The 115,343-nt window shown below is 48.7% G+C and carries 99 protein-coding genes, 7 tRNA genes, 1 rRNA gene and 1 pseudogene (2 of these 108 running past the window's edge); 16 read left to right on the top strand and 92 right to left on the bottom strand.

Annotated features, from left to right (window positions below; translation table 11 throughout):
• The 6 genes from M1L66_RS00625 to M1L66_RS00600 all read right to left on the bottom strand — a co-directional run.
• Positions 1–539, bottom strand: the beginning of a protein-coding gene (locus M1L66_RS00625; RefSeq protein WP_187023526.1) for a CdaR family transcriptional regulator. 640 nt of this gene lie to the left of the window's left edge; only the first 539 of its 1,179 coding nucleotides appear in the window; its start codon is at positions 537–539; its stop codon lies off the left edge, out of view.
• Between the two features lie 19 nt (positions 540–558).
• Complete coding sequence (locus tag M1L66_RS00620) at positions 559–1,083, bottom strand: shikimate kinase (protein ID WP_187023525.1); 525 nt, start codon at positions 1,081–1,083, stop codon at positions 559–561.
• Positions 1,083–1,661 carry a flavin reductase family protein gene (locus M1L66_RS00615; protein WP_187023588.1) on the bottom strand — a complete coding sequence of 193 codons (579 nt, stop codon included), beginning with the start codon at positions 1,659–1,661 and terminating at the stop codon, positions 1,083–1,085. Before M1L66_RS00615 ends, M1L66_RS00620 begins: the two co-directional genes overlap by 1 nt.
• A 17-nt stretch (positions 1,662–1,678) precedes the next feature.
• The gene (locus tag M1L66_RS00610; RefSeq protein WP_187023524.1) at positions 1,679–3,349 is read right to left on the bottom strand and encodes a putative manganese-dependent inorganic diphosphatase; all 1,671 of its coding nucleotides are present in this window, start codon (positions 3,347–3,349) and stop codon (positions 1,679–1,681) included.
• 575 nt (positions 3,350–3,924) lie between these two features.
• The gene (locus M1L66_RS00605; RefSeq protein ID WP_187023523.1) at positions 3,925–4,710 is read right to left on the bottom strand and encodes a histidinol-phosphatase HisJ family protein; all 786 of its coding nucleotides are present in this window, start codon (positions 4,708–4,710) and stop codon (positions 3,925–3,927) included.
• A gap of 128 nt (positions 4,711–4,838) precedes the next feature.
• Positions 4,839–6,197 carry an MATE family efflux transporter gene (locus M1L66_RS00600; RefSeq protein WP_434690203.1) on the bottom strand — a complete coding sequence of 453 codons (1,359 nt, stop codon included), beginning with the start codon at positions 6,195–6,197 and terminating at the stop codon, positions 4,839–4,841.
• A gap of 155 nt (positions 6,198–6,352) precedes the next feature.
• On the opposite strand from M1L66_RS00600, the gene M1L66_RS00595 reads away from it, so the two are divergent.
• Positions 6,353–7,288 (top strand): AraC family transcriptional regulator, encoded by a 936-nt coding sequence (locus M1L66_RS00595; RefSeq protein ID WP_243270404.1) that lies wholly within the window; start codon positions 6,353–6,355, stop codon positions 7,286–7,288.
• A 72-nt stretch (positions 7,289–7,360) separates the two neighbouring features.
• On the opposite strand, the gene M1L66_RS00590 is transcribed toward M1L66_RS00595, so the two are convergent.
• From M1L66_RS00590 to udp, 25 genes are all read right to left on the bottom strand, one after another.
• Positions 7,361–8,143: a glucose 1-dehydrogenase gene (locus M1L66_RS00590; protein ID WP_434690200.1), complete on the bottom strand. Its 783-nt coding sequence runs from the start codon at positions 8,141–8,143 to the stop codon at positions 7,361–7,363.
• Between the two features lie 116 nt (positions 8,144–8,259).
• On the bottom strand, positions 8,260–8,808 hold the full coding sequence (locus M1L66_RS00585) for an AraC family ligand binding domain-containing protein (RefSeq protein WP_187023520.1): 549 nt from the start codon (positions 8,806–8,808) through the stop codon (positions 8,260–8,262).
• Position 8,809: 1 nt separating this feature from the next.
• Entirely contained in the window at positions 8,810–10,006 is a 1,197-nt protein-coding gene (locus tag M1L66_RS00580; RefSeq protein ID WP_434690197.1) for a helix-turn-helix domain-containing protein, read from the bottom strand.
• A gap of 374 nt (positions 10,007–10,380) precedes the next feature.
• Positions 10,381–13,932 (bottom strand): InlB B-repeat-containing protein, encoded by a 3,552-nt coding sequence (locus M1L66_RS00575; protein ID WP_434690195.1) that lies wholly within the window; start codon positions 13,930–13,932, stop codon positions 10,381–10,383.
• A 266-nt stretch (positions 13,933–14,198) separates the two neighbouring features.
• Positions 14,199–15,143 (bottom strand): ROK family glucokinase, encoded by a 945-nt coding sequence (locus M1L66_RS00570; RefSeq protein WP_002605511.1) that lies wholly within the window; start codon positions 15,141–15,143, stop codon positions 14,199–14,201.
• A gap of 52 nt (positions 15,144–15,195) precedes the next feature.
• A complete protein-coding gene (gene tkt, locus M1L66_RS00565) occupies positions 15,196–17,175 on the bottom strand; it encodes a transketolase (RefSeq protein ID WP_434690191.1) in 1,980 nt (659 codons plus the stop codon).
• A gap of 19 nt (positions 17,176–17,194) precedes the next feature.
• Complete coding sequence (locus tag M1L66_RS00560; RefSeq protein ID WP_187023516.1) at positions 17,195–18,451, bottom strand: DUF5711 family protein; 1,257 nt, start codon at positions 18,449–18,451, stop codon at positions 17,195–17,197.
• Positions 18,452–18,550: 99 nt separating this feature from the next.
• Entirely contained in the window at positions 18,551–19,891 is a 1,341-nt protein-coding gene (locus M1L66_RS00555; RefSeq protein ID WP_187023515.1) for a LysM peptidoglycan-binding domain-containing protein, read from the bottom strand.
• Between the two features lie 62 nt (positions 19,892–19,953).
• Complete coding sequence (yyaC, locus tag M1L66_RS00550) at positions 19,954–20,553, bottom strand: spore protease YyaC (RefSeq protein WP_187023514.1); 600 nt, start codon at positions 20,551–20,553, stop codon at positions 19,954–19,956.
• Positions 20,554–20,670: 117 nt separating this feature from the next.
• Positions 20,671–21,420: a response regulator transcription factor gene (locus M1L66_RS00545; RefSeq protein WP_187023513.1), complete on the bottom strand. Its 750-nt coding sequence runs from the start codon at positions 21,418–21,420 to the stop codon at positions 20,671–20,673.
• 13 nt (positions 21,421–21,433) lie between these two features.
• Positions 21,434–23,119, bottom strand: coding sequence for a sensor histidine kinase (locus M1L66_RS00540; RefSeq protein WP_434690186.1), 1,686 nt, complete (start codon positions 23,117–23,119; stop codon positions 21,434–21,436).
• 101 nt (positions 23,120–23,220) lie between these two features.
• On the bottom strand, positions 23,221–23,823 hold the full coding sequence (locus tag M1L66_RS00535) for a D-sedoheptulose-7-phosphate isomerase (protein ID WP_187023511.1): 603 nt from the start codon (positions 23,821–23,823) through the stop codon (positions 23,221–23,223).
• A complete protein-coding gene (locus tag M1L66_RS00530; protein ID WP_434690183.1) occupies positions 23,793–24,764 on the bottom strand; it encodes an ROK family protein in 972 nt (323 codons plus the stop codon). The genes M1L66_RS00535 and M1L66_RS00530 overlap by 31 nt, the downstream gene beginning before the upstream one ends.
• Before the next feature lie 30 nt (positions 24,765–24,794).
• A complete protein-coding gene (betC, locus tag M1L66_RS00525; RefSeq protein WP_187023509.1) occupies positions 24,795–26,252 on the bottom strand; it encodes a choline-sulfatase in 1,458 nt (485 codons plus the stop codon).
• A 1-nt stretch (position 26,253) separates the two neighbouring features.
• Positions 26,254–28,530, bottom strand: coding sequence for a glycoside hydrolase family 3 N-terminal domain-containing protein (locus M1L66_RS00520; protein ID WP_434690180.1), 2,277 nt, complete (start codon positions 28,528–28,530; stop codon positions 26,254–26,256).
• 5 nt (positions 28,531–28,535) lie between these two features.
• On the bottom strand, positions 28,536–29,348 hold the full coding sequence (locus M1L66_RS00515; protein WP_434690178.1) for a carbohydrate ABC transporter permease: 813 nt from the start codon (positions 29,346–29,348) through the stop codon (positions 28,536–28,538).
• Positions 29,349–29,364: 16 nt separating this feature from the next.
• Entirely contained in the window at positions 29,365–30,249 is an 885-nt protein-coding gene (locus M1L66_RS00510; RefSeq protein ID WP_110323545.1) for a carbohydrate ABC transporter permease, read from the bottom strand.
• A 149-nt stretch (positions 30,250–30,398) separates the two neighbouring features.
• Positions 30,399–31,757: an extracellular solute-binding protein gene (locus tag M1L66_RS00505; RefSeq protein ID WP_187023506.1), complete on the bottom strand. Its 1,359-nt coding sequence runs from the start codon at positions 31,755–31,757 to the stop codon at positions 30,399–30,401.
• Between the two features lie 205 nt (positions 31,758–31,962).
• Complete coding sequence (locus tag M1L66_RS00500; RefSeq protein WP_110323542.1) at positions 31,963–32,970, bottom strand: LacI family DNA-binding transcriptional regulator; 1,008 nt, start codon at positions 32,968–32,970, stop codon at positions 31,963–31,965.
• 62 nt (positions 32,971–33,032) lie between these two features.
• Complete coding sequence (locus M1L66_RS00495) at positions 33,033–33,779, bottom strand: glycerophosphodiester phosphodiesterase (RefSeq protein WP_434690174.1); 747 nt, start codon at positions 33,777–33,779, stop codon at positions 33,033–33,035.
• The gene (locus M1L66_RS00490) at positions 33,776–34,885 is read right to left on the bottom strand and encodes an ABC transporter ATP-binding protein (protein WP_434690171.1); all 1,110 of its coding nucleotides are present in this window, start codon (positions 34,883–34,885) and stop codon (positions 33,776–33,778) included. Before M1L66_RS00490 ends, M1L66_RS00495 begins: the two co-directional genes overlap by 4 nt.
• Positions 34,886–34,887: 2 nt before the next feature.
• Entirely contained in the window at positions 34,888–35,733 is an 846-nt protein-coding gene (locus tag M1L66_RS00485) for a carbohydrate ABC transporter permease (RefSeq protein ID WP_187023503.1), read from the bottom strand.
• A gap of 12 nt (positions 35,734–35,745) precedes the next feature.
• Positions 35,746–36,618: a carbohydrate ABC transporter permease gene (locus tag M1L66_RS00480; RefSeq protein WP_002605500.1), complete on the bottom strand. Its 873-nt coding sequence runs from the start codon at positions 36,616–36,618 to the stop codon at positions 35,746–35,748.
• Positions 36,619–36,696: 78 nt separating this feature from the next.
• Positions 36,697–38,112, bottom strand: coding sequence for an ABC transporter substrate-binding protein (locus tag M1L66_RS00475; protein ID WP_434690167.1), 1,416 nt, complete (start codon positions 38,110–38,112; stop codon positions 36,697–36,699).
• Positions 38,109–38,912: a uridine phosphorylase gene (udp, locus tag M1L66_RS00470; protein ID WP_434690166.1), complete on the bottom strand. Its 804-nt coding sequence runs from the start codon at positions 38,910–38,912 to the stop codon at positions 38,109–38,111. The genes M1L66_RS00475 and udp overlap by 4 nt, the downstream gene beginning before the upstream one ends.
• 312 nt (positions 38,913–39,224) lie before the next feature.
• Between udp and M1L66_RS00465 the strand changes: the two genes are divergently transcribed.
• A complete protein-coding gene (locus M1L66_RS00465; RefSeq protein ID WP_434690163.1) occupies positions 39,225–39,923 on the top strand; it encodes a phosphatase in 699 nt (232 codons plus the stop codon).
• A 98-nt stretch (positions 39,924–40,021) separates the two neighbouring features.
• Here the strand turns inward: M1L66_RS00465 and M1L66_RS00460 are convergent, their stop codons facing one another.
• On the bottom strand, positions 40,022–41,113 hold the full coding sequence (locus M1L66_RS00460; protein WP_187023499.1) for a hypothetical protein: 1,092 nt from the start codon (positions 41,111–41,113) through the stop codon (positions 40,022–40,024).
• A gap of 194 nt (positions 41,114–41,307) precedes the next feature.
• Here M1L66_RS00460 and M1L66_RS00455 point away from each other — a divergent pair, with 194 nt between their 5' ends.
• The gene (locus M1L66_RS00455) at positions 41,308–41,574 is read left to right on the top strand and encodes a hypothetical protein (protein WP_002605495.1); all 267 of its coding nucleotides are present in this window, start codon (positions 41,308–41,310) and stop codon (positions 41,572–41,574) included.
• A gap of 12 nt (positions 41,575–41,586) precedes the next feature.
• A complete protein-coding gene (locus M1L66_RS00450) occupies positions 41,587–42,516 on the top strand; it encodes a hypothetical protein (RefSeq protein WP_434690159.1) in 930 nt (309 codons plus the stop codon).
• A 58-nt stretch (positions 42,517–42,574) separates the two neighbouring features.
• Here M1L66_RS00450 and M1L66_RS00445 read toward each other — a convergent pair whose 3' ends face one another.
• Positions 42,575–43,357 (bottom strand): DUF6612 family protein, encoded by a 783-nt coding sequence (locus M1L66_RS00445; protein ID WP_187023497.1) that lies wholly within the window; start codon positions 43,355–43,357, stop codon positions 42,575–42,577.
• A gap of 235 nt (positions 43,358–43,592) precedes the next feature.
• Here M1L66_RS00445 and M1L66_RS00440 point away from each other — a divergent pair, with 235 nt between their 5' ends.
• A complete protein-coding gene (locus tag M1L66_RS00440; RefSeq protein ID WP_187023496.1) occupies positions 43,593–44,438 on the top strand; it encodes an AraC family transcriptional regulator in 846 nt (281 codons plus the stop codon).
• 86 nt (positions 44,439–44,524) lie between these two features.
• On the opposite strand, the gene M1L66_RS00435 is transcribed toward M1L66_RS00440, so the two are convergent.
• The 9 genes from M1L66_RS00435 to M1L66_RS00395 are packed head-to-tail and all read right to left on the bottom strand — an operon-like array spanning position 44,525 to position 52,146.
• Positions 44,525–45,448, bottom strand: a complete 924-nt coding sequence (locus M1L66_RS00435) for a bifunctional enoyl-CoA hydratase/phosphate acetyltransferase (RefSeq protein WP_243270403.1) — start codon at positions 45,446–45,448, stop codon at positions 44,525–44,527.
• Positions 45,420–46,541, bottom strand: a complete 1,122-nt coding sequence (buk, locus tag M1L66_RS00430) for a butyrate kinase (RefSeq protein ID WP_187023495.1) — start codon at positions 46,539–46,541, stop codon at positions 45,420–45,422. The genes M1L66_RS00435 and buk overlap by 29 nt, the downstream gene beginning before the upstream one ends.
• Positions 46,542–46,555: 14 nt before the next feature.
• The gene (locus tag M1L66_RS00425; RefSeq protein ID WP_434690155.1) at positions 46,556–47,425 is read right to left on the bottom strand and encodes a thiamine pyrophosphate-dependent enzyme; all 870 of its coding nucleotides are present in this window, start codon (positions 47,423–47,425) and stop codon (positions 46,556–46,558) included.
• Entirely contained in the window at positions 47,418–48,617 is a 1,200-nt protein-coding gene (gene porA / locus M1L66_RS00420) for a pyruvate ferredoxin oxidoreductase (RefSeq protein ID WP_187023493.1), read from the bottom strand. Before porA ends, M1L66_RS00425 begins: the two co-directional genes overlap by 8 nt.
• Positions 48,618–48,896, bottom strand: coding sequence for a 4Fe-4S binding protein (locus M1L66_RS00415; protein WP_055658384.1), 279 nt, complete (start codon positions 48,894–48,896; stop codon positions 48,618–48,620).
• Positions 48,877–49,431, bottom strand: coding sequence for a 2-oxoacid:acceptor oxidoreductase family protein (locus M1L66_RS00410; protein WP_187023492.1), 555 nt, complete (start codon positions 49,429–49,431; stop codon positions 48,877–48,879). Before M1L66_RS00410 ends, M1L66_RS00415 begins: the two co-directional genes overlap by 20 nt.
• Positions 49,432–49,446: 15 nt before the next feature.
• Positions 49,447–50,076 (bottom strand): hypothetical protein, encoded by a 630-nt coding sequence (locus M1L66_RS00405; protein WP_187023491.1) that lies wholly within the window; start codon positions 50,074–50,076, stop codon positions 49,447–49,449.
• Positions 50,073–50,831 (bottom strand): DUF362 domain-containing protein, encoded by a 759-nt coding sequence (locus tag M1L66_RS00400; RefSeq protein ID WP_187023490.1) that lies wholly within the window; start codon positions 50,829–50,831, stop codon positions 50,073–50,075. The genes M1L66_RS00405 and M1L66_RS00400 overlap by 4 nt, the downstream gene beginning before the upstream one ends.
• A 25-nt stretch (positions 50,832–50,856) precedes the next feature.
• Positions 50,857–52,146 carry a 2-hydroxycarboxylate transporter family protein gene (locus tag M1L66_RS00395; RefSeq protein ID WP_187023489.1) on the bottom strand — a complete coding sequence of 430 codons (1,290 nt, stop codon included), beginning with the start codon at positions 52,144–52,146 and terminating at the stop codon, positions 50,857–50,859.
• A gap of 417 nt (positions 52,147–52,563) precedes the next feature.
• Between M1L66_RS00395 and M1L66_RS00390 the strand changes: the two genes are divergently transcribed.
• The gene (locus tag M1L66_RS00390) at positions 52,564–53,337 is read left to right on the top strand and encodes an IclR family transcriptional regulator (protein WP_187023488.1); all 774 of its coding nucleotides are present in this window, start codon (positions 52,564–52,566) and stop codon (positions 53,335–53,337) included.
• Positions 53,338–53,392: 55 nt separating this feature from the next.
• Here the strand turns inward: M1L66_RS00390 and M1L66_RS00385 are convergent, their stop codons facing one another.
• The 5 genes from M1L66_RS00385 to M1L66_RS00365 all read right to left on the bottom strand — a co-directional run bounded on the left by M1L66_RS00385 (position 53,393) and on the right by M1L66_RS00365 (position 60,436).
• Positions 53,393–55,360, bottom strand: coding sequence for a diguanylate cyclase domain-containing protein (locus M1L66_RS00385; protein ID WP_434690150.1), 1,968 nt, complete (start codon positions 55,358–55,360; stop codon positions 53,393–53,395).
• Positions 55,353–56,780, bottom strand: coding sequence for an ABC transporter substrate-binding protein (locus M1L66_RS00380; protein ID WP_434690147.1), 1,428 nt, complete (start codon positions 56,778–56,780; stop codon positions 55,353–55,355). Before M1L66_RS00380 ends, M1L66_RS00385 begins: the two co-directional genes overlap by 8 nt.
• A gap of 320 nt (positions 56,781–57,100) precedes the next feature.
• Entirely contained in the window at positions 57,101–58,450 is a 1,350-nt protein-coding gene (locus M1L66_RS00375; RefSeq protein WP_434690145.1) for a glucose-6-phosphate isomerase, read from the bottom strand.
• 111 nt (positions 58,451–58,561) lie between these two features.
• Positions 58,562–59,614 carry a hypothetical protein gene (locus M1L66_RS00370; protein WP_187023484.1) on the bottom strand — a complete coding sequence of 351 codons (1,053 nt, stop codon included), beginning with the start codon at positions 59,612–59,614 and terminating at the stop codon, positions 58,562–58,564.
• Positions 59,615–59,740: 126 nt separating this feature from the next.
• A complete protein-coding gene (locus M1L66_RS00365; protein WP_434690142.1) occupies positions 59,741–60,436 on the bottom strand; it encodes a 5'-methylthioadenosine/adenosylhomocysteine nucleosidase in 696 nt (231 codons plus the stop codon).
• A 202-nt stretch (positions 60,437–60,638) separates the two neighbouring features.
• Here M1L66_RS00365 and M1L66_RS00360 point away from each other — a divergent pair, with 202 nt between their 5' ends.
• From M1L66_RS00360 to bilR, 4 genes are all read left to right on the top strand, one after another.
• Entirely contained in the window at positions 60,639–60,887 is a 249-nt protein-coding gene (locus M1L66_RS00360) for a TIGR03905 family TSCPD domain-containing protein (protein WP_002605485.1), read from the top strand.
• 255 nt (positions 60,888–61,142) lie between these two features.
• The gene (locus tag M1L66_RS00355; RefSeq protein ID WP_434690140.1) at positions 61,143–62,876 is read left to right on the top strand and encodes an FUSC family protein; all 1,734 of its coding nucleotides are present in this window, start codon (positions 61,143–61,145) and stop codon (positions 62,874–62,876) included.
• A 105-nt stretch (positions 62,877–62,981) separates the two neighbouring features.
• Positions 62,982–63,419, top strand: coding sequence for a bilirubin utilization transcriptional regulator BilQ (gene bilQ, locus M1L66_RS00350; RefSeq protein ID WP_434690138.1), 438 nt, complete (start codon positions 62,982–62,984; stop codon positions 63,417–63,419).
• A complete protein-coding gene (bilR, locus tag M1L66_RS00345; RefSeq protein WP_434690135.1) occupies positions 63,412–64,524 on the top strand; it encodes a bilirubin reductase in 1,113 nt (370 codons plus the stop codon). The genes bilQ and bilR overlap by 8 nt, the downstream gene beginning before the upstream one ends.
• Positions 64,525–64,571: 47 nt before the next feature.
• Here bilR and M1L66_RS00340 read toward each other — a convergent pair whose 3' ends face one another.
• The 6 genes from M1L66_RS00340 to M1L66_RS00315 form a co-directional block, all read right to left on the bottom strand.
• Positions 64,572–65,099, bottom strand: a complete 528-nt coding sequence (locus tag M1L66_RS00340; protein WP_187023479.1) for a flavodoxin family protein — start codon at positions 65,097–65,099, stop codon at positions 64,572–64,574.
• Positions 65,100–65,193: 94 nt separating this feature from the next.
• Positions 65,194–66,078 (bottom strand): class II fructose-bisphosphate aldolase, encoded by an 885-nt coding sequence (locus M1L66_RS00335; protein WP_434690133.1) that lies wholly within the window; start codon positions 66,076–66,078, stop codon positions 65,194–65,196.
• A 3-nt stretch (positions 66,079–66,081) separates the two neighbouring features.
• On the bottom strand, positions 66,082–67,239 hold the full coding sequence (locus M1L66_RS00330; protein ID WP_434690130.1) for a carbohydrate kinase family protein: 1,158 nt from the start codon (positions 67,237–67,239) through the stop codon (positions 66,082–66,084).
• Positions 67,236–68,069 (bottom strand): carbohydrate ABC transporter permease, encoded by an 834-nt coding sequence (locus M1L66_RS00325; RefSeq protein ID WP_006771787.1) that lies wholly within the window; start codon positions 68,067–68,069, stop codon positions 67,236–67,238. The genes M1L66_RS00330 and M1L66_RS00325 overlap by 4 nt, the downstream gene beginning before the upstream one ends.
• An 11-nt stretch (positions 68,070–68,080) precedes the next feature.
• Entirely contained in the window at positions 68,081–68,974 is an 894-nt protein-coding gene (locus M1L66_RS00320; RefSeq protein WP_187023476.1) for a carbohydrate ABC transporter permease, read from the bottom strand.
• 63 nt (positions 68,975–69,037) lie between these two features.
• A complete protein-coding gene (locus tag M1L66_RS00315) occupies positions 69,038–70,405 on the bottom strand; it encodes an ABC transporter substrate-binding protein (RefSeq protein WP_434690126.1) in 1,368 nt (455 codons plus the stop codon).
• A gap of 271 nt (positions 70,406–70,676) precedes the next feature.
• Here M1L66_RS00315 and M1L66_RS00310 point away from each other — a divergent pair, with 271 nt between their 5' ends.
• On the top strand, positions 70,677–71,360 hold the full coding sequence (locus M1L66_RS00310; RefSeq protein ID WP_434690123.1) for a GntR family transcriptional regulator: 684 nt from the start codon (positions 70,677–70,679) through the stop codon (positions 71,358–71,360).
• A complete protein-coding gene (locus tag M1L66_RS00305; RefSeq protein ID WP_434690121.1) occupies positions 71,357–72,934 on the top strand; it encodes a glycoside hydrolase family 43 protein in 1,578 nt (525 codons plus the stop codon). The genes M1L66_RS00310 and M1L66_RS00305 overlap by 4 nt, the downstream gene beginning before the upstream one ends.
• A 79-nt stretch (positions 72,935–73,013) precedes the next feature.
• Here M1L66_RS00305 and M1L66_RS00300 read toward each other — a convergent pair whose 3' ends face one another.
• The 4 genes from M1L66_RS00300 to M1L66_RS00285 are packed head-to-tail and all read right to left on the bottom strand — an operon-like array spanning position 73,014 to position 78,544.
• Positions 73,014–75,401 carry a TIM-barrel domain-containing protein gene (locus tag M1L66_RS00300; RefSeq protein ID WP_434690118.1) on the bottom strand — a complete coding sequence of 796 codons (2,388 nt, stop codon included), beginning with the start codon at positions 75,399–75,401 and terminating at the stop codon, positions 73,014–73,016.
• Positions 75,402–75,438: 37 nt separating this feature from the next.
• Positions 75,439–76,260, bottom strand: a complete 822-nt coding sequence (locus M1L66_RS00295) for a carbohydrate ABC transporter permease (protein WP_187023472.1) — start codon at positions 76,258–76,260, stop codon at positions 75,439–75,441.
• 12 nt (positions 76,261–76,272) lie between these two features.
• Complete coding sequence (locus tag M1L66_RS00290; RefSeq protein ID WP_187023471.1) at positions 76,273–77,151, bottom strand: carbohydrate ABC transporter permease; 879 nt, start codon at positions 77,149–77,151, stop codon at positions 76,273–76,275.
• 13 nt (positions 77,152–77,164) lie between these two features.
• Positions 77,165–78,544 (bottom strand): extracellular solute-binding protein, encoded by a 1,380-nt coding sequence (locus tag M1L66_RS00285; protein WP_434690114.1) that lies wholly within the window; start codon positions 78,542–78,544, stop codon positions 77,165–77,167.
• Positions 78,545–78,847: 303 nt separating this feature from the next.
• Here M1L66_RS00285 and M1L66_RS00280 point away from each other — a divergent pair, with 303 nt between their 5' ends.
• A complete protein-coding gene (locus tag M1L66_RS00280) occupies positions 78,848–79,885 on the top strand; it encodes a LacI family DNA-binding transcriptional regulator (RefSeq protein WP_207729198.1) in 1,038 nt (345 codons plus the stop codon).
• 48 nt (positions 79,886–79,933) lie between these two features.
• Here the strand turns inward: M1L66_RS00280 and M1L66_RS00275 are convergent, their stop codons facing one another.
• From M1L66_RS00275 to M1L66_RS00220, 12 genes are all read right to left on the bottom strand, one after another.
• Positions 79,934–80,605, bottom strand: coding sequence for a nucleoside recognition domain-containing protein (locus M1L66_RS00275; RefSeq protein WP_002605467.1), 672 nt, complete (start codon positions 80,603–80,605; stop codon positions 79,934–79,936).
• Positions 80,606–80,717: 112 nt separating this feature from the next.
• Entirely contained in the window at positions 80,718–81,845 is a 1,128-nt protein-coding gene (locus tag M1L66_RS00270) for an NAD(P)H-dependent flavin oxidoreductase (RefSeq protein ID WP_434690112.1), read from the bottom strand.
• Positions 81,845–83,587: an acetyl-CoA carboxylase carboxyltransferase subunit alpha gene (locus tag M1L66_RS00265; protein ID WP_434690111.1), complete on the bottom strand. Its 1,743-nt coding sequence runs from the start codon at positions 83,585–83,587 to the stop codon at positions 81,845–81,847. Before M1L66_RS00265 ends, M1L66_RS00270 begins: the two co-directional genes overlap by 1 nt.
• A 219-nt stretch (positions 83,588–83,806) precedes the next feature.
• Positions 83,807–85,147 (bottom strand): acetyl-CoA carboxylase biotin carboxylase subunit, encoded by a 1,341-nt coding sequence (locus M1L66_RS00260; protein WP_187023466.1) that lies wholly within the window; start codon positions 85,145–85,147, stop codon positions 83,807–83,809.
• 11 nt (positions 85,148–85,158) lie between these two features.
• A complete protein-coding gene (gene fabZ / locus M1L66_RS00255; RefSeq protein WP_002605463.1) occupies positions 85,159–85,581 on the bottom strand; it encodes a 3-hydroxyacyl-ACP dehydratase FabZ in 423 nt (140 codons plus the stop codon).
• Positions 85,582–85,704: 123 nt separating this feature from the next.
• Positions 85,705–86,211 (bottom strand): acetyl-CoA carboxylase biotin carboxyl carrier protein, encoded by a 507-nt coding sequence (gene accB / locus M1L66_RS00250; RefSeq protein ID WP_434690108.1) that lies wholly within the window; start codon positions 86,209–86,211, stop codon positions 85,705–85,707.
• 10 nt (positions 86,212–86,221) lie between these two features.
• Complete coding sequence (gene fabF / locus M1L66_RS00245; RefSeq protein WP_187023464.1) at positions 86,222–87,460, bottom strand: beta-ketoacyl-ACP synthase II; 1,239 nt, start codon at positions 87,458–87,460, stop codon at positions 86,222–86,224.
• Between the two features lie 61 nt (positions 87,461–87,521).
• The gene (gene fabG / locus M1L66_RS00240; RefSeq protein WP_187023463.1) at positions 87,522–88,262 is read right to left on the bottom strand and encodes a 3-oxoacyl-[acyl-carrier-protein] reductase; all 741 of its coding nucleotides are present in this window, start codon (positions 88,260–88,262) and stop codon (positions 87,522–87,524) included.
• Between the two features lie 16 nt (positions 88,263–88,278).
• Positions 88,279–89,187 carry an ACP S-malonyltransferase gene (fabD, locus tag M1L66_RS00235; protein ID WP_187023462.1) on the bottom strand — a complete coding sequence of 303 codons (909 nt, stop codon included), beginning with the start codon at positions 89,185–89,187 and terminating at the stop codon, positions 88,279–88,281.
• 21 nt (positions 89,188–89,208) lie between these two features.
• A complete protein-coding gene (gene fabK / locus M1L66_RS00230) occupies positions 89,209–90,132 on the bottom strand; it encodes an enoyl-[acyl-carrier-protein] reductase FabK (RefSeq protein WP_187023461.1) in 924 nt (307 codons plus the stop codon).
• Positions 90,132–90,365, bottom strand: a complete 234-nt coding sequence (gene acpP, locus M1L66_RS00225; protein WP_025529601.1) for an acyl carrier protein — start codon at positions 90,363–90,365, stop codon at positions 90,132–90,134. Before acpP ends, fabK begins: the two co-directional genes overlap by 1 nt.
• 94 nt (positions 90,366–90,459) lie before the next feature.
• Positions 90,460–91,425 (bottom strand): beta-ketoacyl-ACP synthase III, encoded by a 966-nt coding sequence (locus M1L66_RS00220; protein ID WP_320930941.1) that lies wholly within the window; start codon positions 91,423–91,425, stop codon positions 90,460–90,462.
• A 243-nt stretch (positions 91,426–91,668) separates the two neighbouring features.
• On the opposite strand from M1L66_RS00220, the pseudogene M1L66_RS00215 reads away from it, so the two are divergent.
• Positions 91,669–92,091, top strand: a pseudogene (locus tag M1L66_RS00215) (DUF2000 domain-containing protein).
• Positions 92,092–92,298: 207 nt separating this feature from the next.
• Here M1L66_RS00215 and rsmI read toward each other — a convergent pair.
• The 9 genes from rsmI to M1L66_RS00170 all read right to left on the bottom strand — a co-directional run bounded on the left by rsmI (position 92,299) and on the right by M1L66_RS00170 (position 102,070).
• Positions 92,299–93,162 (bottom strand): 16S rRNA (cytidine(1402)-2'-O)-methyltransferase, encoded by an 864-nt coding sequence (rsmI, locus tag M1L66_RS00210; RefSeq protein ID WP_187023585.1) that lies wholly within the window; start codon positions 93,160–93,162, stop codon positions 92,299–92,301.
• Positions 93,163–93,378: 216 nt separating this feature from the next.
• Complete coding sequence (locus tag M1L66_RS00205; protein WP_434690103.1) at positions 93,379–94,116, bottom strand: tRNA1(Val) (adenine(37)-N6)-methyltransferase; 738 nt, start codon at positions 94,114–94,116, stop codon at positions 93,379–93,381.
• Positions 94,106–95,014 (bottom strand): PSP1 domain-containing protein, encoded by a 909-nt coding sequence (locus tag M1L66_RS00200; RefSeq protein ID WP_117622175.1) that lies wholly within the window; start codon positions 95,012–95,014, stop codon positions 94,106–94,108. The genes M1L66_RS00205 and M1L66_RS00200 overlap by 11 nt, the downstream gene beginning before the upstream one ends.
• A gap of 3 nt (positions 95,015–95,017) precedes the next feature.
• Complete coding sequence (holB, locus tag M1L66_RS00195; RefSeq protein ID WP_434690100.1) at positions 95,018–96,007, bottom strand: DNA polymerase III subunit delta'; 990 nt, start codon at positions 96,005–96,007, stop codon at positions 95,018–95,020.
• A gap of 156 nt (positions 96,008–96,163) precedes the next feature.
• On the bottom strand, positions 96,164–97,003 hold the full coding sequence (locus M1L66_RS00190) for a polysaccharide deacetylase family protein (protein WP_434690098.1): 840 nt from the start codon (positions 97,001–97,003) through the stop codon (positions 96,164–96,166).
• A gap of 33 nt (positions 97,004–97,036) precedes the next feature.
• A complete protein-coding gene (locus M1L66_RS00185) occupies positions 97,037–97,648 on the bottom strand; it encodes a guanylate kinase (protein ID WP_187023456.1) in 612 nt (203 codons plus the stop codon).
• Positions 97,649–97,683: 35 nt separating this feature from the next.
• Positions 97,684–99,216, bottom strand: coding sequence for an aminotransferase class I/II-fold pyridoxal phosphate-dependent enzyme (locus M1L66_RS00180; RefSeq protein WP_434690095.1), 1,533 nt, complete (start codon positions 99,214–99,216; stop codon positions 97,684–97,686).
• Between the two features lie 89 nt (positions 99,217–99,305).
• Positions 99,306–100,400 carry a DUF6688 domain-containing protein gene (locus tag M1L66_RS00175; protein ID WP_434690093.1) on the bottom strand — a complete coding sequence of 365 codons (1,095 nt, stop codon included), beginning with the start codon at positions 100,398–100,400 and terminating at the stop codon, positions 99,306–99,308.
• A complete protein-coding gene (locus M1L66_RS00170; RefSeq protein ID WP_434690091.1) occupies positions 100,400–102,070 on the bottom strand; it encodes a DUF4153 domain-containing protein in 1,671 nt (556 codons plus the stop codon). Before M1L66_RS00170 ends, M1L66_RS00175 begins: the two co-directional genes overlap by 1 nt.
• 362 nt (positions 102,071–102,432) lie before the next feature.
• On the opposite strand from M1L66_RS00170, the gene M1L66_RS00165 reads away from it, so the two are divergent.
• Positions 102,433–102,663, top strand: coding sequence for a hypothetical protein (locus M1L66_RS00165; protein ID WP_002605435.1), 231 nt, complete (start codon positions 102,433–102,435; stop codon positions 102,661–102,663).
• Between the two features lie 49 nt (positions 102,664–102,712).
• On the opposite strand, the gene M1L66_RS00160 is transcribed toward M1L66_RS00165, so the two are convergent.
• The 5 genes from M1L66_RS00160 to M1L66_RS00140 all read right to left on the bottom strand — a co-directional run bounded on the left by M1L66_RS00160 (position 102,713) and on the right by M1L66_RS00140 (position 109,115).
• On the bottom strand, positions 102,713–104,572 hold the full coding sequence (locus M1L66_RS00160; RefSeq protein ID WP_434690089.1) for an amylosucrase: 1,860 nt from the start codon (positions 104,570–104,572) through the stop codon (positions 102,713–102,715).
• Between the two features lie 79 nt (positions 104,573–104,651).
• Positions 104,652–105,962, bottom strand: coding sequence for a glycoside hydrolase family 32 protein (locus M1L66_RS00155; protein ID WP_434690087.1), 1,311 nt, complete (start codon positions 105,960–105,962; stop codon positions 104,652–104,654).
• 27 nt (positions 105,963–105,989) lie between these two features.
• Positions 105,990–106,853 carry a carbohydrate ABC transporter permease gene (locus M1L66_RS00150; RefSeq protein ID WP_434690085.1) on the bottom strand — a complete coding sequence of 288 codons (864 nt, stop codon included), beginning with the start codon at positions 106,851–106,853 and terminating at the stop codon, positions 105,990–105,992.
• The gene (locus M1L66_RS00145) at positions 106,853–107,725 is read right to left on the bottom strand and encodes a carbohydrate ABC transporter permease (RefSeq protein ID WP_187023450.1); all 873 of its coding nucleotides are present in this window, start codon (positions 107,723–107,725) and stop codon (positions 106,853–106,855) included. Before M1L66_RS00145 ends, M1L66_RS00150 begins: the two co-directional genes overlap by 1 nt.
• A gap of 16 nt (positions 107,726–107,741) precedes the next feature.
• Positions 107,742–109,115, bottom strand: coding sequence for an ABC transporter substrate-binding protein (locus tag M1L66_RS00140; RefSeq protein WP_434694173.1), 1,374 nt, complete (start codon positions 109,113–109,115; stop codon positions 107,742–107,744).
• Positions 109,116–109,451: 336 nt separating this feature from the next.
• Between M1L66_RS00140 and M1L66_RS00135 the strand changes: the two genes are divergently transcribed.
• On the top strand, positions 109,452–110,504 hold the full coding sequence (locus M1L66_RS00135; RefSeq protein ID WP_187023449.1) for a LacI family DNA-binding transcriptional regulator: 1,053 nt from the start codon (positions 109,452–109,454) through the stop codon (positions 110,502–110,504).
• A gap of 22 nt (positions 110,505–110,526) precedes the next feature.
• Here the strand turns inward: M1L66_RS00135 and M1L66_RS00130 are convergent, their stop codons facing one another.
• The 9 genes from M1L66_RS00130 to M1L66_RS00090 all read right to left on the bottom strand — a co-directional run.
• Positions 110,527–111,669 (bottom strand): GGDEF domain-containing protein, encoded by a 1,143-nt coding sequence (locus tag M1L66_RS00130; RefSeq protein WP_187023448.1) that lies wholly within the window; start codon positions 111,667–111,669, stop codon positions 110,527–110,529.
• A gap of 113 nt (positions 111,670–111,782) precedes the next feature.
• Positions 111,783–111,855, bottom strand: a tRNA-Lys gene (locus M1L66_RS00125).
• A gap of 4 nt (positions 111,856–111,859) precedes the next feature.
• Positions 111,860–111,932: transfer RNA gene (locus tag M1L66_RS00120), tRNA-Phe, on the bottom strand.
• A 39-nt stretch (positions 111,933–111,971) separates the two neighbouring features.
• Positions 111,972–112,045: transfer RNA gene (locus tag M1L66_RS00115), tRNA-Met, on the bottom strand.
• A 46-nt stretch (positions 112,046–112,091) separates the two neighbouring features.
• A tRNA-Tyr gene (locus tag M1L66_RS00110) sits at positions 112,092–112,173 on the bottom strand.
• 36 nt (positions 112,174–112,209) lie between these two features.
• Positions 112,210–112,282 (bottom strand) — tRNA-Thr (locus tag M1L66_RS00105).
• Positions 112,283–112,312: 30 nt separating this feature from the next.
• Positions 112,313–112,385: transfer RNA gene (locus M1L66_RS00100), tRNA-Val, on the bottom strand.
• Positions 112,386–112,408: 23 nt separating this feature from the next.
• Positions 112,409–112,482: transfer RNA gene (locus tag M1L66_RS00095), tRNA-Asp, on the bottom strand.
• Between the two features lie 102 nt (positions 112,483–112,584).
• A 23S ribosomal RNA gene (locus M1L66_RS00090) occupies positions 112,585–115,343 on the bottom strand (it continues 132 nt past the right edge of the window).

Genomic DNA, 115,343 nt, shown 5'->3' with positions numbered 1-115,343 from the left:
ACGCTGACGACCATCACACGCCGCGGCAGGCTGATATCGATTCCCAGGGTGTACCCCCGCTCCGCCAGCGCCTGGGATTTTAACAGGCCGTTTCCCAGAATCCAGTCCTCCAGAAAACGGCTGACAACTCTGGTCTTCAGACGTTTCTCATCCTGTTCCGAATTCTCACGAATCAGGATCTCCACCATCTTCTTAACAATTCTTCCGTAATCCTTTACCTGCTCATAGCCGCCGGTAATACCGATGACCCCGACACACTCTCCCATATGGATAATCGGAAGATTTAACCCAACACGGGTGGAGTTGGTCGCGCATTCTGGAGTTATGTAAAGCTCAGGAAGCTTCTCCCCGATCACTCTCACAGCGCCTTCATGCAGATGGCCGATCCGCGACTTATCCGTACTCGCGATGATTACCCCGTTTTTGTCCATCATATTGATGTTCTGATGGACGATGCCGCCGATATCATTTACTATGGCCTGCGCGCTGTGCCTCGTAAGCTCCAGTCCGTGCATGCCGGACAAATTCTCATTTTCCATAAGCCGCCCCGTTCCGTTGTCACGTTCTGAGTCCGTAGATATCCTCCAGCATTTCCCTTAACTGATCGACCGTCTGCCCCGCATCCCTGCCCGTTTCATCCACGGTAATGTCCGCGTATCTCTCATAATAAGGCACACGCTCCTTGTAGAGATCCCGCAGCGTCATCCCATCCTTCAGCACGACGCCGCGGTCCACCAGATTGCCCAGCCTGGCTTCCACCGCCTCATAGCTGAGCTTTAAATAGACCACCGTGCTGATCTTTTTTAAATGTTCCATGGCTTCTTTCCCATAGATCACGCTGCCGCCCGGCGCTATGATGCTTTTATGTACGGAAAGGCCGGCATTTATCCGGTTTTCCACCTCCATGAAGCCGCCAAGCCCCTCTTCGGCTATGATCTCCTTTAACAGACGGCCTTCCTTTTCCTGTATCACGATGTCCACGTCCACGAAGGAGTAGCCGAGACGTTTGGCAAGAAGAACACCCACCGTGCTCTTTCCCGAAGCCGGCATACCGATCAGTGTGATATTGTCCAGTTTCTGCATTATTTGTGCTTCCTTCCTTTCTTCTTCACCGAATACCCGAAGCTCCCCAGCTTTTTCCCCAGCTCAAAGTACTCGCCATGAGAGTAAGCCACCAGCCCGGTACTGTTTAAGTGGAATTTCCCGTTTTCATCCATGAACTTCTCGTTTACGGAGACGCCCACCACTTCCGCCAGGAACAAATCATGAGTCCCCAGTTTCTTCACTTCCGTCACGCGACACTCCAGATTCACAGGACTCTCCCCGATCCCCGGCGCCTTCACAAATTTTGAGGGCGACGGTGTCAGCTTCATATCTTTATATTTATCTGTGTCCCGTCCGGATTTCACACCGCAGTAATCCGCGGCGTACACCAGATCCTTCGTAACCAGATTCACCACAAATTCCTTCGTCTCCATCAGGATTGCATGGGAATACCGTTCCGGCCGGACGGAGATGGACAGCATGGCCGGAGAAGAACAGATTGTTCCCGCCCACGCGACCGTAATAATATTGGGCTTTTCGCCTTCCCGCCCGCAGCTTACCATAACCGCGGGAACCGGATACAGCATATTGCCCGGTTTAAAGTATTGTCTCGCCATCATAATTCCTTTCTGTACTAGGCCTGAACTGCCAGCATGATTCCCGGAATCAGCTGTTTCTTCCTGGATACCACGCCCGGAAGGCTGACCACGTGATCCTTAACGCCTGCGCCCTCTTCCGAATACGTCCGGAATGCACCTGCGATCAGCTGCTCGGCTCCCTGGCCCTCACAGAGAAGCTCCGTGGACTCGGTCAAAATATTCGTCAGCATGAAGAACATCATATCCATACCGTGCTCCTCTCTGGCCTTCGCCATGTACGGCAGCATGCGGTCCTTTAACTCTTCCAGTTCACCCGCGTTTAAGGAGCTGATCTGTCCCACGCCAAAGGAAACCTTTCCGACCGAGAACTTCTTGAAATCCTGATAAAAAATCTCCACATCGGTCTTTCCCTTCAGATTGCTCCCCGCAGCAAACATGGAAGCAGCGTACGATTCCACTTCCACCCCGGCGATTTCAGCCAGATGGAGCGCCGCCCTCTTATCCACGTCGGTACAGGTCGGTGACCGGAACAGCAGCGTATCGGAAATGATGGCGCTGCACAGCAGACCGGCGATCCACGGTTCGATCTCCACACGGTTTTCCTGATACATCTGATAGACGATGGTCGCGGTACAGCCCACCGGCTGATTGCGGAAAAATACAGGCGCAATGGTTTCCACCGTTCCCAGTCTGTGGTGATCGATGATTTCCAGAATCTCGGCACTCTCCATGCCTTCCACCGCCTGACTCTTCTCGTTGTGATCCACCAGGATGATGCGTTTGCCCTTGGCACCTAACAGGTTCCGGCGTGAAATCATACCGCGGTATCTGCCATTCTTATCGAGAATAGGGAAATCGCGGTGGCGTTTGCTCGCCATCACGTCCTTGATATCATCAATATAATCGTCCATCTCGAACGTAATCAATGCCTCTGTCTTCATAAAATAGCTGATTGGCATGCTCTGATTGACAAGACGGGCAGCCGTAAAGGTATCATACGGTGTCGTCATAACCGTACATCCGTGCTCCTGCGCCAACTTCTTAATCGTCATGGAGACAGCCGCGCCCTCGCACACGATGATACAGGCGGCGTCCATCTCAATCGCGCAGAGCTGGGATTCATACCGGTTCCCAAGAATGACTAAATCGCCCCTGGATATATAATACTCCATCATATCGGGATTAGCCGCCGCGATGAGAACCTTGCCCTCGTTGAAATACGATGTCTCATCCCCCACGATCATGGCCCCTTCCAGAGTCTCCACGATATTGGCGTACTGCGTATTGGCCTTGGATAAAATGCTGCTGTCATAGACGTTCATATAGGATTTTGCAATATCACCGACTGTGATAAGCCCCTCCAGCAGCCCTTCCTCCGTGACAGCCGGAATGGTGACGACGTTCGCCTCCTGCATAATATTCCATGCCTTCTTTAAGGAAAGGTTCTTCTTCACGCCCGCCGTCTCCCTGATCTCGATATCACGGACCTGCGTTTTGACGTTTTCGATAATCTCCGGGGCCTCCACATTAAAATGCTTTAAAACAAACTGTGTCTCTTCATTAACCGCCCCGGCCCGGCCCGGCTGGTAGTTCTCCCCCGTAACGCACCGTTTTAAGTTGGCATAACAGATGGCCGAACAGATGGAATCCGTGTCCGGATTCTTGTGGCCGATAACAATGGTTTTTCTGCTTATTTTCTCTCCCATGAAGCCTCCTTCTATTTTTCATAATCTGTTTACATGAAGTTCATATTTTATTCACATGTATTTTTTATACTAAATGCATAGGAAATCATTTATGCGAATTGATTATATCGTCAAATTGCACATAGATTTTTCATAATTGCCCCGGTTGCTCGTCGACCGGGGTCTCCTCATTTTTATGGGGATTTTTTTGCGTAACAGGAAAGCGCTCCCGGGAAGGTACTTTTACTGCCCGCGTGTTCATTATAGCATAGAATTTCATGAAAATCACAGGAATTCCTCCATCTTCTTCGGATGGATGATGGATTGCAATATAGTATACCATATCCGTAAAAATTGTAAACATCCGGTAACTGTACAAATAAATAAAGAGTCCGGCTCGCCGGACTCTCGCACCGGAGCGCGGTCGCTTCAGTGGCCATATTTCCTTAGCGCGGAGTGCGCATACCCCGGAGGGTTTTAGTTTCATAGGACGAATTTTCTATGAAACTAAAAAGGCCGCTGCAAACGGAGACGGAAGCTCTGGGCTTCCTCATTTGCAGCGGCTTTTCTGACGCGTTAATGGAATGTATTCTATATTACAGATCGTGGTAAACCGGCTCCATCCTGGAAAAGGTGTTAAACGTCCGATATCCCATGTCCTTCAGCACCTGTTTCACCTCAGCGATGTGGTCACCGAGATGCACCGTCTCATGGGTATCGGAGCCAATCGTCAGAATGGTTCCTCCCAGTTCCCGGTAACGTCTCAATATGGCGCGGCTCGGCATCAGATCCTTCAGGCCGTATTTGAAGCTTGACGTATTGACTTCAATGCCCTTTCCGTCTGCGATCACCTGGCGCAGAATCCGGTCCACCATTTCCATGATCCGGTCATCCGGATAGTCTCCGAAGCGGTCGTACCTCTTAATCATGTCTAAATGCCCCAATACTGAATATCCCCTGTACTGCCGGACCACATCGTAGATCGCCTCGTAATAGGCCGTCTGATACTCTTCCTGGCTCTTTCCTTCCTGGAATTCATAGTTCCAGAACTCCCGGTCTCCCACCTGATGGTTGCTCAGGATGACGAACTCGAAGGGATACCGTTCAAAGTCACGGCGAAACAGAGGAATGGTGTGGCTCTGCACCCCGAATTCGATCCCCGCCTTTATGGCGATCCGGTCCCGGTACCTCTCCTTAAGTCTCTCCACTTCCTCGAAATACGCCTCATAGCCGCAGTTTAAATCCGTCTTCACGCCGTAATCCACGTGTTCTGTAAATGCAATCTCGTCGAGCCCAATGGCCACGGCTTTTTTCACCATATCCTCCATGGGACATTCCGAATCATCGCTGTAATACGTATGTGTATGGTAATCCGCCAGCATGTCCTTCTCCTTTTATTCAGTACGGCCGCTAAGAGCAGCCTCTTCCGCCAGATCTTCCTCTGTAATCTCACGATCCTTATAGAAGTATCCGGTAAACAGTTTTCCGTCTGCAATACGTTCTTTCATTGTCATACAAGCTCCTCCCTGGTCAGGTTTCTGACCCACTGATATTTTTTATAATGGCGGTAGACCGCCGGAAGCTTCACAAACTCATCCAGGTTCAGCAGAAAATAAACCGCCAGCACCGGAAGCTTAAAGACAAAGGCCGCCAACAGGCCGATTGGCACGATAATCATCCACATCGTGACCGTGTCGCACAGGAAGCCGAATTTCGTGTCGCCTCCCGCGCAGAAGATTCCCGCCACCACCGTCATATTGGCCGACTTCGCAATCAGATAATACGCGCACATAAACAGCATTCCATGCAGATACGCCTGTGCCTGCGGGCTTAAATTGGCGGCATACCGCATGATCCAGGGACTGAACGCCAGCAGGATGACGCCGGACACGGCTCCTATTACCAGTGACAGGCGGCAGAGCCGTCCGCCGTACTCCCTGGCCCGGACAAGGTTTCCGCTTCCCAGCTCATTTCCCACGATGATTCCGCTTCCGGAGCCGATGCCGATGCAAAGACAGGAGATCAGGTTCTTCACGATTCCGGCGATGGAGTTAGCCGCCACGGCATCACTTCCCAGATGGCCCATAATCACGGTAAACATGGTAAAGCCGCAGCCCCACACCAGTTCATTGGCCATAACAGGGGAGGTATATTTGACAAAATCTTTCCGCAGCACGGCATGAGACTCTTTCAGAAGGCTCCAGCGAATCCGTACCACATCTTTCCTGCAGTTTTCCCACATCGCCAGACCTAACTCCGCCGCCCTGGCAATTACGGTCGCAATGGCCGCGCCGCTGATTCCAAGCTTCGGAAACCCAAACAGTCCAAATATCAAAATACCATTCAGCAGAATATTTAAAACCATGGAGATCGAGCCAAACACCGTGCTCTTAAGCGTCCTGCCGCTGTTTCTCATGATACAGAGATAGATCTGGGAGATTCCCGCCAGCAGGTAAGACCAGCTGACGATCCTTAAGTATACGGCGCCCAGCGCGATCAGCGTCACATCGTTCGTAAAGATGCGCATCAACGCCTGCGGGCAGAGGGCCGCCGCCGCGAAAAACAGGAACGAAATCACGAAGGAGTACTTGAGGACGATCGCCAGAATCTTTTCAACAGACAGCCGGTCATTCTTTCCCCAGTACTGCGCAGCCAGAATCGTCGTCCCGATGGTCAGGGCCGCCCAGAACAGGCTCAGGACAAACTGCACCTGCGCCGCCAGCGATACCGCCGATAAAGAATCCTGGTTCACCATACCGAGCATCATGGCGTCCGAAGCGCTGACCAGCGCCGACATCAGATTCTGAAACGCGATCGGCAGAACCAGAACGAATAAATTTTTGTAAAAGTGTTTGTCATTTTCTCTCATCAGAACTCCCCGTAAGCCGCCATCCACCGTGTGCCGCTAGTACAGCGCTGTGGTCTGGCTTTGATTTATATTTTATAATTATATTACTTGATATACGGGTTCAATATCGGTATAATCGTTATATATTATAACAATCGTATTTTATGGTGAGAACAATGCTGAATAATGATGGAAAGATAAATGTTGATGTTATGCAGGACGCCTCTGAGATCGTCCGCTACGACGAAACAGGCATACCGCTCTACATACAGACAGGAGAATTGTCCCGGTATCCGGACAGGAAGGCACTGTGCCACTGGCACGATGACCTGGAATTTATCAAGATTATCGATGGTGAGATGAACTATTATATCAATGGAAAGAATCTGGTATTGAAAGAACATGACGGGATCATGGTCAACACGAGGCAGATGCATTACGGCTCCTCCATCGACCAGAAGGATTGTTCCTTTCTCTGCATTCTCGTCCATCCCGCGCTGTTCTCGTCAAACAGGCTGATCTTCCGTAAATACCTGCTGCCGATTCTGGAGGACCGGGAAACAGAATATGTATATCTGGATTCCGGCTGCCCCGGCCATGCGTTTATTCTGGACAGTCTAACGGAAATGACGGAACTAAAACGGCAGGGGGAGTATGGGTACGAGCTGGAGATTATCGGACTGTTTTATAGGGTATGGAAGAGTCTTGCCCGGCAGTTTCAGGCCGGTAATCCTGCCGCACCGGGCAGTGAAGATATGGATACGAAGGTTCAGAAAGATATGGTTTCTTTTATTTACCAGCATTATACGGAGCGGCTGACACTGTCGGCCATAGCGGCTTCCGGCGGAGTGTGCCGCAGCAAATGCTGTCAGATATTCAGAAAATACTTATGCCAGTCGCCGATCGATTTTCTGAATTCCTACCGGCTGGAGGTTAGTTCTCATCTCCTTAAGAAGACGGATAGGAGCATTACACAGATCGCAACAGAGTGCGGATTTAACCACTTAAGCTACTATTCTGAGCTGTTTACACGCCATTACGGATGTACGCCCAGACAGTTTCGCAGGCAGTTTCGCGGTCAGCTTCCTGGCCGGCTTCCTGCAGACAGCTGACAAACCGGCTTGGGGGAAGGTAATATCTGTCGGGTTGTCAGCACAGTTCTATGCAGTTAATGTCACACGTGTTTAATAGGCGCTCCAGCCCCCGTCAATTGTCAGCGTCTCACCATTGATGAAGGAAGCGGCGTCTGAAGCGAGGAATACTGCCGCAGTGGCAACTTCGTCCGCAGATCCATTGCGGTGGCGGCCGGAATTACCGGTTACGGCCTTTGTCAAGCCGAGCTTGCTGGGCTCTCTCATACCGCTTCCGATGTTGCTCTCAATGGCACCCGGACACAGCGCGTTGCATCGGATTCCTGCGTCGGAATACATGAAGGCCACGTTCTTCGTCAGACCTACGACGGCAAACTTGGAAGTGGTGTACGCCAGACCGCCGCGGCCGGCGCAGAGACCGCTTAAGGAAGCCGTATTGATGATCGTTCCCTCACGTTTCTCCTTAAGGAAATACTGGACCGCCTTCCTGCATGCATACATGACGCTGTTTAAGTTGATATTCATAATCCGTTCCCATACATCGTCCGGCATTTCCGCAATGGGAAGAAGGTTATCCAAAATTCCGGCGTTGTTGATGACCACGTCCACTTTTCCAAAGGCCTCGACGGTATAGTCAATCATCGCCTCCACTTCCTCTTTGCTGGATACGTTCACCTTAAGAATCTTAAGCTTATCGCCGTACTCCGGTCCCAGCTCTTCTAAAAGCGCCTTCAGGCTCGCTTCATTGATGTCCGCAGCCACTACGGAAGCGCCCTCCGCCAGGTAACGTTCCACCATAGATTTTCCAATTCCGGAACCTCCGCCAGTGATTACAGCTGCTTTCCCCTTTAATGCCCCAATCATACATCTCGTCATACTGAACTACCTCCTCTAAACTGATCTGACCCTGTCAGAATTTTGACTCAGTATAAAATAATTTTAGAAGAGTGTCAATATGGCCTGATTTTTCGTCTATTTTTTGACAAATCCAGTTAAAAGGCGGAACAGTCGATGACTTTTCCATGTTTTCGGCAGAGGACCATAATCCGCATAATAAGAGAAAACTGCATTCTTCCGCCGTAGCAGTCCGTAGATTCATTTTCCTTCAGAAGCCGGTCCCACAGCCGTTCTACGCGGCATTTATACGCCTGATCCAGGCGGTAAACAGATGGATTCTCTTCAAATACCGGCACTGGACGGTGGTAGGGCGGGATGGCAAACAGAAACAGCATGGCGCCCATGTTCATCACACACTCTTCCCCTTCCAGCACACATCCCTCATCTGCCTGGGCCTTCCAGACGTGATATGGATAGAGAATAAATACCATCCCCGGCTCCAGCGGATAAACCCGGTTGTTCAAAACCATGCGCCCTTTCCCTCTCCGTATGGAAAGTACGGTCACGTCCTCCCTGTTCTCGAAGGCCCCCTTCCCGTTTAAACGAAAGGCGCGCGCCTTCAGTCTCTCCGGCAGCAATTCCGGCGAAAAATACTGTTTTCCTCGAAATCCGGAGTCTTCTCTCGTCTCCAGTGAACATTCCATGTTATTTCCCTCCCGCTGCATTATCTGCCGTCAGTACAGCATTGCACAGCGCTGTACTGGAACCATCATGTATGGAAAAACGTCGGTACTCTCCGGGCGTCATGCCATGGCGCTCCGAAAAGATCCGGATGAACGTATGGGAACTGTTATAGCCGCACGCAAACGCGATATCCACCACCGGCATCCGGCTGTTTTCCAGAAGCGATTCCGAATACGTCATTCGAAGCTCTGTCAGAATACCGCTGTGATCCAGACCAAAGTTCTCCTTTAACAGAGGATTTATAAAGCTTTTCTCAAGATACAGGGCCTTTGCCGTATCCTGTGTGGTCAGCGGTTCACGGTAGTGGCCAAACAGATAATTCAGGATCAGCAGCGCGCGCGTATCGATATGGGATGCCTCTTTTCCCGCCTCCGGCAGGACGGCCTTCTGGTACTCCTGGGGCGTCATCCCCTTTACCTGTTTAAAGGACCGGTAAAAGGAGGTCTCCGAATGGTATCCGACGTAACGTGCGATGTACTGCATCGTCAGTCCGCCGAAATGCATCATATCGCAGGCCCGGTCCACCCTTGCCCGGTTTAGGAGGCCTGCAAAGTTCTGACCTGCCACAAGGCTTAGCTGACAGCTGACCTGCCGCACCGTTACTCCATAGACGGCTGCCAGCTTTTCCCTCGTCAGATTCTCGTTGCTGTAGGTGAAAATATGCTGGAGCAGCTTCCAGGCCAGGCTTCGCTCAAACGGCTTCCCCTGTCCCTCCTGCTGCTCAGACTCCCTAGCCGAATAGCGGAGAAACAGCGTAACGATCTCCAGAAACAGGGAATATCCCTGCACAATATCCGCGGCCCCGCTCCCGGAGCCTTCTTCCATCAGTTCTTCCATCAGCGACCTGACATCGTCTGCATCTTCCCCATACAGGCTCACCACCGGAGAGTTTTCCGTCAGGACAGTCATCGTGATCTTCAAGCTGTTCCGATAGGTGACGTAGGAAGCCGAAGCATAGTCAAACGGACAGCAGAGCAGCTCCAGCGCCTGCCCCCACTCCGGTTCAAACTGATAGATATGGTACGTGTGAAGCCAGCCGAAGCTCCCTTTTCCAAGCTCCAGCTTCACGCCATTTACGTGGAGGGTTCCGCTGCCGGAGGCCACATAAAAGAGCAGCGCCCCGCACGTAAAAACGGCTGGGGTCTTCTCTGTAACCACTCGTTTTTCAGGTTTAATCTATAATCCATACCGGGCCTCCTCATTTCCACTTTATCGTCATTCCAGAATGGAGTTTTCCACTTTGTAAGTGTTTTTCCACTTTTTATACATATCATTTTACTTAAAAAGATCTTCTATGTCCATACTTATGTAATTTTTTCCGGCTTTTCCTTCCTGTATGTTAACAATAAAACAAGATTGTTCATAGCCACCTGACGAAAAAATACCCCGACTACATTAAGCAGTCGGGGCAGCTTGGCAATTCTTATGTGATTGAACTGTAGTAAAACAACCTGGTCTTCGGGCCGCCAGCGTGTTGCCCTTCCCCGTAAAAAACCGGGAGAGTAAATAACTTACCTTTTTCTTTAAGTCCTCTATTCCTCTATCCAAACACCATCTGTTCCTACGGAATATCCATCCGGAGTAACTGTATTACGCAGCAGTTTTCCTTTTGTTCCATCGGATTCCTTATTAAAGTAATACCATTTATCTTCTATCAGCCACCAACCGATTGCCATACTTCCCTGAGCTGAGCCGTCGGCTGGAGAAAGATAGTATTGATTTCCATCCAGATCGGTATACCAGCCGGTCTGCATATACCCCTCAGCATCAAAATGATACCAAATACCCTTAACTTCTCTCCAGCTATTTGCGACCCAGGTTTGATCAGTATTTTTAATACGCCATCCTTTTTCTTCTAAAATCCAGTTTACATTCTGGACTGACCCCGGTCCCGAATATCCACCGGAAACATTGCTGCCCGGCCGTCCTGTACCGGCACTGTTTTCGGATGAACTGCTTCCGCCACTCTGACTGCCGGAATTGCCGCTGCCGGAATTGTCATCTGGCTGTTCAGGCTTGATATCCTTAAATACTGCAGTTACTAAGGTATCTTTCCTGCCAACTGTATAATAGGTACTGGCAGACTTTGAATCTGTAATTATTCCATCGCCTGCTAAATTCCACTGGGAAAACAATTTTCCGGACGGAATTACAGCTGTAATCTGTACTACAGAGCCTGACTCATAATCTCCGGAACCAGTTCCGCCGTTTACTGTAATATGATACCTTGTCACCGGTCGATCAGTTACAGTTACAACCGATGTTCCCAGCTGCAATGGATTAGAAACGGAAATCGCCTGAACCGTAAAGCTGTCTGCATTTTCATCTTTTGGTACAGTCAGTAATCCATTGCTGTCAATCGTGGAGGACGAAGCACCGGTCACCTTCCATGTTACATCAGAATTAAAATCACCGGTGCCTTCCACAACTGCTGAAAATTGCTGTACAGATCCTTTTTGAACCGTTGTATTGGAAGGCAGGACCTTCACATTTTTTATGACAGCAGTGGTGTCAATTTTCTTAAAGACAGCAGTCACCACCGTATTGGCGCCGCCCATAGTAAAAATTGTCGATACAGCATGAATATCAGCAATACTCCCGTCTCCACTGGTAATCTGCCACTGGTCAAAACGCTTTCCCGCTGGAACGGAGGCAGTTATACGTGTCGATTCGCCTCTCGTCAACTGACTGTTTCCGGTTCCGCCTGATACAGTCAGTGTAAAAGCGGAAACGCCGCCAGCAATTGTATTCCCTGAACTATCCTTGACAGTTCCAGATTCAATGACAGCACCATCAGGTATGGTAACTGGGCCAGTAATAATAGATGTATTATTAAAAATCATGGATTTTCCCGATGGTATGGTAAGGGAATGATCCAGCGTAACCCTGCCCTTTGTCTTATAATTGCCATTTGATAGAATAGTCAGGCTGTTTTTTGCCTCGGTTTGTGTGGTAATTCCAGGAACCGTACAGATAAATTCTTCAAAGCGTTCCTCTGGTGATGGATTTGCAGCACCGGTGGATGGCAGAGCTCCCGGCCCGATATCACACGCCGAGGAAGTCCCCCCCTTGGCATCAACAACAGGATTACCGGTTATAACAATTTTTTCTACTATACTCGCTTTTTCAAAAATTCCATTGGTAGTTCCGCCGCTGCCAATTCCGGGGGCGCCTTCTCCTCCTCTGGCAGTTACATGGGCATTTCCTGCAATCGTTATGCTGCCGCTGTAGCCATCTGGAGAATCACCATTATTCCTTGGAGCACCGCCGCCAATTCCTGCTCCATGTATACCGCCATATGCTTTTACAACAGCATTCCCTTCTATTACAATGGTTCTGCCGCAGCCTCCTCCATTCTGAGCATAACCGCCGCCGATACCTGCGGCACCAAAATTTCCTTTGGCAGTCACATCCGCCTTGCCGCCAATATAGATATTTCCCCCGTATCCATTTCGACCTCCTCCAATCCCTGCGCATCCAGGATTACTTTCTGCCGATACGGTACCTCCGGTAATCTCAATTGTGAAGTCAATGCCGGACACAACGCCGATTGCCGGCCCCAGACTGGAATTATAAGGGGTATCGCTTAAAGGGTCGCCTTTTTTCGTTTTTGCGGTTACTTTACCGCCGCGGATATAGATTCCATCAAACTCAGAACCCACAGACCCTATTCCAACCGAATTATGTTCCCCTATTGCGTTTACGGTTCCACCATTGATTATAACAGGACCTCCTGAAGAGCCTCCTATCGCAACGCCGACATTGGCATTACTGTCTGCCAAAATGGGGGCTTCGGCATTTATTTCACCGCCATTAATTGTGATTACGCCACAGTCTCCCCCATCTTCCCAGTCACGGTAGGATGAAGAGTCTGATCTTTTCTTGCTTTCCCCGCCAATTGCTGCCGCCCCTCCTTTATCATGAATCGTGGCAGTCAGCTTCCCCGGGCCTTCAATAGTAAGTCTGGAACCTGACGGACAGAAAAGAGCGGCTCGGTTAATCGGACTTTTCAAACTGTTGTTTCCCACCAAATGCAGTGTAACATCAGCTCCCTCCATGTCAAAGGGACGGTTATTACTGCTGGTAATGGAAAGATTTTTTAACGTTATGTCAGCTTCAGCCGACTTTACCATGATCCGGTCGGCTGTAGTCTGCCCCGAAATGGTCAGTGGAGTATTCGTTTTAACAGTCAGTACTCCCCCCTGATAAACGTAATCACTTCCCGGTACGCCACCGGTTACAGTGAGGTCTCCCGAAGCTGCCAGCATATTGATGCCGCCCAGTATTACCTCAATCACAGGTTCCGGGGCACACTGGTATCCATCTTCCATGACAGCCCGAAAAAGATACGTTCCGGTAATTGGCCAGTTTCCCAGACTATCCATGACATAGTCCTGACAGACCCATTCAGTGATTGATACCTTTACCGGATCATCTTCTCCTTCAAGATTACCGGAGACTTCATCAGGAAGAAGTGTTACGATAGTTTTTACGTCTGCCTGCATCTCACTCCCGACTCCCGCCAAGAGAAGTTTCCCGTTTGACAGGTTGCTCTGATCCGTATAGCTCCAATCGGTCAATATTCTGTCCAAACGGTTTATCCTGTTGGAATCTGCCTGCACTGTCACAGATACCTCCGGCAAATCCACACCTGCCGCCAGATTATAGCCTGCCGGAAAGCGAGGCGTAAATAAATAGGTGCCTTCTTCCTCTTTGTCATATACAGGGGAACTATCCCAGTCTACAGGCAGCCGCACGTTCCTTTCATATGGAGTGCTGGGAGAGGCTGTTCTTTGCTTTATTTTTTTTGCATTTCCCGGACTGGCATAGTTTGACGCATCTTCGGAAGATGCCGTCATTATGGTTGCCTTTAAAGTCCCTGGTAAACTCAAATCTTCTCTTCCCGTCCCAGGTATAACAACCTGATTACTAATTGAACCTGGCAGTTCTTCAAGAACAATGATTTCCTTCTTGCCGTTCTCTTCCAGGCTGTCTGCAAGTGCCGCAAAACTGCCGGAGCTTAAAACCACTGCCATGGAAAGCAGAATTGGAAGAACATGATTTCGTACTGACCGCTTTTTCATATTACAGAATTCCTCCTTCGTAAGTCTTTGATAACAATCATATCATTCTTAAATTGTTTTAACAACGACCTTACAGCATAATTTACGCTTCAAAATTGTACGTTCAGAACCTACTTTTCATGTTGTATCTTCTTCTCCTGTTATGACTCTGCTGCCCAATTGTGGCCACCGCGTACACTAACAACAGGAGCTTTAAATCTGTGACAAACACAGACTTAAAGCTCCTGTTATTAGTAATTTCACTAAGTGAAGGATATTTATTCAACTTAATCCAATATCTGTCTGGCCGCCCCATAAATTCCGGCATCATTGCCCAGGGTCGCCAGTACGATTCCACTCTTATTCTTGGAGATCGGAGTATACTTATCGTAATGCTTATAAATGGTATCGATCAGGAACTGTCCTGCCTTTGACACACCGCCGCCCAGTACAAATACCTCAGGGTCCACTACCATGGATATCTGTGCCAGCGCGAGGCCCAGATAGTGGCCTACCACCTCCATCGTCTCCAGTGCCAGCGCATCGCCGGCTTTTGCGGCATCCAGCACATCCTTTGCCGTGATATCGTCGCCGAACTCCCTCATGGCAGACGGGGCATCCGATGCGGCCATCTTTCTTCTGGCCTCCCGCGCGATGCCTGTGGCGCTGGAAATCTGCTCTACACAGCCTACGCCGCCGCAGTTGCAGCTCTCTGTCTCTTCGTCACGGATATGGATGTGGCCGATCTCTCCAGCCAGTCCATGCTTGCCTGCAATAATCTTCTGGCCGATGATAACGCCTCCGCCAACGCCGGTTCCCAGCGTTACCATTACGATATCATCGAATCCTTTTCCGCCGCCCTGCCACATCTCGCCAAGGGCCGCCACGTTGGCGTCATTGCCGCTCTTTACCGGCAGACCGCCCAGGAGTGCGCTAAGCTCTTTTCCCGGATTCACGTTGTGCCAGCCTAAGTTTACGCATACCTCGACAGAGCCGTCCGGCATAACCGGTCCCGGCACGCCCAGTCCTGCGCCTACTACCTCTTCCATTGGAATCTGCTTCTCTTCCAGGGTCTTTAAAATGGAGGCCGCCACATCACCGATGATATACTTTCCGCCCTCTTCTTTTCTGGTGGGGACTTCCCACTTCAGCAGAAGATCGCCTGTAGTCTCAAATAATCCGATCTTTACACTGGTTCCGCCTACATCAATGCCAATACATTTCTTTCCCATTTTTAACTATACTCCTTTTTCCCTTTCGTATTATCCGACTGTGCTGTCACCATTATAAGGATCTGGCAACCTCGGCCACATGATCGGCAGTGAAGCCGAAATGCTCAAACAACTGGTTTGCCGGGCCGCTGGCCCCGAATCCGGTCATGGTTACACAGGTTCCGTCCAGACCAACGTATCTGCCCCATCCGAAGTCGCTTAAGGCTTCTACGGCTACACGTTTCCGAACAGACTTCGGAAGTACGGATTCTTTATATTCCGCGGACTGCTCCTCGAACAAGTCCATACACGGCATGGAAACGACACGGACCTTTCTGTCTGCAAGAAGCTTCTTCGCATTGACAGCCAGCTCTACCTCGGAACCGCTGGCAATAAAAATCAGATCCGGCGTACCTTCACAGTCATCGATCACATAGCCGCCCTTTAACGCCTCTCTGCTACTGCCTTCCATCGGTGTTAAGTTCTGTCTCGTCAGAACCAGCGCCGTAGGTGTCTTTTTGGAGGTCAGCGCGGAATACCATGCGCACTCGGTCTCGGTCTCATCACAGGGACGGAACACATGGAAATTCGGCATGGCGCGAAGCATAGCCATCTGCTCAATCGGCTCATGGGTCGGCCCATCCTCGCCGACGCCAATGCTGTCATGCGTAAATACATAGGTCAGCGGTACTCCCATCAGCGAGGAAAGACGCGCCATGGGCTTTGTATAATCACTGAATACGAAGAAGGTAGCGATAAAGACGCGCAGTCCTCCATGAAGCATCATTCCGTTGCCGATCGCGGTCATTGCCAGCTCACGGACACCGAAGTGCAGGTTGCGTCCGCCGCGGTTCTCCCTGGAGAAGTCGCCCATATCCGACATATTCGTCTTGTTGGAAGGCGCTAAGTCGGCGGAGCCACCCATCAGATTCGGCATACAGGTCTTAATCTTATTTAAAATCTTTCCGGAAATATTTCTTGTGGCATCGGCTTTCTCCGGTTTGCTCCAGAAATCAGCACACGCCTCAATGGCTTTTTCGCCTGCGTTCTCATCGTGATAAGCATTCCACAGCGCTTCCATCTCCGGATATTCTTCGCAGTATGCCGCAAACATTACGTTCCATGCGGCTTCCGTCTCGGCCTTCTCTTCCGCGAGGTGAGCATAGTGCTCATATACCTCGTCCGGCACGTAGAACGGTTCCATAGATGGCCAGCCTAAGTTCTCCTTCATCGCCAGCACATTCTCTTCTCCCAGAGGCTCGCCGTGAGCGCTTGCCTTGCCCTGCTTGGCCGGGCATCCGAAGCCGATCTGCGTCTTAATGGTGATGAAAGACGGATGCTCGGTGTCTTCTTTTGCCTCCTCGATGGCTCGTCCAATTGCTTCCAGATCATTGCCGTCTTCCACGGTGATCGTCTGGAAACCGAACGCTTCCATACGTTTCTGGACATTCTCAGTAAATGCGATATCCGTACTTCCCTCGATGGAAATTTTATTGGAATCATAGAGGACGATCAGTTTGGACAGTCCCAGTGTTCCTGCCAGCGAGAACGCCTCGGAGGAAATCCCCTCCATCATGCATCCGTCGCCGCCCAGCACGAATGTATAGTGATCGACTACCGGATACTCCTCCTTATTAAAGACCTCTGCCAGATGAGTCTCGGCAGCCGCCATACCGACAGCCATAGCCATACCGGCGCCCAGCGGTCCTGTGGTTGCTTCGATACCGACCGTGTGGCCATACTCCGGATGTCCCGGTGTCAGGGAACCCAGCTGTCTGAAATTCATGATATCTTCTTTTGATAAGTCTCCATAACCGAATAAATGGAGCAGGGAATACAGAAGCATGGAGCCGTGGCCGCCGGATAAGATAAAGCGGTCTCTGTTGGCCCAGTTCGGGTCTGCCGGATTGTGGTTCATGTGATTTGCCCATAACTCATAGGCGGCCGAAGCGCAGCCCAGCGGAAGACCGGGATGACCGGATTTCGCTTTCTGTATGGCATCGGCGGAAAGGACGCGAATTGCATTGACTGACATGGTTTCGATCTTACTCATTAGTATTAATCCTCCTGGTCTATTGTAATCTTATCTCTTTCATGTTCTGAGGCCCGGTTACCAGCAGCGTGTTTGGAAATCTGCCGTTTCGGATCTTGGATACGGGAAAATCAAATGTTCCTTCAAACTTCAGTCTTCCGGACATATTATAAACCCTGCAAGAATCTTCATTATACAAAATTACATGCTCTCCGTCAATATCGGCCTGGGTGTACTGATAATGAAACGCCTCCGAAAATACGAGGGTCCCGTCGGGATTGTAGACGTTCATCCGGTCCGGGTTCTCTCCATCCGTGTTATTTACAATGATCCCCACATACTTGTCCGAGTAAAAGACGGATCTGATCTCCTCCTCCACCACAACCTGCTTAAGCAGCTCCGGCGACAGCGCGTTCTTTGTCGAATAAAAGGATACGCTGTTATCTGCAAACGCACAGGAATACGTGTCGTCGAGGAAATGTACCCGCGCCACAAGGGACGACTCATAGGGCTCGTCAAATCCGCCCACCACCCGGTCCGGTACGCTCTTTCCGATTTCCGCAAAATTGTGAAATGCGACACGGCCGTTAAGCGCCCCGTTCTTCAAGTAAGCATACGCGCCTATCAGCTGTGTTCCGTCAGGGGAAAGGCTGATATCCACCGGGTATCCGGTTTCGCCGTTTAACAGCGCCTTAATCTTTACGTCCAGGACATTGCCGTCGTTCTTATAAAAATAGATATAGTTCGAGGTGGAATCTTCCAGAACCGCGGCGACAACGCCGTGGGCCGAGATTGTGGCTTTGATGATCGGAAGCAGTGTGGTTGCCGTCCCTGTAGGACCCGACTTGTCAAATATATAGATGCTGTTGCCCTGCTGGTCAGCCACTGCCGCGTAATTGCCGCTCACACAGGCCGTGGGGGACTTCATCTCAAAGCTCTGCACCCAGATTTCTTTTCCCTGATTATCGATGTAGGAAGCGCCATCCTTGCTGTATTTCAAGACGTTTCCGCCAAAATCCATATAGCCCACGAAACTGCCTTCCTTCATCTCTTTTTCCCACACGACGTCATAGCCCGTATACTGGTAATACCGGAAATACTGAAACAGGCCAATGCCGACCGCAATTAAGATCACACCAATAATCAGGAAAATCCTGAGCCGTTTCAGTTTGACACGTTTTCGGGCCTTCCGGACGATTTCCTCACTGTCTTCTTCCTGAGGGGCAGGTGATGGAACGATCTGCCGTCTCAGCTGTCTTTTTTTAATTTCTCTGTTCATAGAGTCTAAATCACTCATTATGTTTTCTCCTAAAAAATGCCGTAAGTGGTTTGATTGTAGTATACATCATTTCCAGGAGAAACGCATTATTTTTTTCTTTCCGCGAGACCGCAAATTTTAAGGAAGCAGAAGCTGCTGGCCGGATACGATCTTATTTTCGTCCTCCAGTCCATTTAACTCGCAGATTTCCTTTAATTTATTTACATCGTGATATTCTGAAATACAGATCCCATACAGTGTCTCTCCATCCTGAACTACGTGCACTCTCTGGGTACCTCCGGCCGCCGCCTGGGAGGCGCCGCCATTCTCTGCCGGCTTGCTTCCCGTATCACTTCCGCTCTTCTGGCCGTCCCCGGTCTGCCCGCTTGCCGTGTTTCCGGCTGAACTCTGGCCGTCAGAACTGTTCTCCTGAGACGCGCCCTTATTTCCGCCCGGCGTCTGTGCATTCTCCTGGCCGCCGCTTCCGCCCGCTTGATTATTGCCGCCGTTCTGTCCACTTCCGGCCGCCTGGTCATCCCCGCCGTTCTGGCCGCCCGGCTGCGTCTCCGACATGGTTTCCTTTGTCACGGCAGCCGTCGTCGGATAGACTCCGCCCTCCGCTTCTTCCACCACCACATGAGACTCTGGCTTATCCTTCCCCGCCGCATTATCCTTCCCCATCAGGGCAGACTCCACCCGTTCCGGTATGGCCGACGCAATGACGCTCTCCATCTCCTGCATCCGCTCATAATTATTAAACATGACGATTCCGCCTGCCAGAATCACGATGGACATTGCCATGCACATACCACGTAAAAGCCCAAGAGTCTGGTGCCTGTCCGTCACCTCGTCCTTGTGCTCATCCATCCGCTTTCTGAATTCCTGAATAACCTTCTCATCCGATCCGGACTCAATTCTCTTCACATCCTTCCGGAGAACCATATAGTCCTGCATCATCTGGTTTCTTTCATAGTAAATACTGTAGCCGCAAAGCTTATAGAATCCGTCCTCTGACGTTATGTAAACCGATTCATCTCCCTCCGCACCACTGCTCAAATACATCAGCTTATTGGGTCCCTGAAAATACTGGACATGCTGCTTCCAGTAATTGAGAGGACTTAAATCATTTCCGGGCGCTCCGCACAGAAACCAGCCCTGGACGGACCGTTTCGGAAACAGCTGCTCCACACTCTGATACGCCTTTTTCCACGCGAGCTCTGAAAAGACCACTTTCTGGCCCTGTTCCGTCACATCTTCCATTTCCATGGCGCCGTCGATAAAGATATACGGCGTCCCATCATTCATTTCCACGCTTCCGAGCAGTAGGCCGACCCGTAGGTCCTGTCCACCCGCCGGATACAGACGTCTCAAATACGTATTCACGTAGTCTTCCACATACAATTTTACGATCTGGTCACGCTCCCCGATCTGCCGTATATTCTTCGGCAGCTTCGGGAACGGATTGTACAATTCTCCCATAGGCTCACCCCGCTATTCATTTTAATCCAATGAATCATAGCACAGGATGAGCGCAAAACCTGTCAAATGAGGGAAGCGTTTTCCCATAACTTTTCGACAAGATAAATGCTTCTGCTGATGCAGTCCGCCATCCGCATGACGACAGACAGCCGGATGCTCTGAAGCATTAAGGGATCGAAGCTGCCGCAGCTTCCGACAATACCCGTGATAAAAATGTCGCCTACCGCCTTCAGCTCCTTGCTGACTCCAAGCCCGGGCTTCAGCGATCCCTTCCCAAGGGTCACATAACCGATATGCTCGATGTTCCCCACCGAGGCATCCACCGCCACCACCACATGATCCGGATACTGAAATTTAAGGATAGCCTGGTAGGTCTCTAAATTCATGGCATGGACGGGGCGTTCCAGCGTTCCCAGAATCTCCACCCGCTCAAGTCGCTTTTCCTTCAGCTTGTACCCAATTAACGGTCCCAGACTGTCTCCCGTGGAGCGGTCGGTGCCGATACAAAGGAACACAACCCCCGCCGTCTTTCCGTTTTCCTGTTCCGTACATATCAAATCATAAAGCCTCGAAGCAAACTCTTCCGCCTCGAAGGACTGTTTTGTATCATAATAATAAACTTCCCGATTGCCGCGGATTGCGATGCGTTCCCATAGTCTCATAATTTCCTGCCTTGATGTCCTTCTTGTTCTCTGTTCTATTATAAGCCGTGAATTCGGGAATTATTCACAGGGAATAGAATACAAAGCAATTGACCATCGCATTTCTAAAAGCAGCTTTTACTCTGATCTTTTATGTTTCTTGTACTGGCTGAATGACATCCCGGTATATTTGCGAAAACATCTTCCAAAATAGTCTGCATCCGAAAATCCTACCATCTCTGCCAAATTATAAATCATTAATTCCTCATCAGCCTGCTCCAATTTCCGCATAGCCTTTTTCATCCGCAGTTCAAAAAGGTATTCGGAAAAGTTTACTCCTGACTGCTGCTTAAACATCCTGCTCAGGTAACTGGCATTCACATGGAATTGATCCGCAAGCTTTCCAAGCCCCATTTCCATGTCCATATAATTTTCCTCCAAATATTCCATTACATTTCCGATAAGCCCCTGCTCCCTCTTTCCACCCATGGCAATCTCCGGCAGAGTTGCCCTGGATCTTGCTTTTCGGTACAATATTTCCGACAATGCCTTTTCCAGCTCTGCCCCATCAACCGGCTTTAAAATAAAGTCAGAAACCCCTAAACGCAGCCCCTTTCTGGCATACTCAAACTCGTCATAACCGGTGATAACAATAATCTCCGTATCCGGCCATTTCCTGCGCACTTCTCTGGTAAACTCCAGGCCATCTAAGCCCGGCATGGTAATATCCGTCAATATAATATCTACCCTGTTTTCTTCCATAAAATCCAGTGCTCCTGCCGCGTCTCCCCCCTCATACACCAAATCCAGATGAAGTTTTTCCCAGGGTACACAGTACTTAATTAAATCCCTGGCCAGCGTTTCATCATCCAAAATCATGATATTCATTTTTACCTTCTCCTTAACCATTAAAATCAGTTACATGTATCGTAATCTCTGTTCCCCTGTCCGGACAGCTGTGAAGCTCCACACAATCTGTATCTCCAAAATAAAGGCAGATACGTTCTATCGTTTTCTGCAGTCCAAATCCCTGTCCCCCATCAGATTCTCTGTTTCCATTTAAAATATCCCGAATCTGGCTTTCGTACATACCCACACCATCATCAGCAACAGTTACACCTATCGTTCCTGTTATCTCTTTTTTCACCGTTATTTTAAGCGTCCCCCTGTGCCCCAGTGGTCTAAGGCCATGGTAAATGGCATTTTCCACGAGGGGCTGCAGCATCAGCTTTGGCACACTGACTTCCAACAGACTCTCATCAATCTCCCGTTCCACAATAAAAACTGACTCGAAACGAATCCCCTGTACTATTAGATAGTCATTCACTATCATCAGTTCTTCTCTTAAAGAAATAACATCTTTGCCCTTGCTTAACGTTCTCCGATAGAAATTGCTGAATGCTTTTACTACGTAGCAGGCCTGTTCCTTTCGGTCTGTCACGATCAGTGCACTGATATCATTTAGAGTATTATACAGAAAATGAGGATTAATCTGTGCCTGCAGCAGACTCAATTCCATCTTTCGCAAATTTTTCTGCTCTGCCATAATTCGCTCAAGCAGCTTTTCTATCCGATCAGTCATGCAATTATAAGCTTTCTCAAGCTGTCTAAGTTCCAATGTATCCGATTTTAAGTCCACATGAACCAATACATCTTCTCCTGTCCGGTCGATTACCCCAACCATCCTTTTTAACGGCAGTAAAAAGCCTCTGATAATTACATAAATACCAAGAAACAAAACACAACTGTTTATTGCCAGCACAATCAACGTAATCTTTCTGCTTTGTAAATACGCGTCATCCATTCTTACCATGGGTGTGGCACTCGTATACTCCCATGTAAAACCTTCATTTTCCACTGCCAGGCGGGCAATACAGCTTCCCTTTTCATATTTCTGCGGCAGCTTGTCGAAATCCTTTATTACGCTTCCTTGACTGTCCTGAATTTTTATATCCAGATCATATCGATGCAGCGTGTCGTGGAAAGCGCTGCTTAATTTATCCATACTAATCTCGATTACAACTATGCCCATCTCCTGAAAATCTGTTATACTCTGTAAATCAAATACCATAGAAATATGTGATTTTGAATCGGAGAATAATGCTTCAGGAAGTATATCCCATCTGCCCTTATAATCGGCCACCTCGAGAAACAGCTCCGCGTCCTCTTTTAAAATTAAATTTCCAATTGTCTCCCCGCTTCGCTTAACACCATAAAGTTTTCCATTTAAATCGCGGAAAATAACAGCCTCTATCTGGTCCGAAAACTCCGTAATATTATATAAGGTGCGCTCCATTCCAATCTGTGCTTCCAGACTCGGTTCCGTATTCTGGCGGTTTACCATAGCCTGAAAAGCATTCCCCATCATAAGTGCAGCCGCAAATCTGTGAATATATTCAAACTGGCTGTTCATACCATCATTGATTGAGCTTAAGGTCTGCCCTGAAATCCGTTCCATCTCCCGCCTGCTGGCTCCCTCAATCACGCTCCAATAGATAAAGGCGCTTAAGACCGTACAAAATAAAAACAGCGCTCCGGTAAAAACCATCATCTTCATACCAATGGAAGCTCTTTTTACAAATTGCATATTCCCCTCTCTTTCTCCCTTCATGTTTTCCGGAATTCTTTTGTTTAAAAAGATAATTGTTTCCAGGATGGCGCAAAAACGGCCAAAAAAATGGCCGTTTCTTAAAAAAAATATTCTTCCAGTCTCGCACACAGATAATGATAAACAGGCAGATGAAGCTCCTGAATTCTATAAGTTTCAGTCTCAGGAACCTTAATTGTTACCGTACAGAGCGAATCCATCTTACTTTGGATTCCTCCTGTCAGCCCTACCGTCTTTAAACCCAAAAAGTTTGCTGTTTTTACCGCATTTAATACATTTTCTGAATTTCCGGACGTCGATACTGCTACCAATACATCCCCAGTTCTTCCATATCCATACGTCAACTGGGCATATACCATATCCGGGTCTGCATCATTTGCATAAGCCGTCACAATTGCTGACTGAGCCGAAAGGGAAATAGCCGGAAGCGCCCCCTGCAGCTGAGCAAACAGCTTAACAGCCTCTCCGTTATCTTTCCAAGCTTCCGGCACTGCTGCCGGCCGCTTTTTCAAAAATCCTTTCATCAATTCCCCTACGATATGATCGCAGTCCGCACTGCTCCCACCATTTCCACAGAGCAGTAATTTCCCTCCTTTTTGTAGTGCCTTCTCCACTATAGAGACAGTTTCTTCAATTTCAAAACGGCAGCTTCTCAGTGCCGGATATCTGTCATACAGTTCCATTCTTTCCTCCCATAAACAGCAGTAGCCAGTGCTGCATAGTCCCCAATCTCTTCTCCTAAAACAGCCGGCAGAATCCTGCAGTTTTCAAGTGCCCCTGGCAGACACTCCCGTTCCAGCACTTGCCTCATGGACGGCTCTAACAGCACCCGGCATCTTCCATAAATACTTCCCAGTATGATCATCTCCGGATTCAGCGTATCGATGAGAAGAGCCAGAGCTTTTCCCAGCTTTTCTCCGCAGATGCGAAATACCTCTGTCGCAGTCTCATCCCCCCGCTTTGCGCATTCAGCCACGCATCTCGCGGTAATTGTCTTACCCGGCCCCCAATAAACCGTCCCTCGTCCCTGCTGTTCCCGCTCTTTCGCCGCCGCTTCCGCCAAAAGAGCAATTCCGCCGCCGCTGCAAAAACCCTCAAATGATCCCATTTTTCCAAATCCCACAGGTCCATACGGTTCCAGCCGAATATGCCCAACTTCTCCCGCCAGGTCCTGAGCACCTGCATAAAGTCCGCCATTTAAGATCAGCCCTGCACCCATTCCCGTCCCAAACGTGAGAAATATCAGATTTTTCATTCCTTTTCCGGCTCCGAATAACCATTCTGCCAGTGCCCCGGCATTTGCGTCGTTTTGCAGATATGCCGGAATCTTCAGACGCTCTTCCAGAATACTGGTAATGCACACATGATCCCAGCCTGTTAAGTTGGGGGGAGACAGAATAATTCCTTCCCGGCTGTTTAACGGACCGCCGCAGCTGATTCCTACCGAAGTCTTTTCTTCGCTCCATTTCATAACTTCATCCGCAAGAATTTCAATAACCTCCTCCGGCGACCGGTCTTTTGGCGTCTCAATCTTCTTTTTATGAACGATTTCTATACGTCCGTCCAAAAACATTCCGCCAGTTACAGCACATTTTGTTCCTCCTATATCAATTCCTATGTACATGCAGCCCTTCCCCCTTTTCCTGCCTATTCTTTATCTAGAAAAACGCTCGCTCTCATCCACTGCCGGAACGTAATCCCAGGCAGTTTCTGTCTTCTCCATTGCTTCTTTTACGATTTTCTTTTTTCGTATTGATTTATCCAGATAGTCCAGCACTTCCTGCGGATTAAACCGGTTTAAGATCAGCCCTTTAAGTTCTTCCTCAATCTCACTGTACTCCGCTGTTCCAGACAGATTGATCCTTTCCTCCGGATCTGTATCCAGGCAGAACAGCTGCGTCTCCTTCTCATGAATATAAGTATACTTGTAGGCACCCTTTCTGACCATATAGCAGGGCCAAAGAATTGCTTCGCCATGGGATTCACAAAAAACAGGGCGATCTACAGCCAGCGTTTTTGACACCAGGGAAATACCGTCCACCTCCTCCATCCGGGCCGCCCCACTCAGATCTGCCAGCGTAGGTGCTAAATCCACAATAGACACAGGTGTACGAACCCTTTCGCTCCGGCTGTCCGGATAGTGAATCAACAGCGGGATGCGGCTGGACCACTCATAGAAGCATCGCTTTTGAACCATACCTCGCTCCCCCAGCATATCCCCGTGATCACTTGTAAAAATAATAATAGTTTTTTCATACAATCCTGTTTCCTTTAAATCACTTATCAATTCACCGACCTTATCATCTATGTAAGTGACCAGGGCACTGTATGCCCGTCTAACTGCATACAAATTTTCTCTTCCCTTCACAGGAAATATATCCGTTCTGTGAAATCCGGTATTCAGCCACTTGTCCAGAATTGTATCCCCTTCCTGTGCGGCATTCTCGATATCCGGGATGGTGATATCCTTTCCCTCATATAAATCCCAGTACTTTTGGGGCGGGTTGAACGGATCATGGGGATGGTGATACGAGACACAGAGGAAAAATGGATTTTGGGCAGAACTTCCATGGGTATACAGATACTCCCTTGCCTTCATATGGGTCTCTTCATCGTATTGCAACCCCTCATTCCATTTCCGCGGTCCCGCAGTCCGGGCATTGTAATGAATCGCATTTCCCCATGCCTCCGACTGAAGAATATGGTTTTCCTCATCGACATAGTTGGGCAGCCATGAAAATCCTGAAGGATAAATATCAGTAGTCAGTCTTCTGGAAAAGCCATGAAGCTGATCAGCCCCTACAAAATGCATTTTTCCGCACAAAACAGTATCATATCCCGCATTGGACAAATAATGGGCAAATGTAGGCTCCTCACAGGAAAATGCTGATGCATTATCGTAACAGTGCAGCGCTGACGTATACTTCCCTGTCATGAGCGAAGCCCTGGCAGGAGTACAGAGCGGATTCGATGTATAAGCATTTTCATAACAGATACTTGACTGCGCCAGTCCTTCTATATTTGGGCAGATCACTTCCTTATTTCCGTAACAACTCATCATATATGGAGTCATCTGATCCGCCATAATCATTACTATATTATACTTTTCCATTTCATTTCTCCTTCAGCGTGAATGTGCACGATACATAGTCCCAGGCATTTACGCCAATCATAGCTTCGAAGTCGCCCGGTTCACTCCCATAGGTTCCGTCCAATCGGGTAAAACACAGCATCTCCTCAGACACATCAAAGTCCACACGCCTCTTTTCCCCCGGTTCCAGTTCTTCCCTTAAAAATCCCTTTAACTCCTTTGCAGGTCTGGTAACCGAAGATTTTCTATCCCGTATATAAAACTGTGGCACGCAAACACCCGCTCTCTGTCCGGTATTCTGAATCCAGGCGCTGATGGTAAGCTTCTCGCCCGGCAGAAAGCTCTCGCTGCTGGCAGAAATATCAAAAATTTCAAAGGTTGTGTAGCCAAGTCCATATCCAAAGGGATAACGCGCTTTCTTTGCCCCTAATAAATAGCCTTTCATCAGGCCGGAATCCCTCTGACTATAGTAGACCGGCATCTGACCCACGTTATAAGGTATCGTCACCGGAAGCCTCCCGGATGGACTAACCATACCAAACAGGACTTCCGCTACCGCACTCCCGGTCTCCTGTCCCGCATAAAAGCACTGGAGAACAGCGGATGGCTGATCGTACAGTTCCGCACTGCTATATGGCTTTCCTCCCACAGAGACAACAATCAATGGTTTTCCCGTGCTGCTGAGACGGCAAAGCAGTTCTCTCTGTTGTCCCGCCAGTTCCAGTGTATCATTATCTCCGGAGCTATTATTTTTAAAAATTGCTTCCCGGCTGGTCGAAGCGCTTCCCCCTACACACGCCACCACAACATCACACGTATTGGCAAGACGCACCGCCCTGTTTAAACACACTTCCTCTTCTTCCAACGTATATAGCTCGGGTTCTTCTATCATGGTCGCATCAACCTCTGTATCCATCGATATTTCCTGCTTTGTTAACCCACAGCCTTTTTCATAGAATACCTCTGCCCCAAGCTTTGCTGCCGCCTCTTCGATCCCCTGTAAAATACTGACACCTTCAGCCGGCGCTGTACTGTAATAGCTGAAATGTACTGGATGGGCACATGGACCAGTTACGGCAATCTTAAGCGGCACGGACGTCAAAAGCGGAAGAATCCCGTTTTCGTTTTTTAACAGAACAAGACTTTCAGCGGCAGCACGGAAGGCTAATTTTCCGTGTTCCCCGCAGCGCACCAGTTTTCTGGCCTTCTTCGGATCAGTGAACGGTTGTTCAAACAACCCCAGTTCAAATTTCAGTCGAAGTACCCGCATTACCGCCTGGTCCAGGCAGGCAGACAGCTCTGCATTTCCTCTGCACAGTTCCGGAAGAACCATATAGCTCTTCCCATCCGGCAGATCCATGTCCACTCCAGCCCGCAGCGCAGCAACGGCGGCATCCAGTCCGCAGTCTGCAATGCGGTGCACACTCTCCAGCCTGCCGATATCATAATAATCCGAAATGACAACACCATCAAATCCCCATTTATCCCGCAGAATTTCTTTCAGCAACTGATAGCTGGCATGGCATGGAACTCCATTTACTTCCGAATGGGATGGCATGACTCCCCGGGCTTTTCCTTCCATAATCGCTCGTCTGAAGGGAGGCAGAATTTCATCCCAGAGCATCCGCTCTGTAACATGACAAGGCGCAAAATTGCGTCCCCCATCACACTGGCCGTATCCCGCGAAATGCTTGACCGATGCGGCCAAAAAACCTTCCTCAACGCCATCTTCTCCACCCTGCAGACCCGTTACCGCAGCATACCCCATTTCAGAAACGAGATACACGTCTTCGCCGAAGGTCTCCTCCAGCCTTCCCCACCTTAGGTCTCTTCCCAGGTCCAAAACCGGGGTAAACGCCTGATTTCCGCCTCTGGATGCAGCTTCCGAACCGATTGCCCGGTAAACCGATCTCACCAGCTCCAAATCGAAGGTACAGGCCAGGCCAATTGGCTTTGGAAACATGCTGGCCCCCTTCGCTACATGACCGCTTAAACACTCTTCCTGAATCAGTGCCGGTATGGAAAATCTGCTCTCCTCCATAGCCATTTTTTGAATCTGATTAATAACGGCTGCACTGTCCTCAGGACAAAAACTTCTTCCTGGAAGCTGAAATGACCCAATCCCGTCTTTTAACGTCCCTTCCAGCCCATTTATCTGCACCTTCCCCTGAAACACCTCTGCCTCTACAACAGGTATGGACTTAAGCTGCGCTGCTTTTTCTTCCAGAGTCATCCGCTTAATCAGATCTTTTGCCCGCTCCTCGGATGAACAGCTGCTGTCCCGATAGATTTCTTTCACCACACTCACCCCTTTACCGCTCCAGCCAGCATCCCTTTCTGCATCTGCTCACTCAGGAACAGATAGATCAAAAATGTAGGCGCCGTAGCCACTAACATTGCCGCACCAATAGGACCCCAGTCCGTCATATAAATACCCTGAAAGGACATAACGGCCACAGGCAGCGTCTTCATCCCGGCTTCCGTCGTAAATGTCAATGCAAACATCAGCTCATTCCAGGCATTGATAAACGTAAAGATGGCAATGGTTGAGAGCGGTATTTTTAGCAGCGGCAGAATTACCCGAAAGAACACCTGATAGATATTACATCCGTCAATGCAGGCTGCCTCTTCCAATTCGACCGGCAGTGTCTTTAAAAAACCCGTCATTATAAACAGTGCCACCGGCAGTGCAAAAGCGGTATAGGGAATAATCAGGGACCATCTGGTATTTAAAATTCCTATATTTTTAAACAGAATGAATAAGGGTAACAGGGATGCGTGAACCGGAATCATAATCCCCGCCAAAAAAACCATTATCAATGCTTTTCCATATTTAAACCGCATTCTTGTACAGGCATAGGCAGCCATAGTGGCAAAAAGAAGTGTAACAAGCATGGTCATAACAGTCACGATAACGCTGTTAAACAGGTAGATATGTATCTTTAAGTTCTGAAACACTCTCGTATAGTTTTCAAACACAAACGGTGCCGGCAGAGAAAAGGCCGGACGGTTAAATATCTGATTATTATCCTTAAGAGAGAACAAAAAGAGCCATACCAGGGGCATCAGCTGTATGATTAAAAATACATTCAAAATCGCGTACTTAATAATTTTCAAAGCCCTATTCTTCATACTATTCCAGCCTTTCTTCCGCTTTTTTAAACAGCCTGTTGACTACCAGCGCGTAAAACAGACAGATACCAACAATTACCATCGCCATGGCGCTTCCCGGACCATAGTGATACTTTGAAAAAATTGTCTTATACATCGTAATTGTAGGCACCTCGGAAGCATGTACCGGTCCGCCCTCCGTTAATATATAGATTAAGTCAAATGCTTTCATGGATCCTACTACCATGAAGGTAACACTCACCTTTAACATTGGCATGATATTGGGCATCGTAATATTCCACGCCAGCCTAAACCGACCCGCTCCATCAATCTGCGCCGATTCGTAAATCTCCTTTGGCAGCGATTTAATTGCAGAATAAACGATCAGCATATGATATCCCATCCACTGCCATACACTGGGAAGTGTCGCTGCTATCATAACTGTCTTCTTATCAAAAAGCCAGTTACGCTGCAGCTGTTCTAAATGCACAGCTCCCAAAAACTGATTTACCAAACCGATAAGCGGATCATACAGTTTCATCCAAAGCTGCCCAGTTACGGAGGTCATAATGATAACCGGTATAAAGTAAATGGTCCGGTACAGCTTTTCCCCCCTGACACAGTCCGCAATCAGCACTGCTAAGATTACGGCTGTCGGCAGCTGCAAAATCAATGTGCAGGCCAGGAAAACAAAAGAATTTCCGATTGCACTGCGAAAAACCTTGTCATGCAACAATGCCTGATAATTCTTTATCCCTACAAATTTGGCCTCTCCCATACCGTTCCAATCCAGAAGACTAATGACTCCGGAACTGACAATCGTTACCAGAATCACCATGGAAAAAATAAGAAATGTGGGCAATATAAAAATTGCAATTGCTTTTTTATTTGACATCATTTTGTTCATGCAGCTATCCCCTCTTCCAATCCGGATCTTTCGACTCAACAGGCTGTTTTTCTGACTAAGTCAAATTTCCGCCATTAGATGAAACAAAAAGCTGCTGTAAACTTGATTGCAGATTTACAGCAGCTCCTCTTCCAGGTTTCATCCGTTTTTTATTTCCCCAGAATTTCCGCCATTTCCTGAGTATATTCTTCCGGTGATAAATCCCCCATAGTCAGCATCGTGGTCGTATTCTTATAATCCTCCACGTAATCTGCCAGAAGCAGGGTGTCCCAGTTGGCCACGCCCCTGGTCATGCCTCCATATAACTCATTTACGGCAATAATCAATGGATTCAGCTGCGATTCATCTACCTCAACGTCCCACGCCGGTAACCCCGCTCCTGACTGATATAAGTTTTTTGCCGCCTGCTCCGTAATAAACTTCACTGCGTCTGCTGCCACATCAGGATACTTCGTCTCAGAAGAAACCATATATCCGGATAAAGATGCACCCACATATTCTTCTGGATTATTAAGCTCGCCTCCGATCAACGGGAAGGGTTTTGCCACCAGCTGATCCTTCACCTGAGAGCCTTCACCTTCAAATACTCCAATAGACCACGTTCCATTATAGGTCATGGGGATACCACCCGCAGCAAATTTCGTATTGGCCTCTGGCGGAATCATTGTCATGCTGTCCTCAGTCAGTGTCTTATTGGACAAAAACTTCTGTAAATAATCCGCAGCCTTTACGAATCCCTCCTGGTTAATGGTATCCTGCTGCGATACCACATCAAGACAGGTTTTTGCGCCTACGGTGCGGATAGAAAAATCTTCAAACATAGCGGTCAGAGGCCACATGGCCTTACCACCCATAATCATTGGAGCAATTCCCTTCTGTTTAAAGGCATCCACCACATTTACCAGGTCTTCGTACGTATCAGGAATCTCCAAACCATTTTCCTCAAATACAGTTTTATTATAGTACATCAGCATTCCGGAAAAATCTACCGGCAGGCCGTATACGGCATCGTTGTAGGAGAGAACGCTGAGCAGGCCTGGTTTTATCTTATCCTTTGTCCCATCCTCCAGCCAGGAATCCATCTGCAGGGCTTTTCCCGATTTTACAAAATCTTCAGCAAATGAGTATCCCCAGGCAAAAAAGATATCAGGAAGCTCGTCACTGGCGGCCGCCGTACGGATTTTCACTTTATACTGCTCCCCCTGAGTAGCATCCTGTACAATTTTTACATTCGGGTGGGTCTCTTCATAGAGTGCAATCGCATCCAAAAGTGCCTTTGCCGTCAAATCCTCTGCATTAGTCTGAATATGCCACATGGAGAGCGTAACCGGTTCCTCGGTGGATTCAGCCGCTTCTTTTGTCCCCTCACCTGTCTGTGCCTCTTCCCCTGCCGATGTGCTCTCTACAGCGCTCTGCTTGGTCTCCTGTACCGCGCTATTTCCCCCACAGGCCGTCAGCACAGCTGTCATACTGATCGTCAATAGTATACTAAGCCATCTCTTTTTCATTTTCAATACCTCCTAAGTATTTATAGTCAAATTATAGTCATTTTTCCTCCCAATTGAACAGTATATTTTTACCAAAATCCGGATTTTTTTTACCTTTTAGCCTAAATAAACAATTTTATTTTTTCGATTAAACTACGAAAAACAACGCAGGTACATCAGTTACGAACCGATATCCTGCGTTGTTTTGCTAATATTAATTACTCTCTTACTCTATTTTCCCCACGCTTCCACGCGTCACCAGCGTCACCTGGTATTCCACCTTTTTAATCAGCTTCCGCCTTCCTTCGATCCGTTCCTCCAGAATCTCCACCGCTTCCCGCCCCATGGCATCCGTGTGGACATCGACCGTGGTCAGGGCCGGGAACGAAAATTCGCCGGAGCTGTCCCCGTTTATGGAAATCACCGATACGCTGTCCGGCACGGAGATTCCTTCCTCATTCAGCGCCTTGATCACTCCGATAGCAATCGGATCATTGGATACGAAAAATGCATCCGGAACCGCCTTCTTCTCGCCAAGCCAGCGTTTCATCATCTGGTAACCACTCTCCACGCCGTGTTCCCCGACCATGGAACCGGCAAAATGAAGCTGCTTCTGCTCGGCCATGAACTTCTTAAAATAAGAAAACTTGCTGAACTCCTCCGGTGTATCCTCGCTGTCATACCCGCCGATATAGGCAATATCCTTAAGTCCCATGGCTGCCAGATGCCCCATGGCCTTATAAACACAGTCCTTAATACTGTAAGAGATCCAGTCCATGCGGTCCGGGTAGTAATTCACCTTGCCCACAAACACCATACAGCCGGTCCTCACCGCGGCACAGATTGTATCCACCTCTTTCCGGTCGAAATTCCCCACGACCAGCGCTCCGTCGATCTGTCGGTCAAACGAATCCAGGAAGGAATAAGGGACAAATGTAAACCCAATATTCTTCTGATAGCACGTTTCCTCGACGGCACTCCTGATCGAAAAATAGAACGCGTTATCAATCTGGTTCATGAAATGTGTGTCCTTATGAACGATCGCAATGTTCCGGCATCGTTTTAATTTCTTCTCCTGTTTCATCTTATACTGGAGTTCTTCCGCTACGGAAAAGATCTTTTCCTTCGTCTCCTCTGTAATAGAAAGCGTCGGATCTTCCCTCAGCGCTCTGGAAACCGTAGACTTGGCCACGCCGGCCTTCTCCGCAATATCCAATAATGTTGCCACACACATCACCCCTTCCTTCACCTGTTTTAACTATTTTTTATCATAGCAGAATCATCACTATACGTCAATCACGCGATTTCCTCCGGTCCTTCACTTCCCAGTCTGCGCGCCGTTTCCGGATAATCGGCTTCAAACATGGTTACGCCGCATGCGTATGCACGTTCCATCCATTTTTCTTCCCTTAATATAGCGCCGCTCACATAATATCCATGTGCCTTGAGTCCGTCTATCATGTCCGGTGTTATATTATAGATATACGTTAAATAGACCATCGCATCCATGGACTTCATAAGCTCCACAGGGTCCTCCGGGATAAAGGGAACGATCAGGCCGATCTCCACCTCCGGATCCAGCTGCTTCATCCGTTTAAGGACCTGATAATCCGGACCGAATACGAATACTCGCTTCTTCATGCCTGTTTTCTCCAGAACAGGTACCATGGCCTCCAGCAGACGGAAGTTTACTTCCTGCATATCCAGGGGAACTGTCTTAATCTCCAGCGCGAACCACGCTTCTCTTTCGCTGCCCCATCTCATGGCCTCCTCAAAGGTGCAGAGGCCGGGGCAGTTCTCCCGCAGCCTGTCCAGCGTATGCTCGTGGACGTATCCGTGCAAAGCGGTCCGTTTCTCCAGAGCGGTATCGTGATAGACCACGGGCACACCGTCCTTTGTCAGCTGAATATCAATTTCCAGGTAATCCGCGCCCGACAGCAGGCCGTGCTCCATGGCTTCTATGGAATTTTCCGGGTAACGGCAGGCACTGCCTCTGTGCCCGCCAATCAGCACCCGGTCCGCATGTTCTAATAGTTCTCTCATAATACAAGGTTCACCTTCGTCTCAGAGTCAAACACATTTATAAAATCCGCAAACCGCAGATATACACGTTTTTCACCGTCGCCCACCAGTGCCTTCATTCGCCCGAAGGCAGACGTATCATCCACGGATACCCGCACATGACAGCCGTGGACATCCCCGCTTAAGAGCAGTTCCTTGCCTAAGTTCTCCACCATCTGGACCTCCATCGGCAAGGTATTGGCTGCCGGCTCCGCCCCTACCTTGATCTGATGGGAACGAACTCCCAGCTTAACCGGCCTGCCGGTGTGGGGTCTCAGCTTTTCGAGAAGCTGCCCGGATACCTCCCCGGAAGACTCCCCAATGGTAAACATAAGCTTTTCCCCGGCAGTCTCCAGCTTGGCATCGATAAAATTCATGGGCGGATTCCCCATAAAATTAGCCACAAATAAGTTGGCCGGATACTGATAAAGCATCTCAGGAGTATCGTACTGCTGGATTCTTCCGTTGTCAAGAATGGTAATTTTGTCCGCAATCGCCATGGCCTCTTCCTGATCATGGGTCACGATGATTGATGTAACCTTTAACTCCTGCTGAATCTTCTTAATTACTTCGCGGATCTCGATCTTTAATCGGGCATCCAGGTTAGACATCGGCTCATCTAAAAGCAGGATCTTCGGTTCCTTCACGAGGGCGCGGCACATGGCCACTCTCTGCTGCTGGCCGCCGGAGAGCTGGGTCGGCTTCCGGTCCAGAAGATGCTCAATCTGAAGCTTTACCGCCATTTCCCTCGCCTTTTTATGGCGTTCTTCCTTCGATACTCCCTTTTGCTTTAAGGGGAATGCAATGTTATCAATTACCTTTAAATGGGGATACAGGGCATAAGTCTGGAATACCATACCGATATTCCGGTCCTTTGGCGCCTTGTTCGTCACATCCGCATCATCAAACATCACCTGCCCGCTGGTCACATCCAAAAGTCCGGCGATGCAGTTTAAGGTTGTGGATTTCCCGCAGCCCGACGGCCCCAGCAGCGCGACAAATTCTGTGTCCCGGATCTCCAGATCGATACTGTCCAGCGCCACGACGCCCTGGTCAAATTCCTTACGCAGTTTATTGATTGAAATCATAATTATACTCCCTTTCCGCCTCCGATATTGCCTTCCATCAACTGTTTCTGAGATATAACGAAAAATACGAATACCGGCAGCATATATACGATTGCCATTGCCGCAAATACACCGTAATCCGCGATCATCTGCTCACTCCGCGACAGGGAATGGAGGTACGTGGCGATAACCGGCGTCTTGGAATTGAAAATCAGCGTGTTAAACAAAATATAGTTGGACCATGCGCTGAGGAATGAGAAAATCGAGATCGAGGCGATGCCTGGCTTAACCAGATAGATAATAACCTGGAAGAAACCGCTCAGCCTGCTGCATCCGTCCACCAGCGTGGAATTCTCGATATCCCTGGGTATCCCATCAAAAAAGTTTTTAATAATAAAGGTGGACCCCGGAATCCGAAATGCGATGGCGACCAGAATGACGCCCACCATGGTATTGACGATATGCAGTGCGATCAGAACATAGAGCACGGCAATGAGTAAGAGCAGGTTTGGGAACATCCTCAGAATCAGAAGTGAATACTGAATCGTCTTCCTTCCCCGGAACTGAAGTCTCGACAGCGCATACCCGGCCAGACAGCTGATGACCACTTCACTCAGAGTGACTATAATTGTAAAATAAACCGTATTTACAAATGATTTTCCAATGGGCTGAATCGTTGTCTGCTTAAGCTTCATGGGCTTATACAGGAAATCAAAATTGCTTAATGTAAACGCGCCATCCGCATTAAAAAACGCAAGACTGAAGAAGCTGATATACAGATACAGGATCGGTGCACAGAGCAGAACCAGTACCGCTATCGCGATATTCTGTTTCTTTTTCTCCGTCTTGCTTAACGTAACCTTTGCCATTCGTTCTCCCCCCTATCTTTCATTCTGCTTCTGCATGACTTTGTTCATCAGGATCATAAGAACCAGTACCACCAGGATCAGCATCAGGGAAATAGCCGCGCCGTATCCATACTGCTGGTCGTTAAACGCCTTATGGTAGGCTGACAGCGACCAGACCTCGGTCTGGATTCCCGGTCCGCCGTTGGTGATGAGGAGAATCGTCACGTAGTTCGTGAGAAGCCCCAGCGCCTCCCACAGGGCGATAAACTGGATGTGGTAGCGGATATTGGGGATGATAATGCTTTTGATAATCTCCCATTCTCCCGCCCCATCCACATGAGCCGCCTTAAACTGGTTTTCCGGAATGCTCTTGATCGCGCTGGAAAATATAATGGTTCCATACGCAATATTGACGAGAATCGTCGCGCAGAGGACGATCTGCATCGGATACTTGGCAATCCAGTTAATCGGCTGGGAGTCCACAAAGGATAAATAGACCCGGTTGACCATTCCTCCCTCGCCGGCTTCCAACAGCCAGATCCAGAGTACGGAATACACAACAGCCGGTGTGATCATGGGGATCATCAGAATCGCCTTAAATATGCTGGAGTACCGCTCTGTCTTAACGAAATATGTAGTGAGCACGGCGAACAGGAGATTTAAGAAAACCGTCGCCACAATCGCCACCCCGACAAAGATCAGGGTATTTCTTACAATGACCAGCGTATTTGGATCTTTAAATATCTTAATAAAATTTTTGAAATGGTTAAATTCCCACACAAACGAGGAATCGAGATTCGTAAATGACATCACCACAGTCAGTACGGCCGGGATCACATAGAAAATCGTCACCAAAATCAAAAAAGGCGTTAAAAACATATATGCCTGTCCATTTTTATTTTTCATGAGGAACCGCCTTCCTAAATGCTGCTGCGCCGGGATCTTTCACACCCCCTGGCGCAGCAGCGGCAAACCTTACTGTTTTTATTTGAAAATTACATTGTCAACATTCAGTTCGATCTGAGTCTTCAAGTCGGCAACCGCCTGTTCCGGAGTCGTCTGTCCCAGTTCGAGGGAGACAATCTGTGTGAACATCTCGCTCTTTAAGGAAGATAAATTGTTGATTGCCGGAACGGACCTTGCGTAATCTGCCATGTAAGTTACATTCTTAAGGATCGGATTCTCCGTCACTTCCGGGTTCTTATTGGCTTCTTTGATACAGGACAGCGTGTAGATGGTGCCTGCATGTTTTGCTAACAGAGAGTTGGAATCGCCGGCCAGTTCGCGGAAAATATCCTTACAGACATCCGGATATTTTGTATCGGCGCTGATCGCCATCATCTGAGGCGCTACCGTTGCAAATGGGGCATCCGTATATTCGGATTTCGGGAATAGCACAAACGTCTCATTCTTCGCAAACTCTTCCGTCTCCAGTCCTGCCGCCTGCGCCACATACGTCGCGGAGAACATCGGACCGTAGTAGGCGAAGGCTTCTCCCGTACCTACCATCTTATTGATTGTATCCCAACCCAGCTGGTTTAAGTTGGGAGGTGTGATCTTCGTCGTGTTGGCATTTTCGTAGATGCTCTCAAAAAATCTCGTTATTCCGGCCTCGTCAAACACCAGGCTGCCGTTTTCATCGTAATACTGACCGCCAAACGCGTTTAACATATCGAAAAAGTCATTGCCGGCTCCTGGTCTGTGAACCAGACCGTACTTCGCTCCGCCTTTTTCTATCACTTCACTGCAGAGATCCATAAACTGTTCCAGAGTAAATTCCCCGTCCCGGATCTTTTCCGGCAACGCGTCGATTTCGTCCTGGCTCCATCCGATATCCGCCAGGTCCTTGTTGGAGTAATAGATTACACGAAGCGGCAGATCGAAAGGCATGGCGTACGCCTTTCCATCCACCATAGTCGGTGTGAATACGCCGTCTACGAATGCATCACTCATCACATCCGTGATATCCAGAACACATCCGGCCTTTACGAATCCGGCCACATCGGCGTCACAGATGAAGATATCCGGTGCGTCCCCGCTCTTATGTGCAAACACGATGTTGTTATGGTATTCACTGTTGTCGATGGTCTGATAATCCGTCTCAAACTCGATCCGGATATTCTTTCCTTCCTGCTCGTACTTCTTATTTAAATTCTCCGCGGCTCCCAGTACCGCTTCCGGCATTGTGAGGAAATCTCCGTTAAAGCCCAGCTTTAAGGTAATTGTCTCCATCGCCGCAGACGTGCTCTTTTCTCCCGTACTTTCCTCCGTCTTAGCCGCCTCGCTGCCCGCCGCTGCCGTATCGGCTGTGTTCTCCTTCTTCTGACCGCATCCAGCCAGGCTCATCACCATGGTAAGTCCCAGCAATACTGCCGTCAATGCTCTGCCTTTTTTCTTCATAATGTTTTCCCTCCATAATTTTTCTGATTGGTTTTATCGTGCTCTATTAACCGCTTCATGGCCTCCACGGCCAGTTCTGCCACTTTTCCGGTGTCATGGCACTGGATATCCTCAAGTCCCATCTCCCGCCTTGTCTGGTTTCCTATGACGAGGAGCACCGTACCCATGCGAAGCCTGCGGACCTGCCCGACCGTAAACAGCGCCGCGGACTCCATCTCGCTTGCCAGCGCGCCGCACCGGACCCAGGCCTTCCATTTTGAATTTAACGCATCTGCTACCGGCATAGTATCCGGATCATGCTGACCGTAAAAGGAATCCTTACACTGCACGACGCCCAGATGGCAGCGCTGTCCGGCCGCATCTGCCGCTTCCTTAAGAGCCATAACCACCTGATAATCCGCAACTGCCGGATATTCGATGGGGGCGTACTCCCTGCTCGTGCCTTCCATGCGCACAGCTCCTGTGGCGATCACCGCATCTCCCCCCAGCACTTCCGGCTGCATACCTCCCGAGGTTCCAACACGGATAAAGGTACTGGCCCCGCAGTGCGCCAGCTCCTCCAGGGCTATGGCCGCCGACGGCCCGCCGATTCCGGTGGACACCACGCTGACCTTCTCCCCATTTAAATATCCGGTATAAGTAACATACTCCCGGTTTGCCGCCCTTTTCTCCGGACGGTCAAGCAGCCCTGCAATGGTTTCACATCTTCCCGGATCACCGGTCAGTATTACATACCGGCCGATATCTCCCTCCTTGATCTGCAGGTGATACTCCTGCCCTTCTGCATATACGCTTCCCATTGTTTCCTCCTTTTGCCTTTGTCTTTGCTTTTTCTTCCGTTTAGTAAACTTTTCTCTATTCCATTTCTATTAGTTTCCTAGTACCAGTTTGTGCTAAATCACTTTTTTCATCGTATTTATTGATGTTTTATAGTTAGATTATAGCATGTTGACTATTTTTGTCAATAAAATTATAAGTAAATGTTTTGTAAAGTTTATATTATTTTTTAGTATTTTCGTATTTTTTTCAGATTGTATTGATTTTTTGTTTACTAAACATTATAATAAGTTTATCTTACCACAAAATTATATAAGAAGAAAAGAGGGGTGTATTTGAAAACAATCGCGGATTTACATATGCATACCAGCGTCAGCCAGCACGCCTACAGCACTCTGGATGAGATGGCATTGGCCGCAAAGTTTAAAGGTTTTAAAGCCTTTGGCATTACCAATCACGGTCCCGGGATGTTGGACGGCGCCATGGAACTTCACTTCCTGTGTTTACGAAACCTTCCGGACGAGCTTTACGGTATTCGTTTTTACAAGGGCGCCGAAGTGAATATCAAGTCGTATGACGGACAGCTGGACCTGCCTGAATCCATTTTAAAGAATCTGGATATTGTCATTGCTTCCTATCACGCGGAGGCTATTGCCCCCGCCTCACCGGCGGATCACACGCGGGGGCTCATCGAGATCTTGGAAAATCCCGATGTGGACTGTCTGGGGCACATCGGGAATCCGGTCTTTCAATGCGACTATGAGGCCGTCATCAAGGCATGCGCCCATGAGGAAAAGTTAATCGAGATCAACTCCAACTCCTTCATAGTCCGCCCCGGAAGCGATAAGAACTGCAAAACCGTCGCCCGGCTCTGCATGGAATACGGCGTCTCCGTACTGGTCAGCTCCGACGCCCACTCCAAATATGCAGTTGGCAGCCACGACGCGGCCTTAAAGATGTTAAAAAGCATCTCCTTTCCGGAGAAACTGATTGTAAACTCGGACTGGGATCTGCTTCAGAGGCGTCTGCCGTAGCCGGAAGTGAAAAAGCAGCAATAAGAAAGACGCAGTGCAGAACTTCTATCTGCTGCAATAGAAGTTCCGCACCGCGTCTTTCTCTTATTATATATTCGTTATCCCTTTACACTCTTATAAAGCGCTTCCGCCTCACTGATCGTAGCGGCTTTCCCCAGCCGTATAAAATCAGCCAGCTCATCCAGCTTCTCAGGCACCATGAATTCCGTTCCGATATAGGATTCATAATTATCCGTGATAAAGAGCGTCTGCTCCTTCACTTTCACCTCGGCTTCCTTGGCCTCATCCGAAGTACGGCGCAGATCAGCCTCCAGCCGTTCGATCTTCTCCCTGCTTCCACCGGCAATCTCATCGGAAATGATGGTCTTCGTCACCTTCTCAAATGTATTTAACGCCTCTTTCTTCTTGCTTGTGATATCCGCCAGGTCCTGCTCGATCTGAGCGATCTCATCGTCATACTTTTCCAGATCATACACAGCCTCGTCCCGGTCGCGCCGGATCGCGCTGGTAATGACGCGAATCTTCTTATCGTTCGTCCTCATTAAATCGCGGATTTTCCGTCCCTGCTTAAGCGTCTCCTGATGACGCACCTTTGTCTTATTATTAATCAGAATATAGAGTCCTCCGAAGACAACGACAACCACGAAATAGATCCCCGCCAGATAGTAGTTGGACTTCTGCGGAAGCAGCATGTAGATTCCCCACGGAACCGCAAGAAAGCAAATCAGAATCGTCACCAGTAAAATCAGAAATTCTGAGAATCCTCTGGTAAAATACAGGGAATAGTACCATGTGGATTTACAGAAACGCGGCACACGGTTCTGCTGGAACGCCGTCTTCATCTGCAGCTTCAGTTCCCGGTTGTCATCCCGCAGTTCCTTCGTCTCTTCCTCAATCCGTTCCTTTACGCCCTGGCTCTTCGCCTTCTCCCGTTTGCTCCGAACCCGTTTTAACCGGTCCTGTCCTTTTGCTATCTCCTTGTCGTAGGAACCGTTAATTTCTTCCATACGCTTCTTCACAGTCAGACTGATCGCATCCGTCACTGCCTTCTTTTCCGCCTCCAGTTCTTTCTCCAGACGCTTCTCATCCAGGCGTATTTTATCCAGTGAATTTTTGCTCGCAGACAGCTCCTGTACGGCTCTGCATGCCTCTGACAGGAATCCGACCTGGTCTGTTATCGGTTGTGCCATTCGTCGTCGTCCTCCTTCGGTTTTATCCGATTTTATTCCACAAAAAACGCTAACTTGATTCTATCATATTCTATTCATTTTTACAAATTTTTAATCTCAAGTTTTTTCCCTTGCACTGCTTCCCGCCAGGATGATATAATCAACTGCATACACTTTTTATAAAAACCACAGATATACGGGAGGAGGAAGATTCTATGTTTCGCATGTGGGGAAAGATTATAAAAGATACGAGACTCGTCCGGGATACCGTTATCTGCATCTCCGATTACTCGATGTCCAGAACCGCCATGGTATTCCAGGCTCTTGATGATATCTGCTATGAATTTGATTTGGGGAAGCCGATCTGGCTGGACGCCACCATTCACGAGTTTAAGGTTCATGACAAGGCGCGTTTTTATCAGGACAACTTTATCGAACACATTGATTTCGATTTTCTGGAAATCCAGGTCATCGAAGAATAAAGAGGGATTACGATGTTACGGAAAAGTAAATGGCTTTTGGTTCCGGCCGCCGCTCTGGCCGCCGCTTCCCTGATGGTCTCCGGCTGTTTCGGGAAAACCAGTGAACACGAACTGCAGGAAGCGGCAGACGCCATCAATGCCGCGATTGAACACGATCTGGCCCTGGACCGCTATGAATTTACGATCTCCAGAGGTGCACTTTTCGATGAGAAAAGCTATGACGTCCAGAAGACTACGTATATCTGCGTCTCCGTGGACGGCGGCCGTGACTACTATATTACCACCTCCTCCAGTGACAAGAGCTCCACTCTGACCGTAGAGCATGAGCTTCTTGGCGGCGATCACTATTACCGGATATTTGACAAAGAGAAAGACGAGTACCACATCCCCTCAGACGCCGGCAGTGATACGGGCAGTCATCCCGGACTGCTGGAGAAAGGCTGGGTTTACGACACCACCGGCAGCCCTTCCGGAAATGAAGACTATAAAAAGCGCCTGTGGATATACGGGCACCGCATCGCTCCGGAAGACTTCGCAGAAGCTTCCATCGATAAGGATGGCGGCTGGACCACGATTTCGCTTAGCCGCAGCCCTGAACAGCTTAAGGAATCTTCTCTTCCCTCTAAGGTCATGTACGACGAAGCGATGGACTGGTATCAGCGGGAACTGGCTAAAGATGACTTAAAGCAGTATGAAAGAAGTTCTCTGGAGGCAAAGCAGAAGGAACTGGAGGAGACCGGTGCCGGGGCCATCGACCGGAATTATACCGCTGAGACACTGAAAGCCGTCATCGATTCATCGGGACGCCTGCTGACGATCGAATACCGCCTCTCTTACGATTATGGACAGGAAATCGACGGCGAGACAGTCAAGACCATCACGCAGTACAGCAATGCAACTCTCGAACGCTCCAATGACGATTCCATCGTTCTTCCAGAATAAAATCATGACTAAAACAGCGCTGCACATTCTTCTCATAAGAATGTGCAGCGCTGTCTGCTTACTGCTGGGTTCCCAAAGCCGCAGGATCGATTTCCTGATAGCCTTCCAAATCCGGCGCAGTCAATGTAACCGCCTGGCCCGGATTATGATAAACGGCATTGGTATCCATCTCCACGCCAACTGTCTCTCCCTGAACCGTCATATCCATACTCATCTTGATATTCATGCTTGAGAAATAGCCGTCTTTATTCACAACCGCTTCCCCGCTGGCCGATTTGATCTTATAAGCAATATCTTCTGCTCCGGCAATCGCTCCGCTCATACTGCCCATGATATCCTGTACGTAAGAGTCCATCTTTTCCGCATCAGCCGTAAATGTAAGAACCTGGTTATCTCCGTCCTTCTTCGCCTTGATTTCTTTCATATAAGAAGATTCCATATTGGCGCCTTCCGTGCTCTGCTTTACCTGCTCCATAAGCTGGTTTAAATCCATGGCGTACTTGATCTTCTGTCCCATAGTCTCCATGTAGTAATAGCCGCCCTCATAGTACATCTTCATATCAATGTCCTGACCCGCCATCGTGGTCTTTCCGGCTGCCAGATACTTCATATCATCCGTATTCGCGCCTGTCATCTGAATATCCATGGTTGTCGATAAGTCGATGGTCTGATCCCCCTGAGTCATCGTCATGGCAGCCGTTGTCTCGATATCCATTTCCTGCAGTTCCGAAGTCTTCTTAGAAGCTTCATCATAAATCGTCCTGGCGTCTTTTCCGCCGCCGCAACCTGCCAGGGATAATACCATGGCCGCGCTCAAAAGAAGTGCAAAATATTTTTTCATAGTTTCCTCCTTATAATAAGAAATGTAATACAATACAGTATACTATATACATCTTACCAATACCAGAACTATATTCTTAAATAAAGCTGACAATAAGTGGAAGAAAGGGCATTCACCGGCATGGTCCCCCATAGGATTCTAACTTTTTATATATCTTGCTTCAATAATAATAAAAAGCTTTCCTTTCATGGCCAAATCGCCTATAATAGACAGTATCAATTAAAGAGGTAGTCCTATGAGTAACGAACGATTGAATTTTGATAAAAATCTTGAAACACTCCAAAAACTGAATTTCCATCTCCTGTACGCCTCTACCTCCAAATACGAAGGCGACTGGCAGAGTCTTCCCCATACCCATCATTTTACCGAGCTGTTCTATGTCATCAGCGGCCTGGGAAAATTCCTGGTGGAAGACCGGCTGATCACGGTTAAGGAAAATGATATGGTCATCGTCAATCCCAATGTGGAACACACGGAGAAGTCCATGGATTCCAAACCGTTAGAGTATATCGTATTCGGCGTTGAAGGCCTGACCTTCTCTTTCGGCACTCCGGATGTCCCGGAAAACTATGGTTACTATAACTATTCCGCCGAAAAAAAGAACCTGCTGAACTTTTCCCAGCTGATGCTTCGTGAGATCAAGGAAAAAAAGAACGGTTACGAACAGGTATGCCACGACCTTCTGGAAGTTATTCTCATCTACATTACGAGAAATGACCAGTTCGGCATCATCTCCACAGATGCCTCCCGCATGCCCAAGGAATGCGCCAGCGCCAAACGGTATCTGGATGCAAATTACGCACAGCCGATTACCCTGGATTCTCTGGCAGATGCCACCCATATCAACAAGTTTTACTTATCACACACCTTTTCCAAGTATCTGGGAATGTCGCCCATCACCTATCTGATCCAGCGCCGTCTCCAGATAAGCAAGGATCTGCTCACACAGACGGATTATTCAATTGCCGAAATCGCAGCCAGCACGGGATTTGCCTCGCAGTCGTATTTTTCTCAGATATTTAAGAAGTTTACGGGGATAAGTCCGAATCAGTACAGGAAGCAGAATGCAGTGCATCAATAGATGGAAACACAGCGCCGATTCGCCCGGTTGGTCACGGGCGAGCTGGCGCTGTATTCTGGTTTTGTCAGAAAAGCGGTAAGATACTTTTATGAATGACTGACATCCGGCTTTCCTGACAGATAGATGGAAAACATAATTGACATCATTTTGTTTTCTACGGTGTCTGTTCTCGAGGTCATGACTACAGGTGCTTTTGTTCCCATGATGACTGCGGCGGTGTCCATTTTTGCGAAGAAAATAAGCGTTTTAAAGACACAGTTTGCCACCTGTAAATTAGGAAACACCAGAATGTCCGCGTGTCCCGCTACGGGACTTGTAATATTTTTGTGACGAGCCGCCTCTTCTGATACGGCATTGTCCAACGCCAGAGGACCATCGACAATACAGTTTTTTATCTGGCCCCTGTCACACATTTTGCTCAGTATCGCGGCCTCCATTGTATCCGGGATTTTGGGATTTACCACTTCCAGGGCTGATATCAGTGCTACTCTGGGACAGTCATATCCCAGCCGGCGCATTAGTTCCACTGCATTTTCTATGATCGCCTTCTTGTCTTCCAGGCCAGGCTCTATAGCCATGGCGCAGTCTGTCATTAACTGAATTCCATCCCCATCGAGTTTATCGTATACTGTAATTTGTGACAGCAGCTTTCCGGTGTTCAATCCATTTTCCTTATCCAGTACAGCTTTTAAAAATACTGATGTATGAAGGTTCCCTTTCATAATAAGGTCACACTCACCGGATCTCGCCAGGCTCACAACGGTTCTGGCCGCCTCACCGTGATCCTGACAGTTTACTACTATTGCTGTGTCTTCTGAAATGCCGTTTTCCTCCAGAAGCTCTGTGATTTTGCCGCCGTCTCCTACCAATACAAACCGGGCAATGCGGCGTTTTCCCATCTCTTTTACAAGTTCCATGATATCCTGATCTTCAGCCGCGGCTACTCCGATCACTTTCGGATTTTCTCTGTCTAAATACTGTTCAATCTCTCTGATCCGTTTTATCATCATCTGCCTCCCGATCTGTATATGGATATACCTTTTTCGCTTCCCTGCCGGTTAAGTACCGGAGACAACCATCTCCCAGCGCCTCCATCTCATTTTCGCCCGGATAAAGATAGACCGGTGCAATAAACCCAATTCTTTCTTTTATCAGTCCGGTAAAACACTCTGAAAATGCCAGACTGCCGGTAAATGCAATAGCCTCCACTCGGCCGCACAGAACCGCGGCCGCTCCTCCGATCGCTTTTGCTACCTGATACGCCATGGCCCTGTAGACGGCTTCAGCCAGCTCATCCCCCTCTTTGATTCGCTGTTCCACCTCTAAGCAATCCGCGGTTCCCAAGTAACTGACGAGACCGCCGCGCCCGTTGATCTGACGCAGCATCTCCTGACAGGTGTACTGTCCGGAATAGCAAAGCCGGATCAGAGCCCCTACCGGCAAATCGCCAGATCTTTCCGGTGAGAATGGGCCATCGCCATCCAGGGCATTGTTGACATCGATCACGCGGCCTTTTTTATGAGCACCTACCGATATGCCTCCGCCCAGATGAACGACAATCATATCCGTATCTTCATAGGCTTTCCCCATTTTCGCACAGATCTTCCGCGCTGTCGCCTTTTGGTTCAGCGCATGGAAGCTGGATATCCGCTGAATGGCAGCGCTGCCAGAAAACCTGGCTTCACTGCACAGTTCATCCGTCATGGGCGGATCCACAACCAGGGCCGGAATTCCCAATTCTTTTCCCATATCATAGGCAATCTGATTGCAGACCGAACATGGATGAGAGCCATAGAGACCACTTTTCATATCCCCGAGCATCTGTTCTCCGATCTCATAGATCCCCCCTTCCACGGCCCGCATATTACCTCCACGCGTCACCAGGGCATCCAGAGAATCCAATTTGATATCGGCTTCCTCAAGCACTTTTAAAACAGCCTGTTTTCTGTAATCATACTGATCCCAGATGGTCTGATACTGCTCCAGCTCTTTAGTCGTATGCTTAACGGATACCGACAAAAGTACTTCATGATTCTCACGTACGGCAATCTTAGTAGAGGTAGAGCCCCCATTTGTAATAAGAATGCGATAATCCTTCTCCATCTCTCCTCCTCCATTCAGCCTTCTGACGCAAGGAGCTCTCTGTATCTGGCAGCCGTCTCTTTCTGTAAAACTTCCATATCCCCCTCTGTCATCTTCTTAAAACGCCCCTGGAGTGATAAGTAATCCCGGATTGGCCTTAATTCCTTTACCTTTCTGTTCACTGTGATCCGGCCATTTTCGTATTCATACAGAACCCAGGCCCCGGTTTCGATCGCCGTTCGGCATACCTCGATGGATTTTGCAGGCGGGTATGCCCAGCCGGTGGGGCATGGCGTATGTACATGCAGTAACGCCGGGCCATCCACATCTTTGGCCTTCTTTACTTTTTTCATCAGGTCCGGCAGATTTGCAGCGGAACATGCAGCTGCATACGGAATGTGGTGGGCAATCGCAATCTTCAGCAAATCTTTCTTATATGTGGGTTTACCTGCAGGAGTCGTAGTCGTATTAGCACCGTATGGCGTGGCGCTGGACCCCTGTATCCCCGTGTTCATATAGGCTTCATTATCATAGCAGACGTAGAGCACCCGGTCGCCGCGCTCCATGATTCCCGACAGCGACTGAAGACCAATATCTGCGGTAGCGCCGTCTCCGGCAAAGGCCAGTACCGTCGTATGAGTATTTCCCTGCGCGTCGAGTCCGGCCCGCACCCCTGCGGCCGACGCAGCTGTATTTTCCAGGTTGCATTGGTAACCGGCGATTTTCATATTTGTTACATTGTCAATACCGCTGAAAAGCGCTGCACAGCCCGGCGGAATAATGACGACCGTGTCCTCTCCTAAAGTCTGGACAACATTCCGGAAAACAAGCTCTAAGCCGCAGCCGGCACATGCATTTACTCCATGGGATACAAGGCCCTTCGCTTCTGTTTCGATCTTATACATATCTGAGCACCTCCCTGATATCCATTGGATTCTCCTTTATATCAATCCACACCGGAATATTTGAAGCGGCTTCTGCATGCAGAATATCGTCATACATACGCTGTATTGTTGCCGGATTTACATCTCTGCCGCCCAGCCCGCCTATGTAATCCTTCACTATACAGCCTTCGCCCACGGCGCCCACCGTCTCCTGGAAGAGAGGTCCGCCCATGGCGCCCAGACCGGCGCTTCTGTCAAACACGGCAATCCGTTTCGCATTCTGTGTCAGTATCTTCATCTGCTTTGCCGGGAATGGCCGGAAACACGTTACCTTTACCGCCCCGACTTTCTCACCTTTTTCCCGCTGTCCATTGACAAAGTACTTCATAGTTCCCATCATGGAACCCATACCTACCAGAATTGTTTCGGCGTCCTCTGTCCGATATCCCTCCAGCATCTGAAGCTTTCGTCCAAATCTGGCTTCAAACTCTTCCGCCGTCTTTCCGAATACTTCTTCCGCAGCCTCAAATCCCTTCATCATCTGATACTTCATCTCCGTAAACTCTTCCAGAGAGATAAGATCATTGATAAATACCGGATCGGCTGGATCCAGCCAGAAATTCTTTTTCTGGTACGGTCCGATAAATTCTGTCACCTCTTCCTGCTCCGGAACCAGCACCTTCTGCATGGAATGAGACAGGAAAAAGCCATCAAAACATACCATCGCCGGAAGCAGAACCTTCTCGTGTTCCGCAATTCGGTATGCCATCAGCAGCAGATCATAAATCTCCTGCACATTTTCACAATAAAACTGAAGCCAGCCACTGTCTCGTTCCGCCATGCTGTCCTGGTGGTCGCACCAGAGACTCCATGGCGACGCCAGAGCCCTGTTCACCACCGGCATAACCATAGGAACACGCATACCGGATACCGCGTTGCAGATTTCATGCATGAGCGCGAGACCCACCGATGCTGTCGCTGTAGCCGCCCTGACTCCGGTGAGCTGGGCTCCCAGGGCGCAGCTTAAGGCAGAATGCTCCGATTCTACACGGATGTATTTTGCATCCAGCGTTCCCTGTGCAATCAAATCTGACAGCTTTTCCGCAATGGGGCTCTGAGGTGTGATCGGATATGCGGAAACTACTTTTACTCCGGCCATGCTTACAGCCTGTACCGCAGCCGCGTTGCCATCCAACATTTTATACTGAGCCATCTATCTCTCACCTCCCACGGGCACCATTTTAATACATGTTTTCGGGCATTCATTGGCACAGATTCCGCAGCCCTTACAGAAATCCCAGGCAAATACCACACATTCTTCCTGATCTGCCCGAATTGTTATGGCGTCAACAGGGCAATATCTCTGGCAGGTACCGCACTTAATGCAGGCCTCGTAATCCACCGTCGGATACTCCTGACGCCAGGAACCTGTATTCACCGCCCCAAATACGGTGGCAATCGGCCCTTCAGCTCTAAATCTTTCCAGTTTCATCGTAAGCCTCCTTTGCCGCATCCGCATTTGCACTGCCCGCCTTTGTTCCAAAGACAGATTTAACGGCCGCCATCACGGATTCTATTTTTACGATTCCGGTCCTCGCCAAAACACCCAGCATGGCGCTGTTGGGGATGTTTCTCTTTATATTCTTTACTGCAATACGCGTGGCATCCGCATAATAGACCTCTTTGAATCCGAACTTTTCCTTAAACTGTCCTGCGATACCCTCGTCTCCTGTGTTGAGTACCAGAACCGCATTTCCAGAAATACCTGCTCCAATATCTATTTCCCGCGTCAGAAAGCTCGCGTCAGAAACAAGGACAATCTCTGGTTCATAGACAAAACAGTTTAACAGAACCGGTTTGCTGTCTATCATAATGCTGGTATTGACTGGCGCTCCGCGCCGTTCATGTCCATAGGCCGGAACAGTTATCGCATACTCCTCTTCATAGATGGAAACCGCCTCAGACAGAGTCTTCGCTGCAGTCACAATTCCCTGGCCTCCCAGGCCAAAAAACTTGAGTTTAATCACGTATCCCCCTCCGTCCTATAATTTTTCTGCAAGCTCTAAAAGCAGACGTTCAGCCTTATGCGGGTTAAAGATACCACAGGCACAGGGCTTCGATAACTCATTCGCAGCATCCTTTGCAGTCCTTCTGCCAGCTTTTATATCTTCCACCATCTTTGTGACCAGGCCAGCCGATATCATGGCATGGCCGCACATGGTGGTGATCTCCAGAATCTGAGTCTCAGGAAGTTTATCCACATTCCCCCAGATTCCAAGGGAAATATCCACAGAATGACGGTTAATACCAGCCGCTTTTGCACAGCAGTCCACATCGTCCACCAGTCCTGAAACGACAACGGAATATCCGTAATCGGCCTCCTTTAGAGCCTTCATGACTTCAATCAGCTTGTCCCTGGTATCAAATACTCCGTGAACCATGGGAACCTCCGGCTTTAGGTTCGCCTTTATCTCCTCCAAAGTATGCGTTGCAAAGTTACCGCAGCCGATGGCCCCCATATTAACCGGATCAAATTGAGCCATAAGATCCAGGTATTTCTTAAATATCTCAACACTGTTCTGATTATTAATTCCGCGTGCCGGCATGATTAATACCACATAATCGTCCGTCTGCCCGGAGCGGGTCTTTACTCTGTGAAGCGTATGTGTCATAACGCGGCACCCCCTTCCTTAATCCTGTCTTCGTAGCGCGGCCTTCCCAGTCCGAGATTCGTCTTAGCCGATGCCGCATGAAGGTCCAGATTCAGTTCTTTTATAATATCCATGACCGGAAGGGAATCGTCCCTCTCATCTACGCGGCAGATAATACAGAGACTGAATACCGTATCAATGTGATGTGATGCCTCCTTAAGCGCCCGAAGCACCGAGTCTGCATTCTCCAGTCTGCAGGAAAACTCTACGATAGCGCTCATTACAATCTCATCCAGCACAGACGGTTCGATAATTCCCTTTTCCTTGTCTATAATCAGCGAAGTGACCGGATTATTAACCTCAAACTTTTCTGCATAAGGGGCTGCTGCCTGCAGGATTGTCTGCAGATCACGGAACGTCGATCCGACGCCCGGGCGTCCCAGCTCCACCGCAAAAGTAATCATATCAAGGCTATGTACTACGCCTGTCACATCGTTGGTCTTTACTTCCTCCGTCCCTCTTCCCGCATGTTTGAGGGCGGTATTCTCATGTTTTCCAAATGGATCCGAAAATGCCTTTCGGTACGCTCTGGGCGCTTCCAGATGAATGTTATAAATGGCATCCCGAGGACACCCGGTATTTTTAAGGCAGACACCACATTCCACACATGCGTCTAAATCGATAACCGCCTTCCTCATCTCAATCCGTATCGCATCTCTGGGACAGTATGGCACACACTTACCACATCCCACACATTTTTCCTGATTGATATACATGAATCAATTCCTCCTGTACTCTTTATTAATGAATAAAATTCAGCAGAATTCCTGCCAGCACCAGCACGACAGAACCTCCGATTCTGGACGAATAAGAGGAATATGGAAGCAGTTCCATGCGATCTGCCGCCGCCAGGGTAGCCAGATCACCGGTCTGGGCCATATTTGACATGCAAAGTCCCGCTGCAATGGCTGCCTCTACCTCATAGAGCCCCATAAAATGACCAACAAGTCCTGCACCAATGGCCGCGCCGATAACAATCACGAGGACCAGAACCAGATAGATGGGATTCGTCAGCGCTTCAATGGTTTTACCGATATCAATATTGGATATTCCAATTGGAATCAACGCCGCATAGAGCAGATTCTTTGTCCACGTTCTGGACCACTGGATCGTACCGACTTCAAGGTGCTTGGGAAGAAGGCCAAATGCCTTGACCAGGGTTAGAATGATAATTAAGTAAACGTATGTATGAAGCCCGCTGTAGACAAACTTGTTAACGATGAGAGCCGCCATATAAGCAATCATGGCGACGTAGAATCCTGCTCCCAGACCTTCATAGGTAATTGGCGCTCCGTTGATCTCTTTATCTTCTTCCTCCAGTTCTCTCGCCAGCTCCGGATCCGCAATTTTAAGAATCTGGCCGTTTCCCGTCAGTGTGGGCTTCTTTTTTCCTACACGGTTTAATATTCCCCCCAGAATGATTGAAGCCACATTACCAAGTACTACCGCCGGCATTAATACCGAAAGAATGGTTTCCGACTCTCCCCCAAAGTGGCCGGAATATATCTGTGAAAGCGGCAGTGCGCCAGCTCCCACACCTCCGCCCATGATCGGTATTGCCAGATTAAACAAAGCGTTCTTTCCACCGTAACCGGTGACTGCTCCCACCAGAAATGCCAGAAAACACGACATCAAAAGACCGCCTAAAATGGCCGGTAAAAACTTTAATGTGGACTTGATAATAATTTTTCTCGACAGGGATAGGATCGCCCCCGCGATCATGATGGAAATGAAGAATGCAAAGAAATTAATGTTATCCATGAAGTTCTTCATAATATCCTTAAGCCCTGCGGGAAGAATCCCGAAATACATCAGTAAAGCCGGTCCAAATACGCACAGGATTGGGCCCCCACCCATCCAGTCGTGGATAAACTTTACTCTGTCCCCAATTTCGCCAAAAACGATACCGAGAACAAACATCAATGCGAAACACCCCATAAGATCGCCGGGCAGCTTTTCCGTCAGCGTTAATGGAATTACGGTTACAAGGCCGATTACAAACGCCAGCCACCCTAAATTTTTCAATTTCATACGAACCTTCCTTTCTCCTTTTAACTTCTGGTAAACTTCCCCCACTGATAATCTGCCGGATCATAATTCCTATCCGGAAATACATATGTTTATTTTCTTTTTTCCGATCGCCTCCTCGCCATAGTTCTCTATACGAATTTTAAGTTCTTCATACGAACTTTACATCCTTATATTATTCCTTCTCTATTGTTTTGTCAATACTAGATTTATTATATTATTTTCTATCAATTAAACCGTTTGGAAAAATATACCAGTCTAATTCAAATATGTTCCAGACTGTTGGAAGAACCATAAGAGTATTTTGACAAAGAAAAATGCAATTAGCAAAATCTCCTGGTATCGCGCCGCGTAAGAAGGTTGCAACTCGGACTGCATTTTGTTATAACTATAGTAGCGACTTGGGAAAGGATAATAATTGTGGAATATACAACAAACGAACAGAATGAAAAATACATGCTGCAGTCCGTGACAAACGCACTGCGGATCATTGAACTTTTGGGAGAATATAATTTTTTGACGCTGACAGAAATAGCAGAGAAACTGGAGTTGGGAAAAAGTTCGGTATTTCGCCTTGTGGCGACCCTGGAAGCCAGAGGTTTTGTAAAAAAGGATAAGTATGGCCGGTGCCGCCTTGGAATGAAATTCTCATATTTCGGCTCCGTTGTATTGGCCCGCATGGAGATACTGCAGGCTTCCCGCCCGCATTTGGAAGAGCTTCAGAGAAATGTCCGCGAGACCGTGCATCTCGCCATATGGGATGACGACTGGAATATCCGTTTTATTGATAAGATTGACGGAGCGATCGCGTTTCACATGCAGTCATTTGTAGGCCTGCCAAAAACCTGCTACTCCACTGCGACCGGAAAATCCATGCTCGCGTTTATGGGGGACGAATTTATCCGGGACTTTTTAGACCACGTCCCCCTTGCCCCTATGACTCCGCATACCATCACAGAGCCTTCAAAACTTATGGAATCATTAGATGAGATTCGCCGAAGCGGCTACTGTTTAAGTGTTGAGGAAGATGAACTGGGGCTTACCTGTATCGGAGCGCCGGTTATTGACACCAGCCAAAAACCAATTGCCGCCATCAGCATCTCCGGCCCCACCGTGCGTATGACGGAACATCTTTCAGAGTATCCAAAGAAAGTGATGGATACAGCAAGACTGATCTCAGAAAACCTAAGCTAAATCAAAAGGCCCATGGCTGCAATCCTCATCCGATTACAGCCATGGGCCTTTTACTTCAAGATTTATCTATGTTCTTCATCTGCTTCTTCATCTCATACATATTATGATCCGCGCGGGACAACAGATCACCGAATGTCTCCGCACTGTCCGGAGCGGGTATCGCATATCCCCAGGCGATTCCCGCTTCAAACCCATTATCTTTTCCATACGCCTCCACCTGGCCGGCTGACAGGCGGCAGCATTCCTCAATCGAGTTCTCAGGCACTCCCTCAAGCACTGCTGCAAATTCATCACCGCCGATGCGGTAGATCCACGCCTCCTTTAAGGCTCCGGAGATCGCTCTGGCAGAAAAGCGTATGTACTTATCGCCCGTCTCGTGTCCAAACTGGTCATTTACCCTCTTGAGGCAGTTCAAATCGAACATCAGGACCGCCAGCGGCTTTCCGAGCCGCAGCATTCCATCCCATTTCTGATGCCGGCGCTCGAAGGCTTTTCTGTTCAGCACCCGGGTGAGGCCGTCCAGATCATTTTCCGCTCTGAGTGACTGCGTTTTGAGCGTCTCCTCTGTCACATCTTCCACGACTCCGCTCTTCTTCCCGTCATCCTCACGAAAGGTCAGACGGATCCAGCGTTTTCCCTCCGGCCGTTCCAGACAGAATACATTTTCATCCTCTGTCGGCTTCTCGCAGATCTTCTTTAAGAACGCCTGAAATTCATCCTGGCTCCTGCAAAAAGCCCGTTCCTGCTCTTTCGATAATCCCAGCAGCCGGGGAACCTGGTTCGTCATGTAGACCTTATTCCCTTTAGAGCCCATCTCATAGACTCCCACCGGAACCTCCGAGAGCTCCAGAAGCCTGGAATAGCGGGTGAACCACCGGCTGATCAGCACCGCAATCCCTGCGCCTGCACAGAGTGAAATGAGAAATGTGTAGACCAGAATCTCCTGGATTCGGTGCGGATACCGCAGCAGTGCATCTTCATCCATCAGACCAATCAGATACCACTCTTCTCCCGAAAAAGGAGTATTGTTATAATACATGCCCATCTGTTTCAGACACGCATAGATTATCTCATTTCCATTGTGGTTTTCCAATTGGAAAATACCGTTCTCTGCATCTTTTGCCTTAAGTTCCATAGGACTGGCGCCATGCAGAATCCGTTTCTGGAGAGCTCCGTGGGTGACGAGCGGGCGGATCTCTCCGGTCTCTCCGGTCTGTATTCCGACCACATAGCCGTAGGAGTCCACGGCCATCAAATCGGATGGCGGCAGATATTTATACAGGTAGTTCAGCGAGATCTCAACACCGAATACACCGACTGCCCTTCCCCGCTGGTCCACCAGAGGAATCGAATACGTTACCACCTCTTCCCCTCCGTCATAGAGCCGGAAAGACGGACACCAATAGCCCAGCAGTTTTTCATCGCCTGCCAGCCCTATACTGCCGAATGGTTTTTCATAAAACGCACGATTCGCATCCGTCAGCTCCAGCTGGTACCTCCATGCGGCATCTGTCACCACCTGCGTCTCCTGTGCCACGTCCCAGGGGCCGGCCAGAAGATAGGTATTGGAATTGCGCTCATCGACCCGGTTCGGATTGGCATTCCTGAAATAAAGCGCCGGGTAGCTGCCGTTTTCATCGTCTCCCCTGTCTAATATCAAAAATGCACCCGTAGTTTTCGTGTAGTACAGCGCATTCAGCACAGTCGGGGCGGCCGCCTTAAGCAGTTCTTCCTTTTCCAGCAGTTCCCCGTTCTCATCTCTCTCTGCTTCCGCGAAATACCGGCTCAGCTCATCGGTATAGAGTTCAAAATTCGTCCAGACATTCTTCATCTCCCCTTCGATTGTCACCGCACGGTTCTTCACTTTCTCTGAAAAAATCTGGTACGCATTCTCCCGGGACTGCCCGATCACACCGCCCAGACTCAGAAGGGCCGTCATCAACAGACTCTGAATCACAACCGACACCACAAACGTAAGTGCCAGTTTAAAGGCGATCGAATCACTTCTCACCTTTTTATTCATTTACCTCTCCAACCATTTCTCTCATTAAATCCTGATACCATTTATCAAAGTTCTCATCCTCCATAAAGCCGGAAATCACCGTCTGCCTGTCTTCGCCGTTCTCCACTCTGTTATGAAGCTCATTCATATCAAGCTCCACCTTCCGCTCCAGGGAACGGGAAAACCGTTCATTTGCTTCATACGAATTCTCAAACGGCCTTCTGACGTAAAACTTCCCTTCCTGCATCGCCTCAAGGGCCGCTGTCACGCTCTTTTTTACCGCATCCGTATTATCGCTCATCTGTATGAAATTTTCCAGCGCTTCGATAGACAAAAGCGCCTCATTTTCCACCGGAATATATCCGATTGACGCAGTAAATTCAATGTTCCGCTCAGGATCCGTAAACCATTTCAAAAATTCCGCAGCGGCGTACTCGGAAGTCTCGCTGGAACGAAATATTCCCATGTCCGCTCCCCTCTGAGCCATATAGCCGCTCCCTCCCTCAAAGGTCGGATAGGGCCTCACCCCACATTCGATGGGATACTGGTTCTCCCCATCCACGATCACTTCTTTAGGAAAGTATCCGGCGCCGGCCGACGAACCGATGTAGGCCAGCAGACTGCCGCTCTTCAGCCCATCCTGATTATACACACTGCTCTTATACCAGCCGTTTATATGAGGGACGTAATAGGCATTCCACGCCTTCCTCGCGGTCTCCCTGGAATAGACAAATGAGTGATTTTCCCCATCAGCAGGAAATGGATCCGCTCCATCCTGAACCGCGGTCAGTACCGCAAAGTCGTTAAAGCTGTTCATTCCCAGTAATGGCTGCCCGCCTGACCATCTATAATATTCCTCTGCTGCCGAGACAAGCCCTTCCCATGTGTTAAGTACATCATCTGAAAGACCTGTAGCCGAGCGAAACTGCTTCCATCCCGTCTCGTTCACAAATAAAAGCTCTGTCGATTTCGCCACAGGTATCAGTTTATGGCGGCCATCTTTTCCCCAGACACCCTCGCTGAGAAACTCTGCGCGGTACCGCCCCAGCTCCTTGGCACTGTAATGCTCTTCCATTTCCACCAGGGGTGCCAGTTGATCCAGGCGGTATGCGCTGTCCGGATACGCCGTAAACACATTGGGAAGCGGGTCAGATCCAATAATCTCATTGGCGGAGTTAAACAAAGCGTCATCCAGTTCCCCACTCGAACCAAAGCCGTAGGCATCCACGACAATCCCCAGCTCCAGCCCTTTTGTCTCATTAAATTCTGTCACCTTTTCATCAAATTTCGTCTTTGCAAAAGCATTATATGCATGCCAGACCGTAATAACAGTCGGTTTTTTCGGATCCAGCATGCGCCTGCTTTCCCGGGCGCAGCCAGATACTGCGCAAACCAGCGACAGGGACAGCACCGCTATCTTCCATGTTCTTTTCCCTTTCATAGTGTCCGTCTCTCCATTTCTATTCACTTATGCCCGGAAACGCCAGCCAACCTCTGAGAATCTATTGATTCAGCAGGCTGCACCGGATTCATAGGGTTCGATGGTCTGCAGTTACCCTAACGGTTTTGATGTATGTTTATATTATATCATACACTTATTTATTGAACATATTAATTTTTTTGTATAATCTGTGAAAATTATGGATTGGAACATGTTACCCGCCTTAACGATCAAGCAAAATATCGCCAAAATGGATAAAAAAACAGCCCGCACCCCACAACTGCTCACCCAGTCATGGAATACGGGCCTTTTATTCTATTTTACAATCTCTTTAACAGCTCTTCTCTTTCTTTCTCATATCCAGGCTTACCCAGAAGCGCAAACATATTCTTCTTATAGCTCTCCACGCCTGGCTGGTTGAACGGATTGACACCCAGAATATAACCGCTGACACCGCATGCGTACTCGAAGAAATAGAATAACTGTCCTAAGCAGTATTCGTCCTGTTCCGGGATCTTTACCATCAGGTTCGGTACATCACCGTCTGTATGGGCTAAGATCGTGCCGTTCATGGCACTCTTGTTAACGAAATCCACATTTTTGCCTGCTAAGTAGTTCATGCCGTCCGTATCCACTTCTTCCTTCTGAAGCAGGATCTCGGCCGGGGATTCTTCGACATTCAGCACGGTCTCAAACATCACACGGGAGCCGTCCTGGATAAACTGGCCCATGGAATGTAAATCCGTGGTTAAATCCACAGCTGCCGGGAAAATACCTCTGCGGTCTTTTCCTTCGCTCTCACCAAATAACTGTTTCCACCACTCGGAAACGTAATGAAGGCTTGGCTCATAATTGGCCACAATCTCAACGGCCTTGCCTTTTCTATGTAAGATGTTGCGCACGGCTGCATACTGTAATGCGGAGTTGGACTCATATGGAGTCTCAAGAGCCGCCTTTCTTCCTGCTGCAGCACCTTCCATTAATTTATCGATATCAGCGCCTGATACTGCAATCGGAAGCAGACCGACCGCTGTCAGGACTGAGAAACGTCCACCTACGTCATCCGGCACGACAAAGGACTCATAACCCTCTTCCGTCGCCAGATTCTTAAGTGCACCCCTTGACTTGTCCGTCGTAGCGTAAATTCTCTTGTTCGCCTCTTCACGGCCATACTTTTCGATCAGCATCTCCTTGAAGACACGGAATGCAATCGCCGGTTCTGTCGTTGTACCGGACTTGGATATGATATTAACGGAGAAATCCTTTCCTTCCAGCACATCCTTTAAGTCATGGATGTATTTGCTGCTGATGCTGTTGCCTAAGAAATAAATCTCCGGAGTTTTGCGTTTTCCCTTCGGCAATACATTATAGAAACTGTGGGATAAGAACTCAATGGCCGCTCTGGCGCCTAAATAGGAACCGCCAATACCAACTACAAGAAGTACATCAGAATCGTTCTGAATCTTGGCCGCCGCTTTTTTTATTCTCTCAAATTCTTCCTTATCATAGTCTACCGGAAGATCAATCCAACCTAAAAAATCATTCCCTGCGCCGGACTTGTCCATCAGCACATCTCTTGCACACAACGTTGTGGCTTTCATATTTTCCATCTCTTCTGCTGAGACGAAGCCTGCTGCTCTGGAATAATCAAATACTACTTCTTTTCCCATTTCTATCATTCTCCTTTTCCTTTTGTTTCAGGTTATAGAATGCCTGTTCAGGAACAGTATATCATAAATCCCCTCCAATTGCGATACAATTTTCCTTTCTCTCCCAAATGTTCAAGTCAGATATTCATGCAGAATCTCCCCAATAAGCTTCAATTCATCGGGGTTCAAATCCTTCAGCCAGTCCTCCTGCTGTTTTACGGTTCTTCCCCGTTCGCGGCTTGCCGCTATCTGTTCCAGACTCTTCTTTAAATAGTCCACATCGCGGATGGATCCTTCCATTTCTGACGGCCCGCTGCCGCTCCGCGCCATTTCCGACGCCATATTTTGATTTCCGGTGATACCTGACATCTCGTCAGACGCCATTCCCATACCGTTTTCTGTCATAATATTTTCCTGTATAATACCGCCCTGCCTTCCATCTCTCTGTCTTCCGTCGGACCGGCCGCTGTTCTGTCTGCGAGCCTGCGATTCCGCCTTCAACTGATTTTTCATGCGCTCCGTCCTGTTTCTCTGCTTTCCCCGCACGTTTTCCTGTTTCTCCGGCTCTTCTGCCTGTCCTGGTGCAGTACCTGCTGCCACGGGATAGATCGACCGGATATTTTCACGGGTTTCCATATGAGGCCCCGATATCGCCTGTGTTTCATCTCGTTCCTGATCCAATCGGTAGATCAGTGTATTTTCCAGATAATTATCAAGCGCGGTGAACAGCTGTTGTTTCTTATCCCCGACGCCTGCTCCGTGGTCTACAAGGATCGTAAAGAGCCCTGCCAGGATTCCCATGGAGCCGTACAGCACTATGTAATAAGGATCGGTACGATACCAGTATGCGCCAAACGCCGCCGCACCTCCTGCGAGGAAACAAAGAAGCGTCATCTGATTGGAAAATGTGTTCCACCCGTTAAGCGTCATGCCCATAAATCTGAAATCATACATCTGCCTCTCTAAATAAGGCTTTATTTTCGGAATCCCCTGATTCATCTGATAGTTGTTTTCTGTCTTCTGCTTAAATGTGCGAAGATTCTTGTTCTTCGTCAGTGACATGTTGTCCGTTTCTTTAATTAATCTTTTGTAGAGGTTACGTGTCAGCCATCTGGTCACGACCCCAAGGCCGCATACGGCTGCAAGCACGTACAGCGCTTTGCCTGTCTGTAAAAATTCCAGCATAATAATAGCTCCCCTTTCTTCCCGGTTGTTCCGGTGATAGGATTATTATAACCACCGAAACTTCCTTTGGGAAGATGAGAGAGCCTAGAATCGTTCGTCAAATCCCGTCAGGATTCGATTCTCAACTTAACATGAATACCTTTCTGCAATGGCTAAAATCAGGTTTACGGAATGGCGCACCGCCTTTACCTCAAACTCGCTGTAGTCCATGGTTGCGCTGTTATCAGCCTTATCTGAGATCGCCCTGATAATCAAAAATGGGACGTGGTTTAAGTATGCCGCCTGAGCGATCGCCGCACCCTCCATTTCCGTACAGCAGCCTCCAAAATTTTCCGCAATCCAGTCTTTTTTAACCCGATCGGAAATAAACTGATCCCCGGAAACGATCCTTCCGGTAAAAACTCCAATGTCAGGATTCACTTCCTTACAGCACTCCAGAGCCAGATTCCGAAGCGTTTCATCGGCCGGAAACGAGAATTCTTCCATCTGCGGAATCTGCCCCACCGGGTATCCAAACCCCGTCGCATCCATATCATGCTGCGCCGTATCGGTGGAAAGCACCACGTCTCCGATCTCGATCTCATTTCTCAAAGAACCGGCGATTCCCGTGTTGATGACCGCGTCCACTCCGTAATGATCCACCAGAATCTGTGTGCACACCGCCGCGTTCACCTTGCCGATACCGGAACGGACCACCACTGCCTCTTTTCCTCTCAGCGTTCCTTTATAATCCATGCCGGCCATGGTCTTTACTTCCACTTCCTGCATTACCTCTTTTACTTCCGCCACTTCCACATCCATGGCTCCGATAATTCCTAACATACAGCGCCTCCTTTTCGGGTTCCCTTCCGGGTTAATTTGCATATATTGATTATTATAACTGTTTTCGTCCTGTTTGCAAGAGGGTTTCAGTAACCGCTGCTATTGACAATTCCTTCCCTTGTTCGGTATAATTGTAAAAATGCAGGGTCAAAAATAAGGCAGAAAACAAATAAAGCATAGAAGAAATATGGAGGAATGATTCATGATTTATAAAACACACGGCGTATGTTCACAGGAAATTAATTTTGACGTACAGGACAACAAACTCACCAATGTCCGCTTCATCGGCGGATGTTCCGGTAATACACAGGGCCTTGGCCGTCTGATCGAGGGGATGGACGTAGACGAAGCGATCAAACGTCTCGACGGAATCCACTGCGGTCCCAGACCTACCTCCTGCCCGGACCAGCTGGCAAAAGCACTGAAGCAATATAAGGAATCCCTTTCCTGATGCGAATCCGGATCTGACGCCGTATACAGTTTTACATACGCAACCAGAAATACCAAAAACAGAGAAATCACACAGAGAATCAGCACTGTATGCAGCAGGCCTCGGCTCTCATCATCCGTATAATGGATGACCGCCGCGGCCTGCTTCTTTTCCATTTTTATCCAGATCTTCATAAATATTTAAGAAATGGGACGTTCTTGCACTGCCGTTTTTTCTGTGCTACGATATACTTTCGAAAGAAAGGAGTTTTTATCTATGGCAATACCCAAAAAGAGTTCCATCCTGTCGGCGGTTCAGGAGCGTATACGCAAAAATCTGAAATTCGCCACTCTGTCATTTCTGTTTATTATCGCTTACGTCAACGTGTTCCAGAAAGTATTCGGAGCAGAAAATTCCATTGTCGGAGTTATCTTTGCCATTATGATGTCGGCCTCTATGGTCCGCGACTTAACCTCCACACCATTTAAGCATCTGCTTGCGCAGTCCACGGTACTGGTGCTGATGGCAGCTGCCGCCTGCCTGGTTGTCACTTTAAATCCATGGATCGCTCTTCCGATCAACTTTATCATGATTTTTTTAATCCTGTATCTCTATACGTATGAATACTCCGGACATCTGTATTTTCCTTATATTCTGTCCTACCTGTTCCTGATTTTCATATCCCCCTCCAGCCCGGAACAGCTTCCAAAGCGGATTATAGCCATGGTGACGGGAGCCGTCTGCATCATTCTCTATCAGCTGGTCATGGGACGGAACCGGGCCGCAGAGACGGTTTCCGACGTACTTCTAACACTGATCGGTGAGGCCAAGCAGTACATATCCTGTCTCTTATCCGGCAGTGGAACACCGGAGAGCCTGGAAGATGTCCGAAAGAATATCCGCCGCCTCAGCCGCATGGTCTATGACAGAAGGCGTAAGGAGCTGTGTATATCCGATGCCAACTTCGCCGTGGTCGATTCCGGGCGCGGCCTGGAACACCTGCTTATTCTGCTGTCTCAGACCGAGCATCCGGAAAAATACCAGGATATGCTGGAAAAGACGCTGGTCCAGCTGGACCACTTTGAGGCCTATGTAAATATGAAGACCACGGCTCCTCACCTCATTGCGCGAGATGATTTTATTACGGATGTGAAAGACCTGCATCAGGCAGAATTTTACGACAGCCTGGAGTACATCAGAAATCACCTGGTCCATATGGCGGATCCCGAAAAGAAATCAAATTTCCGTCCGACTCTGCTCTCCCTTTCCATCCGGATTCAGGCTGCATTAAAAATCAGTAAAGTGCGCGTAGTCTACGCCCTGCGGGTTGCTCTTCTGCTGTCACTCGCAACACTGCTGGTTGAAAGCCTGAATCTTCCTCACGGAAAATGGCTTCTGTTTACCCTTGCCTCAGTTTCCCTCCCTTATGCCGATGATGTGGGGCAGAAGGCCGGGAAACGTTTCTTTGCTACCGTGGCAGGAGGCGTATTCAGTGTGATTCTCTATTCCCTGGTTCCGTCTCCCGCCGGCAGGACTGTTATCATGATGCTGTCTGGCTATTTAAGCTTTTATTTCTCAGATTACACAGGAACATTTGCCTGTTCCACCATCGGAGCGCTGGGCGGCGCTGTGTTTATGAACGCATTTGGCTGGGTGCCTGTAGGGTGGATGCTGCTCATCCGTCTGGCCTACGTGCTGGCCGGAATCGTGATCGCCTACGCCGCCAACTGCCTTCTCTTCCCCTACCACCGCAGCACAGCCACTGAGACTCTGCTGAAAAAATACGATTACGCCTCCAGGCTGCTGTCAAAGATCTGCCGCCAGGGCGTAATCGACACGCAGTTTTACTACCATCTGGTTATCCAGTCCCAGCTGATCGAGGAAAAACTGTACCAGAATACCTACGGCGAGGAACGGGAGCTGCTGCATGACAAAATCTCGGAATGCCGGGCGCTGGTACGGGCGGCTCACCGGAGTTATCCGCAGAAGGAAGGCTTGATTTCACAATAAATCAAAAAAGTATTTGACAAAGTCAACTATCAAGAATATAATTTGACTTAGTCAAATACTTTTTATTTGCTTATTTTTATATTGAAATTGAAAGGAGCGCTTCCCATGCCAGATTCTCTCGCTTATTATATTACTGCCCTGAGAAAGGATCTGAATGCCTATTCCGATGCCAGACTCAAGCAGTACGGTCTTACGGATGGCCTGTTTTATTATATTATTTACATTGGTAAAAATCCCGGTTGTTCACTCAGTGATACCGCCCATTTTCTCAGGGCAGACAACGGGCATGTGACCCGGTGCATTGGTAAACTGGAACAGTTAGGCTACGCGGTCCGCACCCGCGATACCGTAGATCACCGGCATTACCATTTAACTCTTACAGTGCAGGGGGAAGCCATTTTCAAGGAACTTCATACTCTGCTTCATGACTGGGATGAGATCGTCTGCCAGAACTTGAACAACGGGCAGAGAGAACAGCTTTTGGAATTGCTCCGGCGCGTCTGCACCCGGGAAGGCGGTAAAGGGGGGCAGAGCCATGTATGAGACTATTAACAGCCCATTCAAGCTGGGTAATGTAACCCTGAAAAACAGAATTATCTTTGCCCCCACCTCCATGGGCCTTAAGGAAGAGGAGTACTTGGAAAAACTGGGCGCCATCGCCCGGGGCGGAACAGCCATGATCATCATCGGGGATGTTCCTGTACTGAAGAGTCCGTTTCTGTCCCTGTACAGCCGAAAAGGATTTCTCCGTTACCGCCGGATCACGGAAACGATTCACGAAAACGGCGCCCTGGCGGCCGCCCAGCTGCACATGTCGGACTCGCAGTTCCGTAGTCTGATCAAATATCTGCCGGGCATGATCACCGGAAAGATCAAACCGGATGAGATGAGAGTCCTTTTAAACGATACGGTATCCGGCTATATAACCGGCCTGACCAACAAGAGAATCACCGAGATCACACAGGGCTTCGGCAAAGCGGCCGTTTTAGCAAAGGAAGCCGGATTTGATGTCATTCAAATCCACGGCGACCGGATGTGCGGAAGTTTTTCTTCCTCCATTTACAATCATCGCACAGACCGGTATGGAGGGAGTGCGGAGAACCGGGCTCGTTTTGCCTGTGAAGCAGTCGCCGCCGTCCGGAAAGCACTTCCCGATATGACCATTGATTATAAGCTGGCAGTCCGCCAGGAAGATCCCCATTATGGGAATGCCGGGGTGCTGAAGGAAGAGCTTCCGGTCTTTGTTCCGCTCTTAGAGCAGGCTGGCGTGAACAGCTTTCACGTCACCCTGGCCAACCATTCCGACTTAAGCGATACCATACCGCCGGCCTCACATCCCTATTTTCACGGGCAGGGCTGCTTTTTATCATTCTGTGATGAGGTCAGCCGTCTGACCGATTTACCGGTCTGCGGAGTAGGACGGCTCTGTTCTCCTGATTTCGTGGAAGAACAGTTGAAATCAGGACGAATCCAACTGGCCGCCATGAGCCGCCAGCTGATCGCAGATCCCGAATGGGTTAAAAAAACCGTCTCCGGCGCCGGTTCCCAGATTTTCACCTGCACAGGATGCAACCGGGAGTGCCTGGGAGGTATGCAGGCCCATAAAGGAGTGCATTGTATTCGGGATCGTATTAAAACTATTAAATGAATCACTCAGGCATAAGGCCGGCACCCATATGGATACCGGCCCCATGCCTACAGATTCTCCGCAAACGTCCTGACCTGTGCAAGCGCCGCGGACTGATAGATACTTCCCTTCTCCACCATACCAGGCGCCGTAAAAGCTCCTTTATTCTCCCACTTTAAGTAATCGCAGATGTCCTTTAACTGGGCCTGGGCCGCGTTATAGACTCCCGGTGAGCCGGAATCCAGCAGCATGGCCGCCGAAGTGATGTGAAATCCCGTTTTGGCGCACGCATACATCCGGTCGATGAAGCACTTGATCTGTGCGGATATATCAAACCAGTAGATAGGCGACGCCAGCACCAGCATATCCGCTTTATGTACATCCTGCAAAATCTCGTTCATATCATCATTCTGCACACAGACGCCGTCATGGGTAAAACAGTGCTCGCAGGCCAGACAGGGGCCTACCTTCAGCCGGCTTAACTTCCGCACGGTCACCTCGTGGCCGCTCTCTTTCGCGGCCTGAGCAAATGCATCCGCCAAAATCTCTGTGTTACCGCCTTTTCTCGGGCTTCCCGTTACTACTAAAATGTTCATATTAAAGCCTCCTTCTCCGCTGACCTGCCATGGTGCTTCTATGATTAGTATAGGTGGATTGGGGCTGTTTTTCAAGTGTTTTTAGGTGTCTTATTTATTCATTTCCCGACAAGGGACCTTCTCCGAAATAGTATTGTCCGGAAGATCCTATTGTTCTCATAAACGTTCTTATATAGTTGGTCAATTCTTCCTCCACCCCCATGCAGAGATGCATATAATCCACTCCCGGATTTTCATTTATCTGCTTCTCGATTGACTGGATCCCTATGCCAAATGCATCCGTACACACATTCACCTTATTAATACCGCATGCTACAGCTTTCTTTAAATTCTCTTCTCCTGCACCTGAACCGCCATGCAGTACAAGGGGCATGTTAAGAATCTTTTTTAAAAGACGTATCCTTTCAAAATCCAGTTTAGGTGTCTTTCCTTTCGGATAATTCCCATGCGCAGTACCTACTGCCACTGCAAGTGCATCGACACCGGTTCTGTCTGCAAACTCTTTCGCCTGACCAGGCTCCGTATAGAGCCCGCCATTTTCGTCATCACCGTCCGCGGCCTGGCCGACATGGCCCAGCTCTCCCTCCACGCAGATCCCTAATGGATGAGCCATTTCACAAACCAGACGGGTCCTGGCTATATTCTCCTCATACGGAAGCGCGGATGCATCTATCATAATGCTCGAAAATCCCTGTTTCATGCACTCACAGATAAAGGTGAAGTCCTGTCCATGATCCAGGTTTAAAGCTACAGGTACCAAAGCACGCTCCGCCAGCCGCCGGATCATGGGCACCATATCTTCCGGATGTGCGTGATTTTTCATCTGTCCCATTCCAATGTTAATGATAACCGCAGAATGTTCTGCCTGGGCGGCATTTACTGCAGCCCGTACCATCTCCATGTTGATACTGTTCATCGCCATAACCGCATATCCATGAATATGAGCATGCTCTAAAATAGGTTTCATTGATACATACATCGTTTATTTCGCCTTTCTTCTGTCATTTTTCCCCACATAGCATCCGGATTCCATACAATACGTCCACACACTGCTATCCGGCCCGTTTAACCGCTCCCCCGCCTCTTTCTTTATCGCTTCCATCTCCTGATAAGTACCGATTCTACTTACGGTATCATAAGATTCCATACATCTAAGAGCAGTAAACGCAGCCATATCAAGCGCCTTCTCCGGCGTACAGCCCCGTCTAAAAGAGTTTAAAAATCCGGCTATCGCCGTATCGCCTGCGCCTGTAGCAGAACGAATCTTTTCAGGCTTATAAGGCGTGCACCACAGTTCTCTTCCATTCCATGATTCCCCCCAGGGACAGTGTTCTCCGGTCTTTAATACCATACCTCTTTTCCCGCATTTTAACAAAACTGCCTTAGTCCCCATTTCCAGCGCACGGTCCGCAATGGTAAGAATAAACTCCTCACCCAACACCTCCGTCATATCCCTTCCCTGATATTGCGCTGCCATCTCCTGATATGTCCGGTGCATAAACAGAAAGACTGCCTCTTCTATACTCGGCATAAAAATATCAATATACGGGAGCGCCTTCTCCAGAATCGGCAGCCAATCCGTCTTACCAGCATCCGTATTTAAATCAGGAAGACTCATGTCAACCGATATTCCCAGCCCATACTGTTTCACCTTTTTCAGCATCCGAATAAATTCTTCTCCAGTCCGATCATACAGAGTTTTCATAGAAGTAGGATATCCAAAATGAAACCAGTCCGCCTCCTTCAGCAAATCCCCCTGAATATCATCCGCCACAAAGGTCTGGGAAACCCCTCTGCTGTGAATTGTACTTTTATCTCTTCCCGGAACCGCCAAAGCGATACTTGCGGTGGAAGAGATACCCTCTGCCTCCATAATAAGTGAAGGAACGCCTTCCTTTTTCATCATTTCCCGGATCAGGAATCCCGCTCCATCGTCCCCAGTCTTACTTATGAGAAACACCGGTTCCCCCAACCGATGCAGAGCAATTCCCGTATTCCCCACTTCGCCTCCCATGTAGATACGCATCCCCTGACACTCCGTTACCTTTCCCTCTGCCAGCAGCATATCAGATGTAACAGCGTGCGGAAATACCGGCAGAATATCCAGTACAAGAGACCCGGCAACCACAGTTCTTTTCATCCCTTTACACCTCCTGCCGACAGGCCTTCCACAAACTGATTCTGGTTGAACAGAAATATGATGACCAGAGGTATCAGCGCACATACTGCTCCTGGAATCAGGAATTCATAATTATTTCCATAAGAGCTGATTAAAGAAGCAAGTCCCACGGGAAGTGTGTAGGCAGAATCCGTGGTAAACACAATGAGAGGCCACAGAAATGCGTTCCAGTTGCGCAATGCCAGCAGAATGGTCATTGCGCCGAAGGCCGGGCGCATCAGAGGAGTCATAATCTTAAAATAGATGCCAAACTCAGTACAGCCGTCTACTCGGGCCGCATCCATATAATCCTTACTGATTCCGGATACAAACTGCTGGAAGAAAAACATGGCCGTAGGCTGAATCAGGAAGGGGAGAATGGAACCAGTCTTTGTATTGATCAGTTTCATGTTTATAATCATGCGATATAACGGGATAAGAAGAATTTCCAACGGTATCATCATGACAATCATAGTAAGAGTAAACAGAAACTTTTTTCCCTTAAATTTATAAGCTCCCAGCGCATACCCTCCCATAGATGAGAAGAATAAGGAGAGCACCGTCGATACAGCCATAACCAAAATACTGTTCCCATACCATTTTAAGTAAATTCCGGACTTTGTTGTCACTGTATAGATATAATTCTGTATAGAGAGATTATCAAACTGCCAGACCATGGCGATTCCATTTTTAAAAAGTGCACTGGTAGGCTTTAAAGAGGCTATCACCATAAAATATATGGGGAATAGCATCATCACTGCCAGCAGGAGAAACAAAATTCTCACCACAAACCGTATAATTGTTTTTTTCATTTTCAATCCCCCTAATCGTCGTCTCTGAAAAGCCCAAATCCTTTAAGCTGTAAGAGGTTAATAATGAGCACAATACCAAGAAGGACGAATCCAATTGCAGAACCGAATCCCAGATTTCCATACGTAAAGCCCTGTTGGTACAGATATCTGACAATTGTCATCCCCAGGTTTCCCGGCATGGATTCTTTCCAGAATACGTAGCTCTCTCCAAAGGTACGATACCCTTCAAAGATCAGGATAGTAAAGACGTAGATAATAATCGGTTTTAGCAGAGGAATCGTAATATAAAGCAGCTTCTTTAATTCACCGGCCCCGTCAATCTCAGCCGACTCATAGACATCTCTTGGAATTGTCTGGAGACCAGACAGGAAATAGATCATATACAGTCCAGCGCTTTTCCAGGTGCTTAAGACCACCATTAGGGTAATACTCCATTTATAATTCAGCATGAAGTTCTGTGACTCGAAACCAAACACATTTAACAGTGAGTTCATAAACGCATTGCCAGAGTCGGAAAACAGCATCCGGAATACGATACCTGCCACAATCGTTGAGGCCAGTGTCGGAATAAAAAATACAGCCCTGAAGAAATTTTTTCGTTTAAAAAGGCCTGTATTGAGTACAACTGCCAGAATTAACGGAAATACAGTAAGTACAACACATTCGACGGCCGTCACCAGTGTTGTTGTCTTAACCGCTGTGAAAAAGTCTTTATTCCATAAGTTTTTATAATTGTTCAGTCCCACCCAGGTATAGCTGTTAAATCCCTTTAGTTTCTGAAAGCTCATTAAAAAGGAGCTGATAATCGGATATAAATTAAAGATCAGGAACGACAGAATGAATGGGGTAAGAAATATGTAGGGTGCCGCTTTTTTGCTGTATGCAAGCTTTTTTAAGTATTTCACAACATCATCTCCTTTTAGAAACGGGTACCGCCAGTCAAGTCAGACGGCACCCGCCCGGATACTTTACTTCTGGGAATTCAGCGTGTCAGCAGCCCTGTCCAGGGCCTCTTTCGGTGTCGATGTTCCGGCTTCAAAAACAGAATACATTACATCGGAGGATACAATATCAAAGGCTTTTGGAACCATTGGATTATTATGGATCGCGTTGGAATTCTTTAAAGAAGCCGCCACATTGCCAAATACATTCTCGTTATTGAAGAATTCCCGTTTTACAGAAAGGGCCTCATCCTCCCATACATCGCTTCTAAATGGCGCAAATCCCAGCTGCAGATAACACTCCTTGTTCGCATCATAGCTCAATTTGCAGAAATATAAAAATTCTTTTGCCAGTTCCTGGTTCTCGCACTGATTGGTAATAACTGTTCCCGTTCCACCGGTACAAGCGCTGGTATACTGCTGCCCCTCTTCCCATACAGGCATTGGTCTTACGGCTAAATGACCGCTTAAGTCAGGCATATACTCTTCAAGCCTCGTCATATACCACAGAGGCATAATCAGCGCGCCCATACCATCATTGTTAAAGAATTCATAGAAATTCTCTGAGGTATTGGAGCCGCCCGGCATCGTAACTGCAATTCCATCATCCAGCCAGGACTTTAAATACTCCAGAATTTCCACATTAGTCTCATTATTAATGATGACGTTTCCTTCTGCGTCGAAGAAATCAGATCCTTTCTGAAGTACCATAGACTGGAATGGATACATATCTGTAGTTTCAACAGCCGTCATTGGCTTTCCTGTCTTTTCTGCAACATTCTTCCCGGCCTTAACAAAATCGTCCCATGTTACAATGGAGTCGATATCTACACCTGCTTCTTCCATAATTTTTGTATTGTAAAATACAACATTGGCACCAGCCTGTGTCGGAGATCCGTATAGCTCCCCATTATAAGAGTACATATCCAGCTTACTCTTAATAAACTTGTCTTTTTCATCCTTCACCAGATCTGTAAGAGACACAAATGGTATTTCATCAAAATCATAATACACACCAAAGTGGATAATATTAACGTCACAGAAATCGGGTGCTCCCTGCCCCGTCTGCAGTGCTACCAGAAGCTTACTCTGCCTGTCTGACCCACCTACACTGACCAGATCTACTTGAATAGGTCTATCCGGATTTTCTTTATTCCACGCGTCTATTCGAGATCTGTAAAATGCCTCATGAGCAGATATACACCAGAAACTGAAATCGACGGGCTCTGCCTCCGTTTTAGCAGCTTCCGCTGTAGTATCTCCTCCTGCCTCCTGAGTTGTCTCCTTCGCAGCTTCAGCCGTCGTCGGTTCCACCGCCTTTTCCTGGCTTCCACATCCGCTTAAGATTCCTGCTGCCAGCATTGCTCCACACACCAGTGTCATTAATTTTTTCATATCTCCTTCTCCTTTCATTTGTTGTATACATCATCGGATATTTTAATTATTATCACATTTACACAACTTTGTCAAATGTATTTTTATATTTTTATACATTTATTCTATCATATCTTATTATTTAGCGGTAATTCCAAATAATGGAAAGAATTTCTCTTGCTTTTTTTTCATCTATGCTATATGATTATTAATCATGAGGATACGTTGTATACATTGTTGTTTTTATTTTATCTTTTAACAGCCACTAAGTGCTCATAACAAGGAGGGAAACATGAAAACTGAACGTTCAGAAAGCGGAAAAGGCCGAAACACATTAAAATACAGCACTTACGAATTTATCAAAAACAAGATTATCTGTTGTGAATATGAACCAGGGACATTTCTGAATGAGGAGATACTCTGTGAAGAAACAGGGGTCAGCAGAACCCCTGTCAGAGACGCGCTCGGAAGACTGGAACAGGAAGGGCTCGTTAAAATCCTTCCCAAAAAGGGAGTTATGATTTCTAATTTATCCATTAATGACATGAACATGACATATGAATTCCGTCTTCTTTTGGAACCATATATCCTAAAGAATTACGGCAATACCCTGGATACGGATGAGACGCTGCGCTACTATCAGCTTTTTTCTGATACAAAGCTTTTAGAAGATAAGTCCCTCTCCGCTACGTCAGATGACGATTTTCATATGTGGATTGTGAACGCCTGCCCAAACACTTATTTTAAAAACAGCTATATTGCTATTCACAATCAAAATCTTCGCTACCGTACCCTGTCTGGTATTCGTTCGAGAGAGAAGGCAGCGGATGAGCAGACCGACCATTTGACAATTTTAAGTGAGTGTCTGAAGGGCAACTGGAATGAGGCTGCAGAAGCCATGCGCCAGCACATTTTAAATTCCAAGGAGACATCATTCCGCCTCTTATTCAGCCAGAATCTGGGAGGGACCTTATGAGCACACTGCGCAACCCGCTGCTGCCTGGCTTTTATCCAGACCCCTCGGTATGCAAAAAGGGGAACGACTATTATCTCGTCACCTCATCCTTTGAATATTTTCCGGGAATACCAATCTTTCATTCCAGAGATTTTGTCCACTGGCATCAGATTGGGCATGTTCTTACCAGAAAGAGTCAGGCAAATTTAGACGGGCTCTTCCCCTCCAGAGGAATCTATGCTGCTACCATACGCTATCATGAAAAGACTGATACATTCTATGTAGTGACTACCCTGGTGGGCAATGCCCCTTATTACGACAATATTAATTTCTATGTCACCGCCTCTGATCCGGCCGGCCCCTGGTCTGATCCTGTGATCATAAAGGGAGCAGAAGGAATCGATCCGACACTTGTATTTGATGGAGATGAAGTCTATTATCTTGGCAACAGAAGGCCAAATCCAGACATCCCGGAATGTGAAAGCCGTCATATCTGGCTTCAGCGCCTGGATCTTCCTACAGGAACACTCGTTGGAGAACGAGTCACACTTTTGGAGCACGGAGCTCTGTATGATGCCGTGGCTCCCGAAGGGCCGCATCTGTATCACATAAAAGACTGGTATTATCTGATCATTGCCGAAGGCGGTACGGACCATAACCACTGCAGCACCGTATTCCGCAGCCGCTCTATCTTTGGACCTTACAAATGCAACCCTCGCAATCCCCTGATCACTCATCGGAACCTGAAACGCGATTATCCAATTAACAGCACTGGTCATGCTGATATTATAGAACTGAACGACGGATCATGGTGGGCTGTTCTTCTGGCCTCACGTCCAGACGGCGGCGATTACCGTAATCTGGGACGTGAAACTTTTGCAGTTCCTATGGTATGGGAAGACGGCTGGCCCGTATTCAGTCCTCAGACAGGCTGCGTGGAATTCTCTTACCCAGGGCCTGATCTTCCGGAATGTATCTGGGAGCCGGAACCGGCGTGCGATCATTTTCTTACACAGGATTTGGGGATGTGCTGGAATATACTAAGAACTCCGGATTATGAAACCTTCAGCTTAAACGATCGGCCCGGTTTCTTAAGGCTGTACCTCAACCGTCACACACTGTCAGAGGCCGCCAGTCCAGCGTTTATAGGAAGACGTCAGCAGCATATGAGCTTTACCGCGAGAACTTTTATGGAATTTATTCCAGCCGCTTTAGGCGAAGCCGCAGGAATTACCATGTTTTATAATAACCAGTTTTATTATTCCCTGATGCTCCAAAGTACAGAGACCGGAGTCTCCATTGTCCTGACACGTCAGATCTGTGGTGACAATACCAGACTGTATTCAGCTCCATACGAAAACGACGGCATTTATTTCAAAATTCATATGAGGTATCAGTCCATTGATTTTTATTTTTCTCAAGATGGTCAGACTTGGATACCGGCCGGAACTACCGTATCCGGTACAATCTTAAATAAAGAGACTGCCGGGGGATTTACCGGAACCTATATCGCACTGTATGCAACAGCAGATGGGAAAGAATCTCAAAATCATGCTGATTTTGACTGGTTTGAATATACCGGAGAAATAAACTAAAAGCCGTCAGGGCAGTGACGTACATTCCTGTAATTCACTGCCCTGACGGCGTTCATTCCCTCTGTTAAGCATAAGTGTCTTATGCCGTCAAAATCTCCACCAGCGCCCCCTTAATCTCCCCATCAATCTCCATCGCCTGCAGCTCCGAAAGAAAGACCTTCAAACTCTTCCCTTCCCTGATCCGCCTGAACAACATTTCCTTTGTCTCAAACGTGGTCTCCGCCTGATTCAGAAACTCAAAGGCAAGCTTCTCCACCGGGTTTTCAGAAAGCTTCATGTTTGTCTCAAAGATTACAACCAGCGTTTCTGCAGTACTAACCTGATCGATCTCCAGGGTCAGTGTTCTGCGGTCCGCATCATAAGACTTTCTGCATGCGGTTTCCCCGCCATTCAGGCTCACACGGCACTCTGCATCCGTCACCGCGGCAAACTCCAGAACGTAATTTCTCTTCTCAGGTATCAGTTCCAGCGCTCCCCTGGCCGAATCAATGGTAAAGGTCTGTTTCTCCCCCTCCCAGTCAAGCTTCATCTCCGTCGTCACGCATACGCCCTGTTCGTAATCACACGTCTCATTGTCATCCTCATACAGCATAAATGCGCCATCCGCGCCTCCGAAGATCCGGATTCGCAGTGTCTCCGGGTTTTTCGTCACATCGGCGGCCCCGGTGCTGTCCGTCATGGGAATCACACCTCCGGCCTTCACCAGTACCGGAATCGTCTCCAGCGGCCGGTAGAGCTCCATGACTCTTCCGCCTTCATACACCATATGGCTGAAGAAATCGATATAAGTCCCTTCCGGAATCCATGCGCACACCTTTGCCTCGTTGATCTTTTTAATCCTCGGCGCGGTAATGGGCGCCACGATCATCTCGCTTCCGAAATAATACTGATTGGCCGCCTCGTAGGCCTCCGCCGATTCCGGATGCTTATAATACATCGGCATGATCATCGGCTCAGCCGACTCACTCGCCCGGTAGTTCATGGTATAAAGGTAAGGCATCAGACGGTGGCGCAGGCGCAGGAACTCACCCATCACAGCCTCCGACTCCTTCTTAAAGCGCCACGGTTCTTTTCCATTAAACTCGCTGCAGGAACTGTGAAGCCGCATAATCGGAGAAAATACGCCGAACTGCGCCCACCGCGCCTCCATCTCGTCGTCCTTATAGCCCCTCATGTGGCCTCCGATATCATGACTCCACCAGCCATAGCCGATATTGGAAGCGTTCGCCGTAAAATACGGCTGGAAATCGAGGGATTCCCATGTGGTGATGGTATCACCGGAAAATCCTACCGGATACCTGTGGCTCCCCGGACCCGCATACCGGGAAAATGTCATCGGGCGTTTTCCTTCCCTCTTACTGTCCAGAAAATGGTAGTGATTCAGCATCCAAAGCGGATCCAGTCCCGGAATTTTGCTGTTATTCCCCTGCTGCCAGTCCACCCACCAGAAATCCACGCCCATTTCCTCATAAGGATGGTGCGCATACTCAAGATAAGCCTCCAGAAAAGCCGGATCCGCAATATCAAAGTTAATCGGATCTTCCTTCTCCCAGTCCACGCCCAGCGCTCTTGCCATATCCGGATACATTTCCTCAAAGCCCCGGACGCCTTCCGCCGGATGGACATTCAGAGTCGTCCGCATCCCGCGTTTATGAAGCGTCTGAAGAAAACGCTTCGGATCGGGAAACAGGCTGCGATTCCACGTATACCCGGTCCATCCGCTGCCGTATTTCGGATCGATATCCACCAGATGCCAGTCCATATCGATGACAGCCACCGTAAATGGGATATCTTCACGCTCGAACCGGTCCATTAAAGCCAGATACGATTCCTCCGTATACTTGTAGTACCTGCTCCACCAGTTCCCGAGGGCAAAACGAGGAAGCATGGGGGAACGGCCGCTGAGATAGTAAAAGTCCTTCAGGCATTCCAGATAGTCATGGCCGTAACCGAAGAAATAGAGATCCTCGCCCCCGCCGCATCTCGGCTCAACCCAGCCGTCCTCTGTCAGGAGCATGCTTTTTCCATCATCAAGAACAGAATATCCAAACCGGGAAAGGACTCCGTGCTCCAGCTCCGTAGAGCCATCCACCTCGTCAAGCGTTCTTGCGGTTCCCTTCAGATCATGAATTTCCTCAGAGTAATGCCAGATGCTGTGGTATGCGCTTAAGTTCCCGATCACCTGGATGCTCAATCCGTTTTTAGAGAATTTCTTCTCATCATAGATCAGATGAATCCGTTTTGTCAGAATCTCAATCCCGTCTTCCGTCTTAATGACCCGGTACTGGGTTGGTTTAAAATCACGGTTCCACGCCATCTGTGAGGGACGGTCTTCAAAATGGCCGTTTTCCTGATATTCCAGCCGGATCAGTCCGTCTGTCAGCACGCTGATGCGGTAGCAGTCTCCCAGCACTATATTTTCCCCGCAGGCCGCAGGGTTTGTCTTAACCTTAAAAATATCTCTCATCACCATATTCTCCTTCTGCCATTAACCATTCCTGTCTTTAACCCTTCACTGCCGACGCGGCGATTCCTGCGATAAACTGTTTCTGGAAGAATAGGTAAACCGCCAGAACCGGTATGATTGAAATCGTAGTAGCTGCAAACAGTGCGCCGTAATCTGTGGAATACTGCCCGTTAAACATCTTAAGACCAACGGACAAAAGCTGTTTTTTGCTGTCATCAATAACCAGATAAGGCCAGAGGAAATCTTCCCACGCCCATAAAAACTGGAATATGGCAATACTGGAAATCCCGTTCTTTGACATGGGGATCACAATCTTATGGAAAATATAAAACTCATTTGCCCCGTCAATTCTGGCGGCCTCCAGTATTTCATTGGGCACGGATGCAATATGCTGTTTCATCATAAAGATACCGAAGCCGGAAAATGACGCAGGCACGATCAGTGCGGCATAGGAGTTCATCCAGCCAAAGGCCTTAATCATGGAGTATCTCGGAATGATGGTGACACACCATGGAATCATCATGGTCGCCAGCACAAGGCCGAAGAGCGCGTCTCTTCCTTTAAATTTATATTTGCTGAGTACGAATCCGCACAGGGTGCTGGTATAGATCACGATCACCGTGATAGCCAGCGTAATAAAAATACTGTTAGCAAAGAATCTCATGAAGTTAAAATGAGCATTCATGGACACGTAATTTCCCGCCGTAAACAGCTTTGGCAGAAAGGTCTGGTGCAGGGCCACGATCTCACTGTTTTTCTTAAAAGAGGAGGCCAGCATCCATAAAAACGGATACACGGTCACGACTCCCAGTACCAGTAAAACAAGATTCAGTACGATACTGCTTACCTTCTTTTTCATGACATCTCCTCCTTATTCCGAATCCCCGGATACCCGGAATGACAGCCAGGTAAATACCGCGGTGATGACAAACAGTACAAAGGACATCGCGGATGCATATCCGAAATTGTATTTCACGAATGCCTCATTATAAATAATATAAGAGGAGAGGTAGGTGGCTGTTCCCGGACCGCCTTCCGTTAAGATCAACACCTGTACATACGCCTGGATATAGGAAATGATGGACGTAATCACCACAAACAGCGTCATGGGCTTCAACAGCGGAAGTGTTAAATACTTGAAGGTCTGCCAGGAAGACGCGCCATCCACTCTCGCCGCCTCCATGGCATCGCTGGGAAGGGAGTAGAGGCCTGCCATAAACATAACGACCGCATAGCCGAAATCCTTCCAGATCGTCATAATCATAATGGCAAGCAGTGCAGTCTTCGGATTCATCAGCCAGTTGATATCCAGTCCCAGGATCTGGTTGATCGCACCAATCTGCGGATTATACAGGAATTTCCACACAAACGCCACCGCCACCATCGGCGTAACCACCGGCATGTAATAAATTGCGCGGAAAAAGCTTTTATGCTTAATCAGGTTTGAGTAGATCGCTATAGCAATAGCAAGGCCCAGCCCTACACGGAAGAAGATAACAACAACTGAAAATATCAGGGTATTGAGCATGGATTTGCCAAAAAGCGCGCTGGTAAATACACTAACATAATTTTCAATACCATTGAACCGGTAAATGCCGCTCAGCGGATTCCATTCGTGAAAGCTGCCTGCAAATGCGATCCCAATCGGCACCAGCAAAAATACTGTGTAGAACAGAATCATTCCGGTTACTGTGATATTGCGGAGCAGGATCTCGCTTTTGCTCTGCAGGGGATTTGTTTTTCGGAACATGATTTTCCCTCCTCTACTCCGCGTATTTATAAAGGCTTTCTACTGATTCAAAACTGCTGTTCTTCATATCGTTATGTATGGTCGCTTCCGCCTCAGCCAGCGCATCGTCAATGGACATGCCGTTAAAGAATACATTTTCACCGGCGGTCTTTAAAGATGTCTCCATGGTCGCCGGCATCGGGCCCGGCCAGATGTAACGGTCGATATGATCGGCCAGAACCGCCATAGACGGATTAGCCAGAATCTCCGCATCCTCAGCCAGTGATTTCTTCGCCGGGAAGGTGCTCATGGCAATGTTGAACTTCTTCTGAATGTCATTGTTTGCCAGGAAATACTTCACAATATCCTGTGCAACGGCCTGCTGATCCGCCGGAGCATTCTTATTGATACCAAATGTAGACTCGCCGTTATACCGGTTATAAGCATATGGATTTTCCGCAAATACCGGAATCTCAAAGACGCCAAAGTTGATATCCGGGAAGTTTGTCTTTAACGTATTGTTAAAATGGCCCCACTGGATTGTCATGGCTGACTGTCCCTGTCCAAAGCTGTCCGCGCCCTCTGCTCCGAAATCCTTGGAACCGACTCCGTCAACCTCATATAAATCCACCAGAAGCTGCATAACCTCCTTCATGGCGTCATTATTGACAGTAGCTGTCTTTTTGTCATCTTCGAATAAATCCTGGCCCAGCTGGTAATTCAAGCCCAGTAGGTAATTCTGATGGAAGGTTCCGTTAAAGTTTAACCCGGCCTGTACAAAGCTGTTTCCCTCTTTGATTGTCAGCTTCTTCGCCACTTCCCGCATCTCATCCCAGGTCTTTGGATAATCCGCGTCTGTGAGCCCCGCGGCCTCCCACATGTCCTTGTTATAGTAAACAGAGCCTGTCATGATGCCGTAGTCAATATAGTAAACCTTGCCGTCGATGACATGGGCGCTTACGCCGTTAAAATCCGCATCCAAATCGTCTGATGATACCTCATACGGGGCCATATAGTTAATCAGGTTTTCATGCTGACTGTTATGTACATTGAAAATTGCAGGTCCGTTTGCACCGCCAAGTGAAAGAGGAAGTTTTGTCCAGTAGTCGTCCCATGGATTGTTGACCAGTTTGATGGAAACATTGGGGTGAATTGCCGTATAACCGTCGATCAGCTCCTGAAACAGATTGTCACTGCCCCATTCCCAGAATTCAACGGAAATGTCTTTTCCATCGTTAATTGGCTGCGACGGACCATACTTTACCGTATCGCCAAACGGTTCTGTCGGCACGTTTACTGCTGCGTTTGCCGCTGCGTTCTCCGCAGCCTTTTTTCCGTCCGAGCTGCCGCATCCTGTAAGACTTGTTACCACCATCGCCGCCGCCAGGCCGGCTGCTATCCAGCATTTCTTCATTTTAAACTCCTCCTTGTTCTTTTCGCGTGGTCACCGCTTCAGTCTCTGTTTTCTGAAAATTTTCTAAAAACGGTAATCGCTGCAATTGGTTTTGTTAAGGTTTAGCGTTAAATCTAACATGAGAATACCACTCGAACAAGCTACTGTCAATATTATTTTTGTATTTTGTCATATTTAAATAGTTTAAACGGGTTTAAACTATGCACTTATACCAAAACTCGTCAAAATAAATTTGCGTTTTTCAACTTCATAGTGTATAATATATTTAGCGCTAAATATATTTTAAGAAATGGGGATAAAAACATGACATTAAAAGATATTGCAGAAAAAGCCGGCGTCAGCATGATGACCGTGTCCAACGTAATCAACGGAAAGCACAGCCGCGTATCTGCCGCAACCATAGAAAAAGTAAATTCCATTATAAAAGAGTACAATTACGTTCCGAACCTGTCTGCAAGGAGCCTGACGGTCAAATCCTCTCATATTATAGGAGTTATCGTTCCCCTGGATGACAAGGAGGACAGCGGAACTTCGGTTAGCTACTTTGACAATCCGTACGTCAGCTCCATGATCGGTGTGATTGAAAGAGAGCTGCGTGACAACGGATACTTCGTCATGATACGCGCAGTCCGGTCTCAGGATGATTTGTCTATATTGATGCGCAACTGGAACGTTGACGGCGCAATCTTTCTCTATCCCCGCCTGGGAGACCGTTTTGAGGATTCCATCAACGCGATTGTTGCAGAGACTCATCTTCCTGTAGTCCTTTTCGACGCGAGAACAGACAATCCGGAGGTCATCAATGTCTGTTCCGACGACCGAAAGGGCTGTTACCTCTCGACTCGCTATCTCATTAACCGCGGACATAAAAAAATTGCCTTCGTGGCAAATTACGAAGGCAATCCTCTTTTAACAGACCGATTTGAAGGCTACCGGACCGCCATGGAAGAAAGCGGACTCGGATGTGATCCCGACTGCATCTTTTCCTATTCTCCCTCATACGAGGAAGGGATCGCCGCCGGCAAGGCCATCGCGGCCAGCGCCCTTAAGATCACCGGGCTTGTCACCACGGCCGATATCTGCGCCATCGGCATCATGGAGGGCGCCAGACTGGGGGGCCTGCGGATTCCCACGGATCTCTCCGTCATCGGCTACGATAACCTGGCAGTCTCCACCTACACGACGCCGAAGCTGACGACAATCTCACAGAATGTCATCAAGAAGGCAGAAACAGCCATGGAACTGCTGCTGGAGAAACTCCGCACCGGACATGTGGAACAGCCGCATGTCCAGTTGGATGTGGAGCTGGTGGAGCGGCAGTCTACGCTGTCGCTGCTGTAATGCCTGAGGTCAGCGGGCCATCAGCCGGGCCTTAAAAAACGGAGAGCCTTATGCTCCCCGTTTTCTGTCCATTACTTTACAATATACAACTGCCACGATCGTACTGGCCAGCGTAGCCACAATTGCCGGTCCTACCACTGCCGCCGGATTCGTGCTCCCATACTGACTCCGGTACGCAATCATGTTGACCGGAATCAGCTGAAGGGATGAGATATTAATAATTAAAAACGTACACATTTCATTGCTGGCTGTTCCCAGTGGTACGGCGCGCGGTGACTTCTGCATCTGGCGCTTCTTAGAGCTATCCAGGCTATTTTTCCCTGATTCTGTCTGCTCTTCCTCCCGCCGCTCCTCCTCCAGCTCCTGGAGGGATTCCATGGCCTTTAACCCGGCCGGCGTAGCGGCCCAGCCCAGACCCAGGATGTTGGCAATGATATTCGTGGCGATGTGATCCATGGCGGGATGATCCTTCGGTATTCTGGGAAAAAGGAAACGAAGCACCGGCCCCATCCTCCGGGACAACCGTTCAATCAGGCCGGACTTCTGCCCGATCTCCATGATCCCGGTCCAGAAGGACATCACTCCCAACATTGTGATACACAGCATGACGGCTTCCTTTGCCGACGAGAGCGCCCCGTCGGTAACCGCGCTTAAATTTCCATGGAACGCCGCCCATAAAACGCCTACCACCATCATAAACGCCCAGAGATAATTTAACATACTAATTCAACCGCCGTGGTGATTTTATTGCTATTTTATGATTTCCGAAATTGTTTTATAACCGAATATTATTTAACTTTTTTCTGTTTCGCTGTGATAAATCCGTTTTCTTTTATTCCCCCATCAAATTCCTCATTACCTCATCCACCGTTTCAATCCGCTCCGCTCGGAACGCATTGCTTCCGCAGAACACAAGCCCTTCATCCGTATTCCCTTCCGCGGAATTCACCAGTGCCTTGGTGATACAGTAGGGAATCGTCTTCTTATCGCATTTCTCGAGACACTGGTAGCAATGTTCCAGCTTAAAGGGAGTCTGGCCGACACCGCTTAAGAATGCGTTATTGATCGCCCGTCCGGGCATGCCTACGGGACTCTTTGTGATTACGATATTTTCCTTTGACGCGTGAAGATACGCCTGCTTAAATTCGTCCGGTGCGTCACATTCCTCTGTGGTCACAAAACGCGTCGCCACCTGGACGCCGTCGGCTCCCAACTCCATCTGATGCATCACATCCTCATGGCTGTAGATTCCGCCCGCCGTCACGACAGGAATCTCTGTCTGGTACTTCTCGGCATACTCTCCTACCAGGCGGATAATTCCTCTGACCTCTTCGTCGTAGGCAGCCTGATCATACGTGTGTTCCACATCCGCAGTATCCACGCCCAGTGTCTCCAGGGATTCACGGGAAAAGCCCAGGTGGCCTCCCGCAAGCGGCCCCTCTACCACGACCAGATCGGGAACGCGGTGAAACTTGCGGTCCCACATCTTTAAGATTACCATGGCAGACTTGACAGAGGATACGATCGGGGCGATCTTTGTCTTTACTTTTTCCCCGGCTGCGCCCATCTCTGCCGCAGCCTCGGCCAGATATGCCGGAAGGCTGGCGGGAAGACCGGCTCCGGAGATAATAATATCCGCTCCTGCCTTAACCGCTTCCTTCACATACAGTGCGTAGCTCTTCGTCGCCACCATAATATTAAATCCGATCACACCTTCCGGGGATATCCCCCTGGCCTTCTTAAATTCTTTTCCGATCGCCCGGAGATTCGCCTCCAGCGGATGGTCTGCAAAATCCGGTTCCCGGAAACCGATCTGTGCGGTAGAGATAATCCCCATACCGCCAGCCCTGGCCACAGCGCCCGCCAGGGAAGAAAGGCTGATTCCAACTCCCATTCCGCCCTGTATAACTGGCTTCGGAACCACAAGTTCTCCTATTACCAATGGTCTTAAATTTCCCATCACATTCTCCTAAATCTGTCATATCGCCCGGAGGCAATTTCTTCTTTCGGCACAGCGGCGTATTTTATGAAAAATGTCTCCATGGCGCTGTCCATTTCCTTCGCCAGTTCCGCTAAATTCTCCGTTGCAGCCGGTTCTTCCTCAGCTATGATTCTTTCGATCAGGCCCAGTTCCATTAAATCCCTGGCGGTGATCTTCATGACTCGAGCCGCGTCGCTGGCCTTCTTGCTGTCCTTGTAAAGGATTGAGGCAAAGCCCTCCGGCGACAGAATCGAATAGATTGCATTTTCCAGCATCCAGACCTCATTGGCGACTGCCATCGCCAGCGCGCCGCCGCTTCCGCCTTCTCCAATGACGATGGAGAGAATCGGAACGGTTATGTCTGCCATTTCAAATAAGTTTCTGGCAATCGCCTCGCCCTGTCCCCGCTCTTCCGCTTCCAGCCCGCAGAACGCGCCCGGCGTATCCACGAAACAGATAATGGGACGGCCGAAGGTTTCCGCCTGCTTCATCAGACGAAGCGCCTTCCTATAGCCCTCCGGAGAAGGCATGCCAAAGTTGCGTTTGATATTGTCCTTCGTATTCTTTCCCTTTTCCTGGCCGATCACTGTCACTGGCATACCGTGGAAAGAGGCGATACCGCCCACAATTGCGCCGTCGTCGCCAAAGTAACGGTCCCCATGGAGTTCCATAAAATCGTCAAATACCGCGTTTATATAATCGCTGGCCACGGGACGTTCGGAGCTTCTGGAAAGCTGAACGGTATCCCATGGGCTCTTTTTATTTCTGCGAAACTTCGTCTTTTTCTCTTTTCCACTGGCTGCTTCGGATTGTCCGCAGTTATCCACATGGAAAAATAAGTTTTCACCGTTCTGCTCCTGATCTGGTGAGCGGTGAAGCTTTAAGATCGCAGAAATGGCATCTTTCATCTCTTCCCGCTTCACGATCTTATCCACAAAGCCGTGATCCTGCAAAAATTCAGAACGCTGGAATCCCTCCGGCAGCTTCTGTCCGATGGTCTGCTCGATGACCCTGGGGCCTGCAAAGCCGATTAATGCGCCCGGTTCTGCCAGAATGATATCGCCCAGCATGGCAAAGCTGGCCGTCACGCCTCCGGTGGTCGGATCGGTCAGAACGCTGACAAACAGCTGGCCTGCCTTGTGATGCCGCTTTAAGGCCGCGGAGGTCTTTGCCATCTGCATCAGGGATACAATTCCCTCCTGCATTCTGGCTCCTCCGGAACAGGCGAAAATGACAACAGGGAGCTGCTCCTTAGTGGCTCTCTCCACTGCTCTCGCTATCTTTTCACCCACCACATGGCCCATGCTGCTCATGATAAATCTGGCGTCACAGACACCGATTACCGCATGCTCTCCGCCTATGGTGCATTTTCCGGTTACGATCGCTTCGTTTAACTTTGTCTTCTCCCTGGCCGCCTCGATTTTCTTTTCATATCCTGGAAAATCCAGCGGGTTCGCAAATTCCATCTCCTTATCCCATTCCTCAAAGCTTCCTGCATCCGCAGTCATCTCGATTCTGCGATAGGCGTGGACCCGGAAATAGCCTTTGCATTTGGGACAGATATAGAAATTACTTCTCACATCTTCCGCGTAAATGGGCTGACCGCATTTGTTGCACTTTCTCCACAGACCAGCCGGGATGTTTGGTTCGTCTGTTTTGTCGGGTGTTTTGTATTTGCTGTCGATCAGTGTGTATGTTTTTTTAAACATGTCTCTTAACATGGGGTTTGCTCCTTTATGAAAAAATGAGGATAGGGGGAGGGAGATGCATGCGTAGTGTTTGTTAGGAGGATTCATCCGCAGTGGACAGCCCTGAAACGCCTCTGGCGTCCCAGGGCTGTCGGGCATTCGCCCCATACCCAGATGAAACTCCACATTTTCAGATACAAGCGAGCTTGCATCTGAAAATGCGAAATTTCATCTGGGTGCACTGCTCATTGCTTACGCAAAGTACTTCGTTATAAAATCCGTATCAATGTCTCCATCCTGATACGCTTCATGACTCAATATATCAAACTGGAAGTCCACATTTGTCTCGATTCCCTCTATAATCAATTCGCCCAGCGCACTCCGCATCTTGGCAATCGCCTCGGTACGGTCTTTTCCATGGACGATCAGTTTCATCAGCATGGAATCGTAGTTTGCCGGTACTTTGTAGTCGTTGTAAATATGTGTGTCCACACGGACGCCGTTGCCGCCCGGGACGTGGACATTGGTGATCAGTCCTGGACATGGCATGAAATTCTTTTCCGGATTTTCCGCGTTGATTCTGCACTCGATGGCGTGGCCCGTGATCTTTACGTCTTTCTGGGTTACGCTTAAAGGCTCTCCCGCGGCCACACGGATCTGTTCCTTGATTAAATCCAGCCCGGATACCAGCTCTGTTACCGGATGCTCTACCTGAATTCTGGTGTTCATCTCCATGAAATAGAAGTTCTTGTGCTTATCTAAAAGGAATTCTATGGTTCCGGCGTTTTCGTAGCCGACGGATTTCGCCGCCAGTACCGCGGTCTCCCCCATCTTCCTCCGAAGCTCTTCTGATATAGCCGCAGAGGGGGATTCCTCCAGTACCTTCTGGTGGCGCCTCTGAATAGAACAGTCACGTTCACCTAAATGCACCACATTGCCGAACTTATCCGCCATGATCTGGAACTCGATATGCCTCGGCTTCTCAATGTATTTCTCAATATACATGGTGTCATCGGAAAATCCCTTGATGGACTCCATCTGCGCATTCTGGAAATTAGCATCGAAATCTTCCGATCCACGGGAAATACGCATGCCCTTTCCGCCGCCGCCTGACGATGCCTTAATCATCACCGGATATCCGATCTTTTCCGCTACGAGGCGCGCCTCTTCCACTTCGTGAACAGCCTCCTTACCACCCGGAACGACCGGGACACCGGCCTCCATCATGGTCTTTCTCGCCTCAGATTTATTGCCCATCTTGTTGATAATATCAGCGGAGGGACCGATAAATGTTATATTGCATTTTTCACATAATTCTGCAAATCTGGCATTTTCCGAGAGAAAACCAAAACCCGGATGGATAGCATCTGCCTTCATGGCCACCGTCGCAGTCAGGATCCGTTCCATGTTTAAGTAACTCTGGGTGGAAGGAGCCGGACCGATGCAGATGGCCTCGTCTGCCAGAAGTGTATGCAGACAGTCGCGGTCCGCCTCAGAATAGACCGCCACGGTCTTGATTCCCATTTCCCGGCACGCCCGGATTATACGCACCGCGATCTCGCCGCGGTTTGCAATTAATATTTTATCAAACATATGACGACCACCTATCCAATCATAAATGTCAGTTCCGCGGAAGCGGCGATTTTTCCGTCAACCGTTGCTACAGCCCTGCCGATGCCTACCGGCCCCTTGCGCTTGATGATTTCACATTCCAGACGCATACGGTCGCCGGGAACTACCTTATATTTGAACTTTGCCTTGTCGATTCCGCCAAAGAATACCAGCTTTCCCTTATTGGCCTCTTCGCTTAAGATCGCGACGGCTCCGACCTGTGCCAGCGCCTCAATTCTCAGCACGCCCGGCATAACCGGTTCCTGCGGGAAATGTCCCTGGAAATACGGCTCATTAAACGTAACGCATTTATATCCTACGGCGCGGACGCCCGGTTCCAGCTCTTCAATGCAGTCTACCAGCAGAAACGGGTGCCTGTGCGGAATAATTTCTTCAATTTCCTTAATACCTAACATGACTCTCTCTCCTCTTTATGAAAAAAGAGCCTCAACCAATTTAATACCCTGTCATTCCTTAAAAATCGGCTGAACCTCTTTTCAACTTTTTCTTTCCTGTCAATCACAGCCCTGTATCGCTTCTTACCGGATTCTGAACAGGGGCTGGCCATACTCCACCACGTTTTCGTTGCCGACGAGAACGGCTTCCACAATGCCGTCAAACTCGCTCTCTATCTCATTCATCAGCTTCATGGCTTCGATGATTCCAAGGGTCTGGCCCTTCTTTACCGCATCCCCCACCTTGACGAACGGTTCGGCATCCGGTGAAGAGGAATTATAGAAGGTTCCCACTAACGGTGACGCCACGATCTTATCGGAGTCAATGGCTGCGGCCGTGTTTTCCACACTCTGCGCGCCTTCGCCGCTGCCGGCCGGCGCAGTATATTCCGCTGCCGGAAGCGCTGCCATTTCTACTGCCACGCCTGCTGCCGGTATCATCTGCTGCACCGCGCTGTTTCCCGCTACGGTTATAATCTGTTCTTTTTCCTTTTTAATGGAAAGCTTCAAGTTGCCTTCCTCTATCTTAAAGCTGGTCAGGCCATTCTCTGAAACCGCCTGCATCAGTCTGATGATATCATTGATCTCCATATCCGGCCTCCTACTGTTCGAACTTTTTCACTAAAATACTGGCGTTATGACCGCCGAAGCCAAGAGAGTTGCTAATTGCCACATTGACATCACTGGAAACGCCCTCGCCCTTCGTGTAGTCTAAATCGCATCCTTCACCCTCAGTCTCAAGGCCCGCTGTCGCATGAACAAATCCATCCTGGATTGATTTCACACAGGTGATGAATTCCACGCCGCCTGCGGCCCCCAGAAGATGGCCGATCATGGACTTGGTAGAATTGATCTTAACCTCCCTCGCATGGTCTCCGAGCGCTGATTTGATCGCCATTGTCTCGAATAAGTCGTTGTGATGCGTGCTGGTTCCGTGTGCGTTGACGTAATCCACGTCTTCCGGTCTGATACCGCCGTCCTGGATGGCATTCGTCATCGCTCTGGCCGCACCGCTTCCGTCCTCGGCCGGGGATGTGATATGGTACGCGTCACAGGTTGAGCCGTATCCGATCACCTCGGCGTATATCGTCGCATTTCTTGCGACTGCATGCTCCAGGGACTCCAGAACCACAACACCGGCGCCTTCTCCCATGACGAAACCGCTTCTGTCCTGATCAAACGGGATAGACGCGCGCATCGGATCCAGAACAGTGGTAAGCGCTGTCAGGGATGTAAATCCGGCCACACCGATCGGTGCTATGCTGGCTTCCGTTCCACCGGCAACCATTACATCCGCCTCACCGTACTGGATGGAACGGAACGCTTCACCGATCGAATGAGTACCTGTCGCACAGGCAGTTACCACGTTAAAGCATTTTCCCTTTAATCCGAACTGGATCGCCACATTACCGGCAGCCATGTTGCAGATCATCATCGGTACCAGCAGCGGATTTACACGGCCCGGTCCCTTTTCCAGGAGCTTACTGTGTTCCCGCTCCATAGCCTGAAGGCTTCCGATTCCCGATCCCAGACATACGCCTACACGGTACGGGTCCTCCTGTTCCATATCAATACCGGAATTCTCCAGCGCTTCCTTCGAAGCGGCTACGGCAAACTGGGAGAAACGTTCCATGCGCTTAGCAGCCTTCGGATCCATATAATTCTTAGGATCAAAATCCTTTACCTCGGCCGCAAGCTTTGCCTTATATTCGGTTGTATCAAACTGGGTAATCGGTCCGATTCCCACCTTTTTCTCTTTCAGTCCGTTCCAGAAACTCTCTACATCATTTCCGATCGGTGTAATTGCTCCCATACCTGTTACTACAACTCTTGTCTTCATGTCGCTCTCTCCTTATTACATTATAACTCTTGCCCAACCGTGCATCTGCTGAATAGTTACGTTACATCGCCATTCCGCCGTCCACGCTGATCACCTGGCCGGTAATGTAGCCTGCCGCGCCGGAGGCCAGAAATGCCACTGCACCGGCAATATCTTCGGTGGTTCCAAAATGTTTCATCGGGATCTGTTCTGTCGCACCCGCCTTTACGGCATCGGACAGCACCTCCGTCATCTCTGTCTCAATAAATCCAGGCGCTACCGCGTTCACGGTAATGCCCCTGCTGGCCACTTCTCTGGCAAAGGATTTTGTCAGTCCGATTACCCCGGCCTTGGCTGCGCAGTAATTGGCCTGCCCCGCATTGCCGAGCACACCGGAAACGGAAGAAATATTGATGATTCTGCCGCCTCTCTGTTTGATCATCTGGCGGGCTACATGCTTCATGCAGTTAAATACGCCCTTTAAGTTGGTATCGATAACTGCGTCGAAATCGCCCTCGGACATCTTCATCAGCAGATTATCCTTCGTGATTCCGGCGTTATTTACCAGAATATCGATAGAGCCATACTTCTTTATGACGCCGTCCATCATAGCCGCAACGCTCTCAAAATCAGACACGCTGCACTGGATGGCCTCCGCATGGCCTCCGCCTGCCGTAATCTCATTTACTACTTCTTCCGCACGTTTCGCGGAACCATTATAATTGACAATGACAGTCGCGCCTTCCGCGGCCAGACGGAGCGCGATCGCCCGCCCGATTCCTCTTCCGGCTCCGGTCACAACAGCTGTTTTTCCTTCTAACATTCCGGCATCCTCCTCGCTATAGCTTTTCAATATCTTCCAGTTTTTCTATATTAATGACTTTTACATCTCTTGTTATCTTTCTCATGAATCCGGCCAGAGTCTTTCCCGGCCCGATTTCTATAAATGTATCCACTCCATCCTGCAGCATGGTTTCCACACTCTGCTGCCATCTGACGGAAGAAGACACCTGTCTCTCTAAAAGCGGTCTCACATCCTCTGCCTTCGTCACATACTGAGCCGTGACATTAGCCACATACGGGATAACCGGGGTGTTGATGCGGGCATCGGCCAGAACCCCGCCCAGCTTCCGTCCGGCGTCCGCAAGCATGGCAGAATGGAACGGTCCGCTGACATTTAACAGGACGGCACGCTTTGCACCAGCTTCCAGGAGCTTCTCATTGGCCGCTTCCACGGCTTCCTTCCGTCCGGAGATCACGATCTGTCCCGGGCAGTTGTAGTTGGCGATGGAAACGCCGTCGATCGCGCTTATCACTTCTTCAATCTTAGACGCGTCGAGGGCCAGGATGGCGGCCATGGCTCCGAGTCCAACCGGAACCGCCTCCTGCATAAGGATTCCCCTCTGTCTTACGGTACGGATCGCATCCGCGTCGCTCATCACGCCCGCGGCGGCAAGCGCAGGATATTCTCCCAGGCTCAGTCCGGCAGCCACATCGGGCTTCACGCCTTTTGCCTCTTCCAGGACACGCATCATGGCGATGCTGGTGGTTACCATGGCGGCCTGTGTGTATTCCGTGATATCCAGTCTGTCGTTCTTTTCAAAACACAGCTCCGGCATGGAAAAACCAAGCAGCTCTGACGCCATGTCAAAGAGCTCTTTTCCGGTCTTTGTATTCTCATAAAAATCCTGGCCCATACCACAGTACTGTGCGCCCTGTCCCGGGAAAATAAATGCAGTCTTGCTCATAATCCGTAACTCCTTTTTCAATTATCGGTTCAGCAGTTTCTCCGCCTGTTCCATCATTTCGTCAATCATTTCCTTACAGGTCTGTTTCTTATAAATCATACCTGCGATCTGTCCTGCCATGACGGTACCGTTCGTGATATCGCCTTCCTGTACGGCCTCTCTCAGCTTTCCGAGAGTTAAGTATTCCAGTTCCTCGAAGCTCTTGCCTTCCTGCTCCAGCTTTACGTATTCCCTGGTCATCTGATTCCTTAAGCATCTGACCGGATGGCCGTGGGAGCGTCCCGTAACCGCCGAATCGATGTCCTTTGCCTTGATAATGCGCTGCTTGTAGTTCTCGTGAACAATGGATTCATCCGAAACCACAAATCTCGTGCCGATCTGTACCGCCTCTGCTCCGAGCATAAATGCCGCGGCGATTCCGCGTCCGTCACCGATACCGCCGGCCGCGATAACCGGTATGGATACAGCGTCCACAACCTGCGGAACCAGTGTCATCGTTGTCTGCTCACCGATATGACCGCCGGATTCGCATCCTTCCGCCACAACCGCATCCGCGCCGTAGCGCTCCATTCTCTTAGCCAGTGCTACAGAAGCCACAACCGGTATAATTTTGACCCCGGCGGCCTTCCACATCTCAATATATTTCTCCGGGTTTCCGGCTCCGGTGGTTACCACACCGATTCCTTCCTCCACGACTACCTTTGCTATCTCATCGGCATGAGGGCTCAGCAGCATGACATTGACTCCGATTGGTTTCTTTGTCAGCGCTTTTGCCTTGCGGATCTCCTCTCTGACCACCTCGGCCGGTGCGTTTGCACCGCCGATCAGTCCCAGCCCGCCAGCTTCCGATACAGCCGCCGCCAGATGATGTTCCGCAACCCAGGCCATTCCACCCTGAATAATCGGGTGTTTAATTCCTAAAAGTTCCGTTATTCTGGTATTCATCAGCCTTCCACGCCCTTTGCTTTTAAGTAGTCCATAACCGCGCTTACGGTCGTCAGCTTCTCTAAATCCTCAGAAGGAATCTCGACTGAATACTCATCCTCCAGAGCCATAACAAGTTCGAATAAATCCAGGGAATCCGCTCCTAAATCCTCTTTAAAGGAAGACTCTGCCAATACGGCCTCTGCGTCTACATTTAACTGCTCTGCGATAATTTCTTTCATCTTCTCTAACATGGTTTCATTCTCCTCTTCATTTTCCATCTTTTATTCCATTGATTTTTTAATATTTATCTAATTACTTTGATTTTCAAAGTATTAGTCTTTTTAATTACCACTCCAGAAGAGTGGTTCCCCAGGTCAACCCTGCACCAAAACCGGCTAAAAGCAATTTGTCGCCCGGTTTCAATTTTCCTTCGCGGTTCAGCTCATCTAAAAGGATGGGTACCGACGCTCCGGAAGTATTACCATACCGCTCTAAATTCGCTGGAAACTTTTCCATCGGTAATTTAAGTCTTTTCGCTATGGATTCGGAAATCCGGTAATTGGACTGATGCAGAATAAAATATTTAATTTCTTCTAATTCGGTTCCGCTCCCGGCAATCGTCTTCTTAATTGCCTCCGGCACGGTCTTAACCGCAAATTTAAAAACTTCCTGGCCATCCATGGTCATATAGCCTAATTCCGGTTTCTTTCCTGTCAGGAAATTTCCCGTAGTGCGTCCGCCGCATTTTAAAACGTCGCCTTTCGTTCCGTCCGCACCCATGGTCAGCCCCATGACTCCGGTGTCCTCCGCCCTCACGACAGCCGCTCCCGCACCGTCTCCAAAGAGAACGCAGGTGCCCCGGTCGTTCCAGTCCACCAGCTTGCTGAGTGTATCCGCTCCGATCACAAGCCCCGTCCGGTAGATTCCCGCCGTCAAAAAGCTATGTACCGTGTTTAAAGCGAAGACAAATCCCGAACACGCGGCGCTTAAGTCAAACGCCACCGCATTGACCGCGCCGACCGCGGCCTGTACCTCGCAGGCACCATTTGGAAAACAGCAGTCTCCCGAGGAAGTGGCAAGGACGATAATGTCCAGTTCTTCCGGTTTTATTCCGGATTGTTCAATCGCCAGCTTCGCCGCCTCCGCCGCCAGATCGGAGGTTCCTGATTCTGCTGCCGCAATCCTTCTTTCCCGGATTCCGGTTCTCGGTCTGATCCATTCGTCGCTGGTATCCACAATCTTTGCCAGATCATCATTGGTTACCACCTGTTTCGGTACAGCCGAACCTGTTCCTATAATTCTAGTCGTCATAATTTCCCCCATTCGTGCTGTGATTCACACATCCAGGTAAATGGGAAAACCCGTGGTTTTCACCTGTCTCTGATATTTTTCGTTTCAAATATTTTGATATTCAAACCAATTCTATACAATCCCGATTCGTTTGTCAAGAAAAATTTTTAAAATAACAGCCGCCTGTGATATGCCACATCGTTCAAGAAATTTTTTCGGACAAATGGTAAAATAGAACAACAAACAGAAAAGGAAGTAAGACAAATGGATTTACAGAACGAAAAATGTGTCATGGTCATCGACGAGACACTCCCCACCGGCCTGATTGCCAACACCGCCGGAATTATGGGAATCACGCTTGGCAAGGAGATGCCGGATACCGTGGGGCCTGACGTCACGGACAAGACAGGCTGCTCCCACCGGGGCATCATCCAGTTCCCTGTCCCCATACTAAAGGCTGACGGAGCCAAAATACGGGAGCTCCGGAAATAGCTTTACCTGCCGGAATATGCGGAACTGACTGTGGTGGATTTCTCCGACACGGCACAGAGCTGCAAGACCTACGATGAATTTATTGATAAGGCTGCCGCCACCGAGGAAGATACCTTCTCCTATCTCGGTATTGCCATCTGCGGACCTAAAAAAGCGGTGAATAAGCTGACAGGGAATCTCCCGTTGCTTCGATAAATGAACATGTGTTTCAGGTATTACCCCAACACCAATATGCAAAGAGGCCGGATCTTTGGAATCCAGCCTCTTTGCATCTTTAACTGTTAATTCGTATCTCTTCCGATATCCCGTACAAACGCTATGAGAGGTAATCTCATGTCTGCTGTTTAATATCGTGCCGTCAATATCGAGGCATATCATGTTACACACCATATCCGTATCCTCTTACTTCATCAGCTGCTGGTAGACATCCCGTTTACTGATTCCCCGGTCCTTCGCCACCATACGCATGGCCTCTTTTCGTTCAATTCCCTGCTTCTCATACAGATCCATATGCTCTTCCAGAGACATCTCCTCAAACGATTTCATCCGTTCTTCCTTTATTTCACCGATACTCTTCCCTTCGATAACAATGACGCACTCGCCTCTCGGATCCTCCGTCTCATAGGCCGCCAGCGCATCTTCAAACGTAGTCTGAAACGCCGTCTCATACCGTTTCGTCAGTTCCCTGCATATGGTGATTCTCCGGTTTCCCAGGGCCTCTCTCAGTTCCTCCAGCGTCCTGACAAGCCGGTGGGGCGCTTCATATATAATGATCGTTCTCGTCTCACGCTTCAGTTCCTCTAAAATCCACTGTTTTTCCTTCTTATCAGAAGGGAGAAATGCCTCAAAGCAGAAACGCCTCGTTGCCAGTCCCGATATGGTCAGAGCCGTAATGCAGGCCGCAGGCCCAGGCAGAGATGTAAGCGGTACTCCCGCCTCATGGCACTGCCTCACCAATTCTTCGCCCGGATCAGAGATTCCCGGTGTTCCCGCATCTGTAATTAATGCGATGGAAACTCCATTTTTCATCTGCTCCACCAGATATCTGGCCTTGTCCACCTTGTTGTATTCATGATAGCTGGTCATGGGCGTCTTAATATTAAAGTGGTTTAACAGCTTAATACTATGCCGGGTGTCCTCCGCCGCAATCAAGTCCACTTCCTTTAATGTATTCAAAACCCGCAGGGTAATATCATCCAGATTCCCAATAGGCGTCGCACATAGATACAGCTTTCCTGTTTTCTGATCCTTTACCTGTTCTTCCATCTTCTTTTCCAACTTTTCTGCTATTTTTCGGGCCGTTTGACCGGCCTGTTTCTTCTATCATTAGTAGATATACTTTAACACAGAGGGCGAGACTTTTCAAGGAAAGGCGGAAATATGGCAGGGCGGAAAACACCAATCCCCTGGTTCTCCGCCCTGCCATATTCACCTAATTCTCCAAATTCTCCCCATTGCTGGCAATACATAATGATCAATTTCTCAATACCCGTAAATATCATAAATCTCCTGCGTATACACCCCCGGCTCCCGATATACCACAATCGGCGCCTCCACCTTAATCATGGATTTACCGCCACGCACGGCTTCAATCAGGACCATATTGGCCTCTTTGTCCACAAATGGATGGACCATCTTCATCCGCTTCGGCTCCAGCTTATACTTCGTCAGCGCCGTAATAATTTCTATCAGGCGATGAGGCCGGTGCACCATGTAGAAGCGCCCGCCCGGCCGCAAAAGCTTCGCCGCCTCCCTCGCCACATCGTCCAGCGTACATAGCACCTCATGGCGGGCAATCGCCTTGGGCAGATCGGGATTTTTAAGTCCATGGGAATCGTTCATATAGGGCGGATTCGAGGTCACCACGTCAAAGGAAGCCGCGCCAAACAGCCGGCTGGCTTCCTTGATATCGCCCTTTACGATCGAGACCTTCTCTTCCAGGTGATTGAGCGCCACGCTGCGCGCGGCCATCTCCGCCACCTCATCCTGAATCTCAAGCCCCGTATAATGTTCGCCTTCATATTTCGCTTCCAGAAGAATCGGGATAATTCCCGTCCCGGTTCCCAGATCGATCGCCTTTTCCCCCGGCTTCACCGCCGCGAAACCGGATAAAAGCACCGCATCCATACCGAAGCAGAACCCGTCCTTCTTCTGTATAATCTGATAGCCGTTTCTCTGTAAATCGTCAAGCCGTTCCTCATCCTTAAGCTCAATTATCATCTAACTTGGATTTCCCTTCCTTCTTCTCAAGGGCTTCCAGAGCCTTCAGCTCCGCATCCGCTACAGAGCCTTTATCCTTGCGCCGCCTCGGTTTAAACTTCAGCTGATCCACACGGTATTCTCTGATTTCCTTCTCATCCTTTGTGATGACGATGACCTTCACCAGCTGACGAAGCACGCTGACCGAGTGTACCTCACCCTTCAGCCCGTCGTCCGTGGTCACATAATCCCCCACATTCGGAAGCTTGCTGTTTAAGTCCTCGTACGTCTCTTCCTCATTCTTTAGACAGCACATGAGCCTTCCGCAGACACCGGAGATCTTCGTCGGATTCAGCGACAGATTCTGCTCCTTCGCCATCTTGATTGAAACAGGAATAAACTCCGATAAGTAAGAGTGGCAGCACAGCGGCCTGCCGCAGATACCGATTCCTCCCACAATCTTCGTCTCGTCTCTGACGCCGACCTGACGAAGCTCGATTCTCGTTTTAAATACCGATGCCAGATCCTTCACCAGTTCGCGGAAATCGATTCTTCCATCCGCAGTAAAGTAAAACAGCACCTTGTTATTGTCGAAGGTATATTCCGCATCGATCAGCTTCATCTGAAGCCCGTGTTTCCTGATCTTTTCCTTACAGATCCGGAACGCTTCCCTTTCCTTCTCGTGGTTTTTTAACTCCACATCCTCATCTTCTCTCGTCGCCATCCGGATTACAGACTTAAGCGGCTGGACGACCTTGTCATCCGGCACCTCTCTGCTTCCCAGCACTACATAACCGTATTCAATCCCTCTCGCCGTCTCCACAATCACGTGGTCACCCGTATGAATCTCCCTGCCGGCCGGATCGAAATAATAGATCTTCCCCGCATTGCGGAATCTTACACCAATCACTTTTATCATCAATCAGTTCTCCTTCATTACCAGTAACATGAGCTCCATGGCCAGTTCCATATTCACATTGGCATTCAGCCTGATCCCCGCCTTATCAATGGACTGGAGAATCTTTTCAATCCCATCGTAGGCGCTGGAGGCGCTCATTTCCTTAATTGTATTATACTCTTCCTTAAACACCAGAAGATTAATATCCTGTGTCACCTTATACATCAGCACATCCCGGTACCATAGCTGCATAAAATCGAGGCTGTCATAGATGTCCAGACTCTCATCCTTCAGCTTCTTGATATAGTCCAGAAGCTCCGTAATATCCATATCCTTCAAATGCTTCAGCATATGCAGAAGCTCGGTATACATCAGCTGAAAATCCTCCGAAGAGGCCAGATGGATCGCCTTTCCCAGATTTCCTCTCGCAAACGCGGCGTAAATCTCCGCCTTCACCTCGGGAATCCCCAGAGATTCCATCAGATACGTCCTGACCACGCTGTCCTGAAGCGGCTTCAGCTTTAACTGCACGCATCTGGAGAGAATCGTCGGCAGAAATGCCTCCTGATTCGTAGTCAGCAGCATGATAATCGCATAGGACGGCGGTTCCTCGATGGTCTTAAGCAGGGCATTCTGCGCTTGTGCCGTCATCTTTTCCGCTTCATCCACGATATATATCTTATAATAGCTGCTGTAGGGCCGTACCATGATTGTATCATTAATTTGTTCCCTGATATCGTCAACGCCGATGCTGTTCGGCTTTTCATGATTTACAAAAATCAAGTCCGGATGGTTGCCGCTCATCACCTGCTTGCAGGCGTGGCACTGCATACACGGTTCCTTCTTCCCCTTTTCACAGAGAAGCGTCATGGCAAATGCATTCGCCAGCGACTTACGTCCCATTCCTGCCTCACCTGTCAGAATATACGCATGAGATACATGATTTGTCTCTATAGCCTTCTTAAAATGTTCCTTTATCATCTCATGACCGATTATATCGTTAAATCCTGGCATTGGGGCACCTCCGTCTCAAAATATACGGATTTATTATAGCATATAAAATTCATACTCACAAGAAATAAGTGCTGGTAATTCCCATAAGAGGGCGTCTCCTGTCATTTCCCGCACAAAAAGAAACAGACGGCCCCATACGGCAGCCGTCTTAAGCATTTAATTCAGTTCCATCCTCTCACCAGCCTTCACCCGGTAAGAAATTCCGTCCTTCTCAAAATATACGTCCAATGCGGCTGGATTCCATACCATAGATCCATCCGCGCTGAACAGCAGCCGGTCGTACGCCATCATATAATCATACAGCTCCAGGTTTGTCGCATACCAGATCTCATCCCGGTTTCCGGTATACGCAGCAAATCTCTCAATCACCTCCCAGTTCCCATCAGCCTCAAACTCATAGCTGTGTCCCCAGAGATAGAACAGCCAGGAGCCGTACTTTGGCGTCTCCTCCACAAATTTTTCCGCCAGCTCCATCAGGCGCTCATCCCGGTGATGGCACGTGGCCGTCAGACGGAGCCAGTCGGATGGAAGCCGGAAATCCCATGTTGAAATCGTTGTTCTTGCATAGGCGATTCCCGCCTGCACAAGCGTATCGACCACTCTGTCACTGGTAGTACCGAAGGGATAAGCCATTCCCCTGACAATTGTATGAAACTGCTGCTCCAGATTCTCCCGGTCCTTCATCACCTCAGCCGTACAGAGATTCACCGGAAGCTGCTCCAGAAACGGATGTGTCAGCCCATGAACCGCCACCTCCATGCCGCTGCCGCCGTAGACCTCCGTCACCGCCTTTTCCGTCATTCTTCTGTGCACCGTACCGGGTGGGTATACCGTACCCTCTTCCGCGTAGAGCCCGCTGTTTAAGTTAAATGTGCCCTTTAATCCATGCTGCTTCATGATTTCGATCAGACGGACATCCTGTTCCACTCCGTCGTCATAGCTTAAAGTCAGCGCCTTCTTTTTTCCCTTTGGAAACTGAATAAAGATACTTCCCATGATTCTTCCCCCTTTCCTCCAAATGCGGGCAGCTTACTCCCTGCTGCCCGCTGCCTGTTCCATAAACGCCTTCATATCCCTGCAAATCTCCTCCAGGCATACCCTCAGATCATCATTCCTGTATCTCCTGTCAATTCCGCATCTTACCAGGTTTTCTTCCTTAAAATCCTCTTCATCCGCCAGAAATCTCCGGCAGAGTTCCTTATATTTCGGTTCCTTCTGCCCCTTTTCCCGCTCCAGCGCACGTTCCAGCCTCACGCCGTCATCCACCTCGATGTAGACAGGAACCAGCCCATTTTCACCGAAATACTCTCTCATCTTCTCATAAGACTCCAGCGTTCCGATCATCAGATAAGAATCCCTGTCATCCAGACAGATCTGCCCGTCATCCACGGTAAAATAACTCCACGGTCCATACACCGTCTGATACGTCCGTTCCTCGATCAGCCTTTTCTCCCTGCGGAAGTCATCCAGCCGCTCCACCGTCGTAAAATGGTATTCCACCCCTTCCGTCTCCCCATCCCGGATCGGCCTCGTCGTATAAAGGACCACCGTCTTTAATTCCGGTATTCGTTCCCGCAGTTCTTTATAAATCGTATCCTTCCCGGATGCGCTTTTTCCCATCACATAAAAAATCTTTCCCATGTTTCATTCCTCAGTTTTTTCTAAAATAATAGTATCTAACTATCCGCTCCTGCTGCCGTCAAAACCTCCTCCACCTCCGGATCCGCCGTTCCCTGGACCGGAAGGCCCTTGCGCTTATACTGCCGGATCATCTCCACCAATTCCGGTTTTAATACTTCTCCCGGCGCCACAATCGGAATTCCCGGCGGATAGATGTAGATAAACTCCGCGGATACCATTCCCTCACACGCATCGAGAGGGACAGATCGCCCCGGAGAGTCCATCGCCTGTGCGATCGTCATAGCAATCTCCGGCCATCCACAACCACGTTCCTTTTCCATCCCGTTATCCACAATTCCACGGTCTCTTTCCCCTGTGTTATCCTCGTTTATCCCCGAAAAGCCTGATGCGGCAGTCCCGCAGTCTCCCGCCTCCCTCCTCCGCTCATGATCGATCTCCAGGAAAGCCCGGCATAACCGGTCCAGACCCTCATCCGTATCAGCCACCGTAGTAATCGCCGTCACATAATCCGGTCCGCACATTTCCATTTCCAGATGGTATCTGTTTCGAAGCAGCTCCGTAAGCTCCGGCCCGGTCAGGCCGCTGCTTCCCACAGAAACCACAATTTTAGACTTATCCACATCAAAGACCTGGCACCGCCCTTTCACTTCATCAAGAAGAGCCAGACACTCCATCTCCCCCATCCGCCGCCGGATACGGTCCAGCCTGCCGCTAAAGGCCTTCATCTCATCTCTTCCCGCTTCATCCATCCATCGGATACAATTTTCAATAGCGGCCATCAACACATACGACGGGCTGCTGCTCTGGAACATGTGTACATACCGGTCAATTCTGCTGATATCCGCAAATCCCGCTTTCACATGCATGACCGCGGTCTGAGTCAGAGAAGGAAGCGTCTTATGGAGACTCTGTATCACCACATCCGCCCCCAGCTCCAGCGCAGAAACCGGGAATCCCGCCTCCCCTCCAAAGGGGAAATGCGCCCCGTGAGCCTCATCCACAATCAGCGGAATCCCCCACTCATGGACGATTTTCGCAATTGCACCGATATCCGAGACAATACCGTCATACGTGGGAGATACCACCAGCACAGCCTCCGTCTCCGGATGGGTTATCAACAGCCGCCGCACATCCTCCGGCGATAATCCACCCTGAATCCCAAATTCCAGGATTGTCTGTGGATAAATATATTCCGCCCTCAAATGGCCCAAATACACGCCATGATATGCCGATTTATGGCAGTTCCGGCTCATAAGAATAGTGCCTCCATGGGAGACAGAGCCGCAGACCGCGCTCAAAATACCGCAGCTGCTTCCATTCACAAGATAATACGTCCGGTCCGCCCCATAGACATTTCCTGCCCACTCCATAGATTCCTTCAGAATCCCTTCCGGGTGGTGGAGATTATCAAATCCCTCAATCTCGGTAATATCCACAGAAAACGGATTTGGAAAATCTCCTGCAAATCCGGTCCCCGTCTGTCTCTTATGCCCCGGCATATGAAACGGATAGGCGTCAGATTCCCCATATTCCATTAATCGGTCCAGCAGATACTTCTCCATCTCCATCCTCCAGATCATTTTCTGTTACAATTTTCTTTCAGATTAGCAGATCAATGGTGAAATGTCAAATCCTCACTCCTTCACAGGCTGAACTGTTACAGGTATTGTTTTGCAATCCGGTCCTCCGGCTTTCTGTCCGTCAGATAGAGAACCAGGAGAAATATCCATTCCAGGGGCTTCATCACCAGATACGTAATATCCGCCGCCAGAGGCGTCCTGATGTGCTTTGCCACCGGATACCCATACGTATCATACGCATGGCGTACGAAGCGGTGAAAACGCGGTGTACGCTCCTCAAGCACCTGCTCAAATGCATTTGCCACACACAGCTGCCGGTTCACCACGATCCGATGCCCATGCCGGACTCCCATCCGTTGGGGTTTCACCAGTTTCTCATGTCCCCCGGCCGCCACCGTACAGAGATAATGGCCATCGCTGTAAACTGTCGGCGGTGATATCCGCTGTGACAGCATCCAGTCGCTTGTCTCTGTAAATGCCTTCACCGCGGCGGATGGTTCCTGCCCAAACAGCACGAGAACCGCAATACAGATTCCCAGCACCGGCCACACCATGAGAAACGCCAGCGCTGGCCAGCAGCTGCTCTTTACCAACAGGCGCCGCAATCCCGTAAACTTTTCGAAATCTTTTCCCTCATCCTCTTCCTTCTGTTCCTTTAACAGGGTCTTCACCACAGAAGCTGACAACAGAATCACATTCAGAGGAAATACAGCGAGATAAACAGATAATTCATCCGCCCGCCCCAGTACCTGGATAATCCACATCACACAGACCGCGCAGCCAATATACAAAAATGAAATACTAAGAATCTTAACCAGCGGCGGCAGCCTTTTAGACGCCAGCTTTAGCAGAAAATATCCCAGAAGCCCCAGCGAAACCAGAACAAGAACTGTAACCACATAGTGCTCCGACACAGGAGTATGGATCGCAGAGTCACTGGCAAACAGCTGCTCCTGCCACTCGCCTCCAATCCCCATATAATCATACAGTATAGCGGAAAACAGCGGTCCCAGAATCCATGTAAGCACCTCCGCCGCATTTTTAAATTTCCCCGGTTCTGCAAGAATAAAATATAAATTCATGAAAGTCAAAATAATTGGAACTATAAAAAACAGAAACAGCAGCCCCAACAGTATAATACTTCCAAAAAGTTGCCCTGCTAAATCAGCCATTATTCTATCCCCCCATTTCTGAACGATTGTTTTGCCTTTTCAAACGAAAGATTCCTTGTCCTGAAATCCGCAGCCCCCGCCTGATAGTTCTTAGAAATAACCCACCTGTAATACTCCGTTAAAAATTCCGTTCTCCCGCCGGAATAAAACCGTCCGAGAACCGCATTATCTTCAAGCGTCTCAAGCACTACAGGAACTGCGTCCGCCGAAAGCGCCTGCGTCATATACGTAAAATCGCTGTCAGACCATTCACCCACATGAGCTGCATTATAGTCCGCAATCACCCGATCCGGTCTCATATACGAAAATCCCACAAAAAATACAGATACCATCACAAGGCACCATCCAAACAGCGGAAATCTGTTCCTATAGATCAAAATAACCACACCAGCCATCATACACGCCAGCAACAGCAGGAACCACAGCACCAGAACCCGCAGATACGTCAGGTGATACTCTCCGACATACAAAGCCATCCGGTATGCCGCGGATGCGATCATCACATACGTACATCCGCAGATGACAGTCAGAACGCCATTTAAGAAACGGCTTCTCTTAAAAAACTTCAGGTTCATAAGCACCATAACCAGATTCATCACAGCCACAAACAAAAGCTGGAAAAATCCCTGCCGCGCATAGGAGGAGTACGTCACCCCCTCCGGCAGACTGCCTTTTCCGAGAAAAAGGTAAATGACCTGTATCCCGCTAAAGAACAGATACAGCAGTGCAACCGCGCTCATGCACGTAGTAGCGGTAACCGGTTCGTGGGTTCTCATCGTCTTTTCTTCCCCGGAGATCTGGTCCATACAGGCTCCGCAGATCAGGCAATAGACTCCAAATGCCCCAAAAGCAGTCATGGAGACCATAACGAGAATAGTCCATACATTCAGAACCGTCTCCATCCAGTGAACCACCATGGAGCCAAACACTACATCCGCCCGCCCCAGAAGAAATCCGGCTACCAGCAGGATCGGCAGAGCTGCCGCCAGCCCCATGAGCACCCGTGATGCCGTTCTGTACTTTTTCAAACTGACCTTCTTAAAAAATTCGTTCCCCTGAAAAAACGGATAGACAACTGCCGCAATCACACAACAGAGATAGACTGCCATAGAAGATAAATACTTACCGATACTCCACCCCCTGTCTTCATAAAACTGGTGAATAACAAAAATAACCACGAGCAAAAATTCAGCCGTCTTAATCAGCAGAATAAGCAGCGGATCCGCAGTCCTGCAGACCGCGATACCCAACAAAACAGCAGTAACGATCAAAAACCATGATCCCCGTTTCCACTCTATCGAAAGCCTCCTGATCATCCAGGCCAGCACACCATAAATTCCCCCAACCATAATTGGATACGTAATTCCACTGGGGTTCTTATACATACAAAATGTATACAGTATTCCAAATGCCAGAGCCACCCCCATAAATATCGGAAAGTTCTGTGTAATAACCTCCTGCTTTCCCCTACGCCAAGCCGGAACAGGCACTTCTTTTATCTCCTTTTTCATATCCTTTTTTATATCTTTTTTCTCCTGTATTATCTGACTGCTATCTCCGTTTTGCTTCTCAGGTTTTGCCTGATATTCAAGTATGTTCTGATTTCCACCTCCCTCCTGACTTTCAGTTATCACCATTTTACCCTCTTCCTCCAGAATCTTCCCACTCATCAAACTTCCTCCTTCTTATTATCGCAATTCTTCATCCATTACTTCTCTTTCCTGTAACATACCATAGTATATATTTAATTTCAATATTAAATTATTGATAATCAATAACTTAATATTGTTTTATAATAAAATGTAAGATTTTCTTTCGTTTTTCCTTTCTTTACATTTTTTCAGATCAGTCTTATAATAGATGTCGAAGTCAGAACCTTTGTATCAAACTGCGGGATATTTGGCTCTCACGGCCGTTGCCAGATAGCCAGCCATACATAATACCCAGAACTTCACCCGCAGAAATAAAATAAGCTAATCCACGAAGCCCGTGAAGTACCTTGCTAAGCGGATTAACCAGGAGGTGATTCATTGTGAGAACAATCGAATTTAAGATGGAGCGCCCCGGACTCGTCAAGGCGGGTGATGAAGTATCCATTATCGAAAGGGAAGGAACCAGCAGCTATAGCTATATCATCGATCCGGCCGTTGCCATGTCCGGCTGCTATACCGGCCGTGACCGCATCAAATCCGACCACGGAATCGTAAAAGAAGTCAAGCACAACGACAGAGGCTACTATGTGATTGTAGAATTTGACGAATAAAGAAAAGGATCCGGGACGCAGCGTCTCCAGATCCTTTTTACTTTATCAATTATTTATTCTCCTCAATCCCGTTTTCCCTCATAAGCCAGTAAACTCCATAAGCAGGTATCTCCACCCCTTTCGCCTCCATCGCTCTCCCAGAGATCAGATCCGTATACATCCCATCCTCCTCGTTAATCCAGGCGACTTTATCGAATTCACTGAAATTAAAGAGGGCAATTACCTTATCCTCCCCGTACTCTCTCACCAGCCCCAAGATGGAATCATCCCATGTGTCAATGGTCCATACCCGCGCATCCGTGCAGAAAACCGGATACTGTGCCCGGATCGTCTCCAGCTTCCTAATGCCGTCGAAAATCTTTTCCTGAAGACTGCCCTTCACACTGCGTTTCTTCTCCAGATCCCACCGGAAATCGCCTCTGTGCAGATAACGGGAGTCATCCCATTTTCTGGGATTCTCGTGGTAGGTATAATCATTTTCCTGACCGATCTCATCGCCGCTGTAGATTACCGGAATCCCCGACTGCGACAACATATACGCATGAAGCATCAGATCCAGCCTAACAGCCTTTTCAAGGGCTTCTGCGCCCCTCTCAAACGCAGCCTTTTCAATACCGCATAACGATGCCGTAGTTCCGCACAATCTTGCATCCCCGGACTCAGGGTCTGAATTGTACAACTCTCCCCGTCCAAACGATCCCGGATACTGCCCGGTCAGAAAATCATTCAAATACTTTTTATGGCTGACCTCATCGATCCCGAATTGTCTCAGCCACGGATAATCCAATCCCCAACCGATATCGTCGTGACAGCGCAGATAATTTAAGAAAACGTAATCCTTCGGCAGACCGCTCACCACATTCATCTGCTGGCGAAGCAGCCGGATATCCTTTGTCGCCACACTGTTCCAGGTAGCCGCCATGGTCGTCACATTATAAAGCATGTGACACTCCGGCTTCTCCACGCTGCCGAAATACGGAACCACTTTATCCGGTTCCATCACCACCTCGCCGAGCAGAAGGACCCCCGGACACACAATCTCACAGATAATTCTCATAATCCGCACAATGGTGTGCACCTGCGGCAGATTCCTGCAGTTCGTCCCCAGCTGTTTCCAGATGTAGGGAACCGCATCAATACGGATTACATCAATCCCCCGGTTCACCAGGTTCAGCATATTTTGGGCCATCTCGTTCAGCACAACCGGATTCCAGTAATTCAAATCCCACTGATAGGGATAAAATGTGGTCATCACATATTTTCCCGTCTCCTGTACCCAGGTAAAATTCCCCGGAGCCGTAGTTGGAAATACCTCCGGCACTGTCCGTTCAAACTGTGCCGGAAGATCGTAATTATCGTAGAAGAAGTACCGGCTCTGATACTCCGGATCGCCCGCCTTCGCCTTTCTGGCCCATTCGTGGTCCTCCGAGGTATGGTTCATCACAAAGTCCAGACAGATGCTCACCCCCCGTTTATGGCACTCCTTTGCCAGACACTCTAAGTCCTCCATGGTACCCAGATCAGGCCTCACCTTCCGGAAATCAGATACCGCGTATCCGCCGTCGCTCCTGCCCTCCGGCGTATCGAGAAGCGGCATCAAATGCAGATAATTGACCCCGCATTCCTCAATATAGTCCAGATGCTTTAAAACCCCGTTCAAATCCCCGGCAAATGCATCCACATACATCATCATACCGACCATCCGGTTTCCTTTATACCACTGCGGATCCTTCGCCCGCTCCCGGTCCATCGTCTTAAGAGCCGCCTTCCTCTCCGTATAAAACCGGTACATCTGTCCGCACAGCTGCTTAAACGCCTCATCCTGATTATTATATAGTTCGCAGTAGAGCCATTTCAGCTCGTCATAGTACCTGTCAAACCTTTTCTCATATTCCTTACAGTAGTCCATCTCACCATATCTCCTCGCCAAATACGCTCTATAATTTCTAAATATTTACAGACTTTTCATAATCACTGTACTATTTGTATTATTCTACCGTAAACAGCTTCACCTTTCGATCCGACACGATCTGATTTTCAATCCCATATACCGCATTTGAAATAACATACTCACCGTCATTTACAAAAACCTCAATCAGATTGGAATCCACCAGAATCTCCACATGGCCGCCATTCTTCATTTCCGGTGTCTCAAACTGCATTCTGCACTCCCTGTCATCTCCCGCAGTCAGGCTCCGGTCCGTACAGATTCGATTCCCTTTCCGGTAAATCCGGTATCCGCCGACATCGATACCATCTCCATCCTCTAAATCTGCCTCTGCCCGATATCCCGCTTCTGCAGCCTCCTTTGGCGTATCAATTGCTCTGCCGTAGGCTTCCCTGACCGCCGGATGCATCCGGAAATAAATATGGCCGTCCTCTACTTCCACCACTCTGGGACTGCACATCATCCCAATCCATTCACCGCCGACCGTCTCCGGCATACGGACCCATGCAGCCATCACTCTCCGGCCATCCTGATCCACCGTGCTCTGCGCCGCATAGAGATCCAGGCCATAATCGAGAAACTGGTATTGATCCGGCATCGTCATTGTACAGCTCTCTTCCTCAAAGTCCACAACCATGCAGATACTCTGATTCTCTTCTTTATACCCATCCTTTAAAAATCCCATAGGGGAAAATGACAGAACCTTTCCCCCCTTTGTCTCATAGTAATCCGGGCACTCCCACATCCATCCAAAACCGCTTTTCGACACGGCATTCACATACGACCAGTTTATCAGATCAGCGCTGCGGTAAAAGAGCAGTCTGCCATTTCCGTCAATTCCATGGGTCCCCAGCACCATATACCAGGCGTCCGCCCCGTGCCACACCTTAGGGTCCCTCGTATGAGCAGCATCGCCCCTTTCCCGTTCCCCGATCGGAGCAATAATCTCTCTTTTATCCTTTATATTGTCAAAATGAACCCCATCCTCCGATGTAATCATCATCTGTGCCGAGACAAACTGATCATCCAGACAGAGATTCGTGTCCTCGGGATCCTCTAAAAGATAACTGACACCGGTATAGTACAGATATAATTTCCCGTCCTGTTCCACCGCACTTCCGGAAAAACACCCATCCCGGTCCCCGCGCTTACTTGGAAATAAGGCAATTCCTTTATGTTCCCAGTGCACCAGGTCCTCACTCACCGCATGTCCCCAGTGCATCCTCCCCCACCTTGGTCCATAGGGAAAGCACTGGTAAAACATATGGTACTTCCCCTTGTAATAAATAAATCCATTCGGATCATTCATCCAGCATCCCGGAGCCTTTATATGTATTGTATTTGTCGTCATCGTATGCAGCCTCTCCTTACCAATCATCTATTTTACTGCTCCAGCCACCACGCCGCTGATAATCTGCTTTTGAAGCGTAATATACAGGATTAACACCGGTATTACGCACAACAGCAGTCCAGCCATAATCGTGCCGTAATCCGCCGAATACGTGCCGTAGAAGCTGTAAGTGGAAAGAGGCAGCGTCAGCAGCTTCTTATCCGACAGCACCAGAGACGGCAATAGGAAATCATTCCAGAACGCCAGTGAATTTAAGATCACCATCGTGGAAATAATCGGCTTCAGCAGTGGAAAAACGATTCTGAAAAATGTCTGGACGTGGGTACATCCGTCGATATTCGCGGCCTCCTCCAGCGCCACCGGAACATTTCCCTTAATAAAACCATGAAACATAAACACGGACATCGCCATGGAAAATCCCGTATGTATAAACACCAGCGTGCTCCTGTGATTCAGCACATTCAGCTTACCGCCATAAATACTCACCAGCGGAATCATAATCGCCTGGAACGGAATAATCATGGAAGCCACCATCAAAACAAAGGCAATCCTGGAAATCGCATTGTTATTCCGCACGATATAGTAGGCCAGCATAGCCGCCAGCAGCGTAACGAGCGCCGTTGCAAACACCGTTACGATCAGGGAATTCTTAAATGCGTTCAAAAAATCCATCTGAACAAACGCCTTCACGAAGTTATCAAACGACAGTCCCTTAATTGTATACAGCCAGGAAAATGGACTCTTGATAATATCCCGTTTCTGTTTCAGGGAATTAATCACCACCATGTAGAATGGGAACATGTAAAGAATAAATATCACGATCAGTCCTGCTGTAGCCACAAGCTCCGATTTCTTTCTCTTCTTACCGCTTCCTGCTTTCTCTCCCGCCATTATGCTTCCACCTCCTTCTTCTTGGTCAAATAAACCTGAATGCCGCTGATACAGGCTACGATCACGAACAGGATCAGCGCCTCCGCCTGGCCCACGCCAAACCGTCTCGATGTAAATGCCTTTTCATACACGTGCATGGCCGCCATCTCCGTCGTCCCGTAAGGCGCACCAGCCGTTAAGGAAAGGTTCACATCGTATACCATAAATGCCCTGGACAGTGTCAGGAACAGGCATATGGTAATGGAGGACATCATAAGAGGCATAATAATGCTCTTCATTTTCGTCCATCCCGAAGCACCGTCAATCGTAGCTGCTTCCATCACATCATCACTCAGTCCCATAAAACCGGCCACATAGATAAGAATCATATATCCGGACAGCTGCCACACCGTGACAATCACCAGTGCGATAAATGCCTTTGTCGGTTCCGAAAGCCAGGATGCCTCAAACAGTCCCCAGCCCGTAGCATCACCGATTCCCACAAATACTCTTGAAAATACAAACTGCCAGATATACCCGAGAACGATGCCCCCGATCAGGTTCGGTGTAAAAAATCCGGCCCTGAAAAAGTTCTGTCCCTTAATCCCTCTTGTCAGCAGATAGGCGATCATAAACGCCAGCAGATTTACAAATACCACCACCACGATCACATACTTAAAGGTCAGAAGTAGAGACGACCAGAACTGTCCGTCCTTCATAACCCCGGCAAAATTCTGCAGACCGATAAAATTCTTCACATCCGAAACTCCGTTCCAGTCCGTCATCGTCAAATAGACGCCGTAGATAAACGGAACAATCACAACTGCAAAAAAGCAGAATAATCCGGGCAATGCAAAAATACAGAAATCTTTCCCTTTGCTCTTTGATTTCATCCTGGACACCTCTCTCCTATCTCTGTTCTTCCCAATATTTCTCAATCGACTGAATCAGTTCCTCCCGGCTGCTTCTGCCCGCCAGGTACTTCTGCATGGATGCTCCCAGAACCGCCCAGTGGTCATTTGGAACGATAGCAGACGCGTTAAACGCCCTCTCTTCATGAACCCGGTTGTAAATATCGCGGCTCAGCGGATCAGCCGGTTCATAAGGATTATTCTGAAATGGCGGAATCAGATTACACGTCTTCACGATCATCTGCTGTCCGATCTCACTGAATACAATCCAGTTCAAGAACTCCCTTGCCGCCGCCCTCTCTTGATCCGAAACTACGCGCCCGTCTATCATAATCTGTTTAGACGGAGACGCCTGGATCTTTTGATTGGCAAAATCCTCAGGATCGTTATTCAAAAAGTATGGAAGAAAGCCATACGCATCCGAATTCTCCGAACCGGCCTCCGAAAGATTCGGCCATGCCCAGTTGCCGTTAAACCAGAAAGCGGTCTTTCCATCCACCAGGTCGATGGCCATCTCGTCATAATCGGCCCCCAGCGGATCCTTTCTCGCCACGTTATACTCCCGTAAGATATCAAACATATTTAAAAACTGATTCATACGGTCATAAGAATTTAAATCCAGTGTCCCTTCCTTGATCGCCTCGATAACCTCCTGGGCGCCCTCAGAAGTCCCGTCATACGTCTCATAGATATACTGGAGCTGGTGCGCTCCCAGAGACCAGTCTTCCTTTGCCACAGAAACAGGCCGTTTCATGCCGGCCTCCGTCAGCTGATCCAGAAGTGCCGCAAACTCATCCATGGTTGTAACAGACAGAGGATCGAATTCCCTTCCCAGCGTTTCTTCAATCACCGACCGATTATAAATCAGCCCGCGGCCTTCAATACAGAGCGGGAAGCTATATATCTTTCCATTCACCTCTGTCAGATAACCTTCCGCCTCAGCAGTCCAGGGCTCTCCCGTTAAATCAACCGCTTTTTCCTCAGCCAGCGCTATCACATCGGTAGTATCCAGAATTGCCATAGTAGGCGGCGTCCCCGAGTTATACATACTGACAACCTTAGTATAAGGAGAATCCCCATCCGTAACCGGCATAACCTCCACGTGGACTCCCGATTTCTTTTCATATTCCTCCGCCATCTTCGTCAAAGCCACCTGTATCTCCGCCTTAGAATTCAAAAGCGTGATTTTCGTACCTGACAGAGAAGCGTCATATTCAAACGTATCCACCGACGTGTCAATCGGCACTTCCTGTACCACCTCATTCGGATCATCCGGATCACTGGCAAATCCAAATCTGCATCCCGTCAGCATCATAACCGCCGTCACCATCATGACTCCGATTTTAATGGCCTTCGTACCAATCCTTTTCATCATCCTCATTCCTCCTTTAACGCTGCAATTTTTATCGGCCTCATTCTATGTAACCGGTAAAGTAACCGGTTACTTTATGTTTTTATCATAACACCCTTTTGGTCAATTTGTCAATGTGCAAACTACTTTTCGTAAAACTGCTCTAATACGGCGTACACAATTTGTACGAACTTTACAAAACCGGTTACTTAACCGATTACTCTTGAAGCGCTCATCTATTTTTGTTATACTGAATAAAGAGGAAGGAGCGAAATTCCAGACAGTCACAGGAATCTTCACTGGCAAGAAAACTCCTTTTTATAAAAAAACCCTACATTTTGAAAAGAGGCATCACGGATGACGAAAAAAAAGAATATAACATTTGACGATATTGCACAATACACACATTTTTCTAAGACAACGATATCCAGATACTTTAATAATCCGGATTCCCTCACGCTTGAGAACCAGCAGATCATTTCCGACGCTCTTGTAAAGCTCAACTATAAAGAAAACAAGGTAGCCCGCATCCTTGCCAACGGCAAGACAGAATTTGTCGGTATCCTGATTCCAAACCTTTATCTGCACTATTATTCAGAAATGCTGAATCAGATTCTTGCCACCTATGAGACGTACGGGTACAAGTTTCTGGTATTCATCGGCCACGAGAACGCGGAGACGGAGCGCCAGTACATTCAGGAGCTTCTGGCCTATAAGATTGAGGGGCTCATTGTCCTGAGCCACACACTGTCCTCCAGGGAACTGGCAGACCTTCAGATTCCCATTGTCACCATAGAACGGGAAGACCAGTATGTCTCCAGCATCAACACCGATAATTACATGGGCGCCATACAGGCCACCAGCCTCCTGGCCAGACATAACTGTGACATACTGATTCATATCAATACACCGACCGCCGAGAACATCCCCGCCTACGGACGAATCCAGGGCTTCATTGATTTCTGCAAAGAGAACAATATTAAAAACCGTATATTCTGCCACAAAACAGAAAACACCTATGATTCCTCTCTCCAGTACTTAAAAGATATCTTAGAGGAACTGGAGACCTCTTATACCGGCATACGAAAAGGCATATTCGTCTCCAACGACACCCATGCCAATATTCTGTTAAACTTAATTGTCCGTAAATACGGCAGGCTGCCCGACGACTATTATATTATAGGCTTTGACGACTCCCCGGTTGCCAGGGAAGCGGTTATCCCGATCAGCACAATAGGACAGCAGATAGACCGCATAGCCAATGAGGCGGTAAGTCTCCTTGTCAGCCAGATGAATGAACGCAAAAAAAGAAAACCAGCTCCCTTAAAGGAACCGGTCCATAAAACAATCACTCCCATTCTGATCCGAAGAGAGACCACAGAAAAAGAAAATCTGCCAGAGAACCGTTAATCCGGTTTCCTGGCAGATCTTTTTATGGCAGTACCTCAACTCTGTTTCTTCCATTCTTCTTCGCCTGATACAGTGCCTTATCCGATAGACAGACCAGATCATCCATCTGCACCTTACCTTCCCCATGCCAGGTATAGACACCAATGCTGATAGTAACCGCGCCTTCTTCCTCACCATTGATTTTAAAACGGCATTCAGCGATCCTCTTTCGTATTGTCTCCGCCATTTCCACCGCTTCATCCCGGTCCCACCGGAACAGGCAGATAAAAAATTCCTCCCCGCCAAAACGAATAGCCGCCACATCATTATCCTGACAGCACCCCCGGATAATCTCCGCGATCTTCTTCAGACACACATCGCCAGCAATATGACCATACCGGTCGTTAAACTTCTTAAAATAATCGATATCCAGCATCATACACGAGATCGTACCGGATTCCTCTTCCAGTTTCTTGATTTTCTCCCCGATAAACCACTCCATATACCGCCGGTTATTCATATCGGTCAGCTCATCAACCATGGCCTGATGGCTCAGAATCTCATTTACCCTGGTAATCTCCTCGTACTGTTTTCGGATCGTTACCTCCTGCTTTGTGACAATCACCTTATTTCGGTAAAGCGAATAAGAGATAGCCGTAGAAATACCCGCGATTGAAAAACTGTTTATAATATTGCTGAAAATATTATTTTCAATCGTCTGGATTCCCGGCAGACAGATATTTAAAAAGACAAATGCCGCCATAAAAATAATTCCAGCCTTTACCGGCTCCAAAAAACCAAGTGCTGCCACGGACAGCATCATATATGTAAATACGCTTAAATCGTTTCCTCCCAGCTGATCGTTCAAAGTAACACAACAGCCCCAGAAGCAGATAAATGCCGCGTAAACCAGCTCAGCATGAAGATACAGATGGTAATTTTTCTTTTCTTTCCTCCAGAAATTCCGATTTAGGATCATAGCAATTCCCGTAACCAGGAAAAGAGTCAGATACAAGATACAGTAAATAGCTCTCCTCTGTGTCTTAAACGGGCCGCCCGGTTTCGCAGCCATCAGTATCAGCATTAAAAGTTGAAATACCACAACGAATACGCTGATGATCTTCCAGGCGCGATTGACACTCTCAGCCCGTTTCTTTTCAATTTCAGCCCGGTACTTTTCCTCCATCGGCAGTCCTCCCTATCGCTTTACTTCATCATACATTTTAATAGAGTTTTGGAAAAAATAAAACAAAGATAAAAAAGCCTTGAAACAGAAATTGTTTCAAGGCTTCATTTCGATGAGACACCGGGGACTCGAACCCCGGACAACTTGATTAAAAGTCAAGTGCTCTACCACCTGAGCTAGTATCCCATAATGCCCAAAGTCGGAATCGAACCAACGACACGAGGATTTTCAGTCCTCTGCTCTACCAACTGAGCTATCTGGGCATGTACATCTGTAAGCATACTTAAAGTTCTCACAAAAAATTGCGGGGGCAGGATTTGAACCTGCGACCTTCGGGTTATGAGCCCGACGAGCTTCCAGACTGCTCCACCCCGCGTTATTAAATTATATTCGATACATCTTCTTTTTAGAAGTGTATCAAGTGGATGGTGGTGGATTCGAACCACCGAAGCAATTTGCAGCAGATTTACAGTCTGTCCCCTTTGGCCACTCGGGAAACCATCCATATTATATACTATTTAGTTTTATTTGATTCATGCAAGCCGATGATCGGACTCGAACCGATAACCTGCTGATTACAAATCAGCTGCTCTGCCAATTGAGCCACATCGGCGAATTACTCATTCGGACTTTACATACTGAATGGGACCTACAGGGCTCGAACCTGTGACCCTCTGCTTGTAAGGCAGATGCTCTCCCAGCTGAGCTAAGATCCCACATACGAAATATTCTGTTAAAACGACCCGGATGGGATTCGAACCCACGACCTCCGCCGTGACAGGGCGGCGCTCTAACCAGCTGAGCCACCAGGCCAAACCTGTTTTGAAGGTTTTACATATACCCTCAAAACCACACATTGTACATATCTTTCATCCGTTCTTACTTCCTCTGCCATTTCTGACAACCTAAACCAACTTGGTTAAGCCCTCGACCTATTAGTGACAGTCAGCTCCACATGTTGCCATGCTTCCACCTCTGCCCTATCTACCTCGTCGTCTTCAAGGGGTCTTACTCTTGCGATGGGATATCTCATCTTGAGGGGGGCTTCACGCTTAGATGCCTTCAGCGTTTATCCCTTCCCGACTTGGCTACCCGGCCATGGGTTTGATACCCAACCGGTACACCAGAGGTCAGTCCATCCCGGTCCTCTCGTACTAAGGACAGCTCCTCTCAAATATCCTACGCCCACGCCGGATAGGGACCGAACTGTCTCACGACGTTCTGAACCCAGCTCGCGTACCGCTTTAATGGGCGAACAGCCCAACCCTTGGGACCTACTTCAGCCCCAGGATGCGATGAGCCGACATCGAGGTGCCAAACCACTCCGTCGATGTGAACTCTTGGGAGTGATAAGCCTGTTATCCCCAGGGTAGCTTTTATCCGTTGAGCGATGGCAATCCCACTTTATACCACCGGATCACTAAGTCCTACTTTCGTACCTGCTCGACCCGTCAGTCTCGCAGTCAAGCTCCCTTATGCCTTTGCACTCTTCGAATGGTTTCCGTCCATTCTGAGGGAACCTTTGAGCGCCTCCGATACTCTTTCGGAGGCGACCGCCCCAGTCAAACTCCCCACCTGACATTGTCCCCCGGCCAGGTCATGGCCGCAGGTTAGAAACCCAATATCGCAAGGGTGGTATCCCAACAATGGCTCCGGTAAGACTGGCATCCTACCTTCTTAGCCTCCCACCTATCCTGTACATGCGACACCGAATCCCAGTATCAAGCTGGAGTAAAGCTCCATGGGGTCTTTCCGTCCTGGCGCAGGTAACCAGCATCTTCACTGGTACTTCAATTTCACCGGGTGCATTGTCGAGACAGCGCTCAAATCATTACGCCTTTCGTGCGGGTCGGAACTTACCCGACAAGGAATTTCGCTACCTTAGGACCGTTATAGTTACGGCCGCCGTTTACTGGGGCTTAAATTCAAAGCTTCGGATTGCTCCTAACCTCTCCTCTTAACCTTCCAGCACCGGGCAGGCGTCAGCCCATATACCTCACCTTTCGGTTTTGCATAGACCTGTGTTTTTGCTAAACAGTTGCTTGAGCCTATTCTCTGCGGCCCACTCTCGTGGGCACCCCTTATCCCGAAGTTACGGGGTCATTTTGCCGAGTTCCTTAACAATGCTTCTCCCGCCGGCCTTAGGATTCTCTCCTCATCCACCTGTGTCGGTTTACGGTACGGGCACGTATTACACAATAGCGGCTTTTCTTGACAGCCCCTATACCAACTTCCCTACTTTTGTTCGGTACGCTTAACGCTTTCCTGTTGTTAAACGGATTTTCCAGTCTAACCAGTCCGGCGCTTGCCCCGGTCTTTTCATTCCCGGGTTTGGCTTCGGTTCTGTGTCCCCACAGTTCTGATAATACGCGGTACAGGAATTTCAACCTGTTGTCCATCGACTACGTCTTTCGACCTCGCCTTAGGCCCCGACTTACCCAGAGCAGATCAGCTTTACTCTGGAAACCTTAGATATTCGGCCTGGAGGATTCCCACCTCCATCTCGCTACTCATTCCGGCATTCTCTCTTCTTAACACTCCACGCCTCCTTACGGTAACGCTTCTCCGCAGTTAAGAATGCTCCTCTACCAATTGACTTACGTCAATTCCTAAGCTTCGGTGTTGTGTTTCAGCCCCGGACATTTTCGGCGCAGGACCTCTCGACTAGTGAGCTATTACGCACTCTTTGAATGTGTGGCTGCTTCTGAGCCAACATCCTAGTTGTCTTTGAAATCCCACATCCTTTTCCACTTAACACACACTTTGGGACCTTAGCTGTAGGTCTGGGCTCTTTCCCTTTTGACTACCCAACTTATCTCGTGCAGTCTGACTCCCGTACATCATTTATGCGGCATTCGGAGTTTGATATCTCTTGGTAAGCTTTGACGCCCCCTTAAGAATTCAGTGCTCTACCTCCGCTAAACTAATACGAGGCTAGCCCTAAAGCTATTTCGAGGAGAACCAGCTATCTCCGGGTTCGATTGGAATTTCTCCCCTACCCACACCTCATCGCCACCCTTTTCAACGGATGTGCGTTCGGTCCTCCATTTCCTTTTACGGAAACTTCAACCTGGACATGGGTAGATCACCCGGTTTCGGGTCTGCCTGAACTGACTTATTCGCCCTATTAAGACTTGGTTTCCCTTCGGCTCCACACCTTCAGTGCTTAACCTTGCCAGTCCCGGCAACTCGCCGGACCGTTCTACAAAAAGTACGCGGTTCCACCTAAAATGTGGTTCCACAGCTTGTAAACACAGGGTTTCAGGCTCTTTTTCACTCCCCTCCCGGGGTCCTTTTCACCTTTCCTTCACAGTACTATGCGCTATCGGTCACTAAGGAGTATTTAGCCTTGGGGGGTGGTCCCCCCGAATTCCCACAAGGTTTCTCGTGTCTCGTGGTACTTTGGAATCTGCTCGCTCTCTTCTGGTTTCACATACGGGGCTTTCACCCTCTGTGGCCGGTCTTTCCAGGACCGTTCTGTTACCATACGAGTCACTTTTAGCAGTCCATAACCCCGGCATGCACGCACGCCGGTTTAGGCTCCTTCCATTTCGCTCGCCGCTACTTTGGAAATCGAGTTTTCTTTCTTTTCCTCCGCCTACTTAGATGTTTCAGTTCAGCGGGTTCCCAACGTATGGCTATGGATTCACCATACGCCGACTGAGGTTTGCTCA

The sequence above is a fragment of the Hungatella sp. SB206 genome (assembly GCF_051132295.1).
GTDB classification, from domain to species: domain Bacteria; phylum Bacillota; class Clostridia; order Lachnospirales; family Lachnospiraceae; genus Hungatella; species Hungatella effluvii.
Note: the sequence above shows the minus strand (reverse complement) of the source record. Positions and strands in the feature narration are given on the sequence as shown.

Bases quoted from the DNA above. Each gene is read 5' to 3' on its own strand.
- M1L66_RS00280 (WP_207729198.1), top strand. From the start codon at position 78,848: ATGACATTAAAAGATATTGCAGAAAAAGCCGGCGTCAGCATGATGACC.
- fabK (WP_187023461.1), bottom strand. From the start codon at position 90,132: ATGAATACCAGAATAACGGAACTTTTAGGAATTAAACACCCGATTATT.
- M1L66_RS00185 (WP_187023456.1), bottom strand. From the start codon at position 97,648: ATGGGAAAGATTTTTTATGTGATGGGAAAAAGCGCATCCGGGAAGGAT.
- M1L66_RS00425 (WP_434690155.1), bottom strand. From the start codon at position 47,425: ATGTATAAGATCGAAACAGAAGCGAAGGGCCTTGTATCCCATGGAGTA.
- M1L66_RS00490 (WP_434690171.1), bottom strand. From the start codon at position 34,885: ATGATTTCAATCAATAAACTGCGTAAGGAATTTGACCAGGGCGTCGTG.
- M1L66_RS00435 (WP_243270403.1), bottom strand. From the start codon at position 45,448: ATGATGATAAAACGGATCAGAGAGATTGAACAGTATTTAGACAGAGAA.
- M1L66_RS00575 (WP_434690195.1), bottom strand. From the start codon at position 13,932: ATGAAAAAGCGGTCAGTACGAAATCATGTTCTTCCAATTCTGCTTTCC.
- fabZ (WP_002605463.1), bottom strand. From the start codon at position 85,581: ATGTTAGGTATTAAGGAAATTGAAGAAATTATTCCGCACAGGCACCCG.
- M1L66_RS00135 (WP_187023449.1), top strand. From the start codon at position 109,452: ATGACGAAAAAAAAGAATATAACATTTGACGATATTGCACAATACACA.
- M1L66_RS00335 (WP_434690133.1), bottom strand. From the start codon at position 66,078: ATGTATGTATCAATGAAACCTATTTTAGAGCATGCTCATATTCATGGA.
- M1L66_RS00160 (WP_434690089.1), bottom strand. From the start codon at position 104,572: ATGGACTACTGTAAGGAATATGAGAAAAGGTTTGACAGGTACTATGAC.
- M1L66_RS00385 (WP_434690150.1), bottom strand. From the start codon at position 55,360: ATGAATAAAAAGGTGAGAAGTGATTCGATCGCCTTTAAACTGGCACTT.
- M1L66_RS00495 (WP_434690174.1), bottom strand. From the start codon at position 33,779: ATGAGAGAACTATTAGAACATGCGGACCGGGTGCTGATTGGCGGGCAC.
- M1L66_RS00150 (WP_434690085.1), bottom strand. From the start codon at position 106,853: ATGGCGGGAGAGAAAGCAGGAAGCGGTAAGAAGAGAAAGAAATCGGAG.
- M1L66_RS00540 (WP_434690186.1), bottom strand. From the start codon at position 23,119: ATGCAATTTGTAAAAAGAGCTTCCATTGGTATGAAGATGATGGTTTTT.
- M1L66_RS00460 (WP_187023499.1), bottom strand. From the start codon at position 41,113: ATGGCACAACCGATAACAGACCAGGTCGGATTCCTGTCAGAGGCATGC.
- M1L66_RS00265 (WP_434690111.1), bottom strand. From the start codon at position 83,587: ATGTTAAGAGACATGTTTAAAAAAACATACACACTGATCGACAGCAAA.
- buk (WP_187023495.1), bottom strand. From the start codon at position 46,541: ATGGAGAAGGATTATCGCATTCTTATTACAAATGGGGGCTCTACCTCT.
- M1L66_RS00175 (WP_434690093.1), bottom strand. From the start codon at position 100,400: ATGGCTGATTTAGCAGGGCAACTTTTTGGAAGTATTATACTGTTGGGG.
- M1L66_RS00555 (WP_187023515.1), bottom strand. From the start codon at position 19,891: ATGGGAGAATTGTACAATCCGTTCCCGAAGCTGCCGAAGAATATACGG.
- M1L66_RS00605 (WP_187023523.1), bottom strand. From the start codon at position 4,710: ATGCTGGCGGATTACCATACACATACGTATTACAGCGATGATTCGGAA.
- M1L66_RS00315 (WP_434690126.1), bottom strand. From the start codon at position 70,405: ATGAAAAAATTAATGACACTGGTGTGTGGAGCAATGCTGGCAGCAGGA.
- M1L66_RS00205 (WP_434690103.1), bottom strand. From the start codon at position 94,116: ATGATAATTGAGCTTAAGGATGAGGAACGGCTTGACGATTTACAGAGA.
- M1L66_RS00270 (WP_434690112.1), bottom strand. From the start codon at position 81,845: ATGGGAAATTTAAGACCATTGGTAATAGGAGAACTTGTGGTTCCGAAG.
- M1L66_RS00275 (WP_002605467.1), bottom strand. From the start codon at position 80,605: ATGTTAAATTATCTCTGGGCGTTTATGATGGTGGTAGGCGTTTTATGG.
- M1L66_RS00415 (WP_055658384.1), bottom strand. From the start codon at position 48,896: ATGAAACTGGAAAGATTTAGAGCTGAAGGGCCGATTGCCACCGTATTT.
- M1L66_RS00595 (WP_243270404.1), top strand. From the start codon at position 6,353: ATGCTGAATAATGATGGAAAGATAAATGTTGATGTTATGCAGGACGCC.
- M1L66_RS00360 (WP_002605485.1), top strand. From the start codon at position 60,639: ATGATTTATAAAACACACGGCGTATGTTCACAGGAAATTAATTTTGAC.
- M1L66_RS00380 (WP_434690147.1), bottom strand. From the start codon at position 56,780: ATGAAAGGGAAAAGAACATGGAAGATAGCGGTGCTGTCCCTGTCGCTG.
- M1L66_RS00200 (WP_117622175.1), bottom strand. From the start codon at position 95,014: ATGATAAAAGTGATTGGTGTAAGATTCCGCAATGCGGGGAAGATCTAT.
- M1L66_RS00585 (WP_187023520.1), bottom strand. From the start codon at position 8,808: ATGGAATGTTCACTGGAGACGAGAGAAGACTCCGGATTTCGAGGAAAA.
- M1L66_RS00560 (WP_187023516.1), bottom strand. From the start codon at position 18,451: ATGAGTGATTTAGACTCTATGAACAGAGAAATTAAAAAAAGACAGCTG.
- M1L66_RS00405 (WP_187023491.1), bottom strand. From the start codon at position 50,076: ATGACACATACGCTTCACAGAGTAAAGACCCGCTCCGGGCAGACGGAC.
- M1L66_RS00330 (WP_434690130.1), bottom strand. From the start codon at position 67,239: ATGAAAAGAACTGTGGTTGCCGGGTCTCTTGTACTGGATATTCTGCCG.
- M1L66_RS00455 (WP_002605495.1), top strand. From the start codon at position 41,308: ATGTTTCGCATGTGGGGAAAGATTATAAAAGATACGAGACTCGTCCGG.
- M1L66_RS00140 (WP_434694173.1), bottom strand. From the start codon at position 109,115: ATGAAAAGGATTGGTACGAAGGCCATTAAAATCGGAGTCATGATGGTG.
- bilQ (WP_434690138.1), top strand. From the start codon at position 62,982: ATGCCAGATTCTCTCGCTTATTATATTACTGCCCTGAGAAAGGATCTG.
- udp (WP_434690166.1), bottom strand. From the start codon at position 38,912: ATGGGAAGCGTATATGCAGAAGGGCAGGAGTATCACCTGCAGATCAAG.
- M1L66_RS00300 (WP_434690118.1), bottom strand. From the start codon at position 75,401: ATGAGAGATATTTTTAAGGTTAAGACAAACCCTGCGGCCTGCGGGGAA.
- M1L66_RS00325 (WP_006771787.1), bottom strand. From the start codon at position 68,069: ATGAAAAAAACAATTATACGGTTTGTGGTGAGAATTTTGTTTCTCCTG.
- M1L66_RS00305 (WP_434690121.1), top strand. From the start codon at position 71,357: ATGAGCACACTGCGCAACCCGCTGCTGCCTGGCTTTTATCCAGACCCC.
- porA (WP_187023493.1), bottom strand. From the start codon at position 48,617: ATGGCTCAGTATAAAATGTTGGATGGCAACGCGGCTGCGGTACAGGCT.
- M1L66_RS00450 (WP_434690159.1), top strand. From the start codon at position 41,587: ATGTTACGGAAAAGTAAATGGCTTTTGGTTCCGGCCGCCGCTCTGGCC.
- M1L66_RS00145 (WP_187023450.1), bottom strand. From the start codon at position 107,725: ATGAAATCAAAGAGCAAAGGGAAAGATTTCTGTATTTTTGCATTGCCC.
- M1L66_RS00620 (WP_187023525.1), bottom strand. From the start codon at position 1,083: ATGCAGAAACTGGACAATATCACACTGATCGGTATGCCGGCTTCGGGA.
- M1L66_RS00295 (WP_187023472.1), bottom strand. From the start codon at position 76,260: ATGAAAAAGAAGGTAAGCAGTATCGTACTGAATCTTGTTTTACTGGTA.
- M1L66_RS00155 (WP_434690087.1), bottom strand. From the start codon at position 105,962: ATGACGACAAATACAATACATATAAAGGCTCCGGGATGCTGGATGAAT.
- M1L66_RS00260 (WP_187023466.1), bottom strand. From the start codon at position 85,147: ATGTTTGATAAAATATTAATTGCAAACCGCGGCGAGATCGCGGTGCGT.
- M1L66_RS00180 (WP_434690095.1), bottom strand. From the start codon at position 99,216: ATGGAGATGGAGAAGTATCTGCTGGACCGATTAATGGAATATGGGGAA.
- holB (WP_434690100.1), bottom strand. From the start codon at position 96,007: ATGCCAGGATTTAACGATATAATCGGTCATGAGATGATAAAGGAACAT.
- M1L66_RS00220 (WP_320930941.1), bottom strand. From the start codon at position 91,425: ATGACGACTAGAATTATAGGAACAGGTTCGGCTGTACCGAAACAGGTG.
- M1L66_RS00355 (WP_434690140.1), top strand. From the start codon at position 61,143: ATGGCAATACCCAAAAAGAGTTCCATCCTGTCGGCGGTTCAGGAGCGT.
- bilR (WP_434690135.1), top strand. From the start codon at position 63,412: ATGTATGAGACTATTAACAGCCCATTCAAGCTGGGTAATGTAACCCTG.
- tkt (WP_434690191.1), bottom strand. From the start codon at position 17,175: ATGAGTAAGATCGAAACCATGTCAGTCAATGCAATTCGCGTCCTTTCC.
- M1L66_RS00615 (WP_187023588.1), bottom strand. From the start codon at position 1,661: ATGGCGAGACAATACTTTAAACCGGGCAATATGCTGTATCCGGTTCCC.
- M1L66_RS00375 (WP_434690145.1), bottom strand. From the start codon at position 58,450: ATGGGAAAAGAAGTAGTATTTGATTATTCCAGAGCAGCAGGCTTCGTC.
- yyaC (WP_187023514.1), bottom strand. From the start codon at position 20,553: ATGAGACTATGGGAACGCATCGCAATCCGCGGCAATCGGGAAGTTTAT.
- M1L66_RS00510 (WP_110323545.1), bottom strand. From the start codon at position 30,249: ATGAACAAAATGATGTCAAATAAAAAAGCAATTGCAATTTTTATATTG.
- M1L66_RS00485 (WP_187023503.1), bottom strand. From the start codon at position 35,733: ATGGCAAAGGTTACGTTAAGCAAGACGGAGAAAAAGAAACAGAATATC.
- M1L66_RS00290 (WP_187023471.1), bottom strand. From the start codon at position 77,151: ATGTTCCGAAAAACAAATCCCCTGCAGAGCAAAAGCGAGATCCTGCTC.
- fabG (WP_187023463.1), bottom strand. From the start codon at position 88,262: ATGTTAGAAGGAAAAACAGCTGTTGTGACCGGAGCCGGAAGAGGAATC.
- M1L66_RS00475 (WP_434690167.1), bottom strand. From the start codon at position 38,112: ATGAAGAAAAAAGGCAGAGCATTGACGGCAGTATTGCTGGGACTTACC.
- M1L66_RS00445 (WP_187023497.1), bottom strand. From the start codon at position 43,357: ATGAAAAAATATTTTGCACTTCTTTTGAGCGCGGCCATGGTATTATCC.
- M1L66_RS00545 (WP_187023513.1), bottom strand. From the start codon at position 21,420: ATGAATATCATGATTTTGGATGATGAAACGCTGGCCAGGGATTTAATT.
- betC (WP_187023509.1), bottom strand. From the start codon at position 26,252: ATGGAAAAGTATAATATAGTAATGATTATGGCGGATCAGATGACTCCA.
- M1L66_RS00310 (WP_434690123.1), top strand. From the start codon at position 70,677: ATGAAAACTGAACGTTCAGAAAGCGGAAAAGGCCGAAACACATTAAAA.
- M1L66_RS00535 (WP_187023511.1), bottom strand. From the start codon at position 23,823: ATGGAACTGTATGACAGATATCCGGCACTGAGAAGCTGCCGTTTTGAA.
- M1L66_RS00285 (WP_434690114.1), bottom strand. From the start codon at position 78,544: ATGAAGAAATGCTGGATAGCAGCCGGCCTGGCGGCGGCGATGGTGGTA.
- M1L66_RS00190 (WP_434690098.1), bottom strand. From the start codon at position 97,003: ATGGGAAGTATCTTTATTCAGTTTCCAAAGGGAAAAAAGAAGGCGCTG.
- accB (WP_434690108.1), bottom strand. From the start codon at position 86,211: ATGGAGATCAATGATATCATCAGACTGATGCAGGCGGTTTCAGAGAAT.
- M1L66_RS00370 (WP_187023484.1), bottom strand. From the start codon at position 59,614: ATGCTGGAATTTTTACAGACAGGCAAAGCGCTGTACGTGCTTGCAGCC.
- M1L66_RS00505 (WP_187023506.1), bottom strand. From the start codon at position 31,757: ATGAAAAAGAGATGGCTTAGTATACTATTGACGATCAGTATGACAGCT.
- M1L66_RS00440 (WP_187023496.1), top strand. From the start codon at position 43,593: ATGAGTAACGAACGATTGAATTTTGATAAAAATCTTGAAACACTCCAA.
- M1L66_RS00480 (WP_002605500.1), bottom strand. From the start codon at position 36,618: ATGAAAAATAAAAATGGACAGGCATATATGTTTTTAACGCCTTTTTTG.
- M1L66_RS00500 (WP_110323542.1), bottom strand. From the start codon at position 32,970: ATGTGTGTGGCAACATTATTGGATATTGCGGAGAAGGCCGGCGTGGCC.
- M1L66_RS00590 (WP_434690200.1), bottom strand. From the start codon at position 8,143: ATGACGAGATGTATGATTGGGGCATTAAAGGGGAAAGCAGCTGTAATC.
- M1L66_RS00130 (WP_187023448.1), bottom strand. From the start codon at position 111,669: ATGGAGGAAAAGTACCGGGCTGAAATTGAAAAGAAACGGGCTGAGAGT.
- rsmI (WP_187023585.1), bottom strand. From the start codon at position 93,162: ATGGAAGAACAGGTAAAGGATCAGAAAACAGGAAAGCTGTATCTATGT.
- M1L66_RS00395 (WP_187023489.1), bottom strand. From the start codon at position 52,146: ATGAAATTGAAAAATTTAGGGTGGCTGGCGTTTGTAATCGGCCTTGTA.
- M1L66_RS00170 (WP_434690091.1), bottom strand. From the start codon at position 102,070: ATGAGTGGGAAGATTCTGGAGGAAGAGGGTAAAATGGTGATAACTGAA.
- fabD (WP_187023462.1), bottom strand. From the start codon at position 89,187: ATGAGCAAGACTGCATTTATTTTCCCGGGACAGGGCGCACAGTACTGT.
- M1L66_RS00340 (WP_187023479.1), bottom strand. From the start codon at position 65,099: ATGAACATTTTAGTAGTAACGGGAAGCCCGAGAAAAGGCGGTAACACA.
- M1L66_RS00570 (WP_002605511.1), bottom strand. From the start codon at position 15,143: ATGGGAAAGAAATGTATTGGCATTGATGTAGGCGGAACCAGTGTAAAG.
- acpP (WP_025529601.1), bottom strand. From the start codon at position 90,365: ATGTTAGAGAAGATGAAAGAAATTATCGCAGAGCAGTTAAATGTAGAC.
- M1L66_RS00530 (WP_434690183.1), bottom strand. From the start codon at position 24,764: ATGTACATAGGAATTGATATAGGAGGAACAAAATGTGCTGTAACTGGC.
- M1L66_RS00400 (WP_187023490.1), bottom strand. From the start codon at position 50,831: ATGTATATCAATCAGGAAAAATGTGTGGGATGTGGTAAGTGTGTGCCA.
- M1L66_RS00610 (WP_187023524.1), bottom strand. From the start codon at position 3,349: ATGGGAGAGAAAATAAGCAGAAAAACCATTGTTATCGGCCACAAGAAT.
- fabF (WP_187023464.1), bottom strand. From the start codon at position 87,460: ATGAAGACAAGAGTTGTAGTAACAGGTATGGGAGCAATTACACCGATC.
- M1L66_RS00365 (WP_434690142.1), bottom strand. From the start codon at position 60,436: ATGTTAGGAATTATCGGAGCCATGGATGTGGAAGTGGCGGAAGTAAAA.
- M1L66_RS00600 (WP_434690203.1), bottom strand. From the start codon at position 6,197: ATGAGAGAAAATGACAAACACTTTTACAAAAATTTATTCGTTCTGGTT.